Raw genomic sequence first — 95,230 nt, forward strand, 5'->3', positions numbered from 1 at the left:
GTAGAATACAACCTTGCCAAGGTTGGGGTCGCGGGTTCGAATCCCGTCTTCCGCTTAAATTACTAAGGGGCCTTAGCTCAGCTGGGAGAGCGCCTGCCTTGCACGCAGGAGGTCAGCGGTTCGATCCCGCTAGGCTCCATCTAATAGAGAAAGCTTACATCATATGATGTAAGCTTTTTTTGTGTTTGAAAAGACAACTTTCATACTTGTCATTTAAAATGGAGAAAACGTGAAAATAAAGGATGGGGGATAATTATGAAAGTTGTTATTGCATCTGATTCATATAAAGAAAGCTTAAAAGCTATAGAAGTATGTGAAGCTATTGAAAGAGGTTTTGGAGCAATTTTTCCTAAAGCAGAGTACGTAAAAATACCAATTGGAGATGGAGGGGAAGGAACGGTCGATTCCCTTGTTGATGCTACAAGCGGGAGGATTATATCATTTCATGTGACAGGACCGCTTAGAGAGAGCGTACAAGCCTTTTACGGTATGTCTAAAGATAAAAAGACAGCGTTTATTGAAATGGCAGCAGCATCAGGCTTACAACACGTTCCGGCTAAAAAGCGAAACCCACTTATTACGACGACGAAAGGAACAGGAGAACTTATACTACATGCGCTAGACGAAGGAGCTGAGCGTATCATTTTAGGACTTGGAGGAAGTGCTACAAATGATGGAGGAGCGGGTATGTTGTCAGCTTTAGGAGTCAGGTTTATAAATGGAAAAGGAGAAGTAATAGAGCCGTCTGGTGGAACGTTACATTCGATTGTCTCTATTGATTTTTCACAAATGGATTCACGCTTAAAGCATATAAAGATAGAAGCAGCATGTGATGTAGATAATCCGTTAGTTGGAATAAGAGGAGCATCTTTCGTATTTGGGCGACAAAAGGGTGCGGATGAAGAGATGATGAAAGAGCTGGATGAGAATTTAAAGCATTATGCGCATATCCTTAAACAATACCTATTTTGCGACGTATCTAAAATACCTGGTGCAGGAGCTGCAGGAGGTATGGGAGCAGCTGTTATTGCAGTGCTAAAGGGAAGCTTGCGGAGAGGAATTGAAATTGTATTAGATTATACAAATTTTGATAAGCATATAGAAGGTGCAGATTTAATTATAACTGGCGAAGGGAGAATAGATGAACAAACAGCATATGGAAAGGCCCCAGTAGGTGTTGCGGAGCGTGCAAAGCGTTTTCATATTCCTGTCATTGCGATTGGGGGATCAGTATCTCCGAATTACTCGGCTGTTCATGAAAAAGGAATTGATGCAGTATTTAGTATTACAACAAGTCCGATGACATTAGAGGAGGCATATAAAGTAGCAGAAGAGAATATTGAAATGACAGCAAAGAATATTGCAGCAGTGTGGAAAATAGCATCAGAAAAACACTTCTAAATGGGGGAGTGTTTTTTATTATTATCTAATAATAATGATAGTAGTTGCTTCATTAAGTTAACTTTATACATGGAATAGTCTTAAAATTTGGATTTCAAAGGGAATATAAGTGAATAATTTGTATATCCATACAGAAAAATGTTGAGTTGAGTCAGACTATATAAAAGATTTAAAATATTTAGTGAAGGCACAGAAGGGGGATACTATCTATGAAAAAAGAAATCTCAGTTATTGGAGTTCCAATGGATTTAGGACAGATGCGTCGTGGAGTTGATATGGGACCGAGCGCAATCCGTTATGCAGGTGTAATTGAAAGAATTGAAGAAATTGGATATGACGTTAAAGATATGGGAGATATATGTATAGAGAGAGAAAAAGAAGTAGATGTAAATACAAGCTTAAGAAACCTTACACAAGTTGCAACTGTATGTAACGAATTAGCAAGTAAGGTGGATCATATTATAGAAGAAGGACGTTTTCCACTTGTATTAGGTGGAGATCATAGTATCGCTATTGGTACATTAGCTGGTGTTGCGAAACATTATAAAAACCTAGGTGTTATTTGGTATGATGCACATGGCGATTTAAATACAGAAGAAACTTCACCATCTGGAAATATTCATGGTATGTCACTTGCAGCAAGTTTGGGGTATGGACATCCGACGCTTGTAGATTTATACGGGGCATATCCAAAGGTGAAAAAAGAGAATGTTGTAATTATCGGTGCACGTGCATTAGATGAAGGAGAAAAAGACTTTATTCGAAATGAAGGTATTAAAGTATTTTCAATGCACGAGATTGATCGTATGGGTATGACGGCTGTTATGGAAGAAACAATCGCGTATTTATCTCATACTGATGGTGTGCATTTATCATTAGACTTAGATGGTCTTGATCCTCATGATGCACCAGGAGTTGGAACACCTGTAATTGGTGGCTTATCTTATCGTGAAAGTCATTTAGCAATGGAGATGTTAGCGGAAGCTGATATTGTTACATCTGCCGAGTTTGTTGAGGTAAATACGATTTTAGATGAGCGAAATAGAACGGCAACAACAGCGGTTGCTTTAATGGGTTCTTTATTCGGTGAAAAACTAAAATAAATGTAAGAAAAGCAACTGAGAAGTTGCTTTTTTTATTTGAAAATAGGCGTATAATAATGATTTATATTATACTGTACGATAAGAATGTTTGACATCTTACCAATTTAGACTAAAGGGGGTTGTTTGTAATTGTCGTTTGTTTCATGTATGGTATAATTAACTAGTTGTTGGAAATACATACAGATAGAGCATAAAATAATATTTCAATATATGGATAGAATTGCTCGTAAGTAGGAGGAAGGGTTAGCATGCCTTTTGAAGATACGACCATTTTGAAATATCTTAGTACGGCATTAGATATTGCCGTTGTATGGTTTATTATATATAAGCTAATTCTTATAATCCGAGGGACGAAAGCTGTTCAACTTTTAAAAGGGATTACAGTTATTATTGTCGTTCGGATGATCAGTATTTTCCTTGAATTGCGAACGCTATATTGGCTAACTGAACAAGTATTAACGTGGGGATTTTTAGCCGTTATTATTATTTTTCAGCCAGAATTGCGAAGAGCGCTTGAGCAGCTAGGACGCGGGAGTTTATTTTCGCGTACTGGAACTCATGAGGATGATGAGCCTGAAATGGTTGCAACAGCGATAGCGAAAGCAACGGAATATATGGGAAAACGTAGAATTGGTGCATTAATTACTTTGTCAAAAGAGACCGGTATGGGTGATTATGTAGAAACGGGTATTCCGCTAAATGCAAACGTATCATCGGAATTACTCATTAATATTTTCATTCCAAACACACCTCTTCACGATGGAGCAGTAATTATGCAAGGAAGTACCATTAAAGCAGCAGCTTGCTATCTTCCGTTATCGGAAAGTCCATTTATCTCTAAGGAGTTAGGAACTAGGCATCGCGCTGCAATGGGAGTTAGTGAAGTTACTGATAGTATTACAGTAGTTGTGTCGGAAGAAACAGGCCAAATTTCTTTAACGAAAAATGGTAAGTTGCATCGTGATTTGAAGACAGAACAACTGAAAGATATGTTGTTAGCTGAATTTAGTGCGAACGAAAAAACGACTTCTTCGTCTTTATGGAATTGGAGGAGAAAGCGTCATGGATAAGTTAATGGAGAATCATTGGTTTTTAAAGGGGATCTCATTACTATTGGCGTGTATGCTTTTTATGTCAGCGACTTTAACTGAAAAAAATACGACATCGGGGATACTACCTTTTGCAAATGATGCGAAAGAAACATTAACTAATTATGCTATTAACGTTAAGTATGATGAAGAGAAATATATTGTAAGTGGTATTCCGGCAGAGGGCGTTAAGGTGAAGTTAGAGGGTCCAAAAGCAGCAGTTGCTGCGGCAAAAGCGAAAAAACAATTTGATATACCAGTTGATTTGAGAGGTAGCGAAAAAGGAACTTATGAAGTTTCTTTGAAAACGAACGGACTTCCAGATGATGTGAAAGGAACAGTTCAGCCATCAACAATTAAAATTACTCTTCATGAAAAAGCGAGAAAATATGTTCATGTAGACTTGAAATTATCAAATGAGGATCAGATGTCAGCTGGTGCTACGCTCGAAAAATCAAACATTAAACCTGATACGGTTGAGGTAGTTGGGACGAAAGAAGAAATTGAAAGTATTTCATCTGCTAAGGCGTATGTTGATTTAAAAGGTGTTAATAAAACTGTTACAAAAACACCCGAAGTGACGTTATACAATAAAGAAGGCAAACGTTTAAATGTAAGAACAAATCCATCTAAAATTAGTGTAACGTTGAATGTGGCGACGCAAGCTACGGCCAATAATACTGAAAAAACTGTTCCTATAACATATGCGAAAAAGGGGAGTTTACCGGCAGGATTGGCCGTTACAAATATTAGCGTTGAGCCGAGAGAAGTAACGATAGCAGGTCCAAAAGATATATTGGATAATATACAATCGATAGAGGGGGTCGAAGTAGATCTTAGTCAATTGACAGAGTCTACAACATTCGATACCTCTGTTTTATTACCAAAGGGTGTAACAAGTGCGAAGCCAAATCAAGTGAAGGTTTCAGTAGGCGTACAAAAAACAAAACAAACGAAAACAAGAACGATTGATGGTATATCAATTCAAAAAAATGGACTTTCTAAAGATGTTACGGCCCAGTTACTTTCGCCGCAAGATGGGAAGATAAGCGTTGATATTTCAGGAGAAACAAGTATAGTAGATAAAATAACAGCTGCTCAAATAACAGCAGTGATTAATCTACAAAATGTGTCTCCTGGGACGAAGGATGTTGCTATTCAAGTGAGTGGCCCTGGTAATATTTCAATAGAGCCAAAACAAAAAAGTGCTAAAGTCACAATTGTGAAGAAAGAAAATCCCGATAAAGAAGTACAGGGTAACGGTGAACAACCAAACTCAAATAATAATAAAGATAATCAAACTGAAAAACCAAAAAATCCTGAACCTGAACCTAAGCCTGATCCAGAAAAGGAAAAGGAAAAGGAGAAGGAACCGGAACAAAATAAAGATAAAGAAACTAGCCAAGAGCCAACAGTAGATAATCAAAAAGAGCCAGAAAAAGGAGCGAATCATAATGGGTAAATATTTTGGTACAGATGGAGTACGCGGGGTTGCGAATCAGGAGTTAACACCTGAATTAGCGTTCAAAATTGGACGTTTTGGTGGTTATGTATTAACAAAAGATACAGACCGTCCAAAAGTAATTATCGGCCGTGATACACGTATATCAGGACATATGTTAGAAGGAGCTTTAGTAGCAGGTCTATTATCAACTGGAGCAGAAGTAATGCGTCTTGGTGTTATTTCTACACCAGGTGTTGCTTATTTAACAAAAGCGTTAGATGCACAAGCCGGTGTTATGATTTCTGCATCTCATAATCCAGTACAAGATAATGGAATTAAATTCTTCGGTTCAGACGGTTTTAAATTAACAGATGAACAAGAAGCAGAAATCGAAGCTTTATTAGACAAAGAAGTTGATGAATTACCACGTCCAACAGGTACGAACCTTGGACAAGTGAGTGATTATTTCGAAGGTGGACAAAAGTATTTACAATACATTAAACAAACTGTAGAGGAAGATTTCTCTGGTTTACATATCGCTTTAGATTGTGCGCATGGTGCTACGTCTTCTTTAGCTCCGTACTTATTTGCTGATTTAGAAGCTGATATTTCAACAATGGGAACTTCACCAAACGGTATGAACATTAACGATGGAGTAGGTTCTACACATCCAGAAGTATTAGCTGAATTAGTAAAAGAAAAAGGTGCTGATATTGGTCTTGCTTTCGATGGTGATGGTGACCGTTTAATCGCTGTAGATGAAAAAGGAAACATCGTTGATGGCGATCAAATTATGTTTATTTGTGCAAAGTACATGAAAGAAACTGGTCAACTAAAGCACAATACAGTTGTTTCAACAGTTATGAGTAACTTAGGTTTCTACAAAGCACTTGAAGCTAACGGTATTACAAGTGATAAAACAGCAGTTGGTGACCGTTACGTAATGGAAGAGATGAAGCGCGGGGGATATAATCTGGGCGGAGAACAATCAGGTCACATTATCTTACTTGATTACATTACAACTGGTGATGGAATGTTAAGTGCACTTCAACTTGTAAACATCATGAAAATGACGAAAAAACCATTATCTGAGCTTGCAGGAGAAATGACAAAATTCCCGCAATTACTAGTAAACGTTCGTGTAACAGATAAAAAACTAGCATTAGAAAACGAAAAAATTAAAGAAATTATTCGTGTTGTAGAGGAAGAAATGAACGGTGATGGCCGCATTCTTGTTCGTCCATCTGGAACAGAACCACTTATTCGTGTAATGGCAGAAGCACCAACACAAGAAGTTTGTGATGCATATGTACATCGCATTGTAGAAGTTGTGAAAGCGGAAGTTGGCGCTGAATAATTTAGTAAATTTATTGAAAAAGGAGCACAATAAGTGCTCCTTTTTCATATGTTTTATAGATGGTGAAAAAATTTTCATTGACGGTTTATCCATATTTGTTATAAGATGGTCTTGTTCTTTTTCTCAAAGGAAATATTGTAAATTATAGAAGCGCCAGAACTACAAGTAGTGTAGTTGACGAGGTGGGGTTTATCGAGATTTCGGCGGATGACTCCCGGTTGTTCATCACAACCGCAAGCTTTTACTTAAATCATTAAGGTGACTTAGTGGACAAAGGTGGAAGTGTGATGAGAGAAAAGGAACGGATACAAACTAGCTGTATAAGTATATACGGACTTAAACCCAATCGAGAGGAAGGTGAAAGCCGTTACAAGCTTACAGGGCTAGCAATATGTAATCCGTTTTTTAGTATAAATAAAAATGGTATCGGACTATGTCGTTACATGTTCGCAGAGCAGTGTAAGCATTTGTAACGGCGACTAAACATGTGTGGAATCGTAGGATTTATTGGAGAGCAAGATGCAAAGGAAATTTTATTAAAAGGTTTAGAAAAGCTAGAATATCGTGGATATGATTCAGCAGGTATTGCAGTACAAGCAGAGAACGGTGTTGTTGTATACAAAGAAAAAGGCCGTATCGCAAAACTTCGCGAAATCGTAGATGAGAACGTAGCAGCAAGCGTAGGTATCGGACACACACGCTGGGCTACACACGGTGTTCCAAGTAAAGTAAACGCGCATCCGCATCAAAGTACATCAAAACGCTTTACACTAGTTCATAACGGTGTTATTGAAAACTATGAATTAGTGAAAAAGGAATATTTACAAGATGTAACGTTCGTAAGTGAAACGGATACAGAGGTTATCGTACAGCTTATGGAACAACAAGTGAGCACAGGACTAAGTGTAGAAGAAGCGTTCCGTAATACGCTATCTCTTTTACATGGCTCGTATGCAATCGGATTACTTGATGCTGAAAATCCAAACATGATTTATGTTGCTAAAAACAAAAGCCCGCTATTAGTAGGTGTTGGTGACAACTTTAATGTTGTGGCGAGCGACGCTATGGCGATGTTACAAGTTACAGATCAATTTATTGAATTAATGGATAAAGAAATCGTAATTGTAACGAAAGAAAGTATTACAATTAAAAACTTACAAGGTGAAACGATTGAACGTGCACCGTTTACAGCGGAATTAGACGCGAGTGATATTGAAAAAGGAACATACCCTCATTTCATGCTTAAAGAAATCGATGAGCAACCACTTGTAATCCGTAATATAATCCAAAAGTATCAAGATGAAAATGGCGAGATTGAATTAGATCAAGACATCCGCAATGCTATTTTAGATAGCGATCGTATTTACATCATTGCATGTGGAACAAGTTATCATGCAGGTCTTGTTGGAAAACAATTTATCGAGAAGTTTGCAAAAATGCCAGTTGAAGTGCATGTAGCAAGTGAATTCTCTTATAACATGCCATTATTAACAGAAAGACCATTCTTCATTTACATTTCACAAAGTGGTGAAACAGCTGATAGCCGTGCAGTACTTGTACAAACAAATGAAATGGGTCATAAAGCATTAACGATTACAAACGTACCTGGTTCTACACTTTCTCGTGAAGCTGATTATACACTTCCGTTATACGCGGGACCAGAAATCGCAGTTGCATCAACAAAAGCTTACACAGCACAGCTTGCAGTACTTTCAATTTTAGCTGCGGATATTGCTAAAGCAAAAGGTGAAGTTCTTGATTTCGATTTAACACACGAATTAGGACTTGTAGCAAATGCAATGGTACAACTTTGTGATCAAAAAGAAGAAATGGACGCATTAGCAAAACAATTTTTAGCAACAACTCGTAACTGTTTCTTCATCGGACGTAGCGTTGACTTCTACGTAGGATTAGAAGGTGCGTTAAAGCTAAAAGAAATTTCTTACATCCAAGCAGAAGGATTTGCTGGAGGAGAATTAAAACACGGTACAATCGCCTTAATCGAAAATGGTACACCGGTTATCGCACTTGCTACACAAGAGCACGTAAACCTAGGAATTCGTGGTAACGTGAAAGAAGTAGTAGCACGCGGAGCTAACCCATGTATCATCTCAATGAAAGGCTTAGAAATGGAAGGTGACAGCTTCGTACTACCAGCTGTACACGAAGCACTAGCACCGCTAGTAGCAGTTATTCCATTACAACTTATCTCATACTACGCAGCACTTCACCGCGAGTGTGACGTTGATAAGCCACGTAACTTAGCTAAGTCTGTTACGGTTGAGTAGGAGATTAGTAGGTTAATAAATATAGTTATAGCTTTAAAATAAATTTACAAATTTGTACCCCATTAGATATTTTATCTAATGGGGTATTTTTATGCTCAAAAAGAATATCTAAAATTGGTAAGTGGATAGAATCCTATAGATTAAAATTTTACTTTATGGGATTTACTTTTATTTATCTGAATTTTCCGTTACTATTTTAAGTATCCGTGAACAATTTCCTTTATTACGACAAAAAGAGACGAGAGATTTATGGACATTACAAGGGGGCTTATTAATGAACGTGAAAGAAAAAACATATTTAAGTATAGAAGAGATTATTTCATTACCAACCTTATCAAGTACCAATATAAGCGATGATGGCAAAAATGTAGCATTTGTTAAGAGGACAGCTAACTGGAAAGACAATATATATAGAAATCATGTATGGATATATGAAAAGGATAAAGAGCAGAGTTACCCACTAACAACTAGAGGTATAGATAGTACGCATCCATTATGGTCTCCAGATTCTAAGACTATTGCATACCTTAGTCCGGGTGGTGAAGGGGCTAATACAAATCAGATCTTTGTTAAATCAATAGATGGTTGTAGTGAGGTTCAAATGACTGATGAGGAAGAAGGGATTAGTACATTTAAATGGGATCCCACGGGTAAAGGTTTTTATTATGTTGCACAGTCGAAAGAATGCGCGGGAATAAAGAAACGTAAGGAACGATATGGGGATTTCCACCATGTAGGTAAGGAACATCGGAATAATTGTTTATACTACATTGAGATAGAAAAGGTAATACAAAATGATAAAGAGGAACGCGAGATTAACGGTGTTTACCAATTAACAGATGGTAAGGAGTTTTATATACATAACTTTGATATTTCAAATGATGGGAAAAAGGTTGTATGTATGGCTACACCAAGCCTAAATGATTATATGAATGGTGATCTCTACATATTAGATGTTGAAGCTGGAGAACTACAAAAAATGAATATGGATAAGTTGTTGGGTGGGAGCGTTTGCTTTTCTCCTGAGGGCAGTAAAATGTGCTACTCAGCAAGCATAAGAGAGAAGGATTACTATAGAAACCATATACAAGATAGTACATTAGAGATATATGATATGAATACGAGAGAGGTAATTCAACCTTTAACAAATTTTGATAGTACGGTTATGCCATTACAGTGGACAGCTAAAGGCATTTTAATTAGATGGCAGGATAAAACGAATTATCGTATTGGATTACTAGCTGAAGATGGCACTGTGGAAGCATTAAGTGACAACATAGATGGCTTTATAATGGATGCCTCTATAACAAGGGATGGCAATCATATAACGTATAATAAGGCTATAACAAATGAAACCTTTGAAATCTATTTGGATGATAAAAAAATAACGAATGAAAATAGCTTTTTCGAAGACAAGCTTAAAAGCAACAGGGAAATCATCTCATGGCAAAGTAGTGATGGTCTTAAAATAGAGGGTGTTTTATCAAAACCAGTAGAGTTTGATACAAATAAAAAATATCCTTTATTAGTAGTAATTCACGGAGGTCCGGCTTGGGCATCCTTTCCGATATTTTCAGACTGCTTCAATGAGAAATATCCGATTGAACAGTTTGTTGAAAAAGGCTTTATCGTTTTAGAGCCAAACTATAGAGGAAGTTCTGGTTATGGTAATGAATTTTTAAAAGCGAACTATAGAAAACAAGGAATTGCTGATTACGATGATGTTATATCTGGAGTGGATGAACTAGTTGAAAAAGGGATGGTAGACAAAGATAGAGTAGGAGTTATGGGATGGAGTAACGGAGGATATATATCAGCTTTCTGTTCTACATTTAGTAGTAGATTTAAAGCCATTTCAGTTGGAGGTGGAATTACGAACTGGAGTACCCATTATGTCCATACAGATATCCCTTACTTTATTAGAATGTATTTAGGAAATACTCCATGGAATGATCCAGATATATATAAGAAGACATCACCAATGACATATATTAAATCAGCCTGTACGCCTACCTTAATCCAACATGGCGAAAAGGATGCAAGAATACCAATTACAAATGCATATGAGCTATATGAAGGATTAAGAGATATGGAAGTTGACGCAGAACTAATTATATTTAAAGGAATGGCATATAGTTCTGATCAGCCAGGAATGAATGTAGCCATTATGAATCAGAACTTTATGTGGTTTTCCCACTATATTCTTGGGGAAAGTATGGAGGGATTTCGTACTATATAATGGATATTCGTACAGGGATTTTACGTTGTGTAATCGGGTCAGATTGTTGTAAACTGTATGCAAACCATTATGATTATAAGGAAACGTAATTCGGAGGCCGAATATGACAGAGAATAAAAATGAGTTATCTGTAGAACAACGTGAAGAACTAATAAAAGTATTACAAGCTCGTTTTGAGAAAAACATGAACCGCCATGAAGGTCTTGAATGGGCTAAAGTTGAAGCGAAGATAGAAGCTAATGCTGAAAAATTATGGTCACTTAATGAAATGGAAGTAACAGGCGGTGAGCCGGATGTTGTTGGTTATGATGAAGAGAAGGACGAGTATATTTTCTGCGATTGCTCAAAGGAGAGTCCTAAAGGCCGTAGAAGCCTTTGTTATGATCTTGAAGCATTAGAGTCAAGAAAAAAGCATAAACCAGAAAATAACGCTATTGATGTGGCAGCCGCTATGGGTATTGAACTATTAACTGAAGAACAATATCGAGAGTTACAACAACTTGGAGATTTTGATATGAAATCATCGAGTTGGGTACAAACACCTTCAGATATTAGAGAACTCGGTGGAGCTCTATTTTGCGATTATCGCTTTGGGCACGTTTTTGTGTACCACAATGGAGCAGACTCTTATTATGCTGCCAGAGGTTTTCGTGGCTCGTTAAGAGTTTAAATTTGGAGTAAATAAAAAAGAGCCTATACGCAGGCTCTTTTTCTTATTTATATTTTAAGAGTAAACCGTTACTACGCAGTTTTACTTAATTTATATGTTCCGTGGTTGTTTTTACGGAAAAGTTTTGGGAAAACATAGCCATCTAATCCAATGCGTCCAGCGTTCTGTCCTGCAACTAAAATGAACATAGTCAAAATGAGTAGGTTTGGATTTACACTAACAGTTCCGCTTAATAAAAATGAAAGGTTCATTATGATTCCGAAAAATGCAGCTGTTTTTGTTAATCCGCCTAAAATCAAACCTAGACCTACTAAAATTTCTCCCCATTGAACTAAAAAGCTAAATAGGTCTGCGTTTGGAAGAACAAAATGTTGAAGAAACTCTGCCCACCAACTTTGTACTGCAGGGTGGTCACCTGATGCTTGAGCAATAGCACCCTTTAGAAAACCACTTGCGTCAAAAGATTGTCCAAAGACTTTGCCTATTCCAGCAGCGAGCCATGTATACCCTATGTAAAGTCGTAAAAATAATAATATGAAAGTAGCACGTTTATCAGTTCTTAAAAAATTGATAACCATTGAAATCCCTCCAATATTGTATTTACAAGTTTATTATATATCCATTGTGAAAAAATTCACAATGGATAAAGTGTGAACAAAAGTAGTGTTTTTTTATGAAAATAAAGAAGGCATATAACAATCATATGTTATATGCCTTCTCTACTTTATTTAGGTAATGTAAATTTAGCTTTTTTACCTTGTGAAATATCCTTAGCTTCTTTATTTCTCATAGGTCCTAACTCAATCTCAAAGTTTTTGTCTTTCCAAATCTTTTCATACTGCTCTTGATCTAAAATAAATACTTGTAGTAACTCTCCAGATGTTCCTGTTTTAACTGCAGCGTTATAGTCGTAATTGAGTAGCATACCTTCGTTAATTGTATATTGTGTACCATCATTCACTCTCAATGTAGAGCTTATAGGAGATAGTGAAACGTCTTGCGTATCTTTGTTATCAAGCTTGAATTGCACTGTTAATAGAACAATACCATTTTTGAAATTTGCAAAGCGCGGAGCCTCGACGGAATTTGGTGTGAATTGAGTAAATTGGTATCCATCTAATGTAACATGAACAGCACCTAATTCTTGGCTGTTATTAATACTTGATTTCTCTTTTAACATTTTTTTATCGCCCATGTTATTAGCTGTAGCTTTATCTTGGTAGAAAGCTTTATCTGTTGCAACTTTTTCAGCACCTTGTTTATTTAAACTTAATGAAAAGCTTCCAGGGCTTCCGATTGGAGCATCGAATTTTCCTTTATTAGCTTGTGCAGTTGGGACTGTGACTGAGACTGTTGAGAGACTTGAAATTTTCGCTAGATCATCTTTTCCGAATGGATACGCGATATAACCAGAAATGGTTTCTCCTGCTTTTACTAAGTAATCATTCGTTGGAGCAAGCTTAGTTGGTAGTTGATCTTCTTTTGGAATTAAGTCTTTATAGTTACTATATACTTTCTGCGCACCAGTAAATGAAATGTCCAATGCTGGCATATAATAAATATCTTTAGCTGAACTATTTTTTACGCTATAGTTCACAAGAATGACTCCGCCCTCTGTTTGACGGTTAAATGGAATGTTAAAGTCTGTATGGAATCCATTTAATTCAACTAATGTATAACTGTTCATTGATACTGAAACATCTTCAGCTTTATAAACTTGTGGTTCCTTATTTTCAAATAGAATTTTTGTTTTACCACCTGTTTCTTTTTCCATATAGGAAATAAGTTTCGAATAATCGCTGGAGCTAGTAGCGTTATTTTCCGTCTTTTTATCTTCAGTTTTCTTGTTTTCGGATTTTTTATCTTCAGGTTTATTTTCTTTCGTTGTATCCGTTTTGCTTTCTTTTGTTGCATTCTCTTTTTGTTCTTTATTTGTCGTATCGCTTTGACCACAGCCGGTTATTACAAAAGCTGCTACGATTACTGCAGAAAATAAAGAAAGTAATTTTTTTGACATGTTTCTTCCCCCTATTTGTTTAAAACTAAACTCTCACATTAGCCCCACATTTTATTATAAGAAGACTAGTCAATATTTACCAGTGTTTTTTCTAATTATTTCCATTATTTAAATATTATGATATAATAAAATCGATGGAAGTTTGGAATGGAATATTGGTTTGTATTTTTAAATCATTTGAAATATTACATTATATTGGTATGATAGAAATAGAGATATATGGAAAGGAGACAAGGACTGAATATGTGGATGAACTTGTAATGATTAGAAATTAGATAGATGAATTTTTCTCTCATAAGTGAGGGTTTATTTAGCTATCTGTAAATCATTCAAGGACTGCATATTTGGCTTGTACATCCCTTTTGTAAGAGTGGATACTTATGTGGGGAAATTTATATCTCTTATAGGAAATATGCGTCCTTTAAAATTGGAGGAGTATATGATGAATCAATTAAAAGATAGAGTAGCAGTTATTACAGGTGTAAGTCGTCTAGATGGTATAGGTGCAGCGACTTGTAAAGAATTAGCTGAAGCAGGATACGATATATTTTTTACATATTGGACAGCTTACGATAAAGAGATGCCTTGGGGCGTTGATCAAAGTGAACAAATACAATTAAAAGAAGAATTACTAAAAAACGGTGTGAAGGTATCAAGTATGGAGTTAGATTTAACTCAGAATGATGCACCGAAAGAGCTTATAAATAAAGTTACTGAACAACTAGGCTACCCTCATATATTAATTAATAATGCAGCGTATTCTAAGAATAATGATTTCTCTAATTTGACTGCTGAAGAGCTGGATAAGCATTATATGGTAAATATTCGTGCGACTACATTGTTAAGTAGTCAATTTGCCCGAGGATTTGATAAGAAATCTGGTGGTAGAATTGTGAATATGACGTCGGGACAATTCCAAGGTCCTATGGCGGGGGAACTAGCGTATGCAACAACGAAGGGAGCTATTGATGCTCTTACTAGTACGTTGTCAGCTGAGGTAGCTCATTTAGGAATAACAGTGAATGCAATTAACCCAGGTCCAACTAGTACAGGATGGATGACTGAAGAGATAAAGCAGGGATTAAAGCCAATGTTTCCTTTTGGAAGAATTGGTGAACCAAAGGATGCAGCGAGGCTCATTAAGTTTTTAGTAAGTGAAGAAGCAGAGTGGATTACAGGGCAAGTTATTCACTCAGAAGGTGGATTTAAAAGATAGAAAGAAGGTATCTCACCCTGGTGAGATACCTTCTTTTTTAATCTTTCTTCAATCTTCGTGCAACACCATTCCCTAAAGACTGTAATCCTTGAACGAGGATAATTAAAATAAAGACAGTTGCATACATTACTTCAGGTTCATAGCGTAAATGTCCGAATCGATATGCTAAATCCCCTAGTCCACCAGCACCGACAAGACCAGCCATTGCTGTTGCGCCGATTAAGCCAATCGTTGCAATTGTTAATCCAAGTACAAGAGAGGGACGAGCTTCTTTCACCATGACGTGCCAAATGATTTTTATAGTAGAAATGCCCATTGCTTGGTAAGCTTCAATAACACCACGATCCACTTCTAGTAAAGCTGTCTCCATTAAACGTGCGATATAAGGAGCAGTGAAGACGACAAGCGGTACGATAACACCTTGCACGCCAATGGATGTTCCCATTAGAAACTTTGTAAAAGGTAAAATGAAGAATAATAGAATGATAAATGGAAGAGAGCGAATGATATTAATAATTGTATTAAGAATAGGATAGATGATTTTATTTTCATGCTGTCCACCAGGTCTTGTTAAAACAAGCGTGACACCAAGTGGCAGTGCAATAAGGATCGAGATGAGTAATGAAATAGATGTCATTTGAAAAGTTTGAATGGTTGCTTCCCATATGACTTTACCCCATTCATCCAAAAAGGACTTGTTTCCCATAATCTGTTCTACCTCCTTCTATGATGATTCCTTGCTCTTGTAAAAATGATAAAGCACGGTTGATTTCATTTTGTTTCCCTTGCATATGAATGACAAGTTTCCCGTATGCTTCATGTTTTAATTGAGTAATATTACCGGATAAAATATTTGGATATACTTGGAATCGTTTTGTAGCAACAGCTAACGCTGGTTCACCAGAAGAAGTTCCTATAAATGAAAGTGTTACGATTTCTCCGGTTCTTTGTAGTTCTTTTTGTACTTCGGCTGGGATTTTCGCTGCAAATGCACTATTTACGAATTTCTTTGTTGTTACATGCTGTGGATTTGTGAATATCTCTTTCACGGTGCCACTTTCAACTACTGCTCCATGTTCCATAACAGCAACTCGGTCACATATACGCTGGATAACGTTCATTTCATGTGTAATGAGTAAAATTGTAATTCCGATTTCTTCATTGATTTTTAATAGTAAATCAAGAATAGAGTCAGTTGTTTCTGGATCTAAAGCGCTCGTTGCTTCATCACTTAATAACACTTCCGGTTCGTGTGATAGTGCACGAGCGATGGCCACACGTTGTTTCTGACCACCAGAAAGTTCACTCGGATAGGCGTCTTTTCGATTAAAAAGGTCGACAATACGTAAATACTTTTCTACTCTTTTTGCAATTTCTACTTTTGGAATGCCAGCAAGGCGTAACGGCAATGCGATATTTTCATAAACGGTAACAGTTTTAAGTAAGTTGAACCCTTGAAATATCATTCCGATTTTTTGTCGCGCTTTTGCTAGTTCTTTTGTAGACAGTGTTGTTAAATCTTGCTCGTTTACAATGATATTTCCTGTCGTTGGTTTTTCTAATAAATTTACACAGCGAATTAATGTACTTTTGCCAGCACCACTATATCCAATGATTCCAAATACTTCGCCCTTTTTTACTTGAAGAGAAGTAGACTTAAGAGCTTCCACATTCCCCTTTTTTGTTGTAAATACTTTGGATACATTTTTTAATTCAATCATTATCGTCAGCTCCTACCAAGACGGTAAAACAGAACCATCAAATTTTTTCTCGATAAATTCTTTTACTTCTTTAGATTGATAAGCTTTCTTTAATTTATTTACAACAGCATCATCTTTATTTTCAGTACGAACAACGACCCAGTTCACATATGGTGAATCTTTTCCTTCACGGAAGATAGAATCTTTCGCAGGGCTTAATTTTGCACCTAATGCAAAGTTTGTATTAATGGCAGCTGCTTTTACTTCACTTAGTTGTGTTGGTAATTGAGATGCCTCTAATTCAACGATCTTTAAATTTTTTGGATTTTCAATTACATCTTTTGCAGTCGCTTTTGCAGTCGCTTTTTCTGTAGCTTTTGGATCCACTTTTAAAACTCCTGCTTTTTCAAATAGTTTTAAAGCTCGAAGTTCATTCGTTGGGTCATTCGGTACAGCAATTGCATCGCCCTCTTTTAATTCTTTTACATCCTTTAAGCTTTTTGAATATACGCCCATAGGGAATGTTACTGTTGAAAATACTTCGGTTAATTTCATATTACGTTCCGCTTTAAATACGTCTAAATATGATTTTGTTTGATAGCTATTTACATCAAGGCTTTTTTCATCGAGGGATACGTTCGGTGCTACATAATCATTAAATACTTTTATATCGATTTCGAGACCGTCTTTCGCTGCTACTTCTTTTACCTTTTCAAAAATTTGTTCATGCGGCCCTCCTGTTACACCGACAGTAATCTTTTTCTCATCTAACGCTTTTACTTCTTTATCTGAACTCCCGCTACATGCGCTTAATAATAATACAGCCCCACTTACAATGCTTAATAATACTTTCTTCATCTATAATTCCCCCTTAAATATACGTTCCAAAATAAAAAGCACCTCTCAAAAATAAGAGAGGTGCCGAATAGACAAAATAGATTCCTCTCTTATCTTTCAAAACGAGAACTCGTTTTGCAGGAATTAGCACCTTAGCTTATACGTTATAAGCTCGGTTGCCGGGCATCATCGGGCCAGTCCCTCCGCCACTCTTGATAAGAGTATGTGTATGTAGTTTTTTAATATGGTACTAATAGTAAATCTTACAAAAAGAATTGTCAACGTTATTTTCTGAATATATTTTATTTTAAGGTAATCGAAACGTTCCCCTTTTTATGCCCGTTTTCTACATACATATGGGCTTCAGCAATCTCTTCTAACCGGTAAGTTCTATCAATAACAGGCTTTAAATTTTCTGTTTCAGTTAGTTTTTTTAGTAGAAACATATCTTCTTTACTTACTTTTGCCATCATTCCATTAACAGATACATATATTCCATTAGGTGTTAATACTTGTTTACAAAGGGATTTTTTATATTTTCCAACTGCATCAAATATAACATCATAGTATTCCCCCCGCTTAGTAAAATCTTCTTTCGTATAATCGATTACTTTGTCAGCCCCTAAAGATTGCACGAGTTCAAAATTTGAATTACTACAAACAGCCGTAACGGTCGTACCAAAATATTTAGCGAGTTGTATGGCAGCTGTTCCTACTGATCCAGAGGCGCCATATATGAGAACTTGTTGCCCCTTTTTTATCCGGCCTTTTCTCAGAAAATGCAACGCTGAAGTTCCACCAAAAGGAATAACTGCCGCTTCTTCATACGTTACATTGGTAGGTTTTAATGTTATTAATCCACTTTCATGCACGCATGTGTATTCGGCATAACCACCAAGATTGAGTTCTGTTAATGCAAAAATTTGATCCCCTTTTTTAAATTGAGTTACATCTGTCCCGATATCCTCTATCTCTCCTGCTAATTCTACGCCAAGTATAGGGTTTCTCGGTTTTCTAAGTCCTAATATAAGTCGCATAGGAATCCAAAATAATAGAGGGCTATTAAATCCGCGTATTCTACAATCTCCAGTCGATACACTTGTTGCGTGAATTTTAACTAATACTTCGTTCTTTTTAGGTATAGGTTTCTCTATATTTTGAAGCTGAAGAACGTTAGGTGGTCCATACTGTGTGCAAATGATCGCCTTCATAATGTCCTCCTGAAATGAGTTGTCGTTATTTACATCATATTTAAGATCTTTATTAAACATGTCGCTATATAGCGAGTATAGATTAAAAATTATATAGATTTCATAGGAAAAGAGGTGATATTATTTTGGGAAAGGGGGCAACAGTATGAAAAAAATTATTTTTGTTTCAAGTTTAGTACTTGCAATCAGTCTAGGGGTAGGGTGTAGTAATGAGAAAACAGCAAAGACGGATGAGCCGAAAAAAGAATCCGTTCAAAAAGAAAAGGAATTAACGGCGAAAGATGTTTTCAAGAAAACGAATGAAGCTTTTAAAAATGAAGAACATGTAACGATGACATATGGTGTAGGGGTAAAAGCTGAGGGAACAGAGATGGATATATTAAAGGCTAAGATGCAATTAGAGCCAAAGACAAAGAATTCTCGTTCTGAAATGAATATTTCCGGTACAGATGTTGTAGTGTATACTGTGGATGGTAAAGTTGCTGGTGAGGTAAAAAACCCTAATACAGGAGAAGTTATAACCGTACCAGAGGAGCAATTAAACGCTGGTGGAATGAAAGCGACTCAAGATATTATAGATAAATTAGAAGTACCGGAAGTAGTTTTAGATAAAATGAAGCTGGAGAAAAGCGGAGATAAATATAAACTGAAATTTACATTAAAAGGGCAAGAAACAGAAAGTATGTTAACTAGCATGGATGAAACGCAGAAAAAAATGTTACAAGCACAAAATGCGAAGATAGAAGAAGTGGATGCAGAATATATCATTACAAAAGATTTTAAATATGAATCAGCAAAGATAGACATGATTATGAGTAGTAATGGCAAGGATAAAGCACACATTATTACGAACGCAAAATATACGTCGTATGAAAAGTTTGACCCAATACAATTGCCAGCAGCAAAGTAATAGTTTTGATAAGGAGGGACCTAAAATAAGGGCCCTCTTTTTTGTATTCTTTCTTCATAGGAAAATAGGTACAATATAAAGAGGAAAAGATGTAGAAGAGGAGAGTGTCATTTGAAAAAAGAAAAGATAGCGGTGGTCATTGTAGCGTATACCGTTTTGCTTGCAACGTCTGTACATACATATAAAAAACAACTGGATCATCCTATTATGAGTGATGTAGGTAAATTGCTTCCGACAAAAATAAAACGTGTTGAAAGTGCTACGGATGAGCACTCTTTAATAAAATTAGTGCAAGATGCGAATGTTTCTGGAGAGAAGATTTCTATTGCAGGTATGCAGCATAGCCAAGGCGGGCAGACATATTATCCGCATGGGACGATGCTTGATATGAAAGGGTATAATAAAATATTAGAATTTGATCCAGAGAAGAAGCGTATTACAGTTCAAAGTGGTGCCACGTGGAATGATATTCAGAAGAAAATAAATCCATATGGTCTTGCGGTTCAAGTTATGCAATCTCAAAATATTTTTACGGTTGGCGGTTCATTAAGTGTAAATGTACATGGTCGTGATATTCGTCATGAAGCATTGATTGATACAGTAGAGTCGTTTAGATTGCTAATGGCGGATGGTACGGTGCGTAATGTAAGTAGAGAAGAGAATGCGGATTTATTTCCTTATGTCATTGGCGGTTACGGGTTATTTGGTGTCATTTTAGATGTGACCTTAAAGTTAACAAATGATGAATTATATGAAACGCACACGAAAATGCTAGATTATAAAGAATACACGTCTTATTTCAAAGAGAAAGTGAAAAAAGATGAAAATGTTCGTATGCACTTAGCTCGTATTTCTGTTGCTCCAAATTCATTTTTAAGAGAAATGTATGTGACAGATTATACATTGGCACAAAACCAAAATATGAGGGAGGAGTATAGTGAATTAAAAGAAGAAACTATTATAGCAGCGCCTAAATTTTTACTCGGATTATCACGCTATAGTGATTGGGGAAAAGATACGTTCTGGGATATACAAAGAAGTTATTTTGAACGTACAGATGGAAAGTATGAGACGCGAAATAATGTTATGAGGTCAGATAGTGCCTTTATGGAATATGAAAATCCAAATAGGACAGAGGTGTTACAAGAATATTTTGTGCCTATAGATTCTTTCACGGAATACGTAGATGATTTACGTAACGTATTAAATGAGGAAGAGTTTAATTTGCTCAATATTACGATTCGTTACGTGGAAAAGAATGAAAATGCAGTTTTATCCTATGCGAAAGATGATATGTTTGCACTGGTTCTTTTAATTAATCAAGGGCGTTCTGAACATGAGATAAAGAAAACAGAAAATGTTATTCAGAAGATGATTGATGTTACGTTAAAGCATAACGGTAGTTATTATTTACCGTATTATTCTTATCCAACGAAAGAGCAGTTAAAGAGAGCATATCCTCGTATAGAAGAATTTCTTCAGAAGAAAAAAGAAGCGGATCCAAAAGAGAGATTTGTGAATTTATTTTATAGGGAGTATACGAAATGACATATAGAAGATTTGTAGCTTCACAAAGCATTATTATGATGGCTGGAAGTATGGTATTTCCTTTTTACATTCTATTGCTTCGGAATGTTGGAAATAGCTTCTCACAGTTTGGCTGGGCGTACGGCTTATTTGCCTTAACTTCAGCGCTTGTATATCCGGTAGTAGGAAAGGTGTCTGATCGAGTAGGTGATCGGAAATTATTAATTATATATGCTTGGTCCATGGCAATATTAATGCTTTGTTTCCCGATTGCCACGGAAGTCTGGCATGTATACATTCTTCAAATTGTAATGGGGGTTTTAGGTGCTGTGCAGCGTAATACGGAGAAGACGTCGTTAGCACGAAAAGTTGTACAAGAAAATGCTGGTTATGAGATTGGAAAATATCATGTGTGGACATCGATTGGAGGAGCAGTAGCAATTATTGCAACGGGATATTTAGTAGATTTCTTTACGATCGGCACGATTTTTTATATTGCATCTATCTTATATGTAGTGAGCGGAGTTATATTAAGTAGTAAAAAAATATAACGATTCCCATTTTTACCTGAATAACCTTTATTTGTTATACTAAAGGGGAAGACAAAAGAAAAGGGGACATTGCCTTTGATGAAATTTTTAATTTTAGCTATTCTCACTTTGTTTTTGATTCCATGGACAAGAAGAAGCGGTAGTAAACTTCGAGCAGTGGATAAGAAAAGGGATGAGAAGGTTGTAAAGGGTAAGAAATCATCTATTTTAGTTATTCCAGTTTTATTTTGGATAGGTATTGCAATCTATGAATATTTTTGGCTAATTGATGATCGAGCAGATTCAATTCTTACTCATTATTCTGTTGCAGTAGCAATTTTAATTGGGCTTGTTTTATTTTCCCAAGATCAAATAGGTAAATTAGAAGGTACGTTAAAAGGACTTCTAATGCTTGTTTTACTTGCAAGTTACGGCTACTTTGGTTATTTGCACGATATAGTAATCTCGCAAAAGAAATATGATTCTGTTGTAAAGGTAGAGAAAGATATTTCAGAGCCATTTACTGAAAATGATCAGCCATTTACGGTGCCGCCAAAGACAGCGGAGAATAAGATGAAAAAAGTATTTGGGGATATTCCGAAGGTAGCTTATTTTGAGCTAGGAGAATTAACGCCACAAATGGTAAATGGCGAGGCTTTATATGTAGCACCGATTGAAGTTTCAGGATTTTTTAAAGCACGTAAAGCTGAGACAATTCCAGGGTACGTCACGATGTCAGGTACGAATCCTGATGCAGAAGCGAAACTGCACCTTGGTTATAAAATGAAATACGTGCCAAGCATGTTTTTCGGAAATCATTTAGAGCGTGTGGTAAGGCAAGCAGAACCAAATTTAATTTTTAAAGGAAAACCTAAATTTGAAGTGGATGATAAAGGGAAACCGTATTACACAATGACGTACGGTGAATTTATTTCAGGAAGATCTGGATTTGAGGTAGAGGGCGTTGTAGTAGTAGATGCACAAACAGGTGAAGTGAAAAGATACGATAAAGGCAAGGCACCTAAATTTGTTGATGGCGTATTAAATCACGAGACTGCATCTACGTTAAATACGTACTTCGGTAAATATATTCACGGATTTTGGAATACAAAATTCTCGCAAACTGATATGAAGATCCCGACTGAGTGGGGAACGAAAGAAGGAGTTACACCGATTTTCGGTAAGGATGGAACACTATATTACTTTACTGATTTCACTTCTCCGAAAGAAGGAGTAGATTCTGCACTAGGTTATTCACTTATTGATGCGCGTACAGGTAAGTTGTATTACTATAACGGAAAAGAAGTAAAGGGAATTATGGATGGTTCGGCTGCTTCGGAAGTCGTGGATAATTCCTTTAAGAGAGAAAAGTGGCATGGAACGATGCCGGTTATTTATAACGTGTACGGTAAACCTTCTTGGATTGTACCTGTTATTGATGACGGAGGATTAGTACGTGCCCATACTGTTATCTATGCTTCTAATGCGAAAATATTTGCAACAGGTTCGACGCAAAAAGAAGCGCTTGAGAATTATAAAAATGCGCTGAGTGGAAGCGGAGATTCATTTAGACCGACTTCAAATGGGAAAGAGGCGCAAAAAGAAGGCACTGTACAACGTGTATATAAAGAAAAATCAGGTGAAAATACAATCGTATACGTACTGTTAGAGAATGAACAAAAAGTATTTATGATACCTGTAAAGAAATTCCCATATGCTATGTTTACAGAAGTGGGAGATCCAATTCAAATCACATATTTAGATACAGGAGAGGCGATGTCTTCCGTATCTAAATTTACAAATAGTAATCTGAACAAGTAAAGCGATAGAAATTCTATCGCTTTTTTTTACAAAATTAAACAGGAAAATGCGCTATACTTGACGTATGTTTATGTTGTAACTATAATTGTTACGATTTAGTATGTATAGGAAAGGGTGAATGAAAAAAGTGAATGAAGTTAATCAGGAAATATATAAGCCTGTAAAGATGAACAGGTTATGGATGATTCTTGTACTAGGGACACTTACGGCGATTGGGCCATTATCTATTGATATGTATTTGCCTTCGTTACCGAAGTTAACGGATGACTTGCAAACAGGTGCATCCCTAGCCCAGCTTACATTAACAGCTTGTTTGCTTGGGCTTTCAGTAGGACAATTATTTGTTGGCTCAATTAGTGATATTTACGGAAGACGCAAACCTCTTATTATTGCTCTTATTATTTATGTTGCTTCTTCTTTACTTTGTGCTGTTGCGCCATCTATTTGGACTTTAGTGTTATTACGCTTCCTACAAGGAGCTTCAGGATCAGCTGGGATTGTTATATCACGTGCAATGGTACGTGACATGTATTCAGGTTCTGAAATGACGAAGTTCTTCTCACTGCTTATGTTAGTAAACGGAGCAGCACCTATTTTGGCACCGATTATTGGGGGGCAATTATTACAGTTTACAACGTGGCGCGGTGTTTTCATCGTTCTTGGAGCAATTAGCGTATTCATGTTAATATCAGCTACTTTCGTATTGCGTGAAACATTACCTCCTGAAGAAAGAGAAACGGGTGGTTTGTCAGGAACTTTGGCGACGTACGGAAAATTGTTAAAGGACCGTCTGTTTATGGGATATGCATTGTCACAAGGATTAGTAACAGCGGCAATGTTTGCATATATTTCGGGTTCACCATTTGTGTTGCAGAACATATACGGAGCATCACCACAGCAATTTAGTTTATTCTTTGCGATTAACGGCATCGGTATTATTATTGCTAGTCAGGTTACGGGTCGTTTAGCGGGGAAAGTGAATGAGAAGACATTATTTGTCTCTGGTATCATTATTGCAGCTGTTGGTGGTTTATCTTTACTACTGACAATCTTACTAGGAATAGGGTTAATTGGTGTTTTATGCTCGTTATTCCTTGTCGTATCAAGTGTTGGGGTTGTCTCAACAACGGGGTTCTCATTAGCGATGAGAAATCAAAAACAAGCTGCAGGAACAGCATCAGCTTTATTAGGTTTATTACAGTTCATTTCAGGAGCGCTTGTTGCACCGCTAGTAGGTATTGGTGGAAGTAACACCGCATTACCGATGGGTGTTGTAATAGCTCTTTGTGAAATTGGTGCGGTACTATGCTATTTATTTATGGCTAGAAGAAGTGAAAAGCAGTTTGAACTGCAAGCAAGACAAAATTTAGAGGCTTAACAAAAAAGAACTGATTCAAAGGGAATATTTGAATCAGTTCTTTTTTCATTGCTTTGAAATATCTCATATAGTTTTGTAAGGTGATGTAGTAAAGCAGTGCAAAAGTTATTTGTATAAAGTGACGATACTGTGACAAACATGTTGGTATACATGTTACGATGTCGTCTTAAGTGTAAAAAGTAGGATGTTCTCGGTATAATAACAAGTGGAGATAAAAGAAATTATAATAAGTAGTAGCTGTAGATAAAAGGAGAAGAAGAGATGAAGAAGGTTTTGGGTATTGCCGTAATGGGAAGTATGATTCTTCTAGCAGGGTGTAATGGAAATAAAGATACGAAAGAACCGAAAGAAAAGGTAGAGCAATCTACAGAACAAACAGAAGAGATGAAAGAATACCGTGCAGTACATGAAAAATACGATTTGAAAATGAATAAAGAGATTAATAAGGCACTACAGTTATTTGAAGTGGCAAAAGAAAAGGGTGGTAAGGAAATAACGACTGCTACATATAAAGAAGATGTGCAAAAAGTAACAACGAGCATGTTAGAAGATATTGATCATATGCGAAAAGAAATTCGTGTTCCAAAGTCGAAAGAGCAAGAACATGAGGTATATGTTGGTTTCTTGAATGAATCGGAACAAGCAATGAAAAAATTACAGAAGTTAGCTAAAGAAGAAGATTCATCGTTGATTCGTGATATAGAAATTAACTTTGCAACAGCATCGACATACTATAAACGATTTCAAGCAGAAACGAAAAAATAACCTTGCCTATGCAAGGTTATTTTTTCTTCTTGCCATCTTCGTCTTCATCCTCGGATACTAATATCTTCTGTTCTTCGTGAAATTCGGAAATAGTTTGCCCGGTAATATTATCGAAAGGGGTATAAAAAGAGGTGATACTTTTCTTTTTGATGAAGAGTTTGTAGAAGCCGATGATGACAAGTATAACGATTGTTAAGGGTAATCCTATAGTAGCTAGAAGTAAGGGGGCCATCTTATAGCTACTTTCATATCTTTTTTTATTATAGGCGAAACGCGATATAGATAAATAAAAGTATTAAAAACTGATTTTTCTAAATATATCCAATTTGATTGACTTTTCGTTTTTTCAGAATTATAATTCGAAATATACAATTTGAACCAAATAATAATATAGCAATTTACTTATCCAGAGAGGTAGAGGGACTGGCCCTATGACACCTCAGCAGCGGGTTCTGTAATAGGAACACCGTGCTAATTCCAGCAAGCAAGTCTTGAAAGATAAGTGATGGGCCTTTGTTTATTAAGCCTTGATCTTATTTTTTAAGATCAAGGCTTTTTGTATTCTAAAAAGAGAAAAGGGAGTAATGGAAAAAGTACGTTCATAAAACTGAGTAAATATATGTGTTTAGGGGGTTATTAAAGTGTATGTAATTAAAAAATTATCAGTTATGGTGTTCACGCTATGGGTTATTACGACGGTGACATTTCTAATTATGCATATTATTCCGGGGGATCCATTTTCATCAGATGCAAAAATCTTTCCTGAAGAAGTGATCCAAAACATGAGAGCGAAGTATCACCTTGATGAACCGTTATGGAATCAATATGTTGCTTATTTAGACGGCGTAGTTCATTTTGATTTTGGTGAATCTGTTCAATCAACCGGGCAAGGTGTATCAGAAATTATAACAACTGGTTTTGGTCCATCAGCAATTATTGGTTTACAAGCACTTGTTATTTCATTGCTAGTCGGAATTGCTGCAGGTACATTTGCTGCTCTCTATCATGGGAAGGTAATTGATTACGGTGTAAGTTTACTTGCCATCCTCGGTATTTCTATTCCGAGTTTTATTTTAGCACCACTATTTATACAAGTATTCGCTATTCAATTCGAGCTCTTACCAGTAGCCTCTTGGGGTACATTTGAACATACGGTATTGCCATCCTTTGCATTAGCGTTAGGACCAATCGCAGTGATTACAAGATTTGTTCGCTCTAATATGATCGAAGTACTGCAGAGTGATTATATTAAGTTAGCGAGAGCGAAAGGTATACCGATTAAGAAGATTATTATAAGACATGCTCTTCGAAATGCGATTGTTCCAGTACTTACATTTGTCGGACCATTAATGGCGGGACTTTTAACAGGTACTTTCGTTATTGAAAAGATTTTTTCAATTCCTGGTCTCGGAAAATATTTTGTAGATAGTATTTTTAATCGAGATTATCCAGTGATTATGGGAACAACCATTTTTTATAGTGCACTTTTAATTGTATGTATTTTTATTACAGATATTATTCACCGTATTGTTGATCCACGTATTCGTTCTATTACGTAAGGAGGGGGATGTTTAGATGGGAGCTTATGAAATTAATGACCAGTTATTAACAAATGAAGAGAAAAAAGAATTAACAATAAATAAAGATCAGCAAAAGATTAGCCGAAAGAAAGAAGTGTTTCGTAAGTTTGTATCGAATCCAATCGCAGTTTTAGGATCAGTGACGTTATTACTCATTATTGTTTTCTCACTTGTTGGTGAAAGTTTAACGCCATTTACTGCGAGTGAACAAGTAAAAGAGGCAACAAACTTACCACCTAGTAGTGAGCATTGGTTCGGAACAGATGATTTGGGAAGAGATATATGGGCACGTACTTGGGCTGGCGGGAAAATTTCATTAACAGTTGGATTAGTGGCAGCTGCTCTTGATATAGGACTTGGTGTGCTAATCGGAGGATTTAGTGGATATGTGAGAGGGCGCAATCGCCTTGGGACATTAATTGATGAGTGGATTATACGAGGAATCGAAGTGTTATACGGTATCCCATATTTATTAATTGTTATTTTACTATTAATTGTTATGAAACCAGGTCTTTTTACCATTATCATCGCCCTTGCATTAACAGGATGGATTGGTATGGCACGTCTCGTTAGGGCGCAAGTCTTATCTTTAAAACAAAGAGAGTTTGTTATTGCAGCGGAGCGGTTAGGTACATCACATATAAAAATTATATACGGGCATTTAATTCCGAACTTAACGGGCATTATTATCGTAAATTTATCATTTACAATTCCAGCAGCTATTTTCTCAGAATCATTTTTAAGCTTTATTGGACTAGGAGTGCAATCACCGGCAGCGAGCTGGGGGACGATGACGAATGATGCACTTGGGACATTATTGAGTGGGGAATGGTGGCAGCTATTCTTCCCAGCAATCATGATTGCGCTCATTATGTTCGCGTTTAACGCAATTGGTGATGGTTTACAAGATGCAATTGATCCAAAAATCGTAAAACGGAATCGAAAGGAGAAAAAACATGGGACAGCTCTTATCTTTAGAAAACGTAACGTTAGCCGTTGAAAAAGAGAATAGTAAACAAGCAATTGTGAAGCATGTTTCCTTTTCTATTAGCGAAGGTGAAATAGTTGCACTTGTAGGAGAAAGTGGTTCAGGGAAAAGTGTTACAGCACAATCTATTATCGGCTTAAATCAAGAATCAATTCATATTGATGATGGAAATATATCTTTTGAATCAAAGGAATTAACGAATCTACAAGAATCAGAATGGAATCAAATTCGAGGGAAAGATATTTCGTTTATCTTTCAAGACCCACTTTCATCTTTAAATCCGACGATGAAGGTGGGAAGGCAAATTACAGAGGTGATTTTGCAACACGAAAAGAAATCGAAAAAAGAAGCAAAAGAAATTGCGATTAACTTGTTAAATGATTTAGGGATACATGAAGCAGAGAAACGCTTTGAACAGTACCCACATCAATTAAGCGGAGGCATGAGGCAACGTATTTGTTTAGCAATCGCATTTGTTTGCCACCCAAAACTCGTTATTGCGGATGAACCTACGACAGCATTAGATGTAACAATTCAAAAGCAAATTATGGAGTTATTAAAGGAAAGAAAGGAAAAGCAAAATACGAGTATTTTACTAATTACGCACGATTTAGCACTTGTACGTGAAGTAGCGGATCGAGTAGTTGTGATGTATGGGGGACGTGTTGTTGAAAAAGGAACGATAGAGGAAGTGATAGGTTCCCCTAAACATCCATACACAAAAAGCTTATTACAAGCAATTCCTAATATGGATGATTCCGAAAAAGTATTACGTGCAATAGAAGGGACGACACCTTCCATTGAGACGTTAAATAGCTTTGGTTGTCCTTTTGTAAATCGTTGCCCAGTAGCGATAAAAGAATGTATTCATCGTTTCCCAGAGAGAACAACATATTCCAAGGAGCATAGTTCACATTGTTGGCAACATGTTCTGGAGCATAATAAAGCGAAATCAAAAGAGAAGGTGAATGCCTCATGACGATAGATTTAATTACTGTAAAGCAAGTAACGAAAACGTATGGAAGTAAAAATAAAGAAATCGCAGCGTTAAAAGACATATCACTTGCGATCCCGAAAGGAACAACGCTAGGCATTATTGGAGAAAGTGGTTCAGGAAAAACAACACTTGGTAAGCTCATAGCTGGGATCGAGAGCCCAACGTCTGGTGAAATTGATTATAACGGTCAAGTCGTTCACAAGTTGAAGGCAGCTCATAAACGTGATTTCTTACAGAAAGTACAGTTTATTTTTCAAGATTCCACAGCAGCATTAAATCCGCGCTGGAAAGTACGCGATAGCGTAACGGAAGGTTATATTTCATTCGGTTTAGGTGATAAAGGATTAAAGGATAAAGTAGCAGGTGATGCGCTAGAACGTGTGGGATTAGATAGACGATATATTGATCGCTATCCGCACGAATTTAGCGGGGGACAACGTCAACGAATTGCTATTGCAAGAGCGTTATTGTGTGAGCCAGAAGTATTGATTCTTGATGAACCAATTTCAGCATTAGATGTTTCATTGCAAATTCAAATTGTACATCTGCTGCAAAAAATTCAAAAAGAACAAGATTATACATATTTATTCATCGCGCACGATTTACCGATGGTTCACTATTTATGTGAAAAAGTGGCTGTTCTATACAAAGGAGAACTTGTTGAATTTGGAAATACGGACGAAGTATTCCGTAATCCACAACATTCTTATACAAAAACACTATTGGCATCAACACCAAAAATTTCAGGTTAAAGGAGAATGTAGGATGAAGAAGTTTTTACTGTTTGTCATTATGACTGTTTTAGCAATTACTTCTGTCGCTTGCGGTAAGAAAGAGACGCAAAAGGCGAGTGCTGGTAAGGGGGAAGGAGATCGATTAGTAACGAATATTGGTAGCGATCCATATACACTTGATTCCGCTATCGCGACAGATAGTACTTCAGGTTATGTAATTGGACATTTATTCTCAAGCTTATATACGCAAGATAGTGATGGGAAATATCAAAATGAATTAGCAGAGAAAGAAGAAGTAAATGCTGATGGAACTGAGTATACAATTCATTTAAAGAAAGATATTAAATGGTCAGATGGTTCTGCTATTACAGCAAGTGATTTTGAATTTGCATGGAAGCGATTATTAAATCCGAAAACGGGTTCTATGAATGCAACAGAAATGTATTTTATTAAAGGGGCAGAGGCATACAATACTGGAAAAGGTGAAGAAGGACAAGTTGGCATTCAAGTCATTGATCCTCAAACATTAAAGGTAACACTCGAGCACCCAGTGTCTTCTATTAAACAAAAATTGGCAAGTTCATTATTCATTCCATTATCTAAAAAATCAATTGATGATAATAATAAATTAAAAACAGATCCAAAAGAGTTAATTACGAACGGACCATTCACATTAAAAGAATGGAAGCATAATCAGGCTATTACAGTACAAAAAAATAAAGAATACTATGATAAAAAGGTAACATTAAAAGAAATTGAGTTTCGTATTATTCCAGATTCTAAAACAGCGTACCAATTATACAAATCAAAAGAATTAGATTTACTAAGTAGTTTACCGCAAGAAATGATTGAGAAAGAAAAAGGAAATAAAGAATATAAACGTGTTGCAGGATTTTCATCTTATATTTATTCGTTTAACGTAGAAAAAGAGCCGTTCACAAATGCGAAAGTACGTAAAGCATTCTCGTTAGCAGTTGATCGTAAGTTTATTGTTGAAAAACTGTATAAAAACAATGCACAAGAAGCAAATGCATTCGTTCCAGAAGGAGCAAAAACACAAAGTGGGCGTGATTTCCGTAAAGAAAAAGGTGGTTACGTTAAATTTGATTCAGCAGAAGCGAAAAAATTATTAGAAGAAGGCATGAAAGAACAAGGCTGGTCTACATTACCTGAAGTAACATTAAAATTCACTACAGATACACAACATAAAAAAGTAGCAGAAGCAATGCAAGAAATGTTTAAGAAAAATCTTGGCGTAGATATTAAATTAGAAAATAAAGAGTGGAAGAGTTACATCGACACATATAAGCAAAGTGATTTCCAATTAGCTTATATGGGATGGGGCGGTTCTCTATTAGACCCAATTACTAAATTAGATTTATATGCAGGTGATGGTCCAAACAATTATGCAAAATGGCATAATAAAGAATTTGATGCTTTAGTGAAGGAAGCAGAAGTTGAACAAAATGAAGATAAGCGTTTCGACTTATTGCATAAAGCGGAAGATATTATGTTTACAGATTCACCATTAATTCCAATTATATTCCCGTCGGATTCCTATTTACAAAAACAAACGGTATCTGGACTTCAATATTATGTTGGATCTAAACCAGATTTAAGATACGCAAAAATAAAGAAGTAGGCAACCGCCTACTTCTTTATTTTATTTCTCTTTTATATTCCTTTTTTGTTCCATCAGAGAAGACAACTTCTAAATCGAATTTTTGATAGTCTTTATCAAGTTTGAACACGTTCACCACTTGATCGATTACTTCTTGGTCAGCAGTATCTTTATCAAATTTTAATTCTTGTAGAAGTGGGCTTAATTTTGTGATAGCCTCGTCTCCTGTTAATTTTACATCTGCTTTATGATCTTCAATTTTTGCTTCCATTTTCTTATCAGCTGCTACATTTTTATAGTCTGCTTCGTAGTCTTTCTTTGTATCTTGATAGTCTGCCTTTAAATCGAATTGATTAAAGTTTAGTTTTAAATCAGCAGGAGCTTCATTCTTTGCCTCTTCTGTAGTCTTTTTATTAGAAGTTGTGTCTTCTTTTGCAGGAGCTTTACATCCTGTTAATGCAGGTACTAGCATAAGAGCTAATAAAACTGATAGTAAAATTCTCATCATAAATTCCTCCTTATGTAAATTCGTTCTATACAAGTTTTTCCCAAAATCATGTAATTATGTATGAGTTGAAAATAAATTATTATCGTATAGCCACAAGGGATAGTCCGCAATTTAAATCAAAAATGATTTGTATGTATATGGTAAATTGAAGTTGTGAGGGGGTACTAACATGCATGAAGAATATAAAGAGATGATAAAACAAGCAATTGAATATATAGAGGATCATTTACATGAGGAGCTTACAACAGAAAGAGTGGCGTCTCACAGTGCAGTATCGATGTACCATTTTCATCGTATCTTTCAAAGATATGTTGGGATGAGTGTAACGGATTATATTCGAAAGAGAAGATTAACTCATGCTGCGCAAGTTTTAGTGTCAACGGAGAGAGCCGTTATTGATATTGCAGTGCAATACGGTTTTTCCTCACAAGAGGCATTTACGAGAGCTTTTAAAAGAATGTTTCAATTGCCACCAAAGAAATATCGAAAGTACTTCCAGTCATTTTATATAGAAAGAGAGGGTGTTTCAATGCAAAAAGGTATACCGAAAGGATGGATCTTAAGTGGAAGTCATCCTGCTGAATATGAGATGGGTTTAGATTATGAAGTTGTCCATCAAGGGAAAGTATCTGCATACATAAAAGCAAAAGAGAATGTTACGCACGGAGGATTTTCAACATTAATGCAAATGTTCCGAGCAGATAAATATGTAGGGAAGAGATTACGTTTTACAGCATTTATTAAGAGTGAAAATGTAAGGGATTGGGCAGGATTGTGGATGCGAGTAGATGGAAAAGATACAGAACCGCTCGCTATGGATAATATGCAAAATCGCCCGATTAAAAATACGAATAACTGGCAATCTTACTCGGTTGTATTAGATATAAAAGAAGGAGCGCTTGGTATTGCATTTGGTGTTTTATTATCAGGAGAAGGTTGTGTGTGGTTAGATAGTATTCGATTTGATGAAGTGGATGAAAAAATCCCTTCAACAGATTTGGCAGAGAACTTTTATGAAACACTTTTAGAAGAACCGGTGAATCTACAATTTGAAGAAGTAGAAAAATAAAAAAAGGAGAAAAGATATGCTCAAATATGCAAAACTAATAAGTATTAGTTTAGTAATATCGTCTTGTATTATGGGAATTAATTATTTCATTAGCTATCTTTGGTCAGGGCATGTACCTTCTTTGACGTGGAGAACATATTTGATGTTTGGGTTTATATGTATGATGAGTTTTGGTTCAATGCAAAAAGAAGGAAAAGAGGATTGTTGACAATTATTAGAAAAGTTATATAATCTAAATGTAAGTGATCACTTGCATGAGGAAGAGAGGATTTTATGGCGCGCTCAAAGACAGCAGAAAAAATTATTCAAGCAGCGATTGAATTAGTGAAAGAAAAAGGATATACAGCAGCTACAACGAAAGAAATTGCAATGCGTGCTGGTGTTAATGAAGTAACGATATTTCGCAATTTTAAAAGTAAGAAGGGTGTTATTGAAGCAGCGGTTGCTGAATTTTCATATGTACCGCATTTAAAACAATTTTTGCAAACAGAGATTGTATGGGAATTAGAAACAGATTTAAAAAACTTAGCAAGGCATTATCATAATTTTTTAGATGAGGTAAAAGATATTATTGCTATCGGTATACGTGAGGCTGGAGAATTTCCTGAATTAGACGGGGAAATTGCTAAAATACCACAAGGACTAAAAGAAGAATTAAGTATCTATTTTGCAAAAATGCAGGAAAAAGGAAACATTATTGATACGAATATTGAAGCGCAAGTAATGAACTTTATCTGGATCAATTTTGGATATTTCTTATCTAAATTACGTTTTGCCGATCGCCTGACAGAAGTTGATGATGAGAAATTTATTGAAAATAATATTGTTTTATATGCTAGGGCATTAAGACCCTAGTATTTATTTAAAATAAAATGCAAGTATGTACTTGCTTGCTAAAAAGGAGAGCGGGAAGATGGATACATTAAAACAATTTTTAAAAAGACCAGGTACGTATGTAGGAATGGTCGTAGCGCTATCATTCCAAATTATTTTCTTTTGCGTGTGGTTAACGGCATATGATGGAGTGAATGAAAGAGCAGATCAAATGCGTATCGCTATTGTAAATGAAGATGTCAATATAGGTAATAAAATAGCAGAAGGCTTACAGAGAAATTTACCATTTCAAGTGAAAGCAGAACGGTCTGTGGAAAAAGCAAACAAAGAAATGAATGACCATGTGTACGATATGATTATTGAAATTCCTGCTTCTTTTTCAAAAGATATAAATGAAACAGGAAAATCAAATTTAAACTTCCACATTAATCAAGCGAATGCCATGATGGCAAAGCAAATGATGGAAGGAGCTGCAAAACAAATTCGAGATAATGTAAATAAAGAGGTAGCAAGTTATAAGAAACAAGCGATTGTCGGAAAGCTACAAGCTGTAGGACCTGAGAATGTAGAAGTGATAAAAGGGTTAACTGAAGATTCAATTGATTTTACAGTTCATAAAGTAAATGATACAAAAGGATTTTCAGTGAATATGGTACCGCTAATGATCGTATTAGCTTCATTTGTAGGAGCAATGATTATGAGTATGGAACTATCAAAAGTTGCAAAAGAAGTAAAGGGCAGTTGGAGTAATTTCTTATCAAGACAAATTATAAACGGTACAGTATCAATTTTACTTGCATGTATTACAATTGGTTTGATGAAAGGCTTCCAAATTGAGATGCACGAAACGGTAGGGAGTATATGGGTGTTTCAAGCAATAGTCTTCTTCGCATTTCTTTCATTAACACAAATGTTTCTAACTGCGTTTGGAAACGCAGGTATGATTTTTAATATTATCTCACTATCGTTACAACTTGTAAGTTCCGGTGTAATTGTCCCACATGAGATGCTTTCTAAAACATATCAAACAATCGGTGAACTATTTCCCGCAACATATGCAGCGAATGGCTATTATACAATAATATTTGGAGGGGTTAGTTTAGAGAGAAATATTATTTCATTATTAGTAATTGTATTGGTTACACAATCAGTAGCAGTGATGACTTTAGCTATAAAAGGAATGGTAAAGGGAAGAAGAAGCTCTGTAGTTAAAGAAGCATAAAATAAAAAGGTATCCTCAATTGGATACCTTTTTATTAGCACTTATTATTTTGCAACTTCTGTCCACTTGTAGTTAAACTCACCACCGAAGTCAGTTGTTACAAGTCCTTTAATAAATCCGCGTTGTAAGTAAGAACGACCTTGTTGGTATAAAGGAGCGACAGCACCGTCTTGTAATAGAATTTTTTCAGCTTGCTTCATTGCTTCAAAGCGTGCCTTTTCATCACCAGCTAAATCTGTTTTTACTTTATGAATTAGCTCATCGTACTCTTTGTTAGAGTATTTATCGAAGTTGTAAGCACTATCTGTTGTAAATAAATCTAAGAATGTAATTGGATCAGCGAAGTCAGGGCCCCAGCCATCAATACCGATTTCATAGTCACCACTTAATAGTAGTTTTAACTGTTGTTTACGTGGTTGTGGTTTTAAATTCACTGTTAATCCATCTAAGTTCTTTTCTAGTTCACCTTTTAAATATTCACCAGTCTTTTTAGCTAAAGCATTATCACTAGTTAATAGTTCAATTGTTACTTTGTCAGTACCAAGTTCTTGCTTCGCTTTTTTCCAGTTTTCTTTCGCTGTTTTCACATCATCTTTCACTAGATTTCCATTTTCTTTACGGAAGTCGTTGCCATCAGGACTTTTTGCAAATTTCGCAGGAACCATTCCTTCAGCTGGAACAGCGCCGTTATTTAAAATTGTTTCTACGTAAGCTTTTTTATTCATTGCGCCGTTAATAGCAAGGCGTGCATGTTGATTTTTTAATGTTTCATTTTTTTGATTGAGTCGTAAAAATTGAATACCAACTTCAGCGCGTTCTTTGAAGTTTGGATCGCCCTTATATTTATCAACAAATTCTGCAGTTAAAGCAACGCGATCAATTTGTCCTGAATCATATAAGTTAACTTCTGTAGACTTATCTTTAACGACATTGAAGTTGATTTCTTCTAATTTTACCGTTTTAGCATCCCAGTAGTTAGGGTTTTTCTTTAATTGGAAGCTTTGCTCATGTTTCCAGTTATCTAATGTGAAAGCACCGTTATAAATTAAATGATTTGTTTCTAAACCGTATTTATCGCCTTGAGACTTTAAGTACTCTTCATTAATTGGCAAGAATGTTGAGAATGTCGTTAAGCTTAAGAAGTAAGGAACAGGACGATCTAGTTGTACTTCTAATGTTTTGTCATCAACAGCTTTGACCCCTAGTTGATCAATCGGCAATTGTTTTTGGTTTATTTGTTTCGCATTCTTTATATCGAAGAATAAGAATGCATATTCAGCTGCTGTATCCGGGTTTACGGCACGTTGCCAAGCGAAGACAAAGTCTTTTGCTGTAACAGGAGTACCGTTTGACCATTTTGAATCACGCAGATGGAATGTATATTTCGTTTTATCGGGACTAACGTCAACCGACTCAGCGACACCAGGAATCGGTTTATTATCTTCTCCCATTGCATATAACCCTTCAAAAACATTACGCATTACGTTCATGGATTCCCCATCCGTTGCTTTTGCAACATCCATTGTTGGAATTTCTGAAGCAAATGATAAGTTAATTGCCTGTTTATCAGGTGCTTTATCATTTGCCTTCGCTCCGCTTGCGTTATCTTTATTTCCCCCGCAAGCAGTTAGTAATAGACTTGCCCCTAAAACAGATGCAACAACAGGTACAACTTTTTTCTTCATTGTTCGTTCCTCCCTAAATGTGTTGTTCGTAACGTCATAATGTCCATGTCTTGAAGTGTATCTATAGAAGAAGAGAAAACCCATTATAAATATGTACATGTAGGTAATCAGGTGTTCTATATATGTATACATGTTCAACTATCATCTATCGTTATATGTTTCAACGTAGTAGACGTTATAGTTTGATGGTGAAATATTTAGTTTCTTTGATTATTTAGAATATTAACACTGGGAAGAACTATATGTCAATAATAAAAATCGGAGTATTATTTTTTAAAAATAATATATTAAAAAAGCGGATTTTCTCCTATTGAGAAATCCGCTTTTAATACATTTTTCCAATAAAACAATTGGTATGGGGAGAAAAACTTCAATTCAGGTTGCCTTTTATTTTTCAATTTGTGCCCATTTGAAGTTTAATTGACCTGCAAAGTCTACTTGCACAATTCCTTTCACATAAGAACGTTCTAAATAAGATTCGCCTTTTTGGTAAAGGGGAGCGATAACAGAGTCTTTAAATAATATTTTTTCAGATGCTAGTAATGCTTCCCAGCGAGCTTTTTCATCACCAGCTAAAGTCGTTTTCACTTTTTCAATTGTTTCATCGAATTCCTTATTAGAGTAATGATCTAAGTTGTAAGGGTTATTCGTTGTAAACAATTCAAGGAATGTAATTGGGTCAGCAAAGTCAGGGCTCCAGCCGTCAATACCGATTTCATAGTCACCTTTTAATAAAAGTGAAACTTGTTGTTTACGTGGTTGTGGTTTCACATTTACTGTTAATCCATCTAAATTCTTTTCTAGCTGTCCTTTTAAGAACTCACCAGTTTTCTTATCAAGGTCAGCATCACTTGTTAATAATTCTAATGTGATTTTTTCAGAACCAAGCTCTTGTTTAGCTTTTTTCCATAACTCTTGTGCAGATTTTGTATCAACTTTGGTTAAATCTCCGTTTATAGTACGGAAGTCCTTTCCATCAGCTCCTTTTGCAAAGTTTTTTGGAACGAGACCAAAAGTTGGTGTAGATCCATCGTTTAATAACGTATTTACAAAGGATTTTCGATCAATTGTTTGATCGATTGCTTGGCGTGCAGACACGTTTTGAAGTATTTTGTTTTGTTGATTCATACGTAAAAATTGTACGCCTACGTTCGGGCGTTCTTTAAAGTTCGCATCTTTTTTATATTTATCAACGAAATCAGATGTTAATTTTATGCGGTCTAATTGTTTTGATTCGAATAGGTTTACTTCTGTTGATTTTTCTTTTACGACGTTAAAATTGATTTCTTCTAGTTTGACAGTATCTTTATCCCAATAGGTAGGGTTTTTCTTAAATTTAAAGCTTTGTTCATGCTTCCAATCGCTTAGTGTAAAAGCGCCGTTGTACAAGATTGTATTATCTTCTAAAGCGTACTTATCACCTTGTGCTTTGAAGAATTCCTCGTTAATTGGTAGGAATGTTGGGAACGCTGTTAAGCTAATAAAATATGGAACAGGGCGTTCTAATTCTACCTCAAACGTATGGTCATCAATTGCTTTTACACCAAGTTGGTCGGCTGGAAGTTCTTTGTTGTTAATTTTTGTTGCGTTTTTAATATCAAAGAATAGAAATGCATATTCAGAGGCTGTTGCTGGATCGACAGCTCTTTGCCAAGCGAAGACAAAATCTTTCGCTGTAACAGGCGTGCCGTTTGACCATTTTGAATCTCGCAGGTGGAATGTGTATTTCGTTTTATCGCCACTTACTTCATGAGATTTTGCAACACCAGGGACAGGTTTGTTACCTTCACCAAGATTATACAAGCCTTCAAATACGTTTCTCATTACTTGGCCAGAATCAGTGTCTGTAGCACGAGCCGTATCCATTGTTCGTATTTCAGTAGGTGAAGATAAGTTTAAAACCTGTTTACTAGGTGCCTCGTCCTTTGCATTTGCTCCGCTTGCTTCGTTTTTATAACTACCGCAACCAGTTAATAAAATACTTACTCCTACAACTGATGCAATACCGGGTACAAACTTCTTTTTCATTTGATTTTCCTCCTAAATAATTAAGTTTGGATGATGATGAGGGAAATGAAAAATAAAAAATCCCTCTTTTCATATTGAGAAAGAGGGATTTTTACGTACAAGTTATGCACCCGTATATAAACGAAGTCCCTCATTCTATCTTTCAAGCACAAAGCTTGCAGGAAGTGGCACAGTATTCAAAATGAACCTGTTGCCGAGGTTTCAAAGGGCCAGTCCCTCCACCTCTCTTGATACAATGAGTAAACGAATAAACTTTATTAATTTTTGTGTTTCTTTGATAATTCAAAATCTTACACCTTGAATAATGAAGTGTCAACCGAATGAAATATAGTTTAAATTTTCAGTTTTCTTTAACGAAAAACCACTGCATATGGCAGTGGTTTTTCTATTAGAAGTTAAAGTTATCTGGATCTGGACCAACGCGACGATCTTCATTTAAAGCTTGAATTGCTTTCATATCATCAGCACTTAATTCAAAGTCGAAGATGTTTGCATTTTCAATAATGCGATGTTCTTTAATAGATTTAGGGATTGTTACAACTTCGTTTTGTAGATCCCATCGTAAAATAATTTGTGCAGTTGATTTATTATATTTTGTTGCAATGTCTTGTAATGTTGGATTGTCTAGTAGTTGGCCTTGCATTAATGGTGACCAAGCTTCAAGCTGGATGTTATGTTCTTTGCAGAAAGCGTGTAGCTCTTCTTGTGCTAAACGTGGGTGGTATTCCACTTGGTTGACCATTGGCTTAATTTCAGCAATTTCAAATACGTCTTGTAAGTGGTGGATGTGGAAATTACTCACGCCAATTGCACGAACACGGCCATCTTTATAAAGCTTTTCTAACGCTTTCCATGATTCAGTATATTTTCCTTTTACAGGCCAATGTACTAAATATAAATCTAAATACTCTAAACCTAATTTCTCTAATGTAGTTTCGAATGCTTGAAGTGTTGTTTCATACCCTTGATCGCTATTCCATACTTTTGATGTAATAAATAATTCTTCACGTGAAATACCTGATTCACGGATCGCTTGTCCAACGCCTTCTTCGTTTTGATAAATTGCTGCAGTATCAATGCTGCGATAGCCATTTTTAATTGCTGCTTTTACAGATTCAATTACTTCTGAACCATCTTCTACTTTAAAAACACCTAAACCGAACCAAGGCATTTTTACACCGTTATGTAATGTTGTATAGTCTTTTAAACTTGTTAAATTCATATTATTTCCCCCTAGCTTTTTTGTTTGTTGCTTCTACTGCTTTTTGAATTGCCTCTGAAAAATTATATTCATATAAAGCTTTGAGACCTTCAGCTGTGGAACCACCGGGTGTTGTTACTTGTTCGCGGAGGTTAGCTGGATCTTGCGTTTGTTCAAGCATAGAAGCAGAGCCGGAAATCATTTGAATGACAAGGTGTTTTGCGGTTGCTTCATCAACTCCATAACTTTTTGTTGCTTCAATTAAGCTTTCAGCAAAGTAATAAAGGAAAGCTGGTGCACTTCCCGTAACTGCAGTAAGCTGATGAACTTCTTCCTCAGTACAAAGTTGCGAAGTACCAATACCTCTTAAAAGCAGTTGCAAGGTTTCCTGATGCATCTCGGTTACCGATTGTCCCATTGTATATAAGGAGATAGACTTTCCGATTTCAGCAGCTGTATTTGGCATAATCCAAGCAACAGGTGTCCCCTCGGGAAGTCTTTCTTCTAAATAAGATGGGCCAATGCCAGCGGCTACCGTTACGACAAGTTGATTCGATAGTAACGGAGATAATTCCGCTAATAAACCTTCATGTGCAGAAGGCGGCATTGCTAAAACAATCGTATCAACAGATGTAACATGCTGCTTCCAATCTGTTGTAGTAGACACATTATATCGCGTTTGTAATTGTTCCAGTTTTTCTACGTTGCTTCGGTTAGAAACGATAATTTCTTCGATGTATTCTTTGCTTGTTTTCAGTAACCCGGAAAATATGGCTTCTGCCATACGACCAGCACCAATAAATAGAATTCGATGTTTAGTTAGCATATCCTTTATTCCTTTCTAGTGGAGATATGTTATAAAAAACGATACCATTTTTAAGAGAATTTTGTAAAAAGAAAAGGCTTCCTGTAGGTAGAATGGATAATAAAAAGGAGGGAATTCATGGTAAAGGCTATTACTTATACTGGTGATAGGGAATTTATCCCGCTTTAATGTGCAGTAAGACCCCCACCTCAAAATTCAGCGAAAGCAAAGAAGTTAGGTGGGGGGCGGGCTGCCCATAAAAGCCCGATTGGTGAGGGCTGATTAAAGTTTCACTTTATTATACATCTGGGGAGAGATGATCATGATTAGAAGTCCGCTTTTTTTAGTCGTTTCTAGTATTATTTGCGTATTGGTTGGATTTTATATTCAATCGAGTTATATTGAAATTTTTGCATCGGTTATGGGGATTATTAATGTTTGGTTATTAGCGAGGGAAAAGGTATCTAATTTTTTGTTTGGCATGATTACGGTCGCGGTATTTATATATATTTTCATTACACAAGGTTTATATGCAATGGCAGTATTGGCAGGCTTTCAATTTATCTTTAATGTATATGGTTGGTATTATTGGATTGCACGCAGTGGTGAAGAAGAGGTAAAAGCAACAGTTCGTTTAGATTTGAAAGGTTGGATTTTCTATATAGTCTTTATTTTAGCTGCATGGATTGGTTGGGGTTATTATCAAGTCCATTACTTAGAATCAACAAGTCCATATTTAGATGCTTTAAATGCTGTATTAGGCTTAGTAGCTCAATTTATGCTAAGTCGAAAAATCTTAGAAAACTGGCATTTATGGATTTTATATAATGTAGTTAGTATTTCAATTTATATTTCCGCTGGGTTATACGTTATGCTAATATTAGCTGTTATTAATCTCTTTATATGTATAGCTGGTTTACTAGAGTGGAAGAACAATTATAAGGGACAAAAACATACAAATAATTATATCTAGAAAATAATTAGAATTGGAAAACCCCTGAAGCACATGCGCTTCAGGGGTTTATTAATAGAATATAAGTTTATGCTTTTGTCATACCTAACAATACAGCGCCACCGATAATTAAAACACTACCTAGTGCAATAAAGATCAATTGACGTTTTGTTTTCTTTTCACCTAAGAAGACAATTGCACCGAATGTTGAGATAACGATTCCAGTTTGAGATAATGGGAAGCTTGTTGCTACTCCGACACGTGGTAGTGAAAGAAGTAAGAATAAGTTTCCAGTTCCCCATAGTAAACCAGATAAAGCATTACGGATTGCATATTTGTTAAATGGTTTATGTTTAGATGTCAGTACAACCGCACCAACAAACATACCAACTGCTTGTGGTAAAATAGCAGACCAACCATCGATATTATACCAACGGATAATAATTACATATACAAGATAGCCAAAAGTAGAAACAATTAAAGTAAGAAGTCCCTTTTTCAATTGTCCTGGTGGCTGAGCATTTTCTTTATCATCTAATGATGTGAATACAACACCAACTACGATTAATAGGATTGCAATCGTTCCCAGAATGATCGTTGTAGTAGTAGTCCACTCGCGGAAAGCGATAACCCCAAAGATAGAAGTTGCAACAAGCTGCATACCAGTAGAAATCGTTACAGTAGTAGAAACACCTAACTTTTCAACTGTTTTTAATTGGTTTACTTGTCCTAAAGCCCAGAATAAACCTGAAATAAAACCAACAATCAAGATTGTCATTGTTAAAGCTGGTTGAGTAAATACATACATAATTGTTGCGAAGAATAGAGCACCGATTGTCATACCTACCGTTTGGCTATATGCACCACCGCCCATTTTTACGCTTACTAATAAGATGTTTCCCCATGCAATTGCAGGAAGAAGCGCTAATAAAATGTCCATTACAAGACTCCCTTCGTTTTGCTATACCAATATAATTACATATCGTTCTAACGATCGGTAATGCCCCACTACTAGAGTAGAAGATTACCGATCGCTAAAACAGGATGAAGAATTCACGATATAAATGCGTTTTCATTTCTTCAATTTTTGAAACACCTCCATATAATAACAGGAAATTGCCTATTTTAGAAAGTAAATTCAAATAGAATGTATATTTAAATAAAAGGTAAAATTCAGTTATTTCCCGACGGTATATTTTTATTTCCTAAGAAATAAAAAAGCAGCTTAACAAAAGCTGCTTTACGAGTTAGTAATTCTTTTATTAATAAGCTGAATACATAGCAAAAATAGGAGGGACATACTAATAGTGATAACTACTAGTGTCCAGGCGAGCTGCATATTACTTGCATCAATCGCCATGTAAATGGCAGTGGGGATAGTCTGTGTTTTACCAGGAATGTTCCCAGCAAACATGAGTGTAGCACCAAACTCACCGAGCGCACGAACAAAGCTCAAAATCATTCCGCTTAGTAAGGCAGGAAATGCAAGTGGAAGTGTGACGTGCAGAAAAACTTGATATTCACTTGCGCCAAGGTCACGAGCACTTTCTTCAATTGGTACATTCGCGATAGAAAATCCTGTTTTTGCTGATTGGTACATAAGCGGAAATGCAACAACTGTAGAAGCAATGATCGCAGCAGTAGATGTGAACATAATAGATTGCTGAAATATTGATTCTATCCACATTCCGATAGGACTGTTATTTCCAAAAATGATAATGAGAAAAAAGCCGATTACAGTTGGCGGAAGTACCATTGGTAATAAGAAAATCGTTTCTAGTATTACTTTATATCTCCATGAGGAACGTGCTAGCGCTCTTCCGATTATCGTTCCTAAAATGGTAACGATAATGGTGGCACATGCGGCTACTCGTAAAGATAGAAAGATTGGTGATAAAATAGTATCAAAGCTCATGGCAATTATAATAGGACGGTAAATCCATATTTCTTAAAGATAGATTGTGCATCTTTTGACTGCAAATACTCATAAAATGAAGTCGCCTCTTTCTTATGCTTAGATTCTTTTATAACACCTAAAGGATAGTGAATTGGCTCATGAGAAGTAGCAGCTGCTGTCTCACCAATCTTCACTTTTTCTGAAATAAGAGCATCTGTTTTGTATACAATACCAGCATCGACATTCCCTGTTTCTACATATGTTAACACTTGGCGAACATCTTTTGTAAATACGACTTTATTTTGAATGTCATTCCAAAGATTTTCATGTGTGAGAGAAGCTTTTGCGTATTTTCCCGCAGGTACAGATTCAGGTGTACCAAGTGCGATTTTTTTTATTTTTTCATCTTTTAAATCTTGAATTTTTGTAAGAGAACTATCTTTTGGGACGACTAGAACGAGTTCGTTTCCAAGGAGATTTTTCCCTTCTTTTTCATTGATGAATCCTTTTTTAATGAGAGTTTGGAATTTATCTTCGGCTGCTGAGAAGAATAAATCAGCAGGTGCACCTTGTTCGATTTGTTGTTGAAGTGCACCAGAAGCGCCGAAGTTAAAAGAAAGTTTAATATTAGGTTCTTTTTCTTTATATTTTATTTCAATTTCTTTTAGAGCATCTTGTAAGCTTGCAGCTGCTGATATAGTAAGTTCAACTGCTGTTCCTTCTTTAGCAGTTGATTTCTCTTTCTTATCTCCGCTTGTACATGCAACGCTAAATATAAGAAGAAAAGAAAGGATAAGTGCCCCGATGGATCGTAATGTAAACTGATTCATAAAAAAATCCCCTTTCGTTTTGACATCATTAATTATAACTAATTATAACTAAATATAACTAGTTATAATTGAATATAATTTGAACATGTAGTTGTTTTTAAAATATAGGAGAAATATTCTTTTCTTTGTTACAATGAAGGAAGAAAGTGAGGAATCGTCTATGGATCATCATTCCTACACAACGGAAGAAGTAGCAAAGCGATTAAAGGTATCAAAACTAACTGTATACGACTTGATTAAAAAAGGGGAGCTGCCTTCTTATAGAGTTGGTAGACAGATGCGCATTGATGCAGCAGATTTAGAACAATATATTAAGAAAATGAAAACAGGTAAGATACAGGTTACCCCTGTAAAGAATGACAGTAATAGTATCTCGAATACATGTATTATTAGCGGACAAGAACTAACGTTAGATATGTTGGCAAAGCGTATAGAAAATCGCCTGCCAAGTTCAACTATATTAAGGGCATATCAAGGTAGTTTAACGAGTCTAGTAAAAATGTATCAAGGAGAAGGAAGTATCGTTAGTTTGCATTTGTTTGATGGGGAAACAGGTACATATAATGTTCCTTATGTAAAACGCATTTTAGTAGGACAGCCATGTATTATGATTAATTTATTAGCGAGGAACGTTGGGTTTTATGTGCAAAAGGGGAATCCTAAAAATATAAAAACATGGGCTGATTTATCTCAATCATCTATACGATTTATAAATCGAGAAAAGGGTTCTGGTATTAGGGTGTTAGTCGATGAACAATCGCGCATTCAAAATTTGAATAAAGAACGTATTAGTGGATATGAATGGGAAGAATCGAACCATCTTGGTGTTGCCACGCAAGTCGCGAATGGAAAAGCTGACGTCGGAGTAGGATCAGAAAAGTTTTCGCAAATTGTAAATGTAGACTTTGTTCCAATCATGAAAGAACAGTATGATTTAGTGATTTTGAAGAATAAAGAAAATGAAGAGCTGATCGAAGTTGTGAAAGACATTCTGCAATCGGAAGAATTTCATAATGAATTAACAGCAATTGGCGGATACGATATGACGAAAACAGGTCAAATTATATATGAAACAAACTAAAAAGCTGCTTGTCTATAAGACAAGCAGCTTTTTCTATATATAAAGGGGTTTGGGGAAACAAAGTGTTAAACAAGACCTTGAGCAAGTGTGTAAATGAAAGCTGTAAGAAGAGTCGCTCCACTTGCAAGTCCTATAAAGTCTGATTTGTTGAAAGTAATGTTGTTCATTATAATCTCTCCTTATTTGTTTAATGTAGTTGCAACGGCTTTTGCATCGACAAGTGCGGATAGCACCATGCCCATTGTATTTAAAAATTTGTTTGATTTCATTTTGTTCATCATGCGTATCCGCTCCTTTTCGAATTGTTGTTGCCCTGCTTTATATCTTAATTATAGGAAATATGATCGCCTGCAACTATCGAATTAGCTTACGGAAGACTTACACTTTTGTAAGAAAAAAAGACATTCGTGTAAGAATGTCTTTTACAGCATATTAATGTGGTGGTGCTCTTCGATTGTTTTTAAAAAGCTACGCATTGAATTTGTCATATAGCTATCCTTGCGGCGTATGAAAACCGTTGAAATACTGCCGTATTTTTCAGGGATTGCATGACAATGTACTTGCCCTGCTTTAGAAAGATGGTGGACAGCAGACTGTGGTACGAGCGTAATTCCAAGGCCGAGTGCAACACTGTTTAATATTGTCTCTAATATATTAAATTCCATAATTCTTTTTGGTAGCAAACCTTCGTCTTTCAGCCATCGTTCTAGTTTGGAACGGTATCCACATCCTTGGTTAAAAACGAGTAAAGGCGTTGTTGTAAATTCTTCTATATGAAAAGCTTTACTTTGTGTTACAAGCATTAATTTCTCTGTACTAACATCGTATTGTTCAATAAGTGGGTGTTTTATTGGTCCTGATATAAAGGCGCCATCTAATTGATGATCGAGTACTTCTCTAATTAATTCTTCTGTTAAACCTGCTTGTAATGATAAATCGACGTTCGGATAGCTTTTATAGTAAGAAGATAAAATGGTAGGTAATGTACTTACTGTTTCGACAGTACCGATTTTTAATATGCCAGAGGGTGTCTCGCTATCTAAAAATACTTGTTTTAGCTCATCAACATCTTGCAAAATTTTATTAACATAAACGAGCATTTTTCTTCCTTCAGCTGTTAAAGTCATGCCTCGTTTATGACGATAAAAGAGCGGTGTTTTCAGCTCGTTTTCTAATTGTTTAATACGCGTTGTTACATTTGATTGTACGTAATTTAATTCCTTTGCTGCGCTACTTACACTACCTTGGTCGGCAACGCTCTGGAAGATTTGCAAGTCTCTTAATTCCATAATACTGTCCTCCTTGATGTTAACTATCATTATAAATGATAGTTAACATCATTTTGAATCATTTTACGTGATGTATTTTTTCTTTTACAATTCTCTTTGTGCAAATAGAAAGAAGCGGGGGATTGTGTTGAGAAGAGGTCAAATGATAATAGGGGCTTTAGCGTGTTTAATTGCAAGTATGTCATGGGGAGCGATGTTTCCAGTTGCTGATCATGCGTTAGAATACATAGATCCGTTTTATTTTTCGCTTATTCGCTATGGAGCGGTGGCGATAATGCTGATTGTATTGTTGTTAATGAAAGAAGGGAAACAGGCATTTCGTTTAGAGGGGAGAGGAAAGTTACTCGTCTTTTTCGGAACGATGGCGTTTACTGTATATAATGTACTTATATTTTTAGGCCAAATGTTAATGGGAAAATCAGGCGTGATGGTAGCCTCCATTATGGAAGCGCTTATGCCGATGATTTCTATTTGTATCCTATGGGGATATAAGCATGTAAAACCGAAAAAGTATATGATAACGAGCATGATTATCGCTTTTATAGGGGCTGTATTTGTTATTACAAAAGGTGATATGAGTTTCTTTTTAACGTTGAAAGATAACATGTTTTCGCTAGCATTTATATTTGTTGGAGTTGTGGGTTGGGTAATTTATACGATGGGTGGTCAAACGTGTAGTGATTGGTCAACATTACGTTATTCTACGTTGACGTGTGTATTCGGTACGACTGTTACAGGAATTATAACGGTAATTATTACGTCGCTTGGATATGTTTCAGTCCCTAGTATGGGAACGATTTCTATCGTGAAATATGATTTATTGTTTATGATGACATTACCAGGAATTGTAGCATTACTCGCTTGGAATTACGGTGTGAAAATTTTATCATCTATTAATGGTATTTTATTTATTAACTTTGTACCTATTACGACTTTAGTTATTATGATGATGCAAGGATATCAAATCACAATGTTTGATATTGTAGGAACTTTATTTGTTATTGCGGCGCTTATTCGCAATAATGTTTGTCAGAGAAAAGAAGAAAACATAAATAAGAAGATGTTACAAGAAGAGCAATTACGTCAAGTTGTTTAATAGGCAATTGGAGGATTTCACATGTTAGAAAGTTTATTGTTTTTCTTCGCCGTTGGAGTTGCTTGTGAGCTTGCAGCAATTAATCGAAATGGTCGTAAGAAGATAAAACAACAAGCTGAAATGATACAGCTTTTAAAAGAGTTAAAAGAAAGAAACATTTAAAAAGACGACCGGGCATAGACGGTCGTCTTCTTCTATATAAAGGGGAAAGGGGACACAAAGTTATACAAGCGTAGCAGCGTAAATAAAAGTAGTAAGAAGAATCGAGCCGCTAGCTAATCCTAGAAAATCTAATTTGTTAAATGTGATGTTGTTCATCATGCATTCTCCTTACTTGTTTAATGTAGAAGCAACAGCTTTTGCATCGATAAGAGCGGAAAATACCATGTCCATTGTATGTAAAAAATTGTTTGATTTCACTTTGTTCATCATATAAATCCGCTCCTTTTCGAATAATTATTGCCCTGTTTCTGACTTAATTGTATGAAAAATAGCGGAGAGTAACTATCGAATTAGCTTACAGGAAAATTACACTTTTGTAAGAATTGAAATTTAATAATTAAACCTTAAAATTATTACCAACTCCTAAAACTTAGTGTTATAATTGTGGTAAGAAAATAATTATACTTCGGATGTTCAGAAAGGAACGAAACAAATGTATAAACCAATTACATTTTTGTTGAAATATATATTTAAAACAGCTGGGAAAGTAGAAGTGCAAGGAAGAGAAAAGCTACCAGAAGGTGGCCCATATGTTGTTGCGTGTACACATACAAGTTTTATGGATGTATTAATGTTAGCTACAGGGATGTACCCGACGGAAATTCATTACATGGCCAAAAAAGAATTATTTGAAGGGAAATTCAAAAATTGGTTCTTTAAAAATGTAAATGCATTCCCTGTAGATCGCGCAAATCCCGGACCGAGTACACTTAAAATTCCATCACGATTATTAAAAGAAGGAAAAGTGGTAGGGATTTTCCCGAGTGGAACGAGATCGTCAGAAGATGTTTCGTTAAAAGCTGGTGCTGTGACAATTGCGATGCGTTCTAATGTTCCACTAGTACCGGCAGCTTATATTGGTCCATCAAGTGTAAAAGAATTAATAAAAGGAAAAAGGGCGCAATTGATTTTTGGAGACCCAATTCAGATTGATGCTGAAGAACAAATAGATCGAAAAACAGCTATGAAAATGATGACAGATCAATTAAATGAGAAGTTTGAGGAGCTAAAGGAAGCTTTGCAATCAAATCAAAAGTAAGAAAAGACGACCGGGCATAGACGGTCGTCTTTTCTATTACTATTTATAATAAAGGGGAAAGGGGACACGAGATTTATACAAGCGTAGTGGCGTAGATAAAAGTCGTAAGAAGAATCGAGCCACTAACTAGTCCTAAAAAATCTAATTTGTTAAAAGTAATGTTGTTCATCGTATATTCTCCTTACTTGTTTAATGTAGAAGCAACAGCTTTTGCATCGATAAGAGCGGAAAATACCATGTCCATTGTATGTAAAAAATTGTTTGATTTCACTTTGTTCATCATATAAATCCGCTCCTTTTCGAATAATTATTGCCCTGTTTCTGACTTAATTGTATGAAAAATAGCGGAGAGTAACTATCGAATTAGCTTACAGGAAAATTACACTTTTGTAAGAAAAACGAATGAAGGTGTAATGATGAGAAGGTTTGACATATGTTCATGGAATTTATTAATTTAAAAGTAGAGGTGAGTGTATGGCTAATATTAAAGATATCGCCAAGATGGCTGGGGTTTCAGTTACAACTGTTTCGAGGGTGCTAAATGATCATCCATACGTAAGTGAAGAAAAAAGGAGAGTTGTTTTAGAAATAGTTGAGAAATTGAATTACTCACAAAACGCAAATGCTGTTCATTTATCAAAAGGAAAGACGAATATTGTTGGTGTAATTCTCCCTTACATTAATCACCCGAGCTTCGATGCAATGGTAGGGGGAATGATGGAGGGAGCGTTAACTCATAACTACAGGGTGCTACTTTGCCAAACAAACTATAATAAAAAAGAAGAAATGAAAAGTTTACATATGTTAAAAACGAAACAATTGGATGGCCTTATTATTTGTTCACGTGCAAATGATTGGGAAATGATAGAACCGTATGCTTCTTACGGCACAATCATTGCTTGTGAAGACAATGATATTTCAAATATCTCAAGTGTATATACAAATCATTCGGCAGCTTTCCAGCTAGGAATGAATCACCTTATTGAAAAAGGTTATAAAAAAATTGGTTATTGCACGGGGAGAAGGCTAGGACCGAGTAGTCAAAAGCGTTTTGATGTGTATAAGCGTCAATTGCAATCTATAGATGAAGAAGTGAATGAAGAATGGATTTTCACAGAATGTTTTACATTAGAGGATGGTGTGAGAGTCGCTCATAAGTTAAAAAGTATGCAGAATCTTCCTGAAGCGTTAATAGTAGCAGGAGATGAAGTTGCGATTGGGGTTATGACGGAAGTTGGGAAATTGGGTATTCAAGTTCCTGAGGATTTAGCGATTATTGGTTTGGATAACCAACCTATTTCGCAAGTGTTGCAACTTACAACCATTGATCAAAATTTGAAGGGGATAGGAAAAGCGGCTTTTGAAATGTTTTACCGGCAAATAAGTGACGAGAGTTCTAAACAAGAAAAGGTGGAAATTCCATATGAACTTGTGGAACGCTCTACCGTTTAGTTTTAATCCGTTATGTGTATAATCACATAACGGATTATTTTTTTGAAATATTTTTGACAGGAAACGCGTTTCATACTTTATAAAGGAATTAAACCGGTCTGTAACAATCCATGGATTCTTTTCAAAAATAGTATTTGGAGGGAAATGCATGAATGAACTTTTATTAAGTATAAAAAAGTTTTTAGGGAATGACGAAAATGTTTTAGCCTTTGTGGTGGGGGTTTTTGAGAAGGATAATTTCACGTTATGTTATCAACATGGGATTTTTGTTGCGACTACTAGACGTCTCCTGTTTTACGGAAAATTTCCGTACTATCCTTCAATATTTAAAGAGTACTCATATTTGCATATAGATAGCATAGTTTTTCGCCCGTATTTCGAATTTATTTGTAATCATGAAACCATTCGAGCTAAGTATATTCAGAAGGGGAATGTGGAGCAATTTGTCCGTATAGTTAGAGCGAATGTGAATAATTAATCATCCCCTTGTTTAAACATAATATCTTGGTTTTGATGAGGGGAAAAGTGCAATAAAAACAACTTCTAAACCTCTAGGAGATAGTGATACAATGTCAAATGGGGGAGGGTATGAACTATGGTTAATCAACGTATAAAGGAAATAACACTAATTACAATTGGCTCATTATTATTCGCAATTGGTATTAATTACTTTGCAATTCCAAACCGTCTATCAGAGGGTGGAATTATTGGTTTAACGGTTGTTACGTACTATTTATTTGATTGGTCGCCGGGGATTGTGAATTTTGCTATAAATGCAATTTTACTAGCGGTTGGTTATAAATTTTTTGATAAGAAAACAATGGTTTATACAATTTTAGGGATTGTAGAAACATCTTTGTTTTTATATGTTACAGAACATATTGAGTACCATGTAAATAGTGATACTTTATTAGCGGCACTATTTGCTGGTGTATTTGTCGGTATCGGATTAGGCTGTATGTTCAAAGCTGGAGGTACATCAGGGGGATCGGCAATTTTAGCACGATTAGCAAATCAATATTTAGGTTGGAGTGTCGGAAAAGGTGTACTTATTATTGATATCGTTGTAATTGCTGGTTCTGTATTTATAATAGGGCAAGAAAAAGCAATGTACACACTTGTTGCAGTATTCATCGGAGCGAAAGTAATTGATTTCATTGTAGAAGGAATGGACACAAAAACGGCTGTTACAATTATTTCAAATCAACCAGAGTTAATACGTGAGGCTATTACGAAAAACATGACACGCGGTGTTACTGTATTAGAAGGGCGCGGCGGATATACTGGTAAAAATAAAGAAGTTTTATATGTTGTTATTAATAAACAAGAGCTTGTTAAGTTAAAGCAAGTTATTAGCCGAGTAGATGAAGATGCTTTCGTTGTTATTCACGATGTACGCGATGTACTTGGTGGTGGTTTTAAAGCGAGCTAAAAGGTGAACGAGTAAATTCGTTCACCTTTTTTATTCTTACAAAAATGTAAGTGTAATGTAATGAGATTCAATAGTAGATTTTGTTCCTTCTTTTTAAAATGGATGTATATATATCCTGCAGAGGAGGAATGTTTATTATGAAGAAAAAAATGATCACTACTATAATAGCGATGATAGTGATAGTAGTAATGTTACTGCCTACGAAACTTGGACCAGTTATCGATAAATATAATCCGCTTTATAAGAAGAAAGAATACTATACGGTTGTGAATACAATTGGTCAGCATGTTGGTGATGAGTGGTATGAATATGAATTTATAGCATTTGACGAACGTGGAAAAGAACAAAAAATAAAGAAGACTGTTAAGCATATGTTAAAGAGAGATGAAGCATTAAAGGTGTACGCAAAAGGACGCTACGGCGAGTCAATCGAAGAAGTTGAAGCTGTAAACATTCCTATTAATGCAAAGAGTAAACTTTTAGCGATGAGATAGCGGATTATACCCCCACCTATTTTTTGTCGAAAATAAAAATACTAGGTAGGGGTATTTTAGTGTGTGTGAAAAAGCCTTGGTCCATATGGACCAAGGCTTTTTTTATTATATAAAGGGGAAGGGGGTACATTGTAGTAGCATGAGTGAAAGGTATAAGAAGAGTGGCTACTAACAATGCAATTTGGTTATGTGAGTGTTCTTCTTATTTGGCTTACTTTCTAAATTTATTGTACGAAATATTGATAAGGGAAACTATCGAATTACATTACACCTAGCTTACAAACATGTAAGTCTTCTGTAATGTAATTCGATAGTTAAAAGCTATTGAATTTCATATAGTGTAATTAGAAAGTCTCACTATATTACTTTCTGTTTGTAATGTAATGAAGAATGAAAAACCAACTACTTTTTAATAGCCCTGATCTGTATGTAGATGGGGCCTTTTTTATAAACCTTACAACATTGTAAGGTTTACGTAAGTTAATTCGATAGTAAATTTGTCATATTTTTTGCATAATAGATACAAATAGATAAAAATAATTAGGGATATAGTAAGAAGGGAGAAGAATGGGATGCGTAAAGAAGAAGTAGTGAAGTTTCCAATTAAAGATTTCTGTAGCTACTTTACTGTTGCCGTAGTATGTATTGGATTATTTGATATCATAACAAACTTAATTGTTAAATAACATAGATGATAAAACAAGAAAGGAGATCCTTTCTTGTTTTTTTATGAACATAATCAATGGGTTATTAATAATATGCCACGTTTTGGTTTTGTATTAGGATTCTAATTTTTTTGCACGTTTTAATAATAAAAGAAAGACAATGACGAAGAAACCAAGTATAAGGAAGAATCCATATTGTTTTATATAATCCATTACGTCACTTGCGCTTGTTGGTTTTTCAACGTGAATGCCGTCTTTATTAGTAGTGATATGAATATCTTTCGTTTTTACTTCATTTGTTTCTTTTTGTAAATCAATCCATTCTATATTTGGAACGTTTTCCAAATCCTTTAATACTTCTTTTAATGGTTTCACACCTAAGTAAGGATGATAGAATGCACCGATAATGCCGTCAGATAGTTTTGCAACAGATACAGCACGTTCTTTCATTTTAGCAATAGCATGTGGCTTATCTTCTTCAATAAAGCCGACTGTTTCAGGTATTAATTTCATCCCATGTAAAAATGATGGGGTACTTGTATAAAATGGTGAATGCATGGATTTCCAAGTTGTATCACTTAACTGTAGTTGTCCTACATAAGTTGAAAAGTACCTTGATAATATTTCATATCCTTTTTGAGACATCGTGTAATGAGGTGCTTCAAATGCGACAGGATATAGTTTGGCATCTACAAGTTCTTGAATGCCTTTTTCGATATGATCAGTCGTATATTTTTCTTCAAACTCTTCCCCTTTTTTTACATATGCATTATAGGCATCTATATTAGGAAAGTCATCTTTTGTTTTTGGTTGTTCATGATTTGGTTGACGAATTGGCTGGTCTGTTTTTACGTCCCAAAATTCAAAACCTTCACCGGTTTCACTATCATAAAATTGGTGAGTATAACCATGCATAATAATTGCTGCACCATCGTCTTGCATAGAGCGTAAAAGATCGACTAGTTCGGGTTTATCTTTTAAATGTACTGTCTTTCCTGTATCAGGATCTTTATATACCGGGATGACCGTAATCATATAAGGAATCTTTTTCTCTTTTAGTAATTCAGCAATTTCTTTTAATTGATTTATATCTGCTGCCGGATGAACGTCCTCAAGACGTAAATAAGCTTCTACTTTATTTGTCGTTGGCTTTTGTCCGAAGTAAGAATATAACGTTTCACCGACATAATGAGACATCCAGTCAAAGAGATTTGGCGTTGCAACGTAATAAGATGTTTCATGCTGAACGATTAGTGGATTCTTACTATTTGGGGTTAAAGCGTTAGCAAGAACAGTTCCGTTTGTATCAAAAGACTGAATCAATCGTTCTTCTTCTAAAGTGTTTTTTAGCTTATGGCTTGGATATTCGATTTTATTAACTCGTATATCATTATCCTTTAGAGTAATGAAAGAAAAGCGATTAGATAACTGTTCGACATTTTGTCCTAAAACTAATACTGGGCCTGAGAAATCTTCTAGAATTTGTTTTGCTTCAGCAGGAACATCTTCTTTTTGTTCCCCGATATAGACAATATGTGTATAAGAAGATGAATTAGTAATTTCATTAGCCTTGTTTAAACTTTTCATAGTTATATCGTTTGTAAAATGTCCCAATTGAGTATTAAGGATTTGAATATTATTTGTAATTTTATCGTCTTTTGTACTATATAAAACAAGTACTTTTGGTTTTGATGATGTTTGCGCAGAGGTGTGGATAGGGATAAGAAGTAAAATACTGAACAAGAGTATTATGCACTTTTTCATTTGGTCTGCTCCTATTCTATATATAGAGTTCAATTTACAATTATATACAATGAATACGTTGTAGTCTATGAAAGTTACATTTTTGCACGTATTTACCAGCTGTTTTTTCACAAAATCGGTCTAAAGCATGATGATAATATGTATAGTTATTTGCTATGATAAAAGAGTAAGAGAATGATAGAATGTGGGTAATTGTAAAGGGAAGAAGGCTGAAAGGGGACAAATTTCAGCGGAGAAAGAGGTAGAGGTAGTGAAGAAATTCTTTGTAGGATTTTTAGTTGTTCTTGGGGTGTACTTATATTTCCAAGGAAAGTCTGAAGGAATGGGCAAATTAGTAAATGAGACAAGCTATGTTGACTCAGAAGAAGCAAAACAGATGAAACAAATTATTATAGAGGAAGCAAAGAAAGTCAATCTTCCAGAATGGATACCTCTTACAATTGCCGAACATGAAAGTCGATTAAATCCAAGAAGTGTTGGAGATAACGGAACTTCATTCGGATTGTTTCAATTGCATCGCGGTGGTGGACTTGCACCGGATCATTTAACTGATGATGAGCTGAAAGATCCACGTACAAATGCGCAAATTGCAATGCCGCATTTAATGAAAGGATATAAGCGCGGGGTGCAGAAAGGTTTGACTGATTTTGCATTACTAAAATATGTAGCAAATACATCTGGATGGCCAGGTAATCTGGGTCCAGAGTGGACGGATAATAACATGAAGTATAACATCGGATTAGAAGATGTGTATTATCGAAATAAAGGTGTAATAAAAGAGTAGGTTTTTGATACCTACTCTATTTTTTGTGGCTAATTGCGTCGTCTTGTTTTGTGAAATACGCCGCTAGTTGTATTTTCACCTCTTCTAGTTTTGTAGAAACTTGCGGTATTTTATATCCTACATATAATGGTGAAACGACAAATCTAGGAACAACTTTACAAATGATCTTTCCACTTACGTGATAGAAAAATAAGTTATAACTACTACATCCTTTATGGAAATCTTTCAGTATGTAACGTACAGTTTGCTGAATATAATTTGCTAGTTCATCTATGCATCCAATATCTTCAATGATGATATTAAATTCAGTAAAACCGATAATAGGACGATCTGAAATATTGAGTTCAATGTGTTCGTTTTTTTGTACAATTACTCCTCGGAAGTTGTCCTGTTCTACGTTACCGAGATAGTCTACATACTTCATTCCAATAATTTGCATGTGTGCATGATGCAAACTTCCACCTGAGAATGGACCGTGATTTTTGTATAAAATTACAGATGTGAATTCTTCGCTCTTCTGTAAGTCTAACCAATGTTTAATGGAGAAACGGATTAACGATCGCATATGTTCTTCTGTATATGTCGCAATATGATCTTCACAATTATCTATTTCGATTAGCACCGTTTGAAATGTATCTTTTAATGTAGGAAATTTGTTTTTTAGCCAAATAATTGAGCCTTCAGTTGCTAAAATATCCGTTAAATTTTCTCTGTCACAAAAAGGACATGCAGCGCTTCTATTCCGGATGCTTTCTGGTTTTTGTTTGCCGATATCGTTTAAAAAGTATAGTTGTTGTGTATCCATTTGTATTTATGCCCCTTTAAAATATGTGTAAAAATCCCGCTTAATACATTCGGGAAAAGAAGTGGAAAATCCTTTAAAGGGAATAGGAAAAATAAAAGACAAGATCTCCTCATTAAGATAGGGTACCTTGTCTTTTATTTTTTCTTTAATAATGTGTATGGATAATATAGATCGTTTTTATTGTGCTTCTTTTTTCTATTTTTTATTGTGTAAAAGGCAATTGCTGTACTTGCGATTACAATAATGGCTTTCTTCATATTCATTTACCCCTTTTTTTATTGTTGGTTTAATTCTTGGCTAACTGCTTTTGCATCAACTAAAGCGTGTAAAATCATTTTTACCATGTTCATCATATTTTTTCACTCCTTTTTATAGTTCGTTTAGTTCTTTTACAACTGCTTGTCCGTTCACTAATACCTCAAAGATTGCTTTTACGATTTCCTTCATCATGATTGTTTCCTCCTTTTGTTGTCTCTTTTGTTTACATCTTTATTGTATAGGGAGGCATCTTTTCGTACTATCGCTTTCCATTACGTGAACATAACAGTTTTGTAAGATTGGATGTCACTTATCGAAATGTTTAGTCTATCTTCATTATTTTCAGAAAAATGACTATTCAAACATGGAATGGGAAAGTATAATAAAGAAGTAAGTATTAAATTCCGTACGAAAGGGGTGAATGAGATGAAACGTTCTTTAGCTGCACGTGCCAAATTTTTAGATTTTATCTATTTTTGTCGTGCGATTTTTCATGATGTAGTTGTTAACGGGATACGTCTGTCCTTTTTTAACAATTGCATAGTAGCTATTGAACGATAGAAATCTCTTCACCCATTTTTAATAAACGTGTGAAAAGGGAGCTATTTGGCTTCCTTTTTCTATGTCGAAAACCATGGGGAATGTTTCTTTCCCATGGTTTTTTATATTGAAAGGAGTACGGAAAATGACAATTTGTAGTGTAAATAATGTAACGAAATCTTTTGGTGGAAACATCATATTTGAAAATATATCGCTTGAAATAAAGAATGGTGAACGTGTTGGATTAGTTGGTCGTAACGGTAGTGGGAAGACAACAATCTTTCAGCTTCTAACTGGAATGGAAAGTTTAGATGCAGGGGCCATTCATATGAAGAAAGGTACACGTATTGGTCATGTAGCACAAATTCCGAAATTTGATGAGAGTATGACTGTATATGAAGTATTGAGTTCCGCTTTTAAAATAGAAAAAGAATTAGAAAGAGAAATGCGTACTTTAGAAAAACATATGGCGGAAGAACAGGAATCTTCTGTTTTACAAAAGTTAATGGAGAGATACGGAATCATCCAAGAAAAGTTTGCGTTTCTAGGTGGTTATGAAATCGAAGCGAACATTATGAAGGTAGCAAATGGTCTACAGGTGATAGAACTATTCCATCGATCATTTCTGGAGTTAAGTGGTGGGGAGCAAACAAAAGTAAGCCTTGCATACATGCTGTTGCAGAAACCAGATTTACTTTTATTAGATGAACCAACCAATCATTTAGATTTATTTGCAGTCGAATGGTTAGAGCAATTTTTAAAAGAATACAACGGAACAGTTATGGTTATTTCACATGATCGCTATTTCCTTGATGAAGTTGTAACGAAGATTTTTGATTTAGAAGATGGAGAGATTCACGTGTACCATACAAACTATTCTCGGTTTGTTGAAGAGAAGGAAGAAAGGTTACTTCAGGAGTTTCAGACTTATCAAGAACAGCAAAAGAAAATAAAGAAAATGAAAGAAGCAATTAAGCGATTACGTGAATGGGCAAATCAGGCGAATCCTCCGAATGAAGGATTGCATAAGAGAGCAAGAAGTATGGAACGTGCACTGGAACGGATGGAGAAACTAAAAAAACCTATTTTAGAACGAAAACAAATGGGACTTCAGTTTGAAGGGCAAGAGAGAAGTGGGAAAGATGTTGTTGTAATGAAAGAAGTGAGTAAAGGATTTGCCGAACATCTTTTATTTAACGAAGCAAATTTACATGTTCGTTTTCAAGAGCGTGCGGCTATCGTTGGTCGTAATGGTACAGGAAAGACAACGCTATTAAAGTTATTATTAGAAGAAATAGAACCAGACGGTGGAGAAATTCGAATTGGAAGTAGTGTGAAAATCGGTTATTTATCCCAGCATGCGTACGGAAATATGAAGAGTAATGTATTGGAGGCTTTCAGGGAATGTGTAGCTGTAACAGAGGGAGAAGCGAGACATATATTAGCTAAGTTTTTATTTTATGGTCCAGCGGTGTTTAAGAAAGTAACGCAACTGAGTGGTGGAGAAAAAATGAGGTTAAGACTTGCACAACTTATGTATCAAGATATCAATTTTTTAATTTTAGATGAGCCGACAAATCATCTCGACATTGAATCAAGGGAAGTTTTAGAGGAAGCCCTTGAACAATATAATGGGACGATTTTAGCTGTTTCACATGATCGTTATTTTTTAAATAAGTTATTTGAAAAGACGTATTGGATTGATGAGTGTAAATTATTTGAGTTTGCAGGGAACTATGCATGGGCTCGTCAAAAGTGGGAAGAAAAACTTGAGACACAAGTAATAAAGCAACAGCGCCAAGGAAGAAAAAGGATTGAAACAGCCCCTGTAAAAAAGAAAGAAGCTAGGAATATTGAGGAGATTGAAACCGAGTTAATGCATGTTGAAGAAGATATATATACGCTTGAGTGTAAGATGGAACATGTAGTTGATGTTGAAATGCTTGAACAATTGTATGAAGAAAAATCGAAGAAAGAGTTGTTACGAGCGGAGTTATATAATGAGTTAGAGAATATTGTGGAGTAAAGAAATTAGAATGAAAGAGCAAGTTGTTTTCTCATATTTTGAGGAGGGCTTGCTCTTTTGTATAAGAATAGAGAAATAATTGGTATAATTTTCTTGTTATCACAATGAAGAGGCGCACTTTAGGTTATTAAAACGTGAGGAGAATTTTATGTTAGGATACGCGAGAATTGCTACAATCGTCATGATCTGTTTTGTTTATGCAAACCATGTTTCACGTGAAACAGCACATTTGCAATTTTTTGTGGGTATAGCACTTTTTATTTATATTGTGAATCATATTTTGCTAGTAAAAGTGGATGGAGGTAAAAAACTTGTTTTTTATACACTATTAGCGAATGGGATAGTTACAGCTTTATTAGGTTTTTTATTTCCTGAGACATGTTTATATTTAATTATATTTGGAATTGATGCAGTAGGGCTATTTATTCATGAATTTCGTAGAAGCATGATGTACTTTTTTATTACTTTTTTCTTTCTTTGCTGGTTTATAAATATAATACATGCTTATGAACATACAGGTAGTTTAGAATTGGAGAGTAATGCTATTAATTTTATGTTTATCGTTTTTAGTGCTTTAGCTGGAAGCTTAATAAAAAAACTTACAGCTGCTCGGAAAATGGTAGATGAGCAATATGAGGAATTGACATTGTCTCATACAGCTCTAAAAGAAGCGCATGAACAATTACGTCTATATGCCAAAGAGGTAGAAGAATTGACAGCCGTTCGAGAGCGAAATGATATTGCCCGAGAAATTCATGATACTGTCGGTCATAATATGACAGCCTTACTTGTCCAATTACAACTTGCAGAGGCTTTGTGGAAACAAAAGTCGGACGCTACGGAAGAGGTTTTACATACATGTCATGGGCTAGCCAGGAAATCACTTCAAGAGGTGAGAGCATCTGTACATGCCTTAAAAGAAGAAGGTAAACTAGGGAACATAATAGAAAATATGCGTGAAATGTTACATGGATATTCTAAAGCGACGAAAGTACAAGTATCTTTTCAATTACAAGGGGATCCGGTTTTGATTCCGTTGTCACTACAACCTACACTCCTCCGGGTTATGCAAGAGTCTTTAACAAATGCAAAGCGGCATGGCAAAGCGAGTTTATGTGAAGTGAGTTTAACTTGTTCGGCGAAACAAGTTAAACTATGTATTTTGGATAATGGCTTGGGAGTTAACGAGGTAAGCCCTGGTTTTGGTTTACTTAATATGAGAGAACGAGTAGAGGAACATGGTGGAACTATTCAATTTGAGAGTGAGATAGAAAAAGGCTTTCGGTTACAGATTGAATTTCCACTTCAGGAGAAAACGTGGTTAATAGGGGGAACTGTATGATTCGGATTATGATTGTTGATGATCAATCACTCATTCGTGATGGTTTAGCGATGTTATTAAACTTACGTCAAGAACTTGAAGTAGTGGGAACTGCTACAGATGGAGACGAAGTGATACAAAAGGTGAAAGAGCTACATCCTGAAATTATTTTGATGGATATTCGGATGCCTCGTATGAATGGTGTTGAAGGAACACGTTTAGTTAGAGAACAGTTCCCTCATATAAAGGTACTTATGTTGACGACTTTTAGTGATAGTGAGCTTATCTTTGAAGCATTGGAGCGAGGAGCAAGTGGTTATTTATTGAAGGACATGGAGACAGATGCAATCGCTCAAGCAATTTTAACGGTGCATAGTGGAGGGGCTGTGCTTCCTCAGGATATAACAGCGCAAATCATAAAAGAATTAAAAAAGACAAAAGTAGCAGTAGAGTGCACCACACCAGAACAATTAGCGCAATTAACTGAGCGAGAAGTAGATGTTTTAAGGGAAATTGGACTTGGGTTAAATAATAAGGAGATTGCGGAAAAGTTATTTATTACAGAGGGAACTGTTAAGAATCATGTTTCTAATTTAATTAGTAAGTTAGAACTGAGAGATCGAACGCAAGCAGCCATATACGCAGTAAGGTATGGCATCACGATGTACACATGACTTTTGGCATATATAAGTGTGAAAAAGCAGCAGAATTTGCTGCTTTTTTATTTTGTATTTCTATCTCAAGGATGATGGAGAGAAGAAGAAATTTTTCTACAATGAAAGTGTAGATGAATGCAAAGGGGCTGAATCAGTATGTTAGTCATAGATCATATTACGAAATCATTTGGTAAGAAGAAAATCATAAAGAATGTTTCTTTTGAGGTGAAGAAAGGGGAAACATTCGGATTGCTTGGTCCAAATGGAGCGGGAAAATCAACGACGATATCAATGATTTGCGGGTTAATTTCATACGACAGTGGCGATATAAAAGTTGGTGGGAAATCTGTAAAAGAATATCCATTAGAGGCGAAAAAGAAAATTGGTATTGTTCCACAAGACATTGCGCTCTATCCAACACTTTCAGCGAAGGAAAATTTGGTTTTTTGGGGAAAGATGTACGGTTTAAATGGAAAAGTTGCAAAAGAGCGAGCGGAGGAAGTATTGGCTTACGTCGGTTTACAGGACCGTGGAAAAGATAAAATTGAAACATTTTCAGGTGGAATGAAAAGACGTATTAATATTGGTGCCGCACTTATGCATGAGCCAGAGTTGTTAATTATGGATGAACCGACAGTTGGGATTGATCCGCAATCGAGAAACCATATTTTAGAGACTGTTAAAAAATTAAATGAAAAAGGGATGACAGTTATTTATACGAGTCATTACATGGAAGAAGTAGAGTATTTATGTGAAAGAATTGCAATTGTTGATCATGGAAAGGTAATTGCATTAGGAACGAAAAGGGAGCTATGTAATCGCCTGGCAGATGGGTTTATAGTGAGATTGCAATTAAATCGTTATAGTACGGAACTGCTACAAAAGTTGAAAGCACTATCTGTTGTTGAACGAATTATTTTTGATGAAGATAATAGTACGATTGATATTGGGCTAAATGGTGGTGAGTCCATTGGTACAGTTGTGTCAGTAGTGGTGGAGAACAACGCTCAAATTTTAAAGCTTGAAGTGCAAGAACCGAATTTGGAGGCACTCTTTTTACAATTAACAGGACGTTCACTTCGTGATTAAGGAGGTTAGTGCGGGATGAAAAGTTTTATTATTGCATGGAAAGATTTAAAAATACGTTTAATTGATCGACGCGGATTTATGATGATGTTAATTATGCCGCTTTTATTAACAGCGATTTTAGGTTCAGCGTTAAGTAATATATTTGATAATGGTGGACTACCAAAAACAGTGATTGGCTATTATCAAGTAGGAACTGATGAGTTTGCAGATGTCTTTCAAAAAGAAGTATTGCAATCTAAAGAATTAAAAGATGATGTGAAAGTAAAGATAGTTAATTCTCAGGAAGAGCTTGAAGATATGTTGAAGGAAAAGAAAATCGATGTGGGAATCATCATCCCAAATAAATGGAGCGAACAAGTACAAGATGGAAAATTAAAAGAGCCAAAGGTGCTTATAGACCCATCAAAAGATATACAAGCAAAAATCGCTGAATCAATGATCCGCTCTTTTTCAGAGCGTGTTCAAACAGTTGCGGTATCTACTAAAAGTGTTGTGACGGAATTAGCAAAGTCTCAGCATAGTAATGTGGAACAAGTTGCAAAAGAAGTAAGTGGAGATTTACAAACAGTAGCAACTTCGGGTACAGATAACATTGAAAAAGGAACGATAGGTAAAAAAACAGTTGCAGCGATGCAGTATTATGCAGCAGCGATGTTAGTCATGTTCTTACTATATAACATAACGGTAGGTGCAAAGTCAGTTGTCACAGAGCAACGAACTGAAACGTTGGCGCGTTTGTTTAGTACACCAACGAGCTCATTTTCAATTTTATTTGGGAAGTTTTTAGGTACATTATTATTTGCATGTATACAATTTGGAATATTTATAGTTGCTACACACTTTATGTTTCATGTGGAATGGGGCGGAGACTTGTCTCAAATAGTAGCGATAGGAATTTCTTATGCAATTTGTGTTTCTGGTTTATCTATGTTAATTGCCGCTTTTATTCGTGAGGAAAAAACGGCAGATGTAATGGGAGGAATCGGTATTCAAATACTCGCTATATTAGGAGGATCAATGTTACCGATTTATGTATTCCCTGATACACTTCAAACCATTGCGAATATTGCTCCGAATAAATGGGCACTTACAAGCTTTTTAAATATTATGTCGGGAACATCTTGGGATGTGCTACTCCCTGTTATTTTTAGTTTATGTAGTGCAGGAATTGTCTCCGTTATGATAGGAACATTACGTTTACGTACGAGATAGGAGGGAGAAATGATGAAGAAGGTTTGGGCACTTTGTTGGCTAGAGTTAAAACAAATTTTAATAAAACCACAAAGTTATATACTTATGTTTGGAATGCCTATTATTTTTACACTCATTTTCGGCGGACTTTTGGGTGGAAGTGGGAATACGAAAGTAAATGTTAGCTTAGTAGATGAAGATGGTTCTGTATTATCTAGCAAGTATTACGAGGACATAAAGAAAAGTGACTTAATTTCTATAGAGAAGGTAACGTATAAGGAAGGCAAACAGAAGATTGAAAACAAAAAATCATCCGGTATAGTTCTTATTCCGAAAGACTTTCAAAAGAATATGTTAGATGGAAGGATAGAAAATATTCAGTTTCAAGCCAGTGCTGATTTTACTGGTGGAACTTCTGTAGAGCAAGTATTGGCAAGTGCATTAAAAAAAATGGAGATAGAAGTTAGTGCAGCGAGCGATTTTGAGAAGAAAAGCAACGCCTCGTGGGAACCTATGTATAAAGAAATCTATACAAAAGTAGAACCTGCTTCGATTCAAAAAGAATCAATTTCACATGATGATCAAAAGTTAAATAACGTTACAGGGCGAGCGGCAGGATTTTCAATTCTATTTGTTATGATTGTTATGTTAAGTGCGACGGGGACTATTTTGAAAGCTAGACAACTTGGTGTTTGGTCTCGTTTATTAGAAGCACCAGTTTCAAAAGTTCAAATACTAACGGGATATATCCTTTCATTCTTTTTAATAGGGTGGATTCAATTTGGTGTTCTAATGATATTAACGCATTCCTTATTTAATGTGCAGTGGGGAAATTTATTAGGGGTTATTATACTCGTTTCCGTGTTATTATTAGCTGTCATTGGTCTAGCCTTATTATTAGCAAGTATCGTGAAAACAACAGAACAACAGTCTGCATTAGGTAATATCGTTGTGATTTCAACATGCATGATTGGCGGTCTTTATTGGCCGATTGAAATTGAACCACCATGGATGCAGACGGCAGCAAATTTTGTTCCGCAAACTTGGGCGATGCGTGGCTTTACGGAGTTAATTGTAAGGGGAGGTACATTGGCAGATATAGGGGGATATATTGGTATACTCATTTTATTTGCAGGAGTCTTTTTCATAATTAGTTTAACAAGAATACGTTACGACTGAAAAAAACAGAGTTACAGCTTTACACGCTGAACTCTGTTTTCTTTTTGTGTGGTATCTTCCTTTGTTGAAATGATAATAGCGATCCCGAGCATAATAAAAAAAGCTAAAAAGAGGACGAACTTTGGGAAGAATGGGAATAGTAATAGCGCCCCGACTATCATAATGGTTAATAATACGTAGTGCAGGACGTATTGGAATAGGTTGTCCATGTTTTCGCCCCCTTTTTGGTAATTGGTTATTAGTATTCTATGTTTCATACGGAACGAATAGAAGTGGATTTTTAATTTTTTAATACGAAATAAAAGAGAACGGTTGACATGTTTAAAGGAAAGGAATAATCTTGAAATTAATTCATACTATTTTTATAGGAATAATAAATGTGGTTATAGAAAGGAGTCTATGTTCCTACATCGTTAAAAATTAGGAAGGTAAAGGTGATAGTGCAATGAAAAATGTTTTTAAAGGAGCAATTGCTACATTTTTGAGTGTATCAGTATTACTAGCCGGATGTGGTCAAGAGGAAGCGAGTACAAACGAGGCCAGGAACGTACCGAAAGTAAAAGATGAATTTATTCAGGCAAGCGACAAAGCAAAAAGTCCCGTAAAAGCAAAAGAAAGAAAAGATACTTTTGTAGTTGGAATGCCGAGTCCTGGAGGGATATTCCTTCCGCACTTTATGGAGAATGGATGGGATGGTAATATAACGCAAGCTATCTTTGCACCTCTTGTTGGACTCGATAAGGAAGGAAAACCAATTCCAATTTTAGCGAAGAAGTGGGATATTTCGGGGGATCAGCTTACATATACGTTCCATTTGAAAGATGGTTTAAAGTTTAGTGATGGATCACCACTAACTGCAGATGATGTAGCATTTACATTAACGCTATTACACGATCCAACTTATAGTGGAGCGACTGATATAAGTCAAACAGCAATAAAGGGTGGGCAAGCTTATAAAGAAGGGAAGGCAACCTCTATTGAGGGAATTCAAGTCATTGATCCGAAAACAATTACGATTACGACTGAAAGGGTAAATGCTCAAACACTATCATTAATCGGTGGAGAAGTTATATCTAAAGCTTATTACGGGAAAGAGTATAGGCAAGGACACTTGGAGTACTTAAAAGAGTTGTATGGGAAGCCGATGGGAGCAGGAGCTTATAAGTTAGATAAATATATTCCTGGTCAAGAGGTTCGATTTGTAGCTAATGAAAATTATTTTGAAGGAAAACCGAAGATTGAGCACTTTATTTATAAAATTTCAAAAGGTGATACAAAGCTACAACAATTTCAAGCCGGGGAAGTAGATTATGATGGTTTTACGACAAACACGGAGACGATTGAACAGTTAAAGGATTTAGGTTTTGCCAATATTAATGTATATACAGGAAGCTCTTACGGCTACATTAAAATGAATTATAAGAAACCCTACTTTAAAGATAAGCGTGTCCGCCAAGCATTTATTTACGGATTAGAGCGTCAAAAAGTTGTTGATACGTATTTCCAAGGATATGCGTCACTCGTTAATGTACCGATTACGCCAGTTTCTTGGGCGTATACAGAAGAAGGTATTAATAAATATGAGTATAACTTAGAGAAAGCAAAGAAATTATTGGATGAGGCTGGATGGAAAGCTGGTTCAGATGGAATCCGCGAAAAAGATGGTCAAAAATTGAAGGTAAGTTATTTTGCTTCTTCTGCAAGTAAAATAAATGATGTAATGATCCCGGTGATGAAAGAGGATTATAAAAAGCTTGGTGTAGAGTTTAACCCAGAATATATGGACTTTAATACAATGATTTCAAAAGTGATAAAAGGTGATTATGATTTAGCAATGGTATCTACGCCAATGATTGATGATCCGAGTGGAACAATTGAGGAGTTTGTTTCAACAAGTAAACGAAACTATGATGGATACCATAATCCGAAAGTAGATGAATTAGCGAAGCAGGCACTAGAAACATTAGATATTGAAAAACGAAAAGAAATTTATAAAAAGTTGTACCAGGAGTTGAGTGAAGATCCGCCTGTAATCTTCTTAAATAATAGTAAAGTTGTGTCTGCACATCATGCACGCATTCAAGGATTACAAGAAGATAACTATAACGGTATTTTGTTAAGTTTACCTAAATTAAAGATAGAACAATAATTTTGAAAAAATTCTCAAAATATTTATTTAGAAAGAATTGACAAAATATAACGGAAGATATAAGCTAATAACCATAAAGTCTACCGGAAAGGTCGGAATAGGATTGTTACCCCTCAAAAACATCTATTTTTTTACGATTAAAACCGACTTTTCCGATTGGCTATAAATATGCTGTGGGAGGCATACATAAGCTAATAAGTTCAAAGGGTATCACTATTAAAAAGTTAGGGTGGGGACAATGAAGAAAAAGACAAAAAAATGGGCTGGTGTATTTTCGGTATTACTGAGTAGTTCGCTTGTGTTATCTGCTTGTGGGGGACAGGAGGATACGGCTTCTACAGAACCAGTAAAAAAGCAAGACTTAAAAGACGCTAAGATCGAATCAATTCCAGCTACAGATAAAAAGAAAAGTCCAGAGAAAGCAAATCAGCGAAAGGATACTTTTATTACGGCCATTTCTAAGCCAGGAGGAGTTTTCCTTCCATATTTCCAAGAGAATGGTTGGGATGGAAATGTAACGTCTGTAATTTTTGCGTCACTAGTAACAACAGACAAACAAAGTAAACCTGTTCCGGATCTTGCGGAAAAATGGGATATTTCTGCTGACCAGTTAACATATACATTCCACTTACGTAAAAATTTAAAATTTAGTGATGGGTCGCCTTTAACAGCGGATGATGTAGCATTTACATTAACACTACTTCATGATAAAGCGTATGAAGGTGGATTGGATATTGCTCAGTATGCTGTTAAAGGTGGGAAAGAATATAAAGAAGGAAAAGCAACTTCTATTGAAGGGATTCAAGTTGTTGATCCACAGACAATTAAAATTACAACTGAAAAAGTTAATTCACAGGCGCTAACGAATTTAGGTGGCCCAGTGCTATCAAAAGCTTATTATGGAAAAGATTATAAACAAAATACAAGTTTAGACTATTTAAAAGCATTATATGGGCAACCAATTGCAGCGGGTCCATATAAATTTGAAAAATATGTTCCAGGTCAAGAAGTACGCTTTGTTGCTAACGAACATTATTATGCAGGTAAACCAAAAATTAAAAACTTTATTTATAAAATCACATCAGGTGATACTGGATTCCAATTATTCCAAACAGGTGAACTGGACTATAGTGGATTTAGAGCGAACCCTGAAAATATAGACCAATTAAAAGGATTAGAGTTTGCAAACATTAATCTTGAATCATCAAGTGATATTGCTTATATCTATGTAAATAATAAGAAGTCGTATTTGAAAGATAAAAAGGTACGCCAAGCACTTACTTATGGATTAGACCGTAAGAAGTATGTGGATACAGCTTTACAAGGATATGGCTCTGTTGCTAACGTACCAATTGCTCCAGTTTCATGGGCATATACAGAAGAAGGTATTAATAAATACCCACACGACGTAGAAAAGGCTAAAAAATTATTGGATGAGGCTGGTTGGAAAGTAGGTTCTGACGGGGTTCGTGAAAAAGATGGTCAAAAATTAAAATTAACATACTACGCATCAAATACAGGTAAAACAAATGATATCTTTATTCCTATTGCAAAAGAAAGTTACAAAGAAATTGGTGTTGAATTAAATCCAGAGTTGATGGACTTTAATACGATGCTTTCAAAAGTAGGAAAAGGTGACTACGATTTAGCGGCAGTTTCAACACCAGGAATTAGTGATCCAAGTGAAGTTGTAAGTGATTACTTATCAACTAATCCAAAAAGTGATACGGGTTATAATAACCCAAAAGTGGATGAATTGATTGGAAAAGGTATAGGGACGACAGATATTGAAAAACGTAAAGCGATTTATAAAGAACTGTATAAAGAGTTAAGTGATGATCCACCAGTTATTTTATTAAACTATCGTAAACTACTTTATGCTCATAATGCACGTATAAAAGGAATTGATCCAGAAAAGTACGATGGCATCAGTTCCAACTTACCAGTATTATCTATTGAACAATAAGGATTGACCTAAATAATAGAAGACGTTTTTTCACACAGCAATGGAATGGTAGCTGTTTTGAAAAAATGTTCTTCTATTTTTAAGTAAATAGGATTGGGGAGACAAAAGGTGAAAACATATATCATTCGTAGGTTCCTTCAAATGATCCCTACATTGTTTGGTACATCTATTATTATTTTTTTCTTATTTGCACTTTTGCCGGGAGATTATATTGATTCAAATCCAAAGTTAACACCAGAGAGAGCCCAAGAATTAAGGGAATTATACGGCTTAAACAAACCAATTATTGAAAGGTATTTTCATTGGTTAGTGAATGCTTTGCATGGTGATTTTGGGTTTTCTTTACAGTATCAAGAACCGGTAACTTCATTACTTAATAAATTCATTTGGAATACATTTATTGTTGCTGTTGCAGCTTTATTTTTCACGTGGATTATTGCTCTTATTATTGGGGTTATTTCTGCAACAAAGCAGCACTCTTGGTTTGATAGATTGGTAACAATCGGTGTCTTTGCAGCAATGTCATTTCCATCATTCTTTATCGGACTATTTTTAATTAAATTATTAGCAGTTGATTTAAAGTTATTACCTATTGGTGGCATGATTGATATTGGGAGTAACTCAACAGGGATAGCATACATATTAGAGGTATTACGTCATATGATTCTACCTGTATTTATTTTAACGCTTCTTGGTGTAGGATCGTTAACACGATATTTTAGAACCGGCATGTTGGATGTTATTAGACAAGATTATATTCGTACCGCTCGTGCAAAAGGTTTAAAAGAAAGAACCGTTATTTATAAACATGCATTGAAAAATGCAATTTTGCCAGCAATTACATTACTCGCTTTTGAATTACCGGGTTTATTTTCAGGAGCTATTATTATTGAACAGATTTTTAATTGGCCAGGGATTGGGAGTATTCAATTAGAAGCATTAAACTTCCGTGATTATACGGTATTAATGGCGTTTACAATGTTTCTTTCTTGTTTAACAATTATGGCTAATTTCTTAGCTGATATTGTATATGCGTTTGTTGATCCAAGAATTCGATTGAAGTAAGGGGGGAAAGATATGGAGACTATTACACCAATAATAGAGAAAAAGAAAGAACGGAAAAAGAGAAATGAATCATCACCATGGCGCCAAGCATATAAAAAAATCAAGAAAAATAAGATGGCACTGTGTGGTTTATACATTTTAATATTTATGTTTTTATTTAGTTTTATCGGTCCAATCTTTTCACCGTATGCAGATGGGAAAGTACAAGTAACACACATTAATAAACCGCCCAGCCTGTCACATTGGCTTGGAACAGACCAGTTGGGACGGGATATTTTAACTAGACTTATGCAAGCAGGGCGTATTTCATTAACAATTGGTTTAGCGTCGATGCTACTATCCGTTATACTAGGAGCTTTATTAGGAGCAATTGCTGGTTTTTATCGAGGGGTTGTGGATCATTTAATTATGCGTGTTGCGGATGTGTTAATGTCCATTCCGGGATTACCGCTACTTATTATAATGGGAGCAATTTTATCAGAATGGAAATTACCATCAGAATACCGTTTATATGTTGTAATGATTATTTTGAGTTTAGTAGGATGGCCAGGACTTGCTCGTCTTGTGAGAGGACAAATTTTAACATTGCGGGAGCAAGCCTTTATGCAAGCAGCAGATGTATTAGGATTAAAGGATTCTCGAAAAATTATTCATCATTTAATTCCTAATGTCTTTCCGTTGCTTATTGTTGTAGCAACTTTGGGCGTGGCTGGATCTATTTTAAGTGAGTCCGCACTAAGTTACTTAGGTCTCGGAGTCGTCCCACCTACACCATCATGGGGGAATATGATTAGCGCAGCGAACTCATTAATTGATTTTCAAAAGCGTCCGTGGTTATGGATTCCGCCTGGTTTCGCAATTTTTATAACAGTTGTATCCATTAATTTACTTGGTGATGCACTTCGTGATGCGTTAGATCCAAAGATGAGACGGTAGGTGAGGGAATATGAGTAAAGCGGTAGTAGAGCTGAAAGATTTACAAACACACTTTCAGACAGAAGAAGGGACAGTAAAAGCTGTGAATCATGTTAGTTTTTCTGTTCGAGAAGGTGAAACTGTTTGTGTTGTAGGTGAATCAGGTTGCGGGAAAAGTGTAACAGCTTTATCCATTATGGGACTTATTGCTGAATCAGGCAGTGTAGTAGGTGGAGACATTTTATATGAAGGAAAAAGTCTTTTAGGAATGAAAGAAAAAGAGCTTCGTAGTTTACGAGGGAATGATATTGCGATGATTTTCCAAGAACCGATGACATCGCTAAATCCGGTCTTTACTGTAGGGGAACAAATTGTAGAGACGTTAAGGGAGCATGAACTGCTTAGTAAAAATGAAGCATATAAGAAGGCAATTGAGTTAATTCGTAAAGTCGGCATAGCTCGTGCGGATGAAATCGTCCATTCTTATCCACACGAATTAAGTGGTGGTATGTTACAACGTATTATGATTGCTGTTGCACTTAGTTGTAATCCTAAGTTATTAATTGCCGATGAACCGACAACGGCTCTTGATGTTACGATTCAAGCTCAAATATTAGATTTATTAAGACAAGTAAAAGAGGAATTTAAAACATCCATTTTATTAATTACACATGATTTAGGCGTTGTAGCAGAAATGGCGGATTACGTTGTCGTTATGTATGGCGGGAAAGTTATTGAAGAAGCACCAGTACTAGAAATATTTCAAAATCCGAAACACCCGTATACGAAAGGTTTGTTGAAATCAAAACCAGTGATGGGAAAACGAATAGATAAACTATATTCTATTCCAGGGCAAGTTCCTAATTTAGTTGGTTTGGATGAGTTTTGCTACTTTAGCGGCCGTTGTGAGCATTGTATGGAAATATGTAAAGAAGAAGCGCCAAGTTTGAATGTACATGATGAGAATCATAAAGTTGCTTGCTGGTTATATGAGGAGCGTGCGAAACAATGAGTGAACCATTATTAGAAGTAAAAAACTTAAAAACATATTTTCCAATTAAAGGCGGCATATTTAGTAGAACGGTTGGACATGTAAAAGCAGTTGATGGGGTAAGTTTTACTATTAATAAAGGTGAAGTGTTCGGCCTCGTTGGGGAATCGGGAAGCGGAAAAACGACGATAGGAAAAACAATTTTACGTCTCGTCCAAAAAACGGAAGGGGAAGTGAAGTTTAAAGGGCAAGATGTTCACTCTTTATCTAAGGAAGAATTGAGAAAACATCGTCCTAATATGCAACTTGTCTTCCAAGATCCGTTTAGCTCATTAAATCCGAGAATGAGAATTGGGGAAGCGCTTGGTGAGCCGATGTTAGCTCACGGATTAGCGACGAAAGAAAATGTTCGTGAAAAAGTGACAGAAGTATTAGAGTTATGTGGCTTAGCCCCATATCATATTGACCGGTACCCTCATGAGTTTTCTGGTGGACAACGCCAACGTATCGTTATCGCAAGAGCTATGGTATTAAATCCAGAATTTATTGTAGCTGACGAACCTGTGGCAGCACTAGATGTATCTATTCAAGCACAAATCATTAATTTATTTAGCGAGTTACAGGAGAAAAAGGGACTATCTTATTTATTCATTTCACATGATTTAAGCGTAGTAGAGCATTTATGTACGAAGATTGGAATTATGTATCTAGGAACGATTGTGGAAACAGCGCCACGTGATGAGTTATTTACAAATCCACTTCATCCGTATACAAAAGCATTGTTATCCGCTGTGCCAATACCAGATCCAACAGTGAAGCGAGAGCGAATTATACTAGAGGGTGATATTCCAAGCCCGGCGAATCCACCTTCAGGTTGTCGCTTTCATACACGTTGTCCATTTGCAACAGATATTTGTAAACAAACGGTACCGGAATTCCGTAATGTTGGTGAAGAGCACTTTGTTGCTTGTCACCATGTATAAAAGAGAAGGACTCTTTCAGAAGTTGAAAGAGTCCTTTTTTTATTTACTAGATGAAGCTTGTTTCAATACAAATTGCTCGATTGCATGAGCAACACCATGTTCATTGTTTGTTAATGTGACAACATCACATAGTTTTTTTACATCTTCTTCAGCATTTCCCATTGCAACTGATAAGCCAGCTACTTGTAACATTGGCACATCATTAAAGTTGTCCCCAATCGCAATAGTATCTTCAATTGGTATATTGAAATAAGCAGCCATTTCTTGTAGACCGTTCCCTTTATGACCATGCTTATCCATAATTTCTACATTAGTAGGAGCGGATGCTGTAACTGAAATATCGGTGTCTTCTTGTAATACGCTTAATAGCTGTGTACGATGCTCTGCGTTAAACGTCAAAATGAAGAATTTAGATATTTCTAATTCTGTATTATTTACAACATCTTCTATTTTTTGGAAATCAGTAATTAAGTTTGATTTCTTTTGTTTTTCTGTAATTCTTTCAAGTTCCTTAAGTGTAACATCTAGTGCATGCTTGTTCTCTTCGAACGCTTGCATGACTTGATCTTGCCATGTATATGGAGAATAAACTCCTTTATTCGTATATAGCTTATAAGGAAAACCTTCAGATTCTAGTAATTTTGCAAGCTTGTATACTTTATCGTTTTGTAAACAACGCGAGTTAATTACTTTTCCATCCACATAAACAATTGCCCCATTGCTCGCTCCAACTGGAAGAGATAGTTTATATTCTTCCAATAATTTTAAAGCATCTTCTTTTGCACGACCAGAACAAATCATAACTATATGACCAGCCTCTTTAGCAGTTTGGATAGCTTGTAAGTTCTCGTTGGAGATTTCAAGATTAGATGATAGTAGTGTACCATCCATATCTAATGCGATTAATTTCAAAATGACCACCTCTTTGCTTTTATTATACATAGTTATATGGAGGAAACATATAAACTTATCTTGGAAAGATTGTATTTTACCTCTCATAAACTATCAGTAAGAATTGGATGGATTCCACTTTATTCATGAAAGATTTATGTTAATTTGTAACAAAAGTAGAGGTGGATATGGGGATGTTTCGCTATATGACTGTAATATTACATGAATGTTACAAACATGAAGGTAGTATAAAATGCATTAAATCAAGGTTTTTGAGGATGTTTATAAAAAACGTAAAAAAAGTGTAATAAAATTTACGTAATTATATTGCAAGGTAATAATAGTTATGTTACATTAATGTTACAAACGTTACGTTATTAAATTTAATGTAACGCTAACATAAAAACTATGAAATAAACATTTCTTAGAAATTACATATAGATAACTTATTAAAAAAGGAGGATACATAATATGAAAGAGCAAGTATTACAAGTAACAAAAGGTGACTTCGTAGGATCAGCAAGTGGAGCAGTAGTGTTAACAGCGTTAATCGTATTTCTATCAAGCGTATTAGTATAATAGAAGTTTTGTAACAAAAAACAAATGAAGGGAGAATGAAAGAAATGAAAGAACAAGTATTACAAGTAACAAAAGGTGACTTCGTAGGGTCAGCAAGTGGAGCAGTAGTGTTAACAGCGTTAATCGTATTTCTATCAAGCGTGTTAGTATAATAAAAACTTTGTAACAAAAGAAGAGAAGGGAGAATGAAAGATATGAAAGAGCAAGTATTACAAGTAACAAAAGGTGACTTCGTAGGATCAGCAAGTGGAGCAGTAGTATTAACAGCATTAATCGTATTTCTATCAAGCGTATTAGTATAATAAAAGTGTTGTAAAAAAGAAAAAGAGAGGAGAATGGAAAATGAAAGAGCAAGTATTACAAGTAACAAAAGGTGACTTCGTAGGATCAGCAAGTGGAGCGGTAGTATTAACAGCATTAATCGTATTTCTATCAAGCGTATTAGTATAATAGAAGCTTTGTAATAAAAGATAAACGAAGGGAGAATGAGGAATATGAACAGTGAACAAATGTTACAAGTAACAAAAACAGATTTATTAGGATCATTAGGTGGAGCAGTAGTATTAACATCATTTATTCTATTCCTTGCAAAAGTATTAGTATGAGATATATAAATACAATTATTCAAAAAAAATAAAGACTCTAACGTATTAGTAAACAGTTAATATGTTGGGGTCTTTATTATTTTCTTCGTACATACCCTCCAGTATTCATGTTATCCCGCTATCACGTAAATCCCCACTGAGTAAAGTTTTACTTTAAAAAGAAAAAAGTCGAATTTTATCTTGAAGAAAAAAGAGGAATTTGACAGAAAAGATAGAAAATTTTAAAGGTCAGAATTTGTTAGCTTGCTAACTAATTTCTATTAATTGATGTTGGAAGCGTTTTCGGTTGGTTTTAAGTATGGACCATTTAATCTATTTACAGGGGGATGAGGATTTTATGAAACAAAAATCTATGGATACGCTAGCTGCACAAATGGAGGACTTTTTTCCAGTACGTGATGTAGATCATTTGGAATTTTATGTAGGAAATGCAAAGCAATCAAGCTATTACCTTGCGAGAGCATTCGGATTCAAAATTGTGGCTTACTCTGGATTAGAAACTGGTAATCGTGAAAAAGTATCTTATGTTCTTGTGCAAAAAAATATGCGTTTCGTTGTGTCTGGAGCTTTAAGTAGCGACAATCGTATTGCAGAATTTGTAAAGACTCATGGTGATGGCGTGAAAGATGTGGCATTACTTGTTGATGATGTTGATAAAGCATACTCGGAAGCGGTGAAACGTGGTGCCGTCGCAATTGCTCCACCTGTAGAGTTAACAGACGAGAACGGTACATTGAAAAAAGCAGTTATTGGTACGTATGGTGATACAATTCATACGCTTGTAGAGCGTAAAAATTATAAAGGAACATTTATGCCAGGATTCCAAAAGGCTGAGTTTGATATTCCATTTGAAGAGTCAGGTTTAATTGCTGTAGACCATGTAGTTGGTAATGTTGAAAAGATGGAAGAGTGGGTTAGTTATTACGAGAACGTTATGGGCTTTAAACAAATGATCCATTTTGATGATGATGATATCAGTACAGAGTATTCAGCATTAATGTCGAAGGTTATGACAAATGGAAGTCGTATTAAGTTCCCTATTAACGAACCAGCAGATGGAAAGCGAAAATCACAAATTCAAGAATATCTAGAATTCTACAATGGAGCAGGTGTACAGCATCTTGCTTTACTAACAAATGACATTGTTAAAACAGTAGAAGCGCTTCGTGCAAATGGTGTGGAGTTTTTAGATACACCAGATACTTATTATGATGAATTAACTGCACGAGTTGGAAAAATTGATGAAGAAATTGATAAGTTAAAAGAATTAAAGATCTTAGTAGATCGCGATGATGAAGGCTATTTACTACAAATCTTTACGAAACCAATTGTAGATCGTCCAACTTTATTTATTGAAATCATTCAGCGTAAAGGGTCTCGTGGATTTGGAGAAGGAAACTTTAAAGCGTTATTTGAATCAATTGAAAGAGAACAAGAGCGTCGCGGAAATTTATAAAATTTATATCCACCAGCAGGAATTCTTTTGCTGGTGGAAATTTCATTTTCATAAGGAGGAATCATGATGAAATTTGTTACATTTCGTCTTCCTTCAAAAGAAATGCGAGCTGGATGGCTTGAAGGTGACAAAGTAATCGATATGAATCTTGCTAGTGGTGGAAAATTACCTTCTTCTATGTTCGCCTTTTTAGAGAAAGCGGATGAGTATGTAGAAGTGTTGCGTAATATTAACAATCCGGAAAAGGGCATATATTCTTTAGAGGAAGTGCAATTAGCAGCAGCGATTCCTAATCCGAGTAGTATTAGGGATTTTTATGCATTTGAACAGCACGTAAAAACGGCACGTGGCCGAAGAGGGTTAGATGTTGTACCTGAATGGTACGATATCCCGGTTTTTTATTTTACGAATCATCGTGCTGTAATTGGTCCAGATGATGTTGTAATTAGTCCGAAGAAATCTAAAAAACTTGATTATGAATTAGAGATTGCTTGCGTAATTGGGAAAGAAGGAAGAAATATTTCTCGTGAGCAAGCAGAGGAATACATTTTTGGTTATTGTATTATGAATGATTGGAGTGCAAGGGACTTACAAGCAACAGAAATGAAGGTAGGACTTGGTCCAGCGAAGGGAAAAGATTTTGCAACTTCATTAGGAGCGTACCTTGTTACGAAAGAGGAATTAGATGTTTATCGCAATGGTGACCGTTATGAGTTAGAGATGACTGCTCATGTAAATGGAAAGCTATTATCAAAAGGGAACTTCCGAGATATTTACTATACATTTGCTGAAATGATTGAACGTGCTTCGGAAGACGTTACGTTATACCCAGGCGATGTGATTGGTTCTGGAACAGTAGGAACAGGTTGCATTTTAGAACTAGGTACAGAAGAGTGGCTACAAGATGGTGATGTTGTAGAGCTTACGATTACTGGTTTAGGCACATTACGTAATACGGTCAAAAAAGAAAAGGAAGCAGGTGATGGGCATGTTTTATCGTCACATGGGGGAGCTACCTCATAAACGACATGTACAATTCCGTAAAAAAGATGGGTCGCTTTATCGTGAACAGGTAATGGGAACAAAAGGTTTTTCTGGTACGCAGTCTATTTTGTATCATCATTATATGCCAACGGAAGTAGGACATGCGGCATTATCTCATTCTTGTCGGTTGCAATATGAAGAAGATGTTGCTCTTTCTCATCGTCACTTTCGCACGAAAGAAAATAAAAAAAGTGGTGATGCAGTAAGCGGAAGAAACTTTATACTTGGGAATGAGGATTTATTAATCGGAGTAGTGAGCCCAACAGAAAAAATGGATTATTTCTACCGTAATGGTGATGGTGATGAAATGTTGTTTGTCCATTATGGAACAGGAAAAATTGAAACGATGTTTGGAACGGTTCATTATAGAAAAGGCGATTATGTAACAATTCCAATTGGAACGATTTATCGTGTTATTCCAGATGAAGGAGAGACTAAGTTTCTTGTTGTAGAGGCAAATAGTCAAATTACAACACCGCGTCGCTATCGTAATGAATATGGACAATTGTTAGAGCATAGCCCGTTTTGTGAGAGAGATATTCGTGGTCCTGAAAAATTAGAGACGTATGATGAAAAAGGTGAGTTTGTCGTAATGACAAAGTCGAGGGGCTATATGCATAAACATGTTTTAGGACATCATCCGTTAGATGTTGTTGGTTGGGATGGCTATTTATATCCGTGGGTCTTTAATGTAGAGGATTTTGAACCAATTACAGGTCGTATTCATCAGCCACCTCCAGTACATCAAACGTTCGAGGGTCACAATTTCGTTATTTGTTCTTTCGTACCACGTTTATATGACTATCATCCAGAATCTATTCCGGCACCGTATTATCATAGTAACGTGAATAGTGATGAAGTACTGTACTATGTAGAAGGTAACTTTATGAGCCGAAAAGGTGTGGAGGAAGGGTCTATTACACTTCATCCGAGCGGCATTCCTCACGGGCCACATCCTGGGAAAACAGAGGCGAGTATAGGGAAAAAAGAAACGCTTGAATTAGCTGTTATGATAGATACATTCCGTCCGCTTCGTATTGTAAAACAAGCACATGAAACAGAAGATGAAAAATATATGTATAGCTGGATTGAAGAGGGATCATATACTGTGAAATAAGTAAAAAGAGGCATGCTCAATAACAGAGCATGCCTTTTTTATGGAATCGACATGTATAATAATACCAAAAAAAGTTATAGAAAGATATATAGAAAGAATGATAAAAATCGTGCATATTCATAAGAGTTTCTACTTATTTCGACAAAAGTATTGACTGGAAAAAGTACTATGAGTAAAATAAAAAAGCGAATTAAAAATTTTCAGAAAATTTAAAACTTGGAGGAGCATGCTATGAAGCAAATTTTTCAAAAGAAGCCTATTGCAAAGTTAATGCAAGAGAGTAAACAAAAGACGTTAGCAAGAACATTGGGCGCACTAGATTTAACGATGCTTGGAATTGGGGCAATTGTTGGAACAGGTATTTTTGTTCTAACGGGCGTGGTAGCAGCGAAACATTCTGGACCAGCTATTATATTATCATTTGCGATAGCCGCGTTAGCATGTGCCTTTGCTGCATTTTGTTATGCTGAATTTGCTTCTTCAGTTCCTGTCTCAGGCAGTGTGTATACGTACACATATGCGACGATGGGAGAAGTATTCGCATTTTTAATCGGATGGGACTTAATGCTTGAGTATTTACTTGCAACCTCTGCTGTGGCAAATGGTTGGTCCGCGTACTTCCAATCTTTATTAAAGGGATTTGGAATTCATATTCCTACCATTCTCTCCTCGGCCCCTGGTACAGGAAAGGGTGGAATAATTGATTTGCCGGCAGTTCTAATTATTTTAGTGATGACAGTTCTTTTATCTAGAGGTGTTCGTGAAAGTGCACGTGTAAATAATATTATGGTATTTATTAAACTAGCGGTTGTTCTTATTTTTATCTTTGCTGGTTTTAATTATGTGAAACCTGAAAACTGGACGCCTTTTATGCCATTTGGCTTAGATGGTGTAATGGCTGGAGCTGCTACAGTGTTCTTTGCATTCATAGGATTTGATGCAGTTTCAACGGCAGCAGAAGAAGTGAAACGTCCACAACGTGATTTACCAATTGGTATTATTGCATCTTTATTAATTTGTACGGCTCTTTATATTATCGTTTCGCTTATTTTGACAGGAATTGTTCCATACGGACAGTTAAATATATCAGATCCAGTCGCTTTTGCACTTCAATTTATTGGACAAGATAGTTTAGCGGGAGTAATTTCAGTAGGAGCAATTACAGGGATCACAACAGTAATGTTAGTTATGATGTATGGGCAAGTACGCGTTTCATATGCAATGAGTAGAGATGGATTGTTGCCGAAACGTCTTGCTAAAGTTCACCCGAAATTTAAAACACCGTTTTTAAATACGTGGACAACGGGAATTATTGCAGCACTTATTTCAGGATTAATAGATTTAAATGTGTTAGCGCATCTTGTAAATATGGGGACTTTATCAGCCTTTGCACTTGTAGCTGTTGCTGTTATTGTAATGAGAAGAACGCATCCTGATTTACCAAGAGCATTTAAGGCACCGCTTGTACCATTTTTACCAGCGTTAACGGTAATTTTTTGTTTATACTTAATGCTTCAATTATCCGGGACGGCTTGGATTAGTTTTGGTGTATGGATGATTATCGGTATTGCGGTTTACTTCTTATATAGCCGAAAACATAGTGCTTTAAATAATAGTAAAGAAGAAGACGACGCAGCCAATTTATAAGTAGAAAAATCCATTCTAATTCTGTTAGAATGGATTTTTAATTTTGAAAATTTACATTCTTCTGAACTTGTTATAAGATAATTATTGGTGAACAAAAGGGGTGAAATAATGAAAAATACGTGGCGTGAGTTAAGGGAGATGGACCGTAACGTATGGATTCGGTTTATTGGTGAGACGTTAAATGGAATTGCAATGATGATGTTGATGCCTTTTTTTGCATTATATTTAAAAGATAAGGTAGATTCATTATTACAGGTCGGAGTGATTATGGCACTGTCTCCAATTGCTGCAAGCTTTGGATCAATTATAGGGGGAAGAATTGCTGATATATATGGAAGAAAACCGATTATGATATTTTCGATGGCGAGCAATGCGGTATTCATGCTCGGTTTTTTATTTATAGAAGGATTTATTCCATATGCGATTTTATCTATTTTTTTAGGGTTAAGTAATTCGTTATTTCATCCAGCTGCATCAGCGATGGTTGCGGATGTAACGGCGCCAGAAAAAAGAACAGAAGCATATGGTTTATTGCGAATGGGACACAATATAGGTGCTGCAATTGGTCCGATAATGGGAGCTTCAGTAGTTATGTTATCGAAGAACCTTGTGTTTGTTATTGCTTCGTCTACGATGTTATTTTATGCATTACTTGTATTCGTCCTTATTCAAGAGACAATGCCAAAGAGTACGAATAAAGAAGATGATACAGAAAAGGAATCAGGAGCAGTGTGGAAAATTGTATTTCGAGATAAGGCACTTATGATTTATTTATTAGCAGGTATCATTATTTCGATGGGATTTTCTCAAACAGAAGGCATGTTGCCACTGCACTTTGATAATGAAATGAAGGATATTTTTGGAACTAACAATCCATATCCATATTTAATGGCTTTAAATGGACTACTAGTGGTGTTGTTTCAATTTCAAATTTCAAAATGGGCCACAGATAAACCTGTCGGAAAGACGATGTTATATGGTGCATGTTTGTTTGGGATTGGGTTATTTTTTATAGGGTGGTTACCGAAGTGGTTTGGAGAATTTGATGCAAATGCTACGATTATTTTAATAACTTTATTGTTTGTATATGCCATATATACGTTAGGTGAAATGATTATGTCCCCCGTACAGATGACGTTTGTAGCGAATTTGGCCCCTGAGCATTTGAGAGGGACTTATATGGGAGCTGCGAGTTTGCAGTGGATTACAGGAAGTGCATTCGGTCCACTTCTTGGAGGTTTTTTATTAGATCGATTACTTGGCCACTTTTTATTTACAATTTTAGCTGTAGGATGTGTAGTTGCAGGTATTGTATATGTTTCTTTAGATCGTCTCGTTGAACAAAGGCACAAAAGCACACTAACCAAACAATCTTCTTAATGATTAGATGACATACACAAAAAGGGGATTTCTACATATTTTAGGTACATAACTAGATTGGTTTGCAATTTTACCCCACTTTAATGGGCAGTAAGACCCCCACCTCAAAATTCAGCGAAAGCAAAGAAGTTAGGTGGGGGGCGGGCTGCCCATTAAAGTCCGATTGGTGAGGGCTGATAATCAGTAGGGGATGAAGAACCCCCCACTGATTAAAGTTTCACTTTATATATGTATGAAGAAAGTTAAGTGGAAAAAGTATAGAAAACCAATAAGTGGTGTCATTTAATTATTTGTGGAAGTTGCATTTTATTTCAAATAGGAACTACCTATTTTTATAAAAAGTGCTAAAATAGAAAAATGAAAACAATTGGTTAGGGTGATTTCAGTGACAAAAATTAAATTAGGTTTATTATATGGTGGAAAATCAGCTGAGCATCAAGTTTCGCTACAAACGGCTCTTGCTGCTATTAAAGCATTAAATCAAGATAAATTCGAGATTCATCCAATTTATATTACAGAACAAGGTCAATGGGTACGCGGTGAGCGTATTGAAGGTGAAGTGACAGATGTTGAAGTTCTAAAAATGAGCGGGGCAGAAAATGCGATTTCTCCGTTATCATTAAGCACAGAAATCATTCCATCGGCAGGTTCTGAGGAAAATGCTATTGACGTTATTTTCCCATTACTACATGGACCAAATGGTGAAGATGGAACGGTTCAAGGATTATTAGAATTGATGAATATTCCTTATGTAGGAAATGGTGTTCTAGCATCTGCTGCTGGTATGGATAAAGTTATTATGAAAAACATTTTTGCGGAAGCTGGATTGAAGCAAGCAAAATATGCATCATTCATTCGTAGCGCATGGGAAAAAGATCGTGAAACAGCATATGAAAAGGTAGAAGAAGTATTAGGATATCCTTGCTTCGTAAAACCAGCAAACCTTGGTTCAAGTGTTGGGATTAATAAGTGTAAAAATCGTGAAGAACTTGAGAATGCATTTGAAGAGGCATTCCAATTTGACCGCAAAATTATTGTAGAAGAAAATATTGTTGGACGTGAAGTAGAAGTTGGTGTATTAGGTAATGATGAGCCGAAATGTTCAGTTGTAGGTGAAATCGTACCGAAAAAAGACTTCTATGATTATAAGTCGAAATACATCGATGGCGATACAGCGTTGATTATTCCAGCTGAAATGACAGAAGAAGAGTCTAACGTTATTAAGCGAGATGCAATTATTGCATTCCAATCGTTAGATGGTGCGGGCTTAACAAGAGCTGATTTCTTCTTAACGAAAGATGGAGAAGTATATATTAACGAAGTGAATACGATGCCAGGATTTACGCCGTTTAGTATGTTCCCTCTATTATGGCAACATACTGGATTACCGTATCCGGAATTAATTGAAGAGCTAATTCGTTTAGCAATGGAGCGTCACGAAGAAAAACAAAAAATTAAATATACAATCTAACAAAAAAGGAGGAGGCACTATTCGCAGGAATAGTGCTTCCTCTATGTGAGGAGTGTTTTTTATGATAAATCGAACGTTAAAACAAGTAGAACAAATGACAAATGGTACGGGATTAGCAGAGCAATATGAGGGGATTACTATACAAGGAGTGTCTATTGATACGAGAAAAATCGAAAAAGGAAACTTATATGTTCCGATTCAAGGTGAACGTTTCGATGGACATGCTTTTGTAGATAAAGCTGTTGAAAATGGAGCTGTGGCGACATTATGGATGAAAGATGTAGCAAATCCACCTGAGAATCTTCCGGTTATTTTTGTAGAAGACACGCTATCAGCATTACAAATGTTAGCAAAAAACTATCGCGACCAATTGGATGTTAAAGTGATTGGTGTGACAGGTAGTAACGGTAAAACATCTACAAAAGATATTGTAACAAGTCTTCTTGCGACTAAATTCAAAGTTCAAAAAACAGAAGGAAACTTCAATAATCATATCGGGCTACCTCTTACTATTTTAAACTTAGAAGAAAATACAGAAGTGGCTGTATTAGAAATGGGAATGTCAAGCCGCGGGGAAATTGAATTCCTATCTAAGTTAGCTCGTCCAAATGCAGCTATCATTACGAACATTGGTGAAGCGCATTTAATGGACTTAGGCTCTCGTGAGGCAATTGCTGAAGCGAAATTAGAAATTGTGACAGGACTACAAGAAGGTGGAGTGTTCGTATATAACGGAGACGAGCCATTATTAACGAATCGTGTTCCTGAAATGAATTTAATAGCTGAAACAGTTACGTTTGGTGATGCTAGAGCAAATGATTACTATCCAACGACTGTAACGTTACAAGCAACTGGGACACACTTTAAAATGAATAGAGAAGAAAACATTTCATTCTATCTACCGGTATTAGGGAAACACAATGTGTATAATACGCTTGCTTCTATGGCAATTGCGAAACACTTTGGTGTAACGTGGGAAGAGATGAAAGAAGGTTTAGTAACACTTCAAATGACAGGCATGCGTATGGAAATTGTAAAAACAAATAGTGGATTAACAATTATCAACGATGCTTATAATGCAAGTCCAACGGCTATGGAAGCAGCATTCCACCTAATGAATGGTTTAGATGGATTCTCTAAAAAAATTGTTGTTCTCGGCGATATGTTAGAGCTTGGAGATCAAGAAGTACAGTTTCATTATGAGGTAGGTAAATTAATCGATCCAGCAAAAATCTCCTATGTGTTCACATATGGTAAATTAGGGGCTCAAATTGCTGAAGGAGCGAAAATTAATTTCCCTAACGAACGTGTAAAGGCTTATGATAATAAAGAAGAGTTAGTAAAAGAGTTGCAAGCAGTAGTCGATGCAAAAGATGTTGTATTAGTAAAAGCATCTCGCGGTATGAAATTGGAAGAAGTAATTACGATGTTGAAATAATTGGTGTATATAAATAGGGATGATAGCTACGAAAAAAGAAGAAACTTATAATAAGCGCTTACAGTAAATATAAAAAAATAAAAGTGAAGAAAAAACCTCTGAATATGAAAATAAGGTAACAGTTGGGTTTGCTTTTTACACATACAAAACTTATAATTGATAAAGTGTAATAACGTTTAGAAGTATTTTCGTGAAGAATATACGCCCGTTTATATACGTGAGCATTCAGGAAAAGGGCTTTTCCGCAAATTCGGAAAACGCCTTTTTTTAAATGATAAGTATAGGATAGAAAAGGAGAAGTAACATTGACAACATTTCGAGAATTAGGATTAAGTGATTCTTTACTGCAATCTGTTGAAAGTATGGGCTTTGAAGAGGCTACGCCAATTCAAGCTGAAACAATTCCACATGCATTGCAAGGTAAGGATATTATTGGGCAAGCACAAACAGGTACAGGGAAAACAGCAGCATTCGGATTACCACTATTAGATAAAGTGGATACACATAAAGAATCGGTTCAAGGTATTGTTATCGCGCCAACGCGTGAATTAGCAATTCAAGTTGGAGAAGAGCTATACAAAATTGGTAAACATAAACGCGTTCGTATCTTACCAATTTACGGTGGTCAAGATATTAACCGCCAAATTCGTGCTCTAAAAAAACACCCACACATTATTGTTGGTACGCCGGGTCGTATTTTAGATCATATTAACCGTAAAACACTTCGCTTACAAAACGTAGAGACAGTTGTTCTTGACGAAGCGGATGAAATGTTAAACATGGGCTTCATTGAAGATATTGAAGCAATTTTAACAGATGTGCCAGAAACACACCAAACATTACTATTCTCAGCGACAATGCCGGACCCAATCCGTCGTATTGCTGAGCGTTTCATGACTGAGCCTCAACACATTAAAGTAAAAGCAAAAGAAGTAACAATGCCAAACATTCAGCAGTTCTATTTAGAAGTGCAAGAAAAGAAAAAGTTTGACGTATTAACACGCTTATTAGACATTCAATCTCCAGAGCTTGCGATTGTATTCGGTCGTACAAAGCGTCGTGTTGATGAATTATCAGAAGCATTAAATTTACGTGGTTATGCTGCGGAAGGTATCCATGGTGATTTAACTCAGGCGAAACGTATGTCTGTATTACGTAAGTTCAAAGAAGGTTCTATTGAAGTTCTTGTTGCAACAGACGTTGCTGCGCGTGGTCTTGATATTTCAGGTGTAACACACGTATACAACTTCGATATTCCACAAGATCCAGAATCATACGTTCACCGTATTGGCCGTACTGGTCGTGCAGGTAAAAAAGGTATTGCAATGCTATTTGTAACACCACGTGAATCTGGACAATTAAAAAATATTGAGCGTACAACAAAACGTAAAATGGACCGCATGGATGCACCAACACTTGACGAGGCACTAGAAGGTCAACAACGTTTAATCGCTGAAAAACTTCAAAACACAATTGAAAATGAAAACTTAGCATACTACAAGCGTATTGCAGAAGAAATGTTAGAAGAGAACGACTCTGTAACAGTAGTAGCTGCTGCTTTAAAAATGATGACAAAAGAGCCAGATACAACTCCAATCGCTTTAACATCAGAACCACCAGTTGTTTCAAGAGGTGGCGGTTCTAAAAAACGTGGCGGTAACGGAGGCGGATACCGTGATGGTAACCGTAATCGTAGTCGTGATGGACGCGGTGGCGATGGTCGTAACCGTGACCGTAATCGTGATGGTCGTAATCGTGACGGTAACCGTGATCGCAATCGTGAAGGTAGCCGTGAAGGTAACCGTGGTCGTCGTGGTGAAGGTCAAAGTCGCCCAGGATCTTCAAACGGACGCGGCGAAAGAAAACATCATAGCCGTAAGCCACAAGCTTAATAATAAAAAAAAGAGAATGCCCTTTTCCGGCATTCTCTTTTTTTTATTTCTGTAATTGTACATACTACATAATAACTTGTGTAGAAATGAGGTGCTACATGCTTGTAAGACTTGGGTATGTTGCGATGAGTGTACATTTAAAAAATGCATCTCCGTCTCAAACGATGACGTACGCGCAGTTTCAAAAAATAGATGATCGGGAAGCGGCGATTCGTAAACTTGAAAGAATTGCTAATTCTAATTTGGAAAATTGCTTACGGTTATTAAAGCATAATAAAGGCCATGATATATCCTTTTTTCGACTTAGCTCTAAGTTGATTCCTTTAGCGAATCATGATGAGTTGTTAGAGTGGAACTACATTCGTCCCTTAAAAGAAAATTTAAAAGTGCTAGGTGAGTACGCTATTCGAATGAATATGCGTATTGATTTTCATCCAGATCATTTTGTTGTACTCAATTCACCTGAGGAGAATATTTTTAAACAATCTGTCAAGACATTACAAATGCATAGAAAATTATTAAAAGGTATGGGAATTGAACATAAGCAACGATGTGTAATGCATGTTGGTGGCGGATATAAAGATAAAGAGCTCGCATTAGAGCGTTTTATAGAGAATTGGTCTAATGTCCCAAGAGGTATTCAGGAAATGATTATGTTAGAAAATGATGATACAACTTTTACGCTCGAGGACACATTATATTTAGGAGAAAAGTTGGACATTCCCGTTGTATTTGATTTACATCATCATATGATGAATCATGAGCGAGAAGATTGGCATGAAGATTGGGCGCGTGTTGTACATACGTGGGAATCGTCTTTGTTACCGGTGAAAATGCACATTTCTAGTCCTAGAGAGGGAAAAGACCCAAGGGCACATGCGGACTTTATTAATGTAGATACTTTTTTATCTTTTTTAAAAAAGATAAAAGGAAGTGTTCCGCAAATTGATTGTATGATTGAAGCGAAGAAGAAGGATGAGTCTTTATTTCAACTCATGAGAGATTTAAGTGAACAAACAGATGTAGAGATTGTCGATGGTGCGAGCTTTTATATTAAATGAGCTCTGCACCATCGAGTTTTTTTGCCCCGCTATTTGCGAGCTGTAAGACTCCTACCTCAAAAATTGGTGAATACGAGGGGGAGGTGGGAGATTAACTGCCCGTAAAAGCCCGATTGGTGTGGGCTAATAATCGGTGGGGGATGGACAAAACCCCCACTGATTAAAGTTTCACTTTATTAATAAAGGAGTGCAAATACCACCAATGATCAATCCTGTTAAATGGCTGATAGGGTTGGCAGAGGGATTGAAGAAAGTGAATAGTAGTAATATACATATCATGATTGAAAAAATAGCGATGTCTCTTGGATTGGAAGAACGATATCGGCCATACAATAGAAATAATTGTGCACCTAGCAATCCGAAAATACCACCAGATGCCCCGGCATGAATGTATTCATGAGGCATAATTAGATAAGAGGAAATATTTCCGAGAATGCCGGAAAGGAAAAAAATAGTGATGAAAGAAAAGTGCCCTAGTTGTTTTTCAATAGAAGAGCCAAGTACGAATAAACAAATACTATTAGCAAGAAAATGTTGTAAGTCTACATGTACGAGCAGGGAAGTTATGAGACGCCACCATTCTCCTTTAGCGATATATTCATTATAAGCTGCCATAGGAAAGAGGAAAAAATCGCCTAGTATAATCATGATTAATTGTATGAGAAGTAAAGCTATGACGATTGGTTGTAAGGAAATGCGGGCGGATGGTATTAGCATGTTGTGAGTATCACTCCTTTTGCATCAGAAAGATTCTCTGTTATTCTTACAATATGAAAAAAGAAAGCTAAATAGAAGAAGGGGATTTTGAAATGATTGTAGGGATTGGAATCGATATTATTGAATTAAATCGAATTGAAAAAATGCTAGATGGAAAGCTTAAATTTATGGAACGTATTTTAACTGAAAATGAACGTAATGTTGCTAAGGAGCTGAAGGGAAGTCGCCTTACAGAGTTTGTAGCTGGAAGATTTGCAGCGAAAGAGGCGTATTCAAAAGCGGTAGGGACTGGTATCGGGAAAGAAGTGAGTTTTTTAGATATTGAAGTAAGAAATGATGATAGAGGTAAGCCGATTCTTATTACAAGTACAGAGCATATTGTTCATTTATCAATTAGTCATAGTAAGGAATTTGCTGTTGCTCAAGTTGTTTTAGAAAGCTCGTCACGCTAGTCTGCATATTTTATATCTTTGTCTCATATATTTGTGGTAGCGATAAGGAAGGTACATCTTCCATTCATTTATAGGGGCAAAGGGGCTGAAGTGATGAAAAGGCGTCTGTTTTTAGTTCTTGTCGGTTTATTAACCGTTTTTGTGTTGGCCGGTTGTATGGAAAAGAAACAAGATGATGTTGTGAGAGATTTAGAGGCGAAAGTAAAAGGGTTGAAAAGTTATCAAGCTGAAGCGAAATTATCTATTAAAACAGGGAATGAGCCTCAGGAGTATAAGGTAGAAATATGGCATAAGGAACCTGCTTTTTATCGTGTGAATTTGCAGAATGCGAAAAAAGATCAAAGTCAAATTATTTTAAGGAATGAAGAAGGTGTATTTGTATTAACGCCAGCGCTTAATAAGAGTTTCCGTTTCCAAAGTGATTGGCCGCAAAATAGTAGCCAGGCTTATTTATACGAATCTCTTGTTAGAGATATTTTGCAGGATAAGAAAAACCTTACTTTTGAAAAAACAGATAAGTATTATATCTTTAAAACAAAAACAAATTATCAACACCAAAACATGTTGCCGAAACAAGAGATTACATTGAAGAAAAGTGATTTAACACCAGTTTCGGTGAAGTTAATGGATAATGATCAAAATGTTCTTGTGAAAGTAGATTTCTCTAAAGTGAAATTTGATGCGAAATTTGATAAAGGTGCATTTGATACGAAACAAAATATGTCTAGAGCGCAAGTAGATGTTCAAACGACAGCGAAAGAAGACAAACCATTTGCTATTTTGTATCCGCGTGATACGCCGCAAGGTATGACTTTGAAAGATGAAAAAGAGTTGAAGACAGACAGTGGCAAGCGTGCGATACTCACATACACTGGAAGTAAGAAATCCTTTACTTTAATACAAGAAAAGGCAAAAGTTGCAGAGGCTTCGTCAGCGATAAATGTAAGTGGAGAATTGGTTGATCTTGGCTTTACAATTGGAGCATTGACGAAAGACTCTTTAACGTGGTCGCATAACGGAGTAGAATATATGCTCGTGTCTAAAGGTTTAGAGCCGAAGGAGCTGTTAATGGTTGCTCGTTCAGTTACAGAGAAGCAAGTGAAGTAAACTTCTTAGACGTGGTGATATATGTGCACCACGTCTTTTCTTAGTTTGAAGGGTGGATTTCATAAAAGAAGCATATAAAAGAATAAGCTTCGCATATCGTGTATAAGGAAGTGTATTTATGGAAGAAGCACCATTTTACCGTGACACTTGGGTGGAAGTGGATTTAGATGCGATTTATAACAATATTACACACATTAAAAATTTCATTCCAAGTGATGTAGAGATTTTTGCTGTAGTTAAAGCGAATGCATATGGACACGATTATGTACCGGTAGCTAAAACGGCATTAGAAGCGGGGGCGACAAGGTTAGCAGTTGCTTTTTTAGATGAAGCTTTAGTGCTTCGAAGGGCTGGTATTACTGTGCCAATTTTAGTATTAGGTCCTTCCCCACCTCGTGATGTTAATGTAGCTGCTGAAAATGATGTAGCGTTAACTGTTTTTCAAAAAGAATGGGTGGATGAAGCAATCAAACTATGGGATGGTTCATCTAAAATGAAATACCATATTAATTTTGATAGTGGTATGGGGAGAATTGGGATACGCGAACGAAAAGAATTAAAGGGATTTTTAAAGAGTTTAGAAGGTGCACCATTTTTAGAATTAGAAGGAGTTTATACACATTTTGCAACAGCGGATGAGGTGGAGACTTCTTACTTTGATAAACAATATAACACATTTTTGCAGCAGTTAAGTTGGTTGAAAGAATTCGGAGTAGATCCTAAGTTTGTCCATACAGCTAATAGTGCTGCAACGCTACGTTTTCAAGGGATTACATTTAATGCAGTACGAATTGGCATTGCGATGTATGGGTTATCCCCGTCTGTAGAAATACGCCCTTTTTTACCGTTTAAATTAGAACCAGCGCTATCATTGCATACGAAAGTTGCTCATATTAAACAGGTGATTAAAGGGGATGGAATCAGCTATAACGTCACTTATCGAACGAAAACGGAAGAATGGATTGCGACTGTAGCGATTGGCTATGCAGATGGTTGGCTTAGAAGGTTACAAGGATTTGAAGTGCTTGTAAATGGTAAAAGGGTACCGATTGTAGGGCGAGTAACAATGGATCAGTTCATGATTCATCTTCCTTGTGAAGTGCCACTTGGTACGAAAGTTACACTCATTGGAAGACAAGGTGATGAGTATATTAGTGCTACTGAGGTTGCTGAATATTCCGGAACTATTAATTATGAAATTATTGCAACGATAAGCTTTCGGGTACCGAGAATATTTATACGGCATGGCAAGGTTGTAGAGGTAATTAATTATTTGAATAATATATAGAAGGTAGTATGATTTGCTTCTTGTCATTTGAGAGGGCTGTTCATTGGTTAGGAATAAGCTCGTTTTTGATGAGAAGCTTTGTACTTATAGTTACTTTTAACATAATTTAACGTGAATTTTGCGGAGAAACTCTTTCGATTCTTGTTTGTAATGAGATAAAAAATAAAAGAATATGAATGTTTTGTTTGTGAATTGGAAAACATAAGCAAGGAATAAGGAAGTCTTTGCAACAGGCTCCATACAATGGTATTATTACAATAGGTGTCATATATATATTTGGGTGTGTAGTTGACGGTGGAGGTGTATTTTTGTGTCCGAATCAAGTGTAACTACTGAAATCGTGGTTCGGTTGCCAAAGCAAATGGTAACGGAATTGGACGGAATTGGAAAACAAGAGAATAAGAATCGCCATGAACTAATTTGCCAGGCAACACAACTGTTATTGCGTCAACATAAGACGAAGAAACGCTACCAACATGAATCAATGCGACGTGGGTACATTGAAATGGGAAAAATTAATCTTGGTATTGCATCTGAAGCTTTCTTAGCAGAGTATGAAGCAGCTCATACAGTAGAACGCTTAGTTAGCGGGGGGTAATATTTTGATTGTAAAACGCGGCGACGTGTATTTTGCAGACCTTTCCCCAGTTGTTGGTTCTGAGCAAGGAGGCGTTCGTCCGGTTCTTGTCATTCAAAATGACATCGGAAATCGTTTTAGTCCAACGGTGATTGTAGCGGCTATTACTGCACAGATTCAAAAAGCTAAATTACCCACTCATGTGGAAATTGATGCGAAAAAGTACGGTTTTGAGAGAGATTCTGTTATTTTACTTGAGCAGATTCGAACAATCGATAAGCAGCGCTTAACGGACAAAATCACTCATTTAGATGAAGTGATGATGATTCGTGTAGATGAAGCGCTACAAATTAGTTTAGGACTAATAGATTTTTAAATCGGCAGTTTAAGTTGCTCTCTTTGAAGGGCAACTTTTTTTATTATAGAGGAGGTTACGGTTGTATATGGAAATGGTAGATAATCGACAAGCGTTAATGAAAATGTTAGTGAAGGAATTAGGCTTTACCGAAAAGCAAGTTCGTCATGTTATTCAATTAACAGAAGAAGGTAACACAGTTCCATTTATTGCTCGTTACCGAAAAGAATGGACAGGCTCTTTAGATGAAGTGCAAATTCGTGCAATTTTAGAGAGATGGCAATATATGATGCAGCTTGAAGATAGGAAAGAAGAGGTTCTTCGTCTTATTGATGAAAAGGGAAAACTGACAGGAGAATTACGTCAGCAAATTGTGAAAGCTACAAAGTTGCAAGAAGTAGAAGATTTATATCGTCCGTATAAAGAGAAGAGAAGAACGAAAGCAACGATTGCAAAAGAAAAAGGATTAGAGCCATTAGCTGAATGGTTATTGTTATATACGAAAGAAGATCCGAATCAGAAGGCAATAGAGTTTATAAACGCCGAGAAAGAAGTGCAATCTGCAGAAGAAGCATTGCAAGGTGCTCAAGACATTATTGCAGAAATCGTTTCAGATGAAGCGGCATATCGTAGGTGGATTCGGAACGTTACTTTTAGAAAAGGTGTTATGTCTTCGGCTGTAAAAGATGAAGAGAAAGATGAAAAAAATATATATGAAATGTATTACAGCTATGAAGAACCGTTGCAGAAAGTCGTGCCGCATCGCGTATTAGCGATGAATCGAGGTGAGAAAGAAGATATATTGAGAGTTTCTGTTGTTCCACCAGTAGATGAGATAGTAACCTTCTTATATAAGAAAGTAATTCGTGATAACGATTCAAAAAGTGCACAGTATGTAAAGTTAGCAATAGAGGATGGTTATAAACGATTAATTCAATCCTCTATTGAAAGGGAGATTCGAAAAGAATTAACAGAAACAGCTGAGGAACAAGCGATACATATTTTCTCTGAGAACTTACGTAATTTGTTATTACAACCTCCAATGAAAGGAAAGGTTGTGTTAGCTGTAGACCCTGCATATAGAACGGGTTGTAAATTAGCTATCGTAGACGATACGGGGAAAGTTCTATATATTGATGTTATTTATCCGCATCCACCAGTGCGTAAATATGAAGATGCAAAAGCGAAAGTTCTTTCTATTATAGATAAATATCAGGTTGAAATGATTGCGATTGGGAATGGTACAGCTTCTAGAGAATCAGAAGAATTTATAGTTGATGTATTACAAAATGTGAAACGAGAAGTCTTCTATATTATTGTGAACGAAGCTGGTGCGAGTGTGTATTCGGCTTCTGATTTAGCCCGTGAGGAATTCCCGGATTTACAGGTTGAAGAAAGAAGTGCGGTTTCTATCGGCAGACGTCTGCAAGATCCGCTTGCTGAACTTGTAAAGATTGATCCGAAATCAGTTGGAGTTGGACAATATCAACATGATGTATCTCAAAAGAGATTAAATGAATCATTAACATTTGTAGTAGAGACGGCAGTTAACCAAGTCGGTGTGAATGTAAATACAGCTTCCGTTGCGTTGTTGCAATATGTTTCGGGTTTATCAAAAACTGTTGCGAAAAATATTGTAGCAAAGCGTGAAGAAGAAGGGAAATTTACAAAACGAACAGACTTAAAGAAAATACCACGTCTAGGCGCGAAGACATATGAACAATGTATAGGTTTCTTACGTATATTAGAAGGGGCAAATCCGTTAGACCGTACAGGTATTCATCCAGAACAATATAAAAATGTTGAATTGTTATTGAAGAGTCTGGGATTATCAAAAGATGATGTAGGGCAACCACAGTTACAAAAGAGTTTAGAAGAAGTGGAGATTTCTAAGTTGTCCCAAGAAACGGGAGTAGGAGAGCCAACATTAGTCGATATTATAGATGCTCTCATTAGTCCAGAGCGAGACATGAGGGATGAGTTGCCTAAACCACTTCTGAAAAAAGGGATTTTGAAATTAGAAGATTTAAAACGTGGTATGGAACTGGAAGGAACAGTTCGTAACGTTGTTGATTTTGGTGCTTTTGTTGATGTAGGTGTGAAACAAGATGGTTTAGTACATATTTCTAAACTAAGCAAACAATACGTGAAGCATCCGTTAGATGTTGTATCTGTCGGACAAATCGTCAAAGTATGGGTAGATGATATTGATACGAAAAAAGGTCGCGTTGCATTATCTATGTTGCCGATTGAATAGTAAGAGAAGAGAGCAGATGAAACTGCTCTTTTTTTATAGGATAAAATGTGTAATGGATTAGGAACTTTGATGTATTTTGCTATAATAAAACCAGCATTCATTTAATAATTTAATTTGATACCGGTTTTTTTCAAAATATGCGCGTTGCATTTGTTTTTTGAGCCATGTAGGCATAGGAATCCCTCCTTGTTTGATCCTACTCTCATAAATGTAAGGTACTATTAATGAGAGGTTGGTGAGTGGATTTCTACTTTTGCTATGTTTTTAGAAACCACGCTTCTTGAATGAGGATGGGTATATGTACTATTTAATATATGTATAAGAGAGGAGAAAAGTGTAAAAATATTTTTTTGTTTAGGGGGAATGAAAATGGATGAACAAGAAATACAGCGGCTAGTGGAAGAAGTATCACTACAATATTTCGGAATGCCATTTTTACATAAGGCAATGTTTAATAGTAGGTTGCGCACAACTGGCGGACGTTATCTATTGAAGACACACAATATTGAACTGAATTATCGATATTACGAAATGTATGGGAAAGAAGAATTAGTTGGCATTGTTAAACATGAACTTTGTCATTATCACTTACATATTACAGGACGAGGGTATAAGCATCGGGATAAGGATTTTCGAGAACTATTAAAGGCAGTTGATGCACCACGCTTTTGTAAACGAATGATGAATGAAGAGAAGGAAAAAAAGGTTTATGTGTATGAATGTATGGAGTGTTTGCTTCAATATGTAAGAAGACGTCAAATTAATACAAAAAGATATGTCTGCGGAAAGTGTAAAGGTAAACTAAATCTGATAAAGAAAACATCTTGACAGTGAAAACGCAATCCAGTATATTATAAACATGTCACGTTTGTACAAGATGTTGCGAAAAAACCTCTTGACTTACGATGAGAAATTTTATAAGATACAAATTGTCTTTATTATTCCGCAGTAGCTCAGTGGTAGAGCTATCGGCTGTTAACCGATCGGTCGT

The 95,230-nt window shown here is 35.8% G+C and carries 95 protein-coding genes, 1 tRNA gene and 3 riboswitches; of the genes, 70 read left to right on the plus strand and 26 right to left on the minus strand.

The window, feature by feature from the left end:
- Nucleotides 1-66 precede the first annotated feature (66 nt).
- The 10 genes from AC0NJG_RS25500 to AC0NJG_RS25545 all read left to right on the plus strand — a co-directional run bounded on the left by AC0NJG_RS25500 (nucleotide 67) and on the right by AC0NJG_RS25545 (nucleotide 11,590).
- Nucleotides 67-139, plus strand: a tRNA-Ala gene (locus AC0NJG_RS25500).
- A gap of 116 nt (nucleotides 140-255) precedes the next feature.
- The gene (locus AC0NJG_RS25505) at nucleotides 256-1,401 is read left to right on the plus strand and encodes a glycerate kinase (protein ID WP_087996388.1); all 1,146 of its coding nucleotides are present in this window, start codon (nucleotides 256-258) and stop codon (nucleotides 1,399-1,401) included.
- Between the two features lie 209 nt (nucleotides 1,402-1,610).
- Nucleotides 1,611-2,504, plus strand: coding sequence for an arginase (gene rocF, locus AC0NJG_RS25510; protein ID WP_000711569.1), 894 nt, complete (start codon nucleotides 1,611-1,613; stop codon nucleotides 2,502-2,504).
- A gap of 248 nt (nucleotides 2,505-2,752) precedes the next feature.
- Nucleotides 2,753-3,574: a diadenylate cyclase CdaA gene (cdaA, locus tag AC0NJG_RS25515; protein WP_001115700.1), complete on the plus strand. Its 822-nt coding sequence runs from the start codon at nucleotides 2,753-2,755 to the stop codon at nucleotides 3,572-3,574.
- Entirely contained in the window at nucleotides 3,567-5,054 is a 1,488-nt protein-coding gene (locus AC0NJG_RS25520) for a CdaR family protein (protein WP_474063587.1), read from the plus strand. Before cdaA ends, AC0NJG_RS25520 begins: the two co-directional genes overlap by 8 nt.
- Nucleotides 5,047-6,393 (plus strand): phosphoglucosamine mutase, encoded by a 1,347-nt coding sequence (gene glmM, locus AC0NJG_RS25525; protein ID WP_000521482.1) that lies wholly within the window; start codon nucleotides 5,047-5,049, stop codon nucleotides 6,391-6,393. Before AC0NJG_RS25520 ends, glmM begins: the two co-directional genes overlap by 8 nt.
- A 287-nt stretch (nucleotides 6,394-6,680) precedes the next feature.
- Nucleotides 6,681-6,866 (plus strand): hypothetical protein, encoded by a 186-nt coding sequence (locus AC0NJG_RS25530; protein ID WP_001208183.1) that lies wholly within the window; start codon nucleotides 6,681-6,683, stop codon nucleotides 6,864-6,866.
- Between the two features lie 12 nt (nucleotides 6,867-6,878).
- On the plus strand, nucleotides 6,879-8,681 hold the full coding sequence (gene glmS, locus AC0NJG_RS25535; protein ID WP_029439137.1) for a glutamine--fructose-6-phosphate transaminase (isomerizing): 1,803 nt from the start codon (nucleotides 6,879-6,881) through the stop codon (nucleotides 8,679-8,681).
- Between the two features lie 274 nt (nucleotides 8,682-8,955).
- Nucleotides 8,956-10,920 (plus strand): S9 family peptidase, encoded by a 1,965-nt coding sequence (locus tag AC0NJG_RS25540; protein WP_474063588.1) that lies wholly within the window; start codon nucleotides 8,956-8,958, stop codon nucleotides 10,918-10,920.
- Between the two features lie 103 nt (nucleotides 10,921-11,023).
- Nucleotides 11,024-11,590, plus strand: coding sequence for a DUF4256 domain-containing protein (locus tag AC0NJG_RS25545; protein ID WP_087996385.1), 567 nt, complete (start codon nucleotides 11,024-11,026; stop codon nucleotides 11,588-11,590).
- Between the two features lie 71 nt (nucleotides 11,591-11,661).
- On the opposite strand, the gene AC0NJG_RS25550 is transcribed toward AC0NJG_RS25545, so the two are convergent.
- Complete coding sequence (locus AC0NJG_RS25550) at nucleotides 11,662-12,168, minus strand: DoxX family membrane protein (protein WP_071723421.1); 507 nt, start codon at nucleotides 12,166-12,168, stop codon at nucleotides 11,662-11,664.
- Nucleotides 12,169-12,314: 146 nt separating this feature from the next.
- Nucleotides 12,315-13,607: a DUF5068 domain-containing protein gene (locus AC0NJG_RS25555; protein ID WP_474063589.1), complete on the minus strand. Its 1,293-nt coding sequence runs from the start codon at nucleotides 13,605-13,607 to the stop codon at nucleotides 12,315-12,317.
- Nucleotides 13,608-14,046: 439 nt separating this feature from the next.
- Here AC0NJG_RS25555 and AC0NJG_RS25560 point away from each other — a divergent pair, with 439 nt between their 5' ends.
- Nucleotides 14,047-14,823: an SDR family oxidoreductase gene (locus AC0NJG_RS25560; RefSeq protein WP_131101245.1), complete on the plus strand. Its 777-nt coding sequence runs from the start codon at nucleotides 14,047-14,049 to the stop codon at nucleotides 14,821-14,823.
- A gap of 37 nt (nucleotides 14,824-14,860) precedes the next feature.
- On the opposite strand, the gene AC0NJG_RS25565 is transcribed toward AC0NJG_RS25560, so the two are convergent.
- The 4 genes from AC0NJG_RS25565 to AC0NJG_RS25580 form a co-directional block, all read right to left on the minus strand.
- Complete coding sequence (locus tag AC0NJG_RS25565; RefSeq protein ID WP_087952244.1) at nucleotides 14,861-15,529, minus strand: methionine ABC transporter permease; 669 nt, start codon at nucleotides 15,527-15,529, stop codon at nucleotides 14,861-14,863.
- Nucleotides 15,504-16,544, minus strand: coding sequence for a methionine ABC transporter ATP-binding protein (locus AC0NJG_RS25570; protein WP_474063590.1), 1,041 nt, complete (start codon nucleotides 16,542-16,544; stop codon nucleotides 15,504-15,506). The genes AC0NJG_RS25565 and AC0NJG_RS25570 overlap by 26 nt, the downstream gene beginning before the upstream one ends.
- Before the next feature lie 12 nt (nucleotides 16,545-16,556).
- On the minus strand, nucleotides 16,557-17,381 hold the full coding sequence (locus AC0NJG_RS25575) for a MetQ/NlpA family ABC transporter substrate-binding protein (protein ID WP_474063591.1): 825 nt from the start codon (nucleotides 17,379-17,381) through the stop codon (nucleotides 16,557-16,559).
- Nucleotides 17,382-17,467: 86 nt separating this feature from the next.
- Nucleotides 17,468-17,582: riboswitch (SAM riboswitch) on the minus strand.
- A gap of 80 nt (nucleotides 17,583-17,662) precedes the next feature.
- Nucleotides 17,663-18,571 (minus strand): NAD(P)-dependent alcohol dehydrogenase, encoded by a 909-nt coding sequence (locus AC0NJG_RS25580; protein WP_048553662.1) that lies wholly within the window; start codon nucleotides 18,569-18,571, stop codon nucleotides 17,663-17,665.
- Between the two features lie 145 nt (nucleotides 18,572-18,716).
- Between AC0NJG_RS25580 and AC0NJG_RS25585 the strand changes: the two genes are divergently transcribed.
- The 6 genes from AC0NJG_RS25585 (at nucleotide 18,717) to AC0NJG_RS25610 (ending at nucleotide 25,502) form a co-directional block, all read left to right on the plus strand.
- Entirely contained in the window at nucleotides 18,717-19,481 is a 765-nt protein-coding gene (locus tag AC0NJG_RS25585) for a DUF6612 family protein (RefSeq protein WP_000720093.1), read from the plus strand.
- 111 nt (nucleotides 19,482-19,592) lie between these two features.
- Nucleotides 19,593-21,029 carry an FAD-binding oxidoreductase gene (locus tag AC0NJG_RS25590; protein WP_140421156.1) on the plus strand — a complete coding sequence of 479 codons (1,437 nt, stop codon included), beginning with the start codon at nucleotides 19,593-19,595 and terminating at the stop codon, nucleotides 21,027-21,029.
- On the plus strand, nucleotides 21,026-21,559 hold the full coding sequence (locus AC0NJG_RS25595; RefSeq protein WP_474063592.1) for an MFS transporter: 534 nt from the start codon (nucleotides 21,026-21,028) through the stop codon (nucleotides 21,557-21,559). The genes AC0NJG_RS25590 and AC0NJG_RS25595 overlap by 4 nt, the downstream gene beginning before the upstream one ends.
- A 78-nt stretch (nucleotides 21,560-21,637) precedes the next feature.
- Nucleotides 21,638-23,359: a DUF3981 domain-containing protein gene (locus AC0NJG_RS25600; protein ID WP_088326268.1), complete on the plus strand. Its 1,722-nt coding sequence runs from the start codon at nucleotides 21,638-21,640 to the stop codon at nucleotides 23,357-23,359.
- A 118-nt stretch (nucleotides 23,360-23,477) separates the two neighbouring features.
- Entirely contained in the window at nucleotides 23,478-24,737 is a 1,260-nt protein-coding gene (locus AC0NJG_RS25605) for a multidrug effflux MFS transporter (protein ID WP_140168677.1), read from the plus strand.
- A 261-nt stretch (nucleotides 24,738-24,998) separates the two neighbouring features.
- Nucleotides 24,999-25,502, plus strand: coding sequence for a hypothetical protein (locus AC0NJG_RS25610; RefSeq protein ID WP_087952237.1), 504 nt, complete (start codon nucleotides 24,999-25,001; stop codon nucleotides 25,500-25,502).
- A gap of 16 nt (nucleotides 25,503-25,518) precedes the next feature.
- On the opposite strand, the gene AC0NJG_RS25615 is transcribed toward AC0NJG_RS25610, so the two are convergent.
- On the minus strand, nucleotides 25,519-25,734 hold the full coding sequence (locus AC0NJG_RS25615) for a DUF3951 domain-containing protein (protein ID WP_087952236.1): 216 nt from the start codon (nucleotides 25,732-25,734) through the stop codon (nucleotides 25,519-25,521).
- A 167-nt stretch (nucleotides 25,735-25,901) separates the two neighbouring features.
- A riboswitch (SAM riboswitch) is annotated at nucleotides 25,902-26,007 on the plus strand.
- A 136-nt stretch (nucleotides 26,008-26,143) separates the two neighbouring features.
- On the opposite strand from AC0NJG_RS25615, the gene AC0NJG_RS25620 reads away from it, so the two are divergent.
- Genes AC0NJG_RS25620 through AC0NJG_RS25640 form a run of 5 tightly spaced genes read left to right on the plus strand, consistent with a single transcriptional unit; the run spans nucleotide 26,144 to nucleotide 31,443 of the window.
- On the plus strand, nucleotides 26,144-27,061 hold the full coding sequence (locus tag AC0NJG_RS25620) for an ABC transporter permease (RefSeq protein ID WP_071723403.1): 918 nt from the start codon (nucleotides 26,144-26,146) through the stop codon (nucleotides 27,059-27,061).
- Nucleotides 27,062-27,077: 16 nt separating this feature from the next.
- Nucleotides 27,078-28,082, plus strand: a complete 1,005-nt coding sequence (locus AC0NJG_RS25625; protein WP_087952235.1) for an ABC transporter permease — start codon at nucleotides 27,078-27,080, stop codon at nucleotides 28,080-28,082.
- Nucleotides 28,039-29,049 carry an ABC transporter ATP-binding protein gene (locus AC0NJG_RS25630; protein WP_087952234.1) on the plus strand — a complete coding sequence of 337 codons (1,011 nt, stop codon included), beginning with the start codon at nucleotides 28,039-28,041 and terminating at the stop codon, nucleotides 29,047-29,049. Before AC0NJG_RS25625 ends, AC0NJG_RS25630 begins: the two co-directional genes overlap by 44 nt.
- Complete coding sequence (locus AC0NJG_RS25635) at nucleotides 29,046-29,819, plus strand: ABC transporter ATP-binding protein (RefSeq protein WP_087952233.1); 774 nt, start codon at nucleotides 29,046-29,048, stop codon at nucleotides 29,817-29,819. Before AC0NJG_RS25630 ends, AC0NJG_RS25635 begins: the two co-directional genes overlap by 4 nt.
- A 13-nt stretch (nucleotides 29,820-29,832) precedes the next feature.
- Entirely contained in the window at nucleotides 29,833-31,443 is a 1,611-nt protein-coding gene (locus AC0NJG_RS25640) for a peptide ABC transporter substrate-binding protein (RefSeq protein WP_143880711.1), read from the plus strand.
- 16 nt (nucleotides 31,444-31,459) lie between these two features.
- On the opposite strand, the gene AC0NJG_RS25645 is transcribed toward AC0NJG_RS25640, so the two are convergent.
- Complete coding sequence (locus AC0NJG_RS25645; RefSeq protein ID WP_042515810.1) at nucleotides 31,460-31,927, minus strand: YusW family protein; 468 nt, start codon at nucleotides 31,925-31,927, stop codon at nucleotides 31,460-31,462.
- Between the two features lie 172 nt (nucleotides 31,928-32,099).
- Here AC0NJG_RS25645 and AC0NJG_RS25650 point away from each other — a divergent pair, with 172 nt between their 5' ends.
- The 4 genes from AC0NJG_RS25650 (at nucleotide 32,100) to AC0NJG_RS25665 (ending at nucleotide 35,055) form a co-directional block, all read left to right on the plus strand.
- Nucleotides 32,100-32,999 (plus strand): helix-turn-helix transcriptional regulator, encoded by a 900-nt coding sequence (locus AC0NJG_RS25650; RefSeq protein ID WP_087952231.1) that lies wholly within the window; start codon nucleotides 32,100-32,102, stop codon nucleotides 32,997-32,999.
- Between the two features lie 16 nt (nucleotides 33,000-33,015).
- Complete coding sequence (locus AC0NJG_RS25655; protein WP_087952230.1) at nucleotides 33,016-33,207, plus strand: hypothetical protein; 192 nt, start codon at nucleotides 33,016-33,018, stop codon at nucleotides 33,205-33,207.
- Nucleotides 33,208-33,272: 65 nt separating this feature from the next.
- Nucleotides 33,273-33,854, plus strand: coding sequence for a TetR/AcrR family transcriptional regulator (locus AC0NJG_RS25660; protein WP_474063593.1), 582 nt, complete (start codon nucleotides 33,273-33,275; stop codon nucleotides 33,852-33,854).
- Nucleotides 33,855-33,912: 58 nt separating this feature from the next.
- Nucleotides 33,913-35,055: a YhgE/Pip domain-containing protein gene (locus tag AC0NJG_RS25665; protein ID WP_140168676.1), complete on the plus strand. Its 1,143-nt coding sequence runs from the start codon at nucleotides 33,913-33,915 to the stop codon at nucleotides 35,053-35,055.
- 44 nt (nucleotides 35,056-35,099) lie between these two features.
- On the opposite strand, the gene AC0NJG_RS25670 is transcribed toward AC0NJG_RS25665, so the two are convergent.
- From AC0NJG_RS25670 to proC, 4 genes are all read right to left on the minus strand, one after another.
- Complete coding sequence (locus tag AC0NJG_RS25670) at nucleotides 35,100-36,740, minus strand: peptide ABC transporter substrate-binding protein (protein ID WP_087952229.1); 1,641 nt, start codon at nucleotides 36,738-36,740, stop codon at nucleotides 35,100-35,102.
- Nucleotides 36,741-37,127: 387 nt separating this feature from the next.
- The gene (locus AC0NJG_RS25675) at nucleotides 37,128-38,768 is read right to left on the minus strand and encodes a peptide ABC transporter substrate-binding protein (RefSeq protein WP_087952228.1); all 1,641 of its coding nucleotides are present in this window, start codon (nucleotides 38,766-38,768) and stop codon (nucleotides 37,128-37,130) included.
- Between the two features lie 132 nt (nucleotides 38,769-38,900).
- Nucleotides 38,901-39,005: riboswitch (SAM riboswitch) on the minus strand.
- Nucleotides 39,006-39,156: 151 nt separating this feature from the next.
- Entirely contained in the window at nucleotides 39,157-39,990 is an 834-nt protein-coding gene (locus tag AC0NJG_RS25680; RefSeq protein WP_001054816.1) for an aldo/keto reductase, read from the minus strand.
- Between the two features lies 1 nt (nucleotide 39,991).
- Nucleotides 39,992-40,795, minus strand: a complete 804-nt coding sequence (gene proC / locus AC0NJG_RS25685) for a pyrroline-5-carboxylate reductase (RefSeq protein ID WP_087952227.1) — start codon at nucleotides 40,793-40,795, stop codon at nucleotides 39,992-39,994.
- 301 nt (nucleotides 40,796-41,096) lie between these two features.
- Here proC and pnuC point away from each other — a divergent pair, with 301 nt between their 5' ends.
- Complete coding sequence (gene pnuC, locus AC0NJG_RS25690) at nucleotides 41,097-41,747, plus strand: nicotinamide riboside transporter PnuC (RefSeq protein WP_087952226.1); 651 nt, start codon at nucleotides 41,097-41,099, stop codon at nucleotides 41,745-41,747.
- 67 nt (nucleotides 41,748-41,814) lie between these two features.
- Here the strand turns inward: pnuC and AC0NJG_RS25695 are convergent, their stop codons facing one another.
- The 3 genes from AC0NJG_RS25695 to modA all read right to left on the minus strand — a co-directional run bounded on the left by AC0NJG_RS25695 (nucleotide 41,815) and on the right by modA (nucleotide 44,453).
- A complete protein-coding gene (locus AC0NJG_RS25695; RefSeq protein WP_000353544.1) occupies nucleotides 41,815-42,666 on the minus strand; it encodes a GRP family sugar transporter in 852 nt (283 codons plus the stop codon).
- A 300-nt stretch (nucleotides 42,667-42,966) separates the two neighbouring features.
- On the minus strand, nucleotides 42,967-43,641 hold the full coding sequence (gene modB, locus AC0NJG_RS25700; protein WP_087952225.1) for a molybdate ABC transporter permease subunit: 675 nt from the start codon (nucleotides 43,639-43,641) through the stop codon (nucleotides 42,967-42,969).
- Nucleotides 43,642-43,646: 5 nt separating this feature from the next.
- On the minus strand, nucleotides 43,647-44,453 hold the full coding sequence (gene modA, locus AC0NJG_RS25705; protein ID WP_087952224.1) for a molybdate ABC transporter substrate-binding protein: 807 nt from the start codon (nucleotides 44,451-44,453) through the stop codon (nucleotides 43,647-43,649).
- 133 nt (nucleotides 44,454-44,586) lie between these two features.
- On the opposite strand from modA, the gene AC0NJG_RS25710 reads away from it, so the two are divergent.
- Nucleotides 44,587-45,534 carry a helix-turn-helix transcriptional regulator gene (locus tag AC0NJG_RS25710; RefSeq protein ID WP_087952223.1) on the plus strand — a complete coding sequence of 316 codons (948 nt, stop codon included), beginning with the start codon at nucleotides 44,587-44,589 and terminating at the stop codon, nucleotides 45,532-45,534.
- 65 nt (nucleotides 45,535-45,599) lie between these two features.
- On the opposite strand, the gene AC0NJG_RS25715 is transcribed toward AC0NJG_RS25710, so the two are convergent.
- Nucleotides 45,600-45,701, minus strand: a complete 102-nt coding sequence (locus tag AC0NJG_RS25715; protein ID WP_001060018.1) for a DUF3948 family protein — start codon at nucleotides 45,699-45,701, stop codon at nucleotides 45,600-45,602.
- Nucleotides 45,702-45,956: 255 nt separating this feature from the next.
- The gene (locus tag AC0NJG_RS25720; RefSeq protein ID WP_087952222.1) at nucleotides 45,957-46,823 is read right to left on the minus strand and encodes a LysR family transcriptional regulator; all 867 of its coding nucleotides are present in this window, start codon (nucleotides 46,821-46,823) and stop codon (nucleotides 45,957-45,959) included.
- Between the two features lie 127 nt (nucleotides 46,824-46,950).
- Here AC0NJG_RS25720 and AC0NJG_RS25725 point away from each other — a divergent pair, with 127 nt between their 5' ends.
- Both AC0NJG_RS25725 and AC0NJG_RS25730 read left to right on the plus strand, forming a co-directional pair.
- Nucleotides 46,951-47,919: a DMT family transporter gene (locus AC0NJG_RS25725; protein ID WP_140168674.1), complete on the plus strand. Its 969-nt coding sequence runs from the start codon at nucleotides 46,951-46,953 to the stop codon at nucleotides 47,917-47,919.
- A gap of 21 nt (nucleotides 47,920-47,940) precedes the next feature.
- Nucleotides 47,941-48,081, plus strand: a complete 141-nt coding sequence (locus AC0NJG_RS25730) for a YrzO family protein (RefSeq protein WP_000894069.1) — start codon at nucleotides 47,941-47,943, stop codon at nucleotides 48,079-48,081.
- Between the two features lie 60 nt (nucleotides 48,082-48,141).
- Here AC0NJG_RS25730 and AC0NJG_RS25735 read toward each other — a convergent pair whose 3' ends face one another.
- Nucleotides 48,142-48,237, minus strand: a complete 96-nt coding sequence (locus AC0NJG_RS25735) for a DUF3948 family protein (RefSeq protein ID WP_073530339.1) — start codon at nucleotides 48,235-48,237, stop codon at nucleotides 48,142-48,144.
- A 337-nt stretch (nucleotides 48,238-48,574) separates the two neighbouring features.
- Here AC0NJG_RS25735 and AC0NJG_RS25740 point away from each other — a divergent pair, with 337 nt between their 5' ends.
- A complete protein-coding gene (locus AC0NJG_RS25740) occupies nucleotides 48,575-49,180 on the plus strand; it encodes a lysophospholipid acyltransferase family protein (RefSeq protein ID WP_087952219.1) in 606 nt (201 codons plus the stop codon).
- A gap of 73 nt (nucleotides 49,181-49,253) precedes the next feature.
- On the opposite strand, the gene AC0NJG_RS25745 is transcribed toward AC0NJG_RS25740, so the two are convergent.
- Nucleotides 49,254-49,349: a DUF3948 family protein gene (locus AC0NJG_RS25745; protein WP_087952218.1), complete on the minus strand. Its 96-nt coding sequence runs from the start codon at nucleotides 49,347-49,349 to the stop codon at nucleotides 49,254-49,256.
- A gap of 305 nt (nucleotides 49,350-49,654) precedes the next feature.
- Here AC0NJG_RS25745 and AC0NJG_RS25750 point away from each other — a divergent pair, with 305 nt between their 5' ends.
- The 4 genes from AC0NJG_RS25750 (at nucleotide 49,655) to AC0NJG_RS25765 (ending at nucleotide 52,558) form a co-directional block, all read left to right on the plus strand.
- Nucleotides 49,655-50,632 (plus strand): LacI family DNA-binding transcriptional regulator, encoded by a 978-nt coding sequence (locus AC0NJG_RS25750; protein ID WP_087952217.1) that lies wholly within the window; start codon nucleotides 49,655-49,657, stop codon nucleotides 50,630-50,632.
- A gap of 148 nt (nucleotides 50,633-50,780) precedes the next feature.
- On the plus strand, nucleotides 50,781-51,110 hold the full coding sequence (locus tag AC0NJG_RS25755; protein WP_087952216.1) for a PH domain-containing protein: 330 nt from the start codon (nucleotides 50,781-50,783) through the stop codon (nucleotides 51,108-51,110).
- A 117-nt stretch (nucleotides 51,111-51,227) separates the two neighbouring features.
- The gene (locus AC0NJG_RS25760) at nucleotides 51,228-52,064 is read left to right on the plus strand and encodes a YitT family protein (RefSeq protein ID WP_044790585.1); all 837 of its coding nucleotides are present in this window, start codon (nucleotides 51,228-51,230) and stop codon (nucleotides 52,062-52,064) included.
- 137 nt (nucleotides 52,065-52,201) lie between these two features.
- Complete coding sequence (locus AC0NJG_RS25765; RefSeq protein WP_087996364.1) at nucleotides 52,202-52,558, plus strand: YxeA family protein; 357 nt, start codon at nucleotides 52,202-52,204, stop codon at nucleotides 52,556-52,558.
- Between the two features lie 779 nt (nucleotides 52,559-53,337).
- Here the strand turns inward: AC0NJG_RS25765 and AC0NJG_RS25770 are convergent.
- The gene (locus AC0NJG_RS25770; RefSeq protein WP_143880716.1) at nucleotides 53,338-54,987 is read right to left on the minus strand and encodes a DUF2334 domain-containing protein; all 1,650 of its coding nucleotides are present in this window, start codon (nucleotides 54,985-54,987) and stop codon (nucleotides 53,338-53,340) included.
- A 250-nt stretch (nucleotides 54,988-55,237) separates the two neighbouring features.
- Between AC0NJG_RS25770 and AC0NJG_RS25775 the strand changes: the two genes are divergently transcribed.
- A complete protein-coding gene (locus AC0NJG_RS25775) occupies nucleotides 55,238-55,771 on the plus strand; it encodes a transglycosylase SLT domain-containing protein (protein ID WP_071723474.1) in 534 nt (177 codons plus the stop codon).
- 16 nt (nucleotides 55,772-55,787) lie between these two features.
- On the opposite strand, the gene AC0NJG_RS25780 is transcribed toward AC0NJG_RS25775, so the two are convergent.
- Both AC0NJG_RS25780 and AC0NJG_RS25785 read right to left on the minus strand, forming a co-directional pair.
- Nucleotides 55,788-56,576: a DUF4931 domain-containing protein gene (locus tag AC0NJG_RS25780; RefSeq protein WP_087952213.1), complete on the minus strand. Its 789-nt coding sequence runs from the start codon at nucleotides 56,574-56,576 to the stop codon at nucleotides 55,788-55,790.
- A 134-nt stretch (nucleotides 56,577-56,710) separates the two neighbouring features.
- Nucleotides 56,711-56,839: a hypothetical protein gene (locus tag AC0NJG_RS25785; RefSeq protein ID WP_003266122.1), complete on the minus strand. Its 129-nt coding sequence runs from the start codon at nucleotides 56,837-56,839 to the stop codon at nucleotides 56,711-56,713.
- A gap of 421 nt (nucleotides 56,840-57,260) precedes the next feature.
- Between AC0NJG_RS25785 and AC0NJG_RS25790 the strand changes: the two genes are divergently transcribed.
- The 7 genes from AC0NJG_RS25790 (at nucleotide 57,261) to AC0NJG_RS25820 (ending at nucleotide 64,836) form a co-directional block, all read left to right on the plus strand.
- The gene (locus AC0NJG_RS25790) at nucleotides 57,261-57,395 is read left to right on the plus strand and encodes an RAxF-45 family protein (protein WP_000830642.1); all 135 of its coding nucleotides are present in this window, start codon (nucleotides 57,261-57,263) and stop codon (nucleotides 57,393-57,395) included.
- 124 nt (nucleotides 57,396-57,519) lie between these two features.
- Nucleotides 57,520-59,400, plus strand: a complete 1,881-nt coding sequence (gene abc-f, locus AC0NJG_RS25795; RefSeq protein WP_087996361.1) for a ribosomal protection-like ABC-F family protein — start codon at nucleotides 57,520-57,522, stop codon at nucleotides 59,398-59,400.
- Between the two features lie 148 nt (nucleotides 59,401-59,548).
- Nucleotides 59,549-60,742: a sensor histidine kinase gene (locus tag AC0NJG_RS25800; protein WP_087996359.1), complete on the plus strand. Its 1,194-nt coding sequence runs from the start codon at nucleotides 59,549-59,551 to the stop codon at nucleotides 60,740-60,742.
- A complete protein-coding gene (locus tag AC0NJG_RS25805) occupies nucleotides 60,739-61,395 on the plus strand; it encodes a response regulator (RefSeq protein ID WP_087996357.1) in 657 nt (218 codons plus the stop codon). The genes AC0NJG_RS25800 and AC0NJG_RS25805 overlap by 4 nt, the downstream gene beginning before the upstream one ends.
- 138 nt (nucleotides 61,396-61,533) lie before the next feature.
- Nucleotides 61,534-62,466, plus strand: a complete 933-nt coding sequence (locus AC0NJG_RS25810; RefSeq protein ID WP_000960165.1) for an ABC transporter ATP-binding protein — start codon at nucleotides 61,534-61,536, stop codon at nucleotides 62,464-62,466.
- Nucleotides 62,467-62,481: 15 nt separating this feature from the next.
- Complete coding sequence (locus AC0NJG_RS25815; RefSeq protein ID WP_087996355.1) at nucleotides 62,482-63,678, plus strand: ABC transporter permease; 1,197 nt, start codon at nucleotides 62,482-62,484, stop codon at nucleotides 63,676-63,678.
- Between the two features lie 12 nt (nucleotides 63,679-63,690).
- Nucleotides 63,691-64,836, plus strand: a complete 1,146-nt coding sequence (locus AC0NJG_RS25820) for an ABC transporter permease (protein ID WP_474063594.1) — start codon at nucleotides 63,691-63,693, stop codon at nucleotides 64,834-64,836.
- 11 nt (nucleotides 64,837-64,847) lie between these two features.
- Here the strand turns inward: AC0NJG_RS25820 and AC0NJG_RS25825 are convergent, their stop codons facing one another.
- The gene (locus AC0NJG_RS25825) at nucleotides 64,848-65,045 is read right to left on the minus strand and encodes a hypothetical protein (protein ID WP_000369249.1); all 198 of its coding nucleotides are present in this window, start codon (nucleotides 65,043-65,045) and stop codon (nucleotides 64,848-64,850) included.
- A gap of 236 nt (nucleotides 65,046-65,281) precedes the next feature.
- Here AC0NJG_RS25825 and AC0NJG_RS25830 point away from each other — a divergent pair, with 236 nt between their 5' ends.
- The 6 genes from AC0NJG_RS25830 (at nucleotide 65,282) to AC0NJG_RS25855 (ending at nucleotide 72,905) form a co-directional block, all read left to right on the plus strand.
- Nucleotides 65,282-66,985: an ABC transporter substrate-binding protein gene (locus tag AC0NJG_RS25830; protein WP_474063595.1), complete on the plus strand. Its 1,704-nt coding sequence runs from the start codon at nucleotides 65,282-65,284 to the stop codon at nucleotides 66,983-66,985.
- Between the two features lie 238 nt (nucleotides 66,986-67,223).
- The gene (locus AC0NJG_RS25835; RefSeq protein ID WP_142940664.1) at nucleotides 67,224-68,951 is read left to right on the plus strand and encodes an ABC transporter substrate-binding protein; all 1,728 of its coding nucleotides are present in this window, start codon (nucleotides 67,224-67,226) and stop codon (nucleotides 68,949-68,951) included.
- A 108-nt stretch (nucleotides 68,952-69,059) separates the two neighbouring features.
- Nucleotides 69,060-70,016 (plus strand): ABC transporter permease, encoded by a 957-nt coding sequence (locus AC0NJG_RS25840; protein ID WP_000860691.1) that lies wholly within the window; start codon nucleotides 69,060-69,062, stop codon nucleotides 70,014-70,016.
- Between the two features lie 12 nt (nucleotides 70,017-70,028).
- The gene (gene opp4C, locus AC0NJG_RS25845) at nucleotides 70,029-70,952 is read left to right on the plus strand and encodes an oligopeptide ABC transporter permease (protein ID WP_000447955.1); all 924 of its coding nucleotides are present in this window, start codon (nucleotides 70,029-70,031) and stop codon (nucleotides 70,950-70,952) included.
- A 10-nt stretch (nucleotides 70,953-70,962) separates the two neighbouring features.
- Nucleotides 70,963-71,943: an ABC transporter ATP-binding protein gene (locus AC0NJG_RS25850; protein WP_000030788.1), complete on the plus strand. Its 981-nt coding sequence runs from the start codon at nucleotides 70,963-70,965 to the stop codon at nucleotides 71,941-71,943.
- Nucleotides 71,940-72,905 (plus strand): ABC transporter ATP-binding protein, encoded by a 966-nt coding sequence (locus AC0NJG_RS25855; RefSeq protein WP_001294512.1) that lies wholly within the window; start codon nucleotides 71,940-71,942, stop codon nucleotides 72,903-72,905. Before AC0NJG_RS25850 ends, AC0NJG_RS25855 begins: the two co-directional genes overlap by 4 nt.
- A 39-nt stretch (nucleotides 72,906-72,944) precedes the next feature.
- On the opposite strand, the gene AC0NJG_RS25860 is transcribed toward AC0NJG_RS25855, so the two are convergent.
- Nucleotides 72,945-73,817, minus strand: a complete 873-nt coding sequence (locus AC0NJG_RS25860; RefSeq protein WP_087952206.1) for a Cof-type HAD-IIB family hydrolase — start codon at nucleotides 73,815-73,817, stop codon at nucleotides 72,945-72,947.
- Between the two features lie 450 nt (nucleotides 73,818-74,267).
- Here AC0NJG_RS25860 and AC0NJG_RS25865 point away from each other — a divergent pair, with 450 nt between their 5' ends.
- The 14 genes from AC0NJG_RS25865 (at nucleotide 74,268) to uvsE (ending at nucleotide 87,486) form a co-directional block, all read left to right on the plus strand.
- Entirely contained in the window at nucleotides 74,268-74,375 is a 108-nt protein-coding gene (locus AC0NJG_RS25865; protein ID WP_000664237.1) for a DUF3948 family protein, read from the plus strand.
- A 44-nt stretch (nucleotides 74,376-74,419) separates the two neighbouring features.
- A complete protein-coding gene (locus tag AC0NJG_RS25870) occupies nucleotides 74,420-74,527 on the plus strand; it encodes a DUF3948 family protein (RefSeq protein WP_000664237.1) in 108 nt (35 codons plus the stop codon).
- A gap of 33 nt (nucleotides 74,528-74,560) precedes the next feature.
- Nucleotides 74,561-74,677, plus strand: coding sequence for a DUF3948 family protein (locus tag AC0NJG_RS25875; RefSeq protein ID WP_000654250.1), 117 nt, complete (start codon nucleotides 74,561-74,563; stop codon nucleotides 74,675-74,677).
- 40 nt (nucleotides 74,678-74,717) lie between these two features.
- Nucleotides 74,718-74,825 (plus strand): DUF3948 family protein, encoded by a 108-nt coding sequence (locus AC0NJG_RS25880; RefSeq protein ID WP_000664237.1) that lies wholly within the window; start codon nucleotides 74,718-74,720, stop codon nucleotides 74,823-74,825.
- A gap of 35 nt (nucleotides 74,826-74,860) precedes the next feature.
- Nucleotides 74,861-74,980, plus strand: a complete 120-nt coding sequence (locus tag AC0NJG_RS25885) for a DUF3948 family protein (protein WP_140421159.1) — start codon at nucleotides 74,861-74,863, stop codon at nucleotides 74,978-74,980.
- 337 nt (nucleotides 74,981-75,317) lie between these two features.
- Nucleotides 75,318-76,436, plus strand: a complete 1,119-nt coding sequence (gene hppD, locus AC0NJG_RS25890) for a 4-hydroxyphenylpyruvate dioxygenase (protein WP_000810913.1) — start codon at nucleotides 75,318-75,320, stop codon at nucleotides 76,434-76,436.
- A gap of 66 nt (nucleotides 76,437-76,502) precedes the next feature.
- Nucleotides 76,503-77,459, plus strand: coding sequence for a fumarylacetoacetate hydrolase family protein (locus tag AC0NJG_RS25895; protein WP_087952204.1), 957 nt, complete (start codon nucleotides 76,503-76,505; stop codon nucleotides 77,457-77,459).
- The gene (locus AC0NJG_RS25900) at nucleotides 77,425-78,597 is read left to right on the plus strand and encodes a homogentisate 1,2-dioxygenase (protein ID WP_087952252.1); all 1,173 of its coding nucleotides are present in this window, start codon (nucleotides 77,425-77,427) and stop codon (nucleotides 78,595-78,597) included. Before AC0NJG_RS25895 ends, AC0NJG_RS25900 begins: the two co-directional genes overlap by 35 nt.
- Nucleotides 78,598-78,828: 231 nt before the next feature.
- Nucleotides 78,829-80,244, plus strand: a complete 1,416-nt coding sequence (locus AC0NJG_RS25905) for an amino acid permease (protein WP_000809368.1) — start codon at nucleotides 78,829-78,831, stop codon at nucleotides 80,242-80,244.
- A gap of 108 nt (nucleotides 80,245-80,352) precedes the next feature.
- Nucleotides 80,353-81,624, plus strand: a complete 1,272-nt coding sequence (locus AC0NJG_RS25910) for an MDR family MFS transporter (protein WP_087952202.1) — start codon at nucleotides 80,353-80,355, stop codon at nucleotides 81,622-81,624.
- Between the two features lie 385 nt (nucleotides 81,625-82,009).
- On the plus strand, nucleotides 82,010-83,095 hold the full coding sequence (locus AC0NJG_RS25915) for a D-alanine--D-alanine ligase (RefSeq protein WP_087952201.1): 1,086 nt from the start codon (nucleotides 82,010-82,012) through the stop codon (nucleotides 83,093-83,095).
- Between the two features lie 61 nt (nucleotides 83,096-83,156).
- A complete protein-coding gene (murF, locus tag AC0NJG_RS25920; RefSeq protein ID WP_000610683.1) occupies nucleotides 83,157-84,533 on the plus strand; it encodes a UDP-N-acetylmuramoyl-tripeptide--D-alanyl-D-alanine ligase in 1,377 nt (458 codons plus the stop codon).
- Nucleotides 84,534-84,838: 305 nt separating this feature from the next.
- A complete protein-coding gene (gene cshA / locus AC0NJG_RS25925; protein ID WP_474063596.1) occupies nucleotides 84,839-86,425 on the plus strand; it encodes a degradosome RNA helicase CshA in 1,587 nt (528 codons plus the stop codon).
- A gap of 98 nt (nucleotides 86,426-86,523) precedes the next feature.
- Nucleotides 86,524-87,486, plus strand: a complete 963-nt coding sequence (uvsE, locus tag AC0NJG_RS25930; RefSeq protein ID WP_087952199.1) for a UV DNA damage repair endonuclease UvsE — start codon at nucleotides 86,524-86,526, stop codon at nucleotides 87,484-87,486.
- A gap of 168 nt (nucleotides 87,487-87,654) precedes the next feature.
- Here uvsE and AC0NJG_RS25935 read toward each other — a convergent pair whose 3' ends face one another.
- Nucleotides 87,655-88,203 (minus strand): rhomboid family intramembrane serine protease, encoded by a 549-nt coding sequence (locus AC0NJG_RS25935; protein ID WP_474063597.1) that lies wholly within the window; start codon nucleotides 88,201-88,203, stop codon nucleotides 87,655-87,657.
- Nucleotides 88,204-88,295: 92 nt separating this feature from the next.
- On the opposite strand from AC0NJG_RS25935, the gene acpS reads away from it, so the two are divergent.
- The 6 genes from acpS (at nucleotide 88,296) to AC0NJG_RS25965 (ending at nucleotide 94,239) form a co-directional block, all read left to right on the plus strand.
- A complete protein-coding gene (acpS, locus tag AC0NJG_RS25940) occupies nucleotides 88,296-88,655 on the plus strand; it encodes a holo-ACP synthase (protein WP_087952197.1) in 360 nt (119 codons plus the stop codon).
- A gap of 156 nt (nucleotides 88,656-88,811) precedes the next feature.
- A complete protein-coding gene (locus AC0NJG_RS25945; protein WP_474063598.1) occupies nucleotides 88,812-89,762 on the plus strand; it encodes a LolA family protein in 951 nt (316 codons plus the stop codon).
- A 118-nt stretch (nucleotides 89,763-89,880) separates the two neighbouring features.
- Nucleotides 89,881-91,050 (plus strand): alanine racemase, encoded by a 1,170-nt coding sequence (alr, locus tag AC0NJG_RS25950; RefSeq protein WP_087952195.1) that lies wholly within the window; start codon nucleotides 89,881-89,883, stop codon nucleotides 91,048-91,050.
- A gap of 310 nt (nucleotides 91,051-91,360) precedes the next feature.
- A complete protein-coding gene (locus AC0NJG_RS25955) occupies nucleotides 91,361-91,648 on the plus strand; it encodes an antitoxin EndoAI (RefSeq protein ID WP_000004570.1) in 288 nt (95 codons plus the stop codon).
- 4 nt (nucleotides 91,649-91,652) lie between these two features.
- A complete protein-coding gene (gene ndoA, locus AC0NJG_RS25960) occupies nucleotides 91,653-92,003 on the plus strand; it encodes a type II toxin-antitoxin system endoribonuclease NdoA (RefSeq protein ID WP_000635963.1) in 351 nt (116 codons plus the stop codon).
- Between the two features lie 67 nt (nucleotides 92,004-92,070).
- Nucleotides 92,071-94,239, plus strand: a complete 2,169-nt coding sequence (locus AC0NJG_RS25965; protein ID WP_140168671.1) for a Tex family protein — start codon at nucleotides 92,071-92,073, stop codon at nucleotides 94,237-94,239.
- 57 nt (nucleotides 94,240-94,296) lie between these two features.
- On the opposite strand, the gene cmpA is transcribed toward AC0NJG_RS25965, so the two are convergent.
- The gene (cmpA, locus tag AC0NJG_RS25970; RefSeq protein WP_001143642.1) at nucleotides 94,297-94,413 is read right to left on the minus strand and encodes a cortex morphogenetic protein CmpA; all 117 of its coding nucleotides are present in this window, start codon (nucleotides 94,411-94,413) and stop codon (nucleotides 94,297-94,299) included.
- 195 nt (nucleotides 94,414-94,608) lie between these two features.
- On the opposite strand from cmpA, the gene AC0NJG_RS25975 reads away from it, so the two are divergent.
- Complete coding sequence (locus AC0NJG_RS25975; RefSeq protein WP_062822141.1) at nucleotides 94,609-95,067, plus strand: SprT family protein; 459 nt, start codon at nucleotides 94,609-94,611, stop codon at nucleotides 95,065-95,067.
- Nucleotides 95,068-95,230: the final 163 nt, after the last annotated feature.

The organism is Bacillus sp. SSR7, from assembly GCF_055902415.1.

Bases quoted from the DNA above. Each gene is read 5' to 3' on its own strand.
- AC0NJG_RS25505 (WP_087996388.1), top strand. From the start codon at position 256: ATGAAAGTTGTTATTGCATCTGATTCATATAAAGAAAGCTTAAAAGCT.
- rocF (WP_000711569.1), top strand. From the start codon at position 1,611: ATGAAAAAAGAAATCTCAGTTATTGGAGTTCCAATGGATTTAGGACAG.
- cdaA (WP_001115700.1), top strand. From the start codon at position 2,753: ATGCCTTTTGAAGATACGACCATTTTGAAATATCTTAGTACGGCATTA.
- AC0NJG_RS25520 (WP_474063587.1), top strand. From the start codon at position 3,567: ATGGATAAGTTAATGGAGAATCATTGGTTTTTAAAGGGGATCTCATTA.
- glmM (WP_000521482.1), top strand. From the start codon at position 5,047: ATGGGTAAATATTTTGGTACAGATGGAGTACGCGGGGTTGCGAATCAG.
- AC0NJG_RS25530 (WP_001208183.1), top strand. From the start codon at position 6,681: ATGAGAGAAAAGGAACGGATACAAACTAGCTGTATAAGTATATACGGA.
- glmS (WP_029439137.1), top strand. From the start codon at position 6,879: ATGTGTGGAATCGTAGGATTTATTGGAGAGCAAGATGCAAAGGAAATT.
- AC0NJG_RS25540 (WP_474063588.1), top strand. From the start codon at position 8,956: ATGAACGTGAAAGAAAAAACATATTTAAGTATAGAAGAGATTATTTCA.
- AC0NJG_RS25545 (WP_087996385.1), top strand. From the start codon at position 11,024: ATGACAGAGAATAAAAATGAGTTATCTGTAGAACAACGTGAAGAACTA.
- AC0NJG_RS25550 (WP_071723421.1), bottom strand. From the start codon at position 12,168: ATGGTTATCAATTTTTTAAGAACTGATAAACGTGCTACTTTCATATTA.
- AC0NJG_RS25555 (WP_474063589.1), bottom strand. From the start codon at position 13,607: ATGTCAAAAAAATTACTTTCTTTATTTTCTGCAGTAATCGTAGCAGCT.
- AC0NJG_RS25560 (WP_131101245.1), top strand. From the start codon at position 14,047: ATGATGAATCAATTAAAAGATAGAGTAGCAGTTATTACAGGTGTAAGT.
- AC0NJG_RS25565 (WP_087952244.1), bottom strand. From the start codon at position 15,529: ATGGGAAACAAGTCCTTTTTGGATGAATGGGGTAAAGTCATATGGGAA.
- AC0NJG_RS25570 (WP_474063590.1), bottom strand. From the start codon at position 16,544: ATGATTGAATTAAAAAATGTATCCAAAGTATTTACAACAAAAAAGGGG.
- AC0NJG_RS25575 (WP_474063591.1), bottom strand. From the start codon at position 17,381: ATGAAGAAAGTATTATTAAGCATTGTAAGTGGGGCTGTATTATTATTA.
- AC0NJG_RS25580 (WP_048553662.1), bottom strand. From the start codon at position 18,571: ATGAAGGCGATCATTTGCACACAGTATGGACCACCTAACGTTCTTCAG.
- AC0NJG_RS25585 (WP_000720093.1), top strand. From the start codon at position 18,717: ATGAAAAAAATTATTTTTGTTTCAAGTTTAGTACTTGCAATCAGTCTA.
- AC0NJG_RS25595 (WP_474063592.1), top strand. From the start codon at position 21,026: ATGACATATAGAAGATTTGTAGCTTCACAAAGCATTATTATGATGGCT.
- AC0NJG_RS25600 (WP_088326268.1), top strand. From the start codon at position 21,638: ATGAAATTTTTAATTTTAGCTATTCTCACTTTGTTTTTGATTCCATGG.
- AC0NJG_RS25605 (WP_140168677.1), top strand. From the start codon at position 23,478: ATGAAAAAAGTGAATGAAGTTAATCAGGAAATATATAAGCCTGTAAAG.
- AC0NJG_RS25610 (WP_087952237.1), top strand. From the start codon at position 24,999: ATGAAGAAGGTTTTGGGTATTGCCGTAATGGGAAGTATGATTCTTCTA.
- AC0NJG_RS25615 (WP_087952236.1), bottom strand. From the start codon at position 25,734: ATGGCCCCCTTACTTCTAGCTACTATAGGATTACCCTTAACAATCGTT.
- AC0NJG_RS25625 (WP_087952235.1), top strand. From the start codon at position 27,078: ATGGGAGCTTATGAAATTAATGACCAGTTATTAACAAATGAAGAGAAA.
- AC0NJG_RS25630 (WP_087952234.1), top strand. From the start codon at position 28,039: ATGGGACAGCTCTTATCTTTAGAAAACGTAACGTTAGCCGTTGAAAAA.
- AC0NJG_RS25635 (WP_087952233.1), top strand. From the start codon at position 29,046: ATGACGATAGATTTAATTACTGTAAAGCAAGTAACGAAAACGTATGGA.
- AC0NJG_RS25640 (WP_143880711.1), top strand. From the start codon at position 29,833: ATGAAGAAGTTTTTACTGTTTGTCATTATGACTGTTTTAGCAATTACT.
- AC0NJG_RS25645 (WP_042515810.1), bottom strand. From the start codon at position 31,927: ATGAGAATTTTACTATCAGTTTTATTAGCTCTTATGCTAGTACCTGCA.
- AC0NJG_RS25650 (WP_087952231.1), top strand. From the start codon at position 32,100: ATGCATGAAGAATATAAAGAGATGATAAAACAAGCAATTGAATATATA.
- AC0NJG_RS25655 (WP_087952230.1), top strand. From the start codon at position 33,016: ATGCTCAAATATGCAAAACTAATAAGTATTAGTTTAGTAATATCGTCT.
- AC0NJG_RS25660 (WP_474063593.1), top strand. From the start codon at position 33,273: ATGGCGCGCTCAAAGACAGCAGAAAAAATTATTCAAGCAGCGATTGAA.
- AC0NJG_RS25665 (WP_140168676.1), top strand. From the start codon at position 33,913: ATGGATACATTAAAACAATTTTTAAAAAGACCAGGTACGTATGTAGGA.
- AC0NJG_RS25670 (WP_087952229.1), bottom strand. From the start codon at position 36,740: ATGAAGAAAAAAGTTGTACCTGTTGTTGCATCTGTTTTAGGGGCAAGT.
- AC0NJG_RS25675 (WP_087952228.1), bottom strand. From the start codon at position 38,768: ATGAAAAAGAAGTTTGTACCCGGTATTGCATCAGTTGTAGGAGTAAGT.
- AC0NJG_RS25680 (WP_001054816.1), bottom strand. From the start codon at position 39,990: ATGAATTTAACAAGTTTAAAAGACTATACAACATTACATAACGGTGTA.
- proC (WP_087952227.1), bottom strand. From the start codon at position 40,795: ATGCTAACTAAACATCGAATTCTATTTATTGGTGCTGGTCGTATGGCA.
- pnuC (WP_087952226.1), top strand. From the start codon at position 41,097: ATGATTAGAAGTCCGCTTTTTTTAGTCGTTTCTAGTATTATTTGCGTA.
- AC0NJG_RS25695 (WP_000353544.1), bottom strand. From the start codon at position 42,666: ATGGACATTTTATTAGCGCTTCTTCCTGCAATTGCATGGGGAAACATC.
- modB (WP_087952225.1), bottom strand. From the start codon at position 43,641: ATGAGCTTTGATACTATTTTATCACCAATCTTTCTATCTTTACGAGTA.
- modA (WP_087952224.1), bottom strand. From the start codon at position 44,453: ATGAATCAGTTTACATTACGATCCATCGGGGCACTTATCCTTTCTTTT.
- AC0NJG_RS25710 (WP_087952223.1), top strand. From the start codon at position 44,587: ATGAAGGAAGAAAGTGAGGAATCGTCTATGGATCATCATTCCTACACA.
- AC0NJG_RS25715 (WP_001060018.1), bottom strand. From the start codon at position 45,701: ATGAACAACATTACTTTCAACAAATCAGACTTTATAGGACTTGCAAGT.
- AC0NJG_RS25720 (WP_087952222.1), bottom strand. From the start codon at position 46,823: ATGGAATTAAGAGACTTGCAAATCTTCCAGAGCGTTGCCGACCAAGGT.
- AC0NJG_RS25730 (WP_000894069.1), top strand. From the start codon at position 47,941: ATGTTAGAAAGTTTATTGTTTTTCTTCGCCGTTGGAGTTGCTTGTGAG.
- AC0NJG_RS25735 (WP_073530339.1), bottom strand. From the start codon at position 48,237: ATGAACAACATCACATTTAACAAATTAGATTTTCTAGGATTAGCTAGC.
- AC0NJG_RS25740 (WP_087952219.1), top strand. From the start codon at position 48,575: ATGTATAAACCAATTACATTTTTGTTGAAATATATATTTAAAACAGCT.
- AC0NJG_RS25745 (WP_087952218.1), bottom strand. From the start codon at position 49,349: ATGAACAACATTACTTTTAACAAATTAGATTTTTTAGGACTAGTTAGT.
- AC0NJG_RS25750 (WP_087952217.1), top strand. From the start codon at position 49,655: ATGGCTAATATTAAAGATATCGCCAAGATGGCTGGGGTTTCAGTTACA.
- AC0NJG_RS25755 (WP_087952216.1), top strand. From the start codon at position 50,781: ATGAATGAACTTTTATTAAGTATAAAAAAGTTTTTAGGGAATGACGAA.
- AC0NJG_RS25760 (WP_044790585.1), top strand. From the start codon at position 51,228: ATGGTTAATCAACGTATAAAGGAAATAACACTAATTACAATTGGCTCA.
- AC0NJG_RS25765 (WP_087996364.1), top strand. From the start codon at position 52,202: ATGAAGAAAAAAATGATCACTACTATAATAGCGATGATAGTGATAGTA.
- AC0NJG_RS25770 (WP_143880716.1), bottom strand. From the start codon at position 54,987: ATGAAAAAGTGCATAATACTCTTGTTCAGTATTTTACTTCTTATCCCT.
- AC0NJG_RS25780 (WP_087952213.1), bottom strand. From the start codon at position 56,576: ATGGATACACAACAACTATACTTTTTAAACGATATCGGCAAACAAAAA.
- AC0NJG_RS25785 (WP_003266122.1), bottom strand. From the start codon at position 56,839: ATGAATATGAAGAAAGCCATTATTGTAATCGCAAGTACAGCAATTGCC.
- AC0NJG_RS25790 (WP_000830642.1), top strand. From the start codon at position 57,261: ATGAAACGTTCTTTAGCTGCACGTGCCAAATTTTTAGATTTTATCTAT.
- abc-f (WP_087996361.1), top strand. From the start codon at position 57,520: ATGACAATTTGTAGTGTAAATAATGTAACGAAATCTTTTGGTGGAAAC.
- AC0NJG_RS25800 (WP_087996359.1), top strand. From the start codon at position 59,549: ATGTTAGGATACGCGAGAATTGCTACAATCGTCATGATCTGTTTTGTT.
- AC0NJG_RS25805 (WP_087996357.1), top strand. From the start codon at position 60,739: ATGATTCGGATTATGATTGTTGATGATCAATCACTCATTCGTGATGGT.
- AC0NJG_RS25810 (WP_000960165.1), top strand. From the start codon at position 61,534: ATGTTAGTCATAGATCATATTACGAAATCATTTGGTAAGAAGAAAATC.
- AC0NJG_RS25815 (WP_087996355.1), top strand. From the start codon at position 62,482: ATGAAAAGTTTTATTATTGCATGGAAAGATTTAAAAATACGTTTAATT.
- AC0NJG_RS25820 (WP_474063594.1), top strand. From the start codon at position 63,691: ATGAAGAAGGTTTGGGCACTTTGTTGGCTAGAGTTAAAACAAATTTTA.
- AC0NJG_RS25825 (WP_000369249.1), bottom strand. From the start codon at position 65,045: ATGGACAACCTATTCCAATACGTCCTGCACTACGTATTATTAACCATT.
- AC0NJG_RS25830 (WP_474063595.1), top strand. From the start codon at position 65,282: ATGAAAAATGTTTTTAAAGGAGCAATTGCTACATTTTTGAGTGTATCA.
- AC0NJG_RS25835 (WP_142940664.1), top strand. From the start codon at position 67,224: ATGAAGAAAAAGACAAAAAAATGGGCTGGTGTATTTTCGGTATTACTG.
- opp4C (WP_000447955.1), top strand. From the start codon at position 70,029: ATGGAGACTATTACACCAATAATAGAGAAAAAGAAAGAACGGAAAAAG.
- AC0NJG_RS25850 (WP_000030788.1), top strand. From the start codon at position 70,963: ATGAGTAAAGCGGTAGTAGAGCTGAAAGATTTACAAACACACTTTCAG.
- AC0NJG_RS25855 (WP_001294512.1), top strand. From the start codon at position 71,940: ATGAGTGAACCATTATTAGAAGTAAAAAACTTAAAAACATATTTTCCA.
- AC0NJG_RS25865 (WP_000664237.1), top strand. From the start codon at position 74,268: ATGAAAGAGCAAGTATTACAAGTAACAAAAGGTGACTTCGTAGGATCA.
- AC0NJG_RS25870 (WP_000664237.1), top strand. From the start codon at position 74,420: ATGAAAGAACAAGTATTACAAGTAACAAAAGGTGACTTCGTAGGGTCA.
- AC0NJG_RS25875 (WP_000654250.1), top strand. From the start codon at position 74,561: ATGAAAGATATGAAAGAGCAAGTATTACAAGTAACAAAAGGTGACTTC.
- AC0NJG_RS25880 (WP_000664237.1), top strand. From the start codon at position 74,718: ATGAAAGAGCAAGTATTACAAGTAACAAAAGGTGACTTCGTAGGATCA.
- AC0NJG_RS25885 (WP_140421159.1), top strand. From the start codon at position 74,861: ATGAGGAATATGAACAGTGAACAAATGTTACAAGTAACAAAAACAGAT.
- hppD (WP_000810913.1), top strand. From the start codon at position 75,318: ATGAAACAAAAATCTATGGATACGCTAGCTGCACAAATGGAGGACTTT.
- AC0NJG_RS25895 (WP_087952204.1), top strand. From the start codon at position 76,503: ATGAAATTTGTTACATTTCGTCTTCCTTCAAAAGAAATGCGAGCTGGA.
- AC0NJG_RS25900 (WP_087952252.1), top strand. From the start codon at position 77,425: ATGTTTTATCGTCACATGGGGGAGCTACCTCATAAACGACATGTACAA.
- AC0NJG_RS25905 (WP_000809368.1), top strand. From the start codon at position 78,829: ATGAAGCAAATTTTTCAAAAGAAGCCTATTGCAAAGTTAATGCAAGAG.
- AC0NJG_RS25910 (WP_087952202.1), top strand. From the start codon at position 80,353: ATGAAAAATACGTGGCGTGAGTTAAGGGAGATGGACCGTAACGTATGG.
- murF (WP_000610683.1), top strand. From the start codon at position 83,157: ATGATAAATCGAACGTTAAAACAAGTAGAACAAATGACAAATGGTACG.
- uvsE (WP_087952199.1), top strand. From the start codon at position 86,524: ATGCTTGTAAGACTTGGGTATGTTGCGATGAGTGTACATTTAAAAAAT.
- AC0NJG_RS25935 (WP_474063597.1), bottom strand. From the start codon at position 88,203: ATGCTAATACCATCCGCCCGCATTTCCTTACAACCAATCGTCATAGCT.
- acpS (WP_087952197.1), top strand. From the start codon at position 88,296: ATGATTGTAGGGATTGGAATCGATATTATTGAATTAAATCGAATTGAA.
- AC0NJG_RS25945 (WP_474063598.1), top strand. From the start codon at position 88,812: ATGGAAAAGAAACAAGATGATGTTGTGAGAGATTTAGAGGCGAAAGTA.
- alr (WP_087952195.1), top strand. From the start codon at position 89,881: ATGGAAGAAGCACCATTTTACCGTGACACTTGGGTGGAAGTGGATTTA.
- AC0NJG_RS25965 (WP_140168671.1), top strand. From the start codon at position 92,071: ATGGAAATGGTAGATAATCGACAAGCGTTAATGAAAATGTTAGTGAAG.
- cmpA (WP_001143642.1), bottom strand. From the start codon at position 94,413: ATGCCTACATGGCTCAAAAAACAAATGCAACGCGCATATTTTGAAAAA.
- AC0NJG_RS25975 (WP_062822141.1), top strand. From the start codon at position 94,609: ATGGATGAACAAGAAATACAGCGGCTAGTGGAAGAAGTATCACTACAA.